Source organism: Georgenia sp. X1117 (assembly GCF_057784635.1).
Genome location: NZ_CM173492.1, coordinates 2,165,287 through 2,276,523 on the forward strand (window position 1 = coordinate 2,165,287; position 111,237 = coordinate 2,276,523).

At 73.3% G+C, this 111,237-nt stretch carries 107 protein-coding genes and 1 riboswitch (1 of these 108 only partly in view); of the genes, 69 read left to right on the plus strand and 38 right to left on the minus strand.

Features of this window, described 5'->3' with window-relative positions:
* A protein-coding gene (locus tag AC3D3D_RS09965; RefSeq protein ID WP_463661917.1) for an MFS transporter crosses the window boundary here: on the minus strand, positions 1-1,412 show its 5' portion. 58 nt of this gene lie to the left of the window's left edge; 1,412 of the gene's 1,470 nt are visible here — the first part of the coding sequence; the start codon lies at positions 1,410-1,412; its stop codon lies off the left edge, out of view.
* Positions 1,409-3,751, minus strand: coding sequence for a (Fe-S)-binding protein (locus AC3D3D_RS09970; protein WP_463661918.1), 2,343 nt, complete (start codon positions 3,749-3,751; stop codon positions 1,409-1,411). The genes AC3D3D_RS09965 and AC3D3D_RS09970 overlap by 4 nt, the downstream gene beginning before the upstream one ends.
* Before the next feature lie 202 nt (positions 3,752-3,953).
* Between AC3D3D_RS09970 and AC3D3D_RS09975 the strand changes: the two genes are divergently transcribed.
* From AC3D3D_RS09975 to AC3D3D_RS10020, 10 genes are all read left to right on the plus strand, one after another.
* Positions 3,954-7,025, plus strand: coding sequence for a Na+/H+ antiporter subunit A (locus AC3D3D_RS09975; protein WP_463661919.1), 3,072 nt, complete (start codon positions 3,954-3,956; stop codon positions 7,023-7,025).
* Positions 7,022-7,732 (plus strand): Na(+)/H(+) antiporter subunit C, encoded by a 711-nt coding sequence (locus tag AC3D3D_RS09980; protein ID WP_463661920.1) that lies wholly within the window; start codon positions 7,022-7,024, stop codon positions 7,730-7,732. Before AC3D3D_RS09975 ends, AC3D3D_RS09980 begins: the two co-directional genes overlap by 4 nt.
* A complete protein-coding gene (locus AC3D3D_RS09985) occupies positions 7,729-9,330 on the plus strand; it encodes a Na+/H+ antiporter subunit D (RefSeq protein ID WP_463661921.1) in 1,602 nt (533 codons plus the stop codon). The genes AC3D3D_RS09980 and AC3D3D_RS09985 overlap by 4 nt, the downstream gene beginning before the upstream one ends.
* Positions 9,327-10,097 carry a Na+/H+ antiporter subunit E gene (locus AC3D3D_RS09990; protein ID WP_463661922.1) on the plus strand — a complete coding sequence of 257 codons (771 nt, stop codon included), beginning with the start codon at positions 9,327-9,329 and terminating at the stop codon, positions 10,095-10,097. Before AC3D3D_RS09985 ends, AC3D3D_RS09990 begins: the two co-directional genes overlap by 4 nt.
* On the plus strand, positions 10,097-10,483 hold the full coding sequence (locus AC3D3D_RS09995) for an MrpF/PhaF family protein (RefSeq protein WP_463661923.1): 387 nt from the start codon (positions 10,097-10,099) through the stop codon (positions 10,481-10,483). Before AC3D3D_RS09990 ends, AC3D3D_RS09995 begins: the two co-directional genes overlap by 1 nt.
* Positions 10,480-10,860, plus strand: coding sequence for a monovalent cation/H(+) antiporter subunit G (mnhG, locus tag AC3D3D_RS10000; protein ID WP_463661924.1), 381 nt, complete (start codon positions 10,480-10,482; stop codon positions 10,858-10,860). The genes AC3D3D_RS09995 and mnhG overlap by 4 nt, the downstream gene beginning before the upstream one ends.
* 82 nt (positions 10,861-10,942) lie before the next feature.
* Positions 10,943-11,218: a DUF4235 domain-containing protein gene (locus AC3D3D_RS10005; protein ID WP_463661925.1), complete on the plus strand. Its 276-nt coding sequence runs from the start codon at positions 10,943-10,945 to the stop codon at positions 11,216-11,218.
* Between the two features lie 28 nt (positions 11,219-11,246).
* Positions 11,247-11,352: riboswitch (TPP riboswitch) on the plus strand.
* Positions 11,353-11,408: 56 nt separating this feature from the next.
* On the plus strand, positions 11,409-12,599 hold the full coding sequence (locus AC3D3D_RS10010; protein ID WP_463661926.1) for a thiamine ABC transporter substrate-binding protein: 1,191 nt from the start codon (positions 11,409-11,411) through the stop codon (positions 12,597-12,599).
* Positions 12,596-14,362 (plus strand): ABC transporter permease, encoded by a 1,767-nt coding sequence (locus AC3D3D_RS10015; RefSeq protein ID WP_463661927.1) that lies wholly within the window; start codon positions 12,596-12,598, stop codon positions 14,360-14,362. Before AC3D3D_RS10010 ends, AC3D3D_RS10015 begins: the two co-directional genes overlap by 4 nt.
* Positions 14,356-15,663, plus strand: a complete 1,308-nt coding sequence (locus tag AC3D3D_RS10020) for an ABC transporter ATP-binding protein (protein ID WP_463661928.1) — start codon at positions 14,356-14,358, stop codon at positions 15,661-15,663. The genes AC3D3D_RS10015 and AC3D3D_RS10020 overlap by 7 nt, the downstream gene beginning before the upstream one ends.
* Before the next feature lie 12 nt (positions 15,664-15,675).
* On the opposite strand, the gene AC3D3D_RS10025 is transcribed toward AC3D3D_RS10020, so the two are convergent.
* The gene (locus tag AC3D3D_RS10025; RefSeq protein WP_463661929.1) at positions 15,676-16,323 is read right to left on the minus strand and encodes a maleylpyruvate isomerase family mycothiol-dependent enzyme; all 648 of its coding nucleotides are present in this window, start codon (positions 16,321-16,323) and stop codon (positions 15,676-15,678) included.
* Between the two features lie 83 nt (positions 16,324-16,406).
* Positions 16,407-17,324 carry a glycerophosphodiester phosphodiesterase family protein gene (locus AC3D3D_RS10030; protein ID WP_463661930.1) on the minus strand — a complete coding sequence of 306 codons (918 nt, stop codon included), beginning with the start codon at positions 17,322-17,324 and terminating at the stop codon, positions 16,407-16,409.
* Between the two features lie 232 nt (positions 17,325-17,556).
* Here AC3D3D_RS10030 and AC3D3D_RS10035 point away from each other — a divergent pair, with 232 nt between their 5' ends.
* Together AC3D3D_RS10035 and AC3D3D_RS10040 are read left to right on the plus strand one after the other, a co-directional pair.
* Complete coding sequence (locus AC3D3D_RS10035; RefSeq protein WP_463661931.1) at positions 17,557-18,870, plus strand: MFS transporter; 1,314 nt, start codon at positions 17,557-17,559, stop codon at positions 18,868-18,870.
* A gap of 123 nt (positions 18,871-18,993) precedes the next feature.
* Positions 18,994-19,653, plus strand: a complete 660-nt coding sequence (locus tag AC3D3D_RS10040) for an alpha/beta hydrolase (protein ID WP_463661932.1) — start codon at positions 18,994-18,996, stop codon at positions 19,651-19,653.
* A gap of 121 nt (positions 19,654-19,774) precedes the next feature.
* On the opposite strand, the gene AC3D3D_RS10045 is transcribed toward AC3D3D_RS10040, so the two are convergent.
* Positions 19,775-20,143 carry a winged helix-turn-helix transcriptional regulator gene (locus AC3D3D_RS10045; RefSeq protein WP_463661933.1) on the minus strand — a complete coding sequence of 123 codons (369 nt, stop codon included), beginning with the start codon at positions 20,141-20,143 and terminating at the stop codon, positions 19,775-19,777.
* 105 nt (positions 20,144-20,248) lie between these two features.
* On the opposite strand from AC3D3D_RS10045, the gene AC3D3D_RS10050 reads away from it, so the two are divergent.
* The 3 genes from AC3D3D_RS10050 (at position 20,249) to AC3D3D_RS10060 (ending at position 23,464) form a co-directional block, all read left to right on the plus strand.
* On the plus strand, positions 20,249-21,100 hold the full coding sequence (locus AC3D3D_RS10050; RefSeq protein WP_463661934.1) for an SDR family oxidoreductase: 852 nt from the start codon (positions 20,249-20,251) through the stop codon (positions 21,098-21,100).
* A gap of 219 nt (positions 21,101-21,319) precedes the next feature.
* On the plus strand, positions 21,320-22,414 hold the full coding sequence (locus AC3D3D_RS10055) for a maleylacetate reductase (protein WP_463661935.1): 1,095 nt from the start codon (positions 21,320-21,322) through the stop codon (positions 22,412-22,414).
* 75 nt (positions 22,415-22,489) lie between these two features.
* The gene (locus AC3D3D_RS10060) at positions 22,490-23,464 is read left to right on the plus strand and encodes a dioxygenase family protein (protein WP_463661936.1); all 975 of its coding nucleotides are present in this window, start codon (positions 22,490-22,492) and stop codon (positions 23,462-23,464) included.
* A 170-nt stretch (positions 23,465-23,634) separates the two neighbouring features.
* On the opposite strand, the gene AC3D3D_RS10065 is transcribed toward AC3D3D_RS10060, so the two are convergent.
* Positions 23,635-25,614 carry an HNH endonuclease signature motif containing protein gene (locus tag AC3D3D_RS10065; RefSeq protein WP_463661937.1) on the minus strand — a complete coding sequence of 660 codons (1,980 nt, stop codon included), beginning with the start codon at positions 25,612-25,614 and terminating at the stop codon, positions 23,635-23,637.
* 217 nt (positions 25,615-25,831) lie between these two features.
* Between AC3D3D_RS10065 and AC3D3D_RS10070 the strand changes: the two genes are divergently transcribed.
* Positions 25,832-27,556 carry a GMC family oxidoreductase gene (locus tag AC3D3D_RS10070; protein WP_463661938.1) on the plus strand — a complete coding sequence of 575 codons (1,725 nt, stop codon included), beginning with the start codon at positions 25,832-25,834 and terminating at the stop codon, positions 27,554-27,556.
* Between the two features lie 134 nt (positions 27,557-27,690).
* Positions 27,691-29,292 carry a glycosyltransferase gene (locus AC3D3D_RS10075; RefSeq protein WP_463661939.1) on the plus strand — a complete coding sequence of 534 codons (1,602 nt, stop codon included), beginning with the start codon at positions 27,691-27,693 and terminating at the stop codon, positions 29,290-29,292.
* Positions 29,293-29,364: 72 nt separating this feature from the next.
* Here the strand turns inward: AC3D3D_RS10075 and mftE are convergent, their stop codons facing one another.
* Together mftE and mftR are read right to left on the minus strand one after the other, a co-directional pair.
* Positions 29,365-30,072 carry a mycofactocin biosynthesis peptidyl-dipeptidase MftE gene (gene mftE, locus AC3D3D_RS10080; RefSeq protein ID WP_463661940.1) on the minus strand — a complete coding sequence of 236 codons (708 nt, stop codon included), beginning with the start codon at positions 30,070-30,072 and terminating at the stop codon, positions 29,365-29,367.
* Complete coding sequence (gene mftR, locus AC3D3D_RS10085; RefSeq protein ID WP_463661941.1) at positions 30,069-30,851, minus strand: mycofactocin system transcriptional regulator MftR; 783 nt, start codon at positions 30,849-30,851, stop codon at positions 30,069-30,071. The genes mftE and mftR overlap by 4 nt, the downstream gene beginning before the upstream one ends.
* A 105-nt stretch (positions 30,852-30,956) precedes the next feature.
* On the opposite strand from mftR, the gene mftA reads away from it, so the two are divergent.
* From mftA to AC3D3D_RS10155, 14 genes are all read left to right on the plus strand, one after another.
* Entirely contained in the window at positions 30,957-31,061 is a 105-nt protein-coding gene (gene mftA / locus AC3D3D_RS10090) for a mycofactocin precursor MftA (protein ID WP_463661942.1), read from the plus strand.
* A gap of 2 nt (positions 31,062-31,063) precedes the next feature.
* Positions 31,064-31,480 carry a mycofactocin biosynthesis chaperone MftB gene (gene mftB / locus AC3D3D_RS10095; RefSeq protein WP_463661943.1) on the plus strand — a complete coding sequence of 139 codons (417 nt, stop codon included), beginning with the start codon at positions 31,064-31,066 and terminating at the stop codon, positions 31,478-31,480.
* On the plus strand, positions 31,477-32,898 hold the full coding sequence (mftC, locus tag AC3D3D_RS10100) for a mycofactocin radical SAM maturase (RefSeq protein WP_463661944.1): 1,422 nt from the start codon (positions 31,477-31,479) through the stop codon (positions 32,896-32,898). Before mftB ends, mftC begins: the two co-directional genes overlap by 4 nt.
* Positions 32,899-33,046: 148 nt before the next feature.
* Positions 33,047-33,880 (plus strand): mycofactocin-coupled SDR family oxidoreductase, encoded by an 834-nt coding sequence (locus AC3D3D_RS10105; protein ID WP_463661945.1) that lies wholly within the window; start codon positions 33,047-33,049, stop codon positions 33,878-33,880.
* A 65-nt stretch (positions 33,881-33,945) separates the two neighbouring features.
* Positions 33,946-34,782: a mycofactocin-coupled SDR family oxidoreductase gene (locus tag AC3D3D_RS10110; protein WP_463661946.1), complete on the plus strand. Its 837-nt coding sequence runs from the start codon at positions 33,946-33,948 to the stop codon at positions 34,780-34,782.
* A gap of 98 nt (positions 34,783-34,880) precedes the next feature.
* Complete coding sequence (locus AC3D3D_RS10115; RefSeq protein WP_463661947.1) at positions 34,881-35,717, plus strand: mycofactocin-coupled SDR family oxidoreductase; 837 nt, start codon at positions 34,881-34,883, stop codon at positions 35,715-35,717.
* A 61-nt stretch (positions 35,718-35,778) separates the two neighbouring features.
* Positions 35,779-36,615 (plus strand): mycofactocin-coupled SDR family oxidoreductase, encoded by an 837-nt coding sequence (locus AC3D3D_RS10120; RefSeq protein ID WP_463661948.1) that lies wholly within the window; start codon positions 35,779-35,781, stop codon positions 36,613-36,615.
* 59 nt (positions 36,616-36,674) lie between these two features.
* Positions 36,675-37,511 carry a mycofactocin-coupled SDR family oxidoreductase gene (locus tag AC3D3D_RS10125; RefSeq protein WP_463661949.1) on the plus strand — a complete coding sequence of 279 codons (837 nt, stop codon included), beginning with the start codon at positions 36,675-36,677 and terminating at the stop codon, positions 37,509-37,511.
* Positions 37,512-37,611: 100 nt separating this feature from the next.
* Positions 37,612-38,442 carry a mycofactocin-coupled SDR family oxidoreductase gene (locus tag AC3D3D_RS10130; protein WP_463661950.1) on the plus strand — a complete coding sequence of 277 codons (831 nt, stop codon included), beginning with the start codon at positions 37,612-37,614 and terminating at the stop codon, positions 38,440-38,442.
* A gap of 179 nt (positions 38,443-38,621) precedes the next feature.
* Positions 38,622-39,443 (plus strand): mycofactocin-coupled SDR family oxidoreductase, encoded by an 822-nt coding sequence (locus AC3D3D_RS10135; RefSeq protein ID WP_463661951.1) that lies wholly within the window; start codon positions 38,622-38,624, stop codon positions 39,441-39,443.
* 175 nt (positions 39,444-39,618) lie between these two features.
* On the plus strand, positions 39,619-40,599 hold the full coding sequence (locus AC3D3D_RS10140; protein WP_463662100.1) for an AAA family ATPase: 981 nt from the start codon (positions 39,619-39,621) through the stop codon (positions 40,597-40,599).
* Between the two features lie 126 nt (positions 40,600-40,725).
* Positions 40,726-41,577, plus strand: a complete 852-nt coding sequence (locus tag AC3D3D_RS10145) for a vWA domain-containing protein (protein ID WP_488511940.1) — start codon at positions 40,726-40,728, stop codon at positions 41,575-41,577.
* A gap of 95 nt (positions 41,578-41,672) precedes the next feature.
* The gene (gene mftD, locus AC3D3D_RS10150) at positions 41,673-42,932 is read left to right on the plus strand and encodes a pre-mycofactocin synthase MftD (RefSeq protein WP_463661953.1); all 1,260 of its coding nucleotides are present in this window, start codon (positions 41,673-41,675) and stop codon (positions 42,930-42,932) included.
* A gap of 209 nt (positions 42,933-43,141) precedes the next feature.
* Complete coding sequence (locus AC3D3D_RS10155; protein WP_463661954.1) at positions 43,142-43,963, plus strand: mycofactocin-coupled SDR family oxidoreductase; 822 nt, start codon at positions 43,142-43,144, stop codon at positions 43,961-43,963.
* 146 nt (positions 43,964-44,109) lie between these two features.
* On the opposite strand, the gene AC3D3D_RS10160 is transcribed toward AC3D3D_RS10155, so the two are convergent.
* Both AC3D3D_RS10160 and AC3D3D_RS10165 read right to left on the minus strand, forming a co-directional pair.
* Positions 44,110-44,445: a hypothetical protein gene (locus AC3D3D_RS10160; RefSeq protein ID WP_463661955.1), complete on the minus strand. Its 336-nt coding sequence runs from the start codon at positions 44,443-44,445 to the stop codon at positions 44,110-44,112.
* Positions 44,446-44,638: 193 nt separating this feature from the next.
* Complete coding sequence (locus AC3D3D_RS10165; protein WP_463661956.1) at positions 44,639-45,616, minus strand: ABC transporter substrate-binding protein; 978 nt, start codon at positions 45,614-45,616, stop codon at positions 44,639-44,641.
* Positions 45,617-45,969: 353 nt separating this feature from the next.
* Here AC3D3D_RS10165 and AC3D3D_RS10170 point away from each other — a divergent pair, with 353 nt between their 5' ends.
* From AC3D3D_RS10170 to AC3D3D_RS10190, 5 genes are all read left to right on the plus strand, one after another.
* The gene (locus tag AC3D3D_RS10170) at positions 45,970-47,214 is read left to right on the plus strand and encodes a flavin-dependent oxidoreductase (RefSeq protein WP_463661957.1); all 1,245 of its coding nucleotides are present in this window, start codon (positions 45,970-45,972) and stop codon (positions 47,212-47,214) included.
* A 114-nt stretch (positions 47,215-47,328) separates the two neighbouring features.
* Positions 47,329-48,120 (plus strand): SDR family NAD(P)-dependent oxidoreductase, encoded by a 792-nt coding sequence (locus AC3D3D_RS10175; protein WP_463661958.1) that lies wholly within the window; start codon positions 47,329-47,331, stop codon positions 48,118-48,120.
* Between the two features lie 23 nt (positions 48,121-48,143).
* On the plus strand, positions 48,144-49,532 hold the full coding sequence (locus tag AC3D3D_RS10180; RefSeq protein ID WP_463661959.1) for an aldehyde dehydrogenase family protein: 1,389 nt from the start codon (positions 48,144-48,146) through the stop codon (positions 49,530-49,532).
* Positions 49,519-50,544, plus strand: coding sequence for an ABC transporter substrate-binding protein (locus AC3D3D_RS10185; protein WP_463661960.1), 1,026 nt, complete (start codon positions 49,519-49,521; stop codon positions 50,542-50,544). Before AC3D3D_RS10180 ends, AC3D3D_RS10185 begins: the two co-directional genes overlap by 14 nt.
* Positions 50,545-50,635: 91 nt before the next feature.
* The gene (locus tag AC3D3D_RS10190) at positions 50,636-51,418 is read left to right on the plus strand and encodes an IclR family transcriptional regulator (protein WP_463661961.1); all 783 of its coding nucleotides are present in this window, start codon (positions 50,636-50,638) and stop codon (positions 51,416-51,418) included.
* A gap of 63 nt (positions 51,419-51,481) precedes the next feature.
* On the opposite strand, the gene AC3D3D_RS10195 is transcribed toward AC3D3D_RS10190, so the two are convergent.
* Positions 51,482-53,188 (minus strand): alpha/beta-hydrolase family protein, encoded by a 1,707-nt coding sequence (locus AC3D3D_RS10195; RefSeq protein ID WP_463661962.1) that lies wholly within the window; start codon positions 53,186-53,188, stop codon positions 51,482-51,484.
* A gap of 279 nt (positions 53,189-53,467) precedes the next feature.
* Between AC3D3D_RS10195 and AC3D3D_RS10200 the strand changes: the two genes are divergently transcribed.
* The 12 genes from AC3D3D_RS10200 (at position 53,468) to AC3D3D_RS10255 (ending at position 66,131) form a co-directional block, all read left to right on the plus strand.
* Positions 53,468-54,937, plus strand: a complete 1,470-nt coding sequence (locus AC3D3D_RS10200) for a sensor histidine kinase (protein WP_463661963.1) — start codon at positions 53,468-53,470, stop codon at positions 54,935-54,937.
* Positions 54,925-55,566, plus strand: coding sequence for a response regulator transcription factor (locus AC3D3D_RS10205; RefSeq protein WP_463661964.1), 642 nt, complete (start codon positions 54,925-54,927; stop codon positions 55,564-55,566). The genes AC3D3D_RS10200 and AC3D3D_RS10205 overlap by 13 nt, the downstream gene beginning before the upstream one ends.
* Positions 55,566-56,420, plus strand: coding sequence for a DUF4097 family beta strand repeat-containing protein (locus tag AC3D3D_RS10210; RefSeq protein ID WP_463661965.1), 855 nt, complete (start codon positions 55,566-55,568; stop codon positions 56,418-56,420). Before AC3D3D_RS10205 ends, AC3D3D_RS10210 begins: the two co-directional genes overlap by 1 nt.
* 50 nt (positions 56,421-56,470) lie before the next feature.
* The gene (locus AC3D3D_RS10215) at positions 56,471-57,307 is read left to right on the plus strand and encodes an IclR family transcriptional regulator (protein WP_463661966.1); all 837 of its coding nucleotides are present in this window, start codon (positions 56,471-56,473) and stop codon (positions 57,305-57,307) included.
* Between the two features lie 430 nt (positions 57,308-57,737).
* Complete coding sequence (locus AC3D3D_RS10220; RefSeq protein WP_488511945.1) at positions 57,738-58,688, plus strand: dihydroorotate dehydrogenase; 951 nt, start codon at positions 57,738-57,740, stop codon at positions 58,686-58,688.
* Positions 58,688-59,983: an MFS transporter gene (locus tag AC3D3D_RS10225; protein WP_463661968.1), complete on the plus strand. Its 1,296-nt coding sequence runs from the start codon at positions 58,688-58,690 to the stop codon at positions 59,981-59,983. Before AC3D3D_RS10220 ends, AC3D3D_RS10225 begins: the two co-directional genes overlap by 1 nt.
* A 3-nt stretch (positions 59,984-59,986) precedes the next feature.
* The gene (locus tag AC3D3D_RS10230; protein WP_463661969.1) at positions 59,987-60,529 is read left to right on the plus strand and encodes a hypothetical protein; all 543 of its coding nucleotides are present in this window, start codon (positions 59,987-59,989) and stop codon (positions 60,527-60,529) included.
* Positions 60,526-61,782 (plus strand): Zn-dependent hydrolase, encoded by a 1,257-nt coding sequence (locus AC3D3D_RS10235; protein ID WP_463661970.1) that lies wholly within the window; start codon positions 60,526-60,528, stop codon positions 61,780-61,782. Before AC3D3D_RS10230 ends, AC3D3D_RS10235 begins: the two co-directional genes overlap by 4 nt.
* Positions 61,779-62,705, plus strand: coding sequence for an iron-sulfur cluster-binding protein (locus AC3D3D_RS10240; protein WP_463661971.1), 927 nt, complete (start codon positions 61,779-61,781; stop codon positions 62,703-62,705). The genes AC3D3D_RS10235 and AC3D3D_RS10240 overlap by 4 nt, the downstream gene beginning before the upstream one ends.
* Positions 62,702-64,021 carry a dihydroorotase gene (locus tag AC3D3D_RS10245; RefSeq protein ID WP_463661972.1) on the plus strand — a complete coding sequence of 440 codons (1,320 nt, stop codon included), beginning with the start codon at positions 62,702-62,704 and terminating at the stop codon, positions 64,019-64,021. Before AC3D3D_RS10240 ends, AC3D3D_RS10245 begins: the two co-directional genes overlap by 4 nt.
* 79 nt (positions 64,022-64,100) lie before the next feature.
* Positions 64,101-64,514, plus strand: coding sequence for a hypothetical protein (locus AC3D3D_RS10250; RefSeq protein ID WP_463661973.1), 414 nt, complete (start codon positions 64,101-64,103; stop codon positions 64,512-64,514).
* A 174-nt stretch (positions 64,515-64,688) separates the two neighbouring features.
* Positions 64,689-66,131, plus strand: a complete 1,443-nt coding sequence (locus tag AC3D3D_RS10255) for an alanine/glycine:cation symporter family protein (RefSeq protein WP_463661974.1) — start codon at positions 64,689-64,691, stop codon at positions 66,129-66,131.
* A gap of 135 nt (positions 66,132-66,266) precedes the next feature.
* Here AC3D3D_RS10255 and AC3D3D_RS10260 read toward each other — a convergent pair whose 3' ends face one another.
* Positions 66,267-66,776, minus strand: a complete 510-nt coding sequence (locus AC3D3D_RS10260; protein ID WP_463661975.1) for a Dps family protein — start codon at positions 66,774-66,776, stop codon at positions 66,267-66,269.
* Between the two features lie 225 nt (positions 66,777-67,001).
* Positions 67,002-67,406, minus strand: coding sequence for a hypothetical protein (locus tag AC3D3D_RS10265; protein ID WP_463661976.1), 405 nt, complete (start codon positions 67,404-67,406; stop codon positions 67,002-67,004).
* A 180-nt stretch (positions 67,407-67,586) separates the two neighbouring features.
* Here AC3D3D_RS10265 and nagB point away from each other — a divergent pair, with 180 nt between their 5' ends.
* Positions 67,587-68,357, plus strand: a complete 771-nt coding sequence (nagB, locus tag AC3D3D_RS10270) for a glucosamine-6-phosphate deaminase (RefSeq protein WP_463661977.1) — start codon at positions 67,587-67,589, stop codon at positions 68,355-68,357.
* 107 nt (positions 68,358-68,464) lie between these two features.
* Here nagB and AC3D3D_RS10275 read toward each other — a convergent pair whose 3' ends face one another.
* The gene (locus tag AC3D3D_RS10275; RefSeq protein ID WP_463661978.1) at positions 68,465-68,725 is read right to left on the minus strand and encodes a CopG family transcriptional regulator; all 261 of its coding nucleotides are present in this window, start codon (positions 68,723-68,725) and stop codon (positions 68,465-68,467) included.
* A gap of 166 nt (positions 68,726-68,891) precedes the next feature.
* Positions 68,892-69,464 carry an NADPH-dependent FMN reductase gene (locus AC3D3D_RS10280; protein ID WP_463661979.1) on the minus strand — a complete coding sequence of 191 codons (573 nt, stop codon included), beginning with the start codon at positions 69,462-69,464 and terminating at the stop codon, positions 68,892-68,894.
* 239 nt (positions 69,465-69,703) lie between these two features.
* Between AC3D3D_RS10280 and AC3D3D_RS10285 the strand changes: the two genes are divergently transcribed.
* Together AC3D3D_RS10285 and AC3D3D_RS10290 are read left to right on the plus strand one after the other, a co-directional pair.
* Entirely contained in the window at positions 69,704-70,711 is a 1,008-nt protein-coding gene (locus AC3D3D_RS10285) for an ion transporter (protein WP_463661980.1), read from the plus strand.
* Between the two features lie 127 nt (positions 70,712-70,838).
* Positions 70,839-71,267 (plus strand): SRPBCC family protein, encoded by a 429-nt coding sequence (locus AC3D3D_RS10290; protein ID WP_463661981.1) that lies wholly within the window; start codon positions 70,839-70,841, stop codon positions 71,265-71,267.
* A 28-nt stretch (positions 71,268-71,295) separates the two neighbouring features.
* On the opposite strand, the gene AC3D3D_RS10295 is transcribed toward AC3D3D_RS10290, so the two are convergent.
* A complete protein-coding gene (locus tag AC3D3D_RS10295) occupies positions 71,296-71,952 on the minus strand; it encodes a hypothetical protein (protein WP_463661982.1) in 657 nt (218 codons plus the stop codon).
* Between the two features lie 204 nt (positions 71,953-72,156).
* Here AC3D3D_RS10295 and AC3D3D_RS10300 point away from each other — a divergent pair, with 204 nt between their 5' ends.
* Positions 72,157-73,356, plus strand: a complete 1,200-nt coding sequence (locus tag AC3D3D_RS10300) for an LCP family protein (RefSeq protein ID WP_463661983.1) — start codon at positions 72,157-72,159, stop codon at positions 73,354-73,356.
* 93 nt (positions 73,357-73,449) lie between these two features.
* On the opposite strand, the gene AC3D3D_RS10305 is transcribed toward AC3D3D_RS10300, so the two are convergent.
* Both AC3D3D_RS10305 and AC3D3D_RS10310 read right to left on the minus strand, forming a co-directional pair.
* Positions 73,450-74,070 carry an arsenate reductase/protein-tyrosine-phosphatase family protein gene (locus AC3D3D_RS10305; protein ID WP_463661984.1) on the minus strand — a complete coding sequence of 207 codons (621 nt, stop codon included), beginning with the start codon at positions 74,068-74,070 and terminating at the stop codon, positions 73,450-73,452.
* A complete protein-coding gene (locus AC3D3D_RS10310; RefSeq protein WP_463661985.1) occupies positions 74,067-75,545 on the minus strand; it encodes a tyrosine-protein kinase domain-containing protein in 1,479 nt (492 codons plus the stop codon). The genes AC3D3D_RS10305 and AC3D3D_RS10310 overlap by 4 nt, the downstream gene beginning before the upstream one ends.
* 240 nt (positions 75,546-75,785) lie before the next feature.
* Here AC3D3D_RS10310 and AC3D3D_RS10315 point away from each other — a divergent pair, with 240 nt between their 5' ends.
* Positions 75,786-76,679 carry a response regulator transcription factor gene (locus tag AC3D3D_RS10315; RefSeq protein WP_463661986.1) on the plus strand — a complete coding sequence of 298 codons (894 nt, stop codon included), beginning with the start codon at positions 75,786-75,788 and terminating at the stop codon, positions 76,677-76,679.
* Positions 76,680-76,722: 43 nt separating this feature from the next.
* Here the strand turns inward: AC3D3D_RS10315 and AC3D3D_RS10320 are convergent, their stop codons facing one another.
* From AC3D3D_RS10320 to aroD, 9 genes are all read right to left on the minus strand, one after another.
* Positions 76,723-77,112: a hypothetical protein gene (locus tag AC3D3D_RS10320; RefSeq protein ID WP_463661987.1), complete on the minus strand. Its 390-nt coding sequence runs from the start codon at positions 77,110-77,112 to the stop codon at positions 76,723-76,725.
* Positions 77,109-77,825, minus strand: coding sequence for a signal peptidase I (locus AC3D3D_RS10325; protein ID WP_463661988.1), 717 nt, complete (start codon positions 77,823-77,825; stop codon positions 77,109-77,111). Before AC3D3D_RS10325 ends, AC3D3D_RS10320 begins: the two co-directional genes overlap by 4 nt.
* A gap of 77 nt (positions 77,826-77,902) precedes the next feature.
* Positions 77,903-78,844 carry a hypothetical protein gene (locus AC3D3D_RS10330; protein ID WP_463661989.1) on the minus strand — a complete coding sequence of 314 codons (942 nt, stop codon included), beginning with the start codon at positions 78,842-78,844 and terminating at the stop codon, positions 77,903-77,905.
* A gap of 53 nt (positions 78,845-78,897) precedes the next feature.
* A complete protein-coding gene (locus AC3D3D_RS10335; protein WP_463661990.1) occupies positions 78,898-79,473 on the minus strand; it encodes an alternate-type signal peptide domain-containing protein in 576 nt (191 codons plus the stop codon).
* Positions 79,474-79,568: 95 nt separating this feature from the next.
* Positions 79,569-80,141, minus strand: coding sequence for an alternate-type signal peptide domain-containing protein (locus AC3D3D_RS10340; RefSeq protein WP_463661991.1), 573 nt, complete (start codon positions 80,139-80,141; stop codon positions 79,569-79,571).
* Positions 80,142-80,327: 186 nt separating this feature from the next.
* Positions 80,328-81,575 (minus strand): GGDEF domain-containing protein, encoded by a 1,248-nt coding sequence (locus tag AC3D3D_RS10345; protein ID WP_463661992.1) that lies wholly within the window; start codon positions 81,573-81,575, stop codon positions 80,328-80,330.
* On the minus strand, positions 81,572-83,380 hold the full coding sequence (locus AC3D3D_RS10350; protein WP_463661993.1) for a sensor histidine kinase: 1,809 nt from the start codon (positions 83,378-83,380) through the stop codon (positions 81,572-81,574). The genes AC3D3D_RS10345 and AC3D3D_RS10350 overlap by 4 nt, the downstream gene beginning before the upstream one ends.
* A gap of 86 nt (positions 83,381-83,466) precedes the next feature.
* Positions 83,467-84,723 (minus strand): mechanosensitive ion channel, encoded by a 1,257-nt coding sequence (locus AC3D3D_RS10355; protein ID WP_463661994.1) that lies wholly within the window; start codon positions 84,721-84,723, stop codon positions 83,467-83,469.
* Between the two features lie 168 nt (positions 84,724-84,891).
* Positions 84,892-85,725, minus strand: coding sequence for a type I 3-dehydroquinate dehydratase (aroD, locus tag AC3D3D_RS10360; protein ID WP_463661995.1), 834 nt, complete (start codon positions 85,723-85,725; stop codon positions 84,892-84,894).
* A 141-nt stretch (positions 85,726-85,866) separates the two neighbouring features.
* On the opposite strand from aroD, the gene AC3D3D_RS10365 reads away from it, so the two are divergent.
* On the plus strand, positions 85,867-86,433 hold the full coding sequence (locus AC3D3D_RS10365) for a type 1 glutamine amidotransferase domain-containing protein (protein WP_463661996.1): 567 nt from the start codon (positions 85,867-85,869) through the stop codon (positions 86,431-86,433).
* A 29-nt stretch (positions 86,434-86,462) separates the two neighbouring features.
* Complete coding sequence (locus tag AC3D3D_RS10370) at positions 86,463-87,095, plus strand: hypothetical protein (RefSeq protein WP_463661997.1); 633 nt, start codon at positions 86,463-86,465, stop codon at positions 87,093-87,095.
* Positions 87,096-87,108: 13 nt separating this feature from the next.
* On the opposite strand, the gene AC3D3D_RS10375 is transcribed toward AC3D3D_RS10370, so the two are convergent.
* On the minus strand, positions 87,109-87,759 hold the full coding sequence (locus tag AC3D3D_RS10375) for a 4a-hydroxytetrahydrobiopterin dehydratase (RefSeq protein WP_463661998.1): 651 nt from the start codon (positions 87,757-87,759) through the stop codon (positions 87,109-87,111).
* A gap of 149 nt (positions 87,760-87,908) precedes the next feature.
* Here AC3D3D_RS10375 and AC3D3D_RS10380 point away from each other — a divergent pair, with 149 nt between their 5' ends.
* Positions 87,909-89,033 carry a trans-sulfuration enzyme family protein gene (locus AC3D3D_RS10380; RefSeq protein ID WP_463661999.1) on the plus strand — a complete coding sequence of 375 codons (1,125 nt, stop codon included), beginning with the start codon at positions 87,909-87,911 and terminating at the stop codon, positions 89,031-89,033.
* 89 nt (positions 89,034-89,122) lie between these two features.
* A complete protein-coding gene (locus tag AC3D3D_RS10385; protein WP_463662000.1) occupies positions 89,123-89,539 on the plus strand; it encodes an MmcQ/YjbR family DNA-binding protein in 417 nt (138 codons plus the stop codon).
* A 151-nt stretch (positions 89,540-89,690) separates the two neighbouring features.
* Here the strand turns inward: AC3D3D_RS10385 and AC3D3D_RS10390 are convergent, their stop codons facing one another.
* Positions 89,691-90,332: an SDR family oxidoreductase gene (locus AC3D3D_RS10390; RefSeq protein WP_463662001.1), complete on the minus strand. Its 642-nt coding sequence runs from the start codon at positions 90,330-90,332 to the stop codon at positions 89,691-89,693.
* A gap of 162 nt (positions 90,333-90,494) precedes the next feature.
* Here AC3D3D_RS10390 and AC3D3D_RS10395 point away from each other — a divergent pair, with 162 nt between their 5' ends.
* A complete protein-coding gene (locus tag AC3D3D_RS10395; protein WP_463662002.1) occupies positions 90,495-91,331 on the plus strand; it encodes an NAD-dependent epimerase/dehydratase family protein in 837 nt (278 codons plus the stop codon).
* On the opposite strand, the gene AC3D3D_RS10400 is transcribed toward AC3D3D_RS10395, so the two are convergent.
* Positions 91,267-92,781: a catalase gene (locus AC3D3D_RS10400; RefSeq protein ID WP_463662003.1), complete on the minus strand. Its 1,515-nt coding sequence runs from the start codon at positions 92,779-92,781 to the stop codon at positions 91,267-91,269. The genes AC3D3D_RS10395 and AC3D3D_RS10400 overlap by 65 nt on opposite strands.
* Before the next feature lie 411 nt (positions 92,782-93,192).
* Between AC3D3D_RS10400 and AC3D3D_RS10405 the strand changes: the two genes are divergently transcribed.
* Positions 93,193-93,546 carry a DUF488 domain-containing protein gene (locus tag AC3D3D_RS10405; protein WP_463662004.1) on the plus strand — a complete coding sequence of 118 codons (354 nt, stop codon included), beginning with the start codon at positions 93,193-93,195 and terminating at the stop codon, positions 93,544-93,546.
* A 7-nt stretch (positions 93,547-93,553) separates the two neighbouring features.
* Here AC3D3D_RS10405 and AC3D3D_RS10410 read toward each other — a convergent pair whose 3' ends face one another.
* A complete protein-coding gene (locus AC3D3D_RS10410; protein WP_463662005.1) occupies positions 93,554-93,970 on the minus strand; it encodes a YqeB family protein in 417 nt (138 codons plus the stop codon).
* Between AC3D3D_RS10410 and AC3D3D_RS10415 the strand changes: the two genes are divergently transcribed.
* Positions 93,935-94,543, plus strand: coding sequence for a hypothetical protein (locus AC3D3D_RS10415; RefSeq protein WP_463662006.1), 609 nt, complete (start codon positions 93,935-93,937; stop codon positions 94,541-94,543). The genes AC3D3D_RS10410 and AC3D3D_RS10415 overlap by 36 nt on opposite strands.
* 63 nt (positions 94,544-94,606) lie before the next feature.
* Here AC3D3D_RS10415 and AC3D3D_RS10420 read toward each other — a convergent pair whose 3' ends face one another.
* From AC3D3D_RS10420 to AC3D3D_RS10435, 4 genes are all read right to left on the minus strand, one after another.
* Positions 94,607-96,286 carry an ABC transporter permease gene (locus AC3D3D_RS10420; RefSeq protein WP_463662007.1) on the minus strand — a complete coding sequence of 560 codons (1,680 nt, stop codon included), beginning with the start codon at positions 96,284-96,286 and terminating at the stop codon, positions 94,607-94,609.
* Positions 96,286-97,194 (minus strand): ABC transporter ATP-binding protein, encoded by a 909-nt coding sequence (locus tag AC3D3D_RS10425; RefSeq protein ID WP_463662008.1) that lies wholly within the window; start codon positions 97,192-97,194, stop codon positions 96,286-96,288. The genes AC3D3D_RS10420 and AC3D3D_RS10425 overlap by 1 nt, the downstream gene beginning before the upstream one ends.
* Entirely contained in the window at positions 97,191-97,913 is a 723-nt protein-coding gene (locus AC3D3D_RS10430; protein WP_463662009.1) for a TetR/AcrR family transcriptional regulator, read from the minus strand. Before AC3D3D_RS10430 ends, AC3D3D_RS10425 begins: the two co-directional genes overlap by 4 nt.
* Before the next feature lie 299 nt (positions 97,914-98,212).
* Positions 98,213-98,461, minus strand: coding sequence for a CopG family ribbon-helix-helix protein (locus tag AC3D3D_RS10435; protein WP_463662010.1), 249 nt, complete (start codon positions 98,459-98,461; stop codon positions 98,213-98,215).
* Between the two features lie 153 nt (positions 98,462-98,614).
* Here AC3D3D_RS10435 and AC3D3D_RS10440 point away from each other — a divergent pair, with 153 nt between their 5' ends.
* Positions 98,615-99,631 (plus strand): ketopantoate reductase family protein, encoded by a 1,017-nt coding sequence (locus AC3D3D_RS10440; RefSeq protein ID WP_463662011.1) that lies wholly within the window; start codon positions 98,615-98,617, stop codon positions 99,629-99,631.
* A 33-nt stretch (positions 99,632-99,664) separates the two neighbouring features.
* On the opposite strand, the gene AC3D3D_RS10445 is transcribed toward AC3D3D_RS10440, so the two are convergent.
* A complete protein-coding gene (locus AC3D3D_RS10445; protein ID WP_463662012.1) occupies positions 99,665-100,618 on the minus strand; it encodes an AEC family transporter in 954 nt (317 codons plus the stop codon).
* A gap of 131 nt (positions 100,619-100,749) precedes the next feature.
* Between AC3D3D_RS10445 and AC3D3D_RS10450 the strand changes: the two genes are divergently transcribed.
* From AC3D3D_RS10450 to AC3D3D_RS10480, 7 genes are all read left to right on the plus strand, one after another.
* Complete coding sequence (locus tag AC3D3D_RS10450) at positions 100,750-101,253, plus strand: VOC family protein (RefSeq protein ID WP_463662013.1); 504 nt, start codon at positions 100,750-100,752, stop codon at positions 101,251-101,253.
* Between the two features lie 183 nt (positions 101,254-101,436).
* Positions 101,437-103,308: a molecular chaperone DnaK gene (gene dnaK / locus AC3D3D_RS10455; protein ID WP_463662014.1), complete on the plus strand. Its 1,872-nt coding sequence runs from the start codon at positions 101,437-101,439 to the stop codon at positions 103,306-103,308.
* The gene (locus AC3D3D_RS10460; protein ID WP_463662015.1) at positions 103,305-104,009 is read left to right on the plus strand and encodes a nucleotide exchange factor GrpE; all 705 of its coding nucleotides are present in this window, start codon (positions 103,305-103,307) and stop codon (positions 104,007-104,009) included. Before dnaK ends, AC3D3D_RS10460 begins: the two co-directional genes overlap by 4 nt.
* Positions 104,010-104,117: 108 nt before the next feature.
* On the plus strand, positions 104,118-105,098 hold the full coding sequence (locus tag AC3D3D_RS10465) for a DnaJ C-terminal domain-containing protein (protein ID WP_463662016.1): 981 nt from the start codon (positions 104,118-104,120) through the stop codon (positions 105,096-105,098).
* Positions 105,099-105,214: 116 nt separating this feature from the next.
* A complete protein-coding gene (locus AC3D3D_RS10470) occupies positions 105,215-105,577 on the plus strand; it encodes a heat shock protein transcriptional repressor HspR (protein WP_488512637.1) in 363 nt (120 codons plus the stop codon).
* A gap of 43 nt (positions 105,578-105,620) precedes the next feature.
* Positions 105,621-106,136: a DinB family protein gene (locus AC3D3D_RS10475; protein WP_463662018.1), complete on the plus strand. Its 516-nt coding sequence runs from the start codon at positions 105,621-105,623 to the stop codon at positions 106,134-106,136.
* 41 nt (positions 106,137-106,177) lie between these two features.
* On the plus strand, positions 106,178-106,924 hold the full coding sequence (locus AC3D3D_RS10480) for a DUF2062 domain-containing protein (RefSeq protein ID WP_463662019.1): 747 nt from the start codon (positions 106,178-106,180) through the stop codon (positions 106,922-106,924).
* A gap of 55 nt (positions 106,925-106,979) precedes the next feature.
* On the opposite strand, the gene AC3D3D_RS10485 is transcribed toward AC3D3D_RS10480, so the two are convergent.
* Both AC3D3D_RS10485 and AC3D3D_RS10490 read right to left on the minus strand, forming a co-directional pair.
* Positions 106,980-109,112 carry a prolyl oligopeptidase family serine peptidase gene (locus tag AC3D3D_RS10485; protein ID WP_463662020.1) on the minus strand — a complete coding sequence of 711 codons (2,133 nt, stop codon included), beginning with the start codon at positions 109,110-109,112 and terminating at the stop codon, positions 106,980-106,982.
* 161 nt (positions 109,113-109,273) lie between these two features.
* The gene (locus AC3D3D_RS10490; protein ID WP_463662021.1) at positions 109,274-109,474 is read right to left on the minus strand and encodes an antitoxin; all 201 of its coding nucleotides are present in this window, start codon (positions 109,472-109,474) and stop codon (positions 109,274-109,276) included.
* Positions 109,475-109,603: 129 nt separating this feature from the next.
* Between AC3D3D_RS10490 and AC3D3D_RS10495 the strand changes: the two genes are divergently transcribed.
* A complete protein-coding gene (locus AC3D3D_RS10495) occupies positions 109,604-111,115 on the plus strand; it encodes an amidase (RefSeq protein ID WP_463662022.1) in 1,512 nt (503 codons plus the stop codon).
* Positions 111,116-111,237: the final 122 nt, after the last annotated feature.

Genomic DNA, 111,237 nt, shown 5'->3' on the forward strand with positions numbered 1-111,237 from the left:
AGCCGCAGCGCGGCCAGGACGGTGAGCACGAGGAACGGGAGCGTGGCCAGGCACAGCACCCAGAACCCGCCGTAGGTGACGACCGGACCCGAGGCGATCGCGCCGACCGCCGCCACCGCGTTCATCGCCATGTCGCCGCTGCCCTGCACGAGGGGCCGCTGGCCGGCGGTGACGGCCGAGGTGAGCATCGAGGCGCACGGCACGGTGACGAACGACCAGCCCAGCCCGACGAGGAACAGCCCCACCCCGACGCCGAGCCGGGACGGGCCCGCGACCGCGCAGGTCACGGCGCCGGCGGCGAGCACCGCCTGGCCGGCGAGGATGACGGGCACCGTGCCGAGGCGGTCCGAGAGCGACCCGACGACCGGGGCGAAGGCGAACATGCCGAGCACGTGGAAGGAGATGACGATCCCCACCACCGCGATGCCCTGACCGTGGTGGTCGAGGTGGACCGGGGTCATCGTCATGATCGAGACCATGACCAGGTGGGCGAGGACCTGGGCGGTCAGCGCGAACCGGGCTGCCGGGATCGTGCCGACGAGGCGCAGGGCCGCCCGCACCGAGGTGCGCCCTCGCCCGGCAGGCGCGTCAGCAGTGGGGGCGGCGGCCGTGCCGGCCGCAGGGCCACTGGCCGCAGGATCACCGGCCGCGACGGCCGGACCACCGGCCGTGTCGCTGACCGGATCGGCGCCAGTACCGGGGTCCTGCACCGCCGAGGTGCGGGCCGCGCGCAGCCGCACCGCCAGCCGGAGCGGGTCGGGCCGCAGGAGCACGAGGACCGCCAGGCCCGCCAGCAGCGTGAGCGCGCCGGCGATGAGGAACGCCCCGGTGTACTCCGGCAGCCCCAGGCGCGCCTCCAGCGCCTCACCGGGCACGCCGAGGTTGGGGCCCATGACGGAGCCGATCGTGCCGACCCCGACGACGAGCGCGATCGAGCGGCCCCGCCGGTCCGGCGCGGCGAGGTCGGCCGCGGCGAAGCGCAGCTGGAAGTTCGCGGCCACGCTGACGCCGACGGCGAGCATCCCCGCGACGAGCAGCAGCACCGAGCCGAGCATCGCGGAGCCGACGAGGATGCCCGCGCCGACGCCGCCGGTGACGTAGGCGGTGGCCAGGGCGCCGCGGCGGCCCCACCGGGCGGCGAGCATCCCGAGCGGGACGGCCGCGAGCGCCGCCCCGATCGTCGTGCCCGAGCGGGCGAGCCCGGCCCAGGTCTCCGACTCGACGACGGCGCTCGCCAGCAGGATCCCCACCGACGGCGCGGCCCCCGCACCGAGCGCGCCGAGCACCTGGGCGACGGACAGCGTGCCCAGCGTGCGGGTCCGGACGCGCTCGAGGGCGGCTCCCTCGGGCAGCGCGTCGCGGCCGACGTCGGTGCGTGGCCCGCGGGCGTTCGGCGCGGGGGAGCGGCTCATGCGCCGTGACCGCGTCGCGCGGCGGCGAGCATGAGCTGGGCGACGTCGGTGACCCGCACCCCGGGCTCGCCCGCCCCCGCCGTCGCGCCGGTCGCCCCGCCGTCGCCCGCAGCGGGGAGCTCCTCGAGCGCCGCCCGAGCGCCCGCAGCGGCCACCGGGCCCGAGGAGCCGAGCATCGTCGTGCAGAACGGGCAGGCGGTGGCGATCGTCGTCGCCCCGGTGTCGAGGGCCTCCTGGGCGCGCACGTCCGAGATCCGCGTGCCCGAGCGCTGCTCCATGAAGGCGCGCGCACCGCCGCCCCCGCAGCACATCGCCGTCTCGCGGTTGTTCGACATCTCGACGAGGTCCAGGCCCGGCACCGCGCCGACGAGCTCGCGCGGTGGGGTGTAGACCCGGTTGTGCCGGCCGAGGAAGCAGGGGTCGTGGTACGTCACCCGCTCGGTCCCCCCGTCCTCGGGCGGGGCCAGGCGCAGGCGTCCCTCGCGCACGAGCCGCCCGAGGAGCTGGGTGTGATGGACCACCTCGTAGCTCCCGCCCAGGGCCGGGTACTCCTTGGCCAGGGTGTTGAAGCAGTGCGCACAGCTGACGACCACGGTGGTCGCGCCGGCCGCGTCGAGGGTCTCGACGTTCTGCGCCGCCAGCATCTGGAAGAGGAGCTCGTTGCCGGCGCGCCGGGCCGGGTCGCCCGTGCAGGTCTCGCCCTCGCCGAGCACCGCGAAGGAGACCCCGGCCAGGTCGAGCAGCTCGACGATCGCGCGCGAGGTCCCGCGGGCCCGCTCGTCGTAGGCGCCGGCGCAGCCCACCCAGAACAGGAGGTCGACCTCGGCCAGCGACTCCACGTCCACCCCGAGCACGGGCACCTCGACGTCGAGGCCCTTGGTCCAGGCGAGCCGCTTGCGCGGGGACTGCCCCCACGGGTTGCCCTTGCCCTCGAGCCGGCGCTGCACGGTGCCGAGCTCCTTGGGGAAGGCCGACGCCATGAGGGCCTCGTGACGGCGCAGGTCGAGGATGGTGTCGACGTGCTCGATGTCCACCGGGCACTGCTGGACGCAGGCGCCGCACATCGTGCACGCCCACAGCACGTCGGGCTCGATCACGCCGCCCACGAGCTCCGTCGGCGTCGCGGGCGCGCCGCCCTCCGGTGCGGCACCGGCGGCCATGAGCGCCCCGAGCACGTCACCGGTATGCACCGGGGTGCTCGGCAGGTCCGGGGACGTGGCGACGACGTCGGTCGCGGTGCCGGAACCGGTCTGGAGACCGGTGTCGGCGCCGGTGAGGCGGGCGGCCGCTCGGGCGAAGGGAGCCAAGGCCAGCGCGTGGTCGCGCAGGGCGACCGTCAGCAGCTTCGGCGACAGCGGCGCCCCCGTGGCCCAGGCCGGGCACTGCTCCTGGCAGCGCCCGCACTCGGTGCAGCTGGCCAGGTCGAGGAACCCCTTCCAGGTGAGGTCCTCGACGCGGCCCAGGCCGAGGCGGGCGTCCTCGTCGGCCTCCTCGAAGCCGTCCAGGTCGAGGGCCACGCCGTCGAGCACGAGGGGCCGCGCCGCTCCGAGGGCGGGGGACCCGTCGGCCTCGCGGGAGGTGAGCACGTTGAGCACGCCGAGGAACCGGTGCCAGGCCACCCCCATGGCCGGTGAGCGGCCCACCACCCACAGCCATGCCGCCGAGACGAGGATCTTCACGAGCGCGACGACGAGGACCGCCGCCTCCAGGCCGGCCACCGGCGCGCCGTCGAGCAGCGGACCCAGCCAGGCGGTGAGCGGGAAGTGCGACGCGGAGGCGAGCTCGGCGCTCGCCGGGTCCGCCGCCAGCAGCGCGCGCTCGAGGACGCGCAGCGCGAGCACGCAGACGAGAACGAGCGCGATCACGGCCTCGACGAACCAGGCCTGCCAGCGGCTCGAGCCGAAGAACCGCGAGGAGCGCCGTTCCTTCGATGTCGTGACCAGGCGCAGCCCCGTGAGGTAGGTGATACCGAGCAGGCCGCCCCAGGCCAGGACCTCGACCAGCCACTCCCAGGGCGGCAGGTGGCCGACGAGCGGCAGCGAGAACCGGGGGTCGACGATCTGGCCCAGCGCCTGGGCGATGGTCAGCGCGAGCACCGGGAAGGAGACCATGACGAACCAGTGCGCCACCCGCACGGCGCGTCGGCCCGCGAAGCGGCGGTGCGTGAGCAGCTCGGCGAGCGTGCGCGCCACCCGTGGCCACAGCGGCGTCCAGCGGTCCGGGGCGGGTCGGGCGGCGGCGAGCGCACGGACGATCTCCCGTGCGCCCGAGACGAAGCCGGCGGTCCCCACCAGCAGGGCCGCCACGGCCACGACGAGGGCGATCACGTTCCACTGCACCGGCTCAACCTAGCCGCCGCGGCGCAGGTGCGTGCAGGACCATCTGGACGAGAGCCGTGCGCGGCGCACGAGACCTTTACACTGTGCCTATCCCCGTCCGCCGGTCGCACCGGCGCGGACCGTCCCGCACGCCCGGTGGTCCGGGACCTGTCCGCCGGTCGGGGGCTGCCGCCGCACCCGCGACCACGATGGGGGACAGCCCATGCTCGAGCTGCTGGTGCTCCATGCTCTCGTGGCACTGGTCGCGCCGGCGCTCGTCGCCCGCCTGGGCCGTTCGGCCTTCCTCCTGCTCGCGCTCGCCCCCGCCTCCGCGGCGGGCTGGGCGCTGTGGCACACCCGCTCCGTGCTCGACGGCGAGGGCCCCACCCAGTTCGTGGCCTGGGTGCCCGGCTTCGACCTGCACCTGGACTTCCGCCTCGACCCGCTGTCGTGGCTGATGACGATCGTGGTCGGCGCCGTCGGTGCGCTCGTGCTCGTCTTCTGCGCGGCCTACTTCTCCCGCACGGCCAGCGGTCTGCCCCGCTTCGCGGGCGTGTTCGTCGCCTTCGCCGGTGCCATGCTCGGCCTGGTCACCACCGACAACACGCTCCTGCTGTACGTGTTCTGGGAGCTGACCACGGTCTTCTCCTTCCTGCTCATCGGGCACTCCTTCGACCGGCAGTCCGCGCGGCGCGCCGCGGTGCAGGCCATTCTCGTCACCACGCTCGGCGGCCTGGCGATGCTCGCCGGCCTCGTCGCGCTCGGCGAGATGGAGGGCGGGTCCTACCGGCTCTCCGGCCTCGTGCAGGCCGGCGCCGAGGGACGCCTCGCCGACGGGCCGCTGCTGGAGACCGCGATCGTGCTCGTGCTCGTCGGCGCGATCAGCAAGTCCGCACTCGTGCCGTTCCACTTCTGGCTGCCGGCCGCCATGGCCGCCCCGACGCCGGTCTCGGCCTACCTGCACGCCGCCGCCATGGTCAAGGCCGGGGTCTACCTCGTCTCCCGGCTCGCCCCCGGCCTGGCCGACAGCACCTCGTGGCAGGTGGTCGTCCTGGGTTTCGGCCTGGCCACGCTGCTCATCGGCGGCTACCGAGCGCTGCGCCAGCACGACCTCAAGCTCGTCCTGGCCTTCGGCACCGTCTCCCAGCTGGGGTTCCTCGTCACGCTCGTGGGCCACGGCGACCGCGGGGTGGCCCTGGCCGGCCTCACCCTGCTGCTCGCCCACGCCCTGTTCAAGTCCTGCCTGTTCCTGTCGGTGGGCATCATCGACTGGGCGGTCGGCACCCGTGACCTGCGTAAGCTTTCCGGGTTGGGCCGACAGACGCCGGTGCTCGCCGTCGTCGCCGGGATCGCCACGGCCTCCATGGCCGGGCTGCCGCCCACCCTGGGCTACGTCGGCAAGGAGGCCGCCCTCGAGGCGCTCCTGCACGGCGGCTCCACCGTGGACACCGTGGTCCTCGTCGGTGTCGTGCTGGGCTCGATCCTCACCCTGGCCTACGGGCTGCGCCTGTGGTGGGGGGCCTTCGGCACGAAGCGGGGCGTCGAGTCCACCGAGGTGCCCCGGCGCTCCCGGCTCATCATGGCGCCCCCGGTGCTCCTGGCCGCGCTCTCGCTGGCGGCGGGCCTCGTGCCCGCTCGGGTCGAGCACTTCCTCGCCCCGCACGCCGACACCCACCCGGGCGAGCCGGGCCACCTCACCCTGTGGGGCGGCGTCGGGCCGGCGTTCTGGCTCACGGTCCTGGTGATCGTGGGCGGCGTCGTGCTGTTCACCTTCCGCAGCCAGGTCGAGCGGGCCCAGGCCGTGCTCCCGGACCACGCCGGCGCGGAGGGCGTCTACCGGCGCTCGCTGGTGGGGCTGGACCACTTCGCGGCCGACGTCACGGCGCTGACGCAGCGCGGTTCCCTGCCCGCCTACGTCTCGACGATCTTCGTCACCCTGGTCGCCGCCGTCCTCTCGGCGCTGGTGCTGTTCCCCGGCGGCGTCCCCGCGAGCCTGCGGGTGGCCGACTCGCCGCTGCAGGTCGCCGTCGCCGCGATGGTGTGCGTGTCCGCCCTGCTGGCGGCCCGCTCGCGCCGCCGGCTCAAGGCCGTCCTGCTGCTCGGGGTCGCCGGGTACGGCGTCGCCCTGCTGTTCATCCTCCACGGTGCCCCGGACCTGGCGCTCACCCAGGCGGTCGTCGAGACCGTGACGGTGGTCGTGCTGGTCCTCGTGCTGCGCCGCCTGCCCGCCTACTTCTCCAACCGGCCGCTGGCGGCCTCCCGGTGGATGCGGGTGATCATCGGCTCCGGGGTGGGCGTGACCGTGACTGTGGTGGCCCTGTTCATGACCGGTGGGCGGATCCACCCGCCGGTCACGGTCGACTTCCCGGGCGAGGTCTACGAGTACGGCTACGGCTCGAACATCGTCAACGTCACCCTCGTCGACACCCGCGCCTGGGACACCCTCGGCGAGATCTCGGTGATCGTCGCCGCCGCCACGGGCATCGCCTCGCTCGTCTTCGTCCGCATGCGCGTGGGCAGGATCGAGCGGCGCGTGGAGCCGAGGCAGGGCACCCCCGGGGTGTGGGCCGAGTACCCCGACCCGGCCGCGGGCGTGCGCGTGCAGCGCTACAAGGCCACGCCCGACCCCGCCCTGCGCGACCCGCAGCGCAACCAGCGGTGGCTCGCGGCGAGCGCCACCCTGGCCCCGGTGCGGCGCTCGGTGATGTTCGAGATCGGCGCGCGGCTGATCTTCCACACGCTGATGATCTTCGCCCTCTACCTCGTCTTCTCCGGCCACAACGCACCCGGCGGCGGGTTCGCCGGCGGCATCGTCGCCGGGATCGCGCTGGTGGTCCGCTACCTCGCCGGCGGACGGTTCGAGCTGGCGGAGGCCCTGCCGCTGCACCCCGGGCACCTGCTCGGCTCCGGCCTGGTGGTCGCCGCCGTCGCCGGCCTGACCCCGCTGGCCTTCGGCGGCACGATCCTGCAGAGCGTCGACGCCTACTTCCACCTGTGGCCCTTCGGCGAGGTGCACGTCGTCAGCTCGCTGGGCTTCGACCTGGGCGTGTTCCTCGTCGTCGTCGGCCTGGTGCTGGACATCCTGCGCTCGTTGGGCGCCGAGGTCGACCGGCACGGCGAGCTCGAGGGCGAGCAGGCCCCCGACCTGTCCCACGACGACCCCGCGCGCGCCGCGGACGACCGGGTCGCCGGCGTCGACCGGCGCGACGAGGTCGACGACGAGCTCCAGGACCAGGCCGCTACCACCGCGCGCGCCGGCGGCGCGACGCCCGACCAGGGGAGGGAGAGGCAGTGATCGACACCAGCCCCTCGGTGGCGCTCCTCGTGGTCGTCGCGGTCCTCATCGGGACCGGCGTGTACCTCGTCCTCGAGCGCTCGCTCTCGCGCATCGTCATCGGCGCGAGCCTCATCACCCACGGCATCAACGTCCTCATCCTCGTGGCCGGCGGTCGCGCCGGGGACCCGCCGCTCATCGGCACCACCGATGCCGAGGACATGTCCGACCCCCTGCCGCAGGCGATGATCCTCACCGCCATCGTCATCAGCCTCGGCATCACCGCCTTCCTCCTGGCGCTGGCCTACCGCTCCTGGCAGCTCAACGGCCACGACGAGGTGCAGGACGACCTCGAGGACCGGCGCATCGCGCGCCGCGCCGCCCGCGACGAGCTCGACGCGCGCTCGACGGACGACTCCGGATCCACCCTCGAGCAGGAGGCCGCCACGACCTTCGACGAGACCGACACCGAGCACGGCTCGGGCCGGGCGAGCCACGCACCGCCGCCGCCGGGGTCGGCCGAGACCCGCGTCGGCGTGCGCGGCGTGCCCCGGGCGGCCGTGGGCGCCGAGCAGGTCGACCGGCCGGCGCGGACGGACGCGCGCGACGGGCGCGCAGGCGGCGATCGCGCGGACGACCGGGGCTCGCGCGACGGGCGCGGCGACGACCGGCGCTCGGGCGGCGACCGGCGCCGCGCCGGTGAGCACGACGGGGAGGCACGCTCATGAGCTGGCTCCTCGCCGTCCCGGTCATGCTGCCCATCCTCGGTGCGGGCGGCTCGCTCGTGCTCGCCCGCTTCCGTCGCGCGCAGGGCATCATCTCGGTGTCCGTGCTCAGCATCGTCCTGGCCGTGGCCATCGTGCTGCTGGTGGCCGTCGACTCCGGCCCGGTCGTGCTCAACATCGGCGGCTGGTCGGCGCCGGTGGGCATCGTCCTGGTTGCCGACCGGCTCTCCGCGCTCATGCTCGTGGTCTCGGTGGCGGTCACCCTGGCCGTCCTCGTGTACGCGTTGGCGCAGAATCTCGCCGACGGCGACGAGGGCGCGCCGGTGACGATCTTCCACCCGACCTTCCTCGTCCTGTCGGCCGGCGTGTCGAACGCCTTCCTCGCCGGGGACCTGTTCAACCTCTACGTCGGCTTCGAGATGCTGCTGGTGGCGAGCTTCGTGCTCATCACCCTGGGCGGCACGCGCGACCGGATCCGTTCGGGCACGGTCTACGTCATCGTCTCCCTGGTCTCCTCGCTGGTGTTCCTCGCCGGCATCGCCTTCGTCTACGCGGCCGCGGGCACGGTCAACATGGCCCAGCTCGCGCAGCGCCTGCCCGAGCTCGACCCCGGGGTGACCATCGTCCTCGAGGCGGTGCTGCTGGTCGCCTTCGGCATCAAGGCCGCCCTGTTCCCTCTGTCCGCCTGGCTGCCCGACTCCTACCCGACGGCGCCGGCGCCGGTGACCGCGGTCTTCGCGGGCCTGCTCACCAAGGTCGGCGTCTACGCGATCATCCGCTCCCAGATCACCCTCTTCGGCGACGACCGGCTCAGCCCCGTCCTCATGTGGGTGGCCCTGGCGGCGATGCTCATCGGCATCTTCGGCGCCGTCGCGCAGGCCGACCTCAAGCGACTGCTGTCCTTCACGCTCATCAGCCACATCGGCTACATGATCTGGGGCGTCGGCACGGCCACGACGGCGGGGCTGTCGGCCGCGATCTTCTACGTCGCCCACCACATCACCGTCCAGACCGGCCTGTTCCTCGTGGCCGGGCTCATCGAGCGGCGCGGCGGGACCACGTCGCTGGTCCGGCTCGGCTCGCTGGCCCGGCTCGCCCCCCTGCTGGCGGTGCTCTACCTCGTCCCGGCGCTCAACCTGGCCGGCATCCCGCCGTTCACCGGCTTCCTGGGGAAGGTCGGCCTCATGCAGGCCGCCGCCGAGGACGGCTCGTGGATGTCCTGGATGCTCGTCGCGGGTGGCCTGGTGACCTCGCTGCTCACCCTCTACGCCGTGGTCAAGGCGTGGAACATGGCCTTCTGGCAGGAGGCGCCCGAGGAGCTCCAGGGCACCCCCTCGCCGCGGACGATGACCGTCTCGGCGGGCGCCGTCGTCGCCCTGTCGCTGGCCATCTCGGTGGCGGCCGGCCCGATCGTGCGCTACGCGGACACCGCCGCACGCGACCTCATGCTGCGCACCCCCTACATCGCGGCCGTCCTGCCGGGCGGCGAGCGGGGCGACGGCATCTCCGACGAGGTCGCCGAGCAGGGCGAGGAGTCCGGCGACCTGCCCGTGGAGACCCCGAGCGAGGAGCCGTCGCTCGGAGAGGAGGGTGTCCCGTGACCGACCGCCACACCCCGGGCCGGGCCGGGGTGGAGACCGCCGCCGACCCGCGCACCAGCTCCGCGCGCCCGTCGGGCAGCCACCGGCCCGGCGCCCGCGCCGCCTGGGGCCGGCGCCGCCGCACGGCCGCCGCCCGACGGCGCCTGGCCCCGACGTCGTGGAAGCTCGTCATCGGGCTCACCGTGGTGTGGGTGCTGCTGTGGGGCGACCTCTCGCTGGGCAACCTCGTGGCCGGCTTCGCGCTGGCGCTGTTCGTCACGATCCTCATGCCGATGCCGCGGGCCACCGGACGCACCACCGTGCGGCCGCTGGCGGTCGTCGTGCTCGCCGCGGTGTTCGTCAAGGAGGTGCTCGTCGCCTCCTGGGACATCGTCACGCTGGTCGTGCGGGGGCGGGCGCCGCGCGGCGCCGTCATCCGCGTCCAGATGCGCTCGCACTCCGACCTCATCCTCACCGCCACCGGCGGCATGTGCTCGCTCGTGCCCGGCTCGCTGGTGGTCGAGGCCATGCGCAACTCCGGGATGCTCTACATGCACATCCTCGACGTCGACGTCGCCGGCGGTCTCGAGCAGGCGCACGCCGACGTGCTCGCCCAGGAGGAGCGCCTGCTGCGTGCCTTCGCCACCGACGACCAGCTGGTCGACGCCGGCTTCCGCCCCGGCTGGTCGCGCCGCGCCGGACGCCTGCCGGCCCCCTCGGTCGAGGGCGCCGCAGCCTCCGCGCCGGCCGAGGACCCGGCCGGGACGAGCACGGGAGGTGAGGCCTGATGGAGATCGTCGTCTACGTGTGCCTGGGCATCGTCGTGCTCGCGATCTTCGTCGCGCTGGCGCGGATGGAGCGCGGTCCCTCGACCCTCGACCGCGCGGTGGCCACCGACGTCGTCACCGCGTCCGTCGTGGCGCTCATCGCGCTGCTCATCGCCTGGACCGGGAGCGCGGCCTACGTGCCGATCCTCGTGGTGCTCACGCTGGTCGGCTTCCTCACCACGGTGACGATCGCGCGGTTCACCTCGGTGGAGCGGTCCGACGAGGCGCGCATCCTCACCAAGGAGGAGCTCGAGCAGGTGCTCGAGCGCGAGCGGGAGATGGACGACGACGACGCGCCGGTGCACGGTCCGGAGTCGCCGCGCGTGACGGGGGAGGAGCAGTCATGAGCTGGACGGCGGTGGCCTCGGTGCTCGGCGGTGTCTTCCTCGTGGCGGGTTCCCTGCTCGTCCTGGTCGCGGCGGTCGCGCTGGTCCGGTTCCCGGACCTGTTCGCGCGCATGCACGCTGCGGCCAAGCCCCAGGTGCTCGGCCTGTCCCTGCTGATGATCGGCGTGGCTCTCGAGGTGCGCGACTCCCGGATCGGGTGGACCCTGGTCCTCGTCGTCGCGTTCCAGTTCCTCACCGCACCGATCAGCGCGCACATGGCCGGGCGCGGCGGCTACCGCACCGGTCGCGTGGACCGGTCGGCGCTCGTGGCCGACGAGCTGGCGGAGGACATCGAGGCCGCCGGAGGGGACCACGCGTACAAGCAGACTGGGGCATGATCGTCCCAGCGGGAGCGCACGGCCGACCGTGCGGGACACCGACAACCCCCGGGACGCCCGTCCCGGACCACGGAGGGCAGAGATGGACATCGGCTGGAAGATCGTCAGCACCGGCGCCGGCGCGGTCGCGGGCATCGCCGCGAACAAGATCCTGCAGAAGGGCTGGGTCGCGGTGACCGGGCACGAGCCGCCGGAGGCCATCGACGGCGACGACTCGGTCTCGCTGGTCGAGATCGTCATCTTCTCCGCCGTCTCGGGCGCCGTCATCGGGCTCATCCGTCAGCTCGCCACGCGCCAGGCCGCGAAGTGGTACAAGCCCGCGGAGCTCGAGCTGGCCAAACTCACCGACGACGACTGAGGCCCCGCCTCGCCGGGGTAGCATGGCCGGCGAACGACAGGGGAGCGCCCACGTGGCGCTGAGAGTGCGGCACGCCGCAGACCCTCGAACCTGATCCGGTTAGCACCGGCGGAGGTAGTCGGGACTTCTCTCCGTCGTCGCGGCACCCGCCGCGACGACGAACCCTGCGCACCCACACGGGAGGCAGGCCATGCACAGCAGCATCACCGGTACGACCAGCAGCACCCGCACGACGACGATCACCGCCCGCGTCCGCCCGGCGCGGCTCCTCGGCGCCACCGCCCTGGCGCTGACCCTCGCCGGCTGCTCCCTCGGCGGCGGGGACAGCTCCGACGACCCGGCACCGGGGAGTGGCAGCGACGAGGCGGGCACGGAGAGCGGCAGCGGCGAGGCCGCGGGCGGCGGCTCCGGCAACGGGGGTTCCGGCAGCGGCGGCGAGGTCGCCCTGGTCACCCACGACTCCTTCAACATCCCCGAGGAGCTCGTCGCGCAGTTCGAGCAGGACACGGGCTACACGCTCGTCGTCACCGCGCCGGGCGACGCCGGCAGCGTCGTCAACGAGCTCCTGCTCTCCGCGGGCAGCCCGAGCGCCGACGTCGTCTACGGCATCGACAACGCCTACGCCACGCGCGCGATCGACGGCGGGGTGCTCGAGCCCTACATCTCGCCCGCGCTGCCGGACTCCGCGCAGGACCTCCTGCTCGAGGGCAGCGACGAGCTGACCCCGATCGACTTCGGCGACGTCTGCCTCAACGTCGACACCGCCTGGTTCGCCGAGGACGGCCGCCCCGCGCCGACGGACCTCGAGGACCTCGCCGACCCCGCCTACGCCGACCTCACCGTCGTCACCGACCCCAACACCTCCTCCCCGGGCATGGCCCTCCTGCTCGCGACCGTGGCCGAGTACGGCGAGGACGGGTTCGCCGGGTACTGGCAGCGCCTGGCGGACAACGGGGTGCGCGTCGTCGACTCCTGGTCGGACGCCTACTACGTGGACTTCACCGTGGTCGGCGGCGACCGACCCGTCGCCCTGTCCTACTCCTCCTCGCCGGCCGCCACCCTCACCGAGGACGGCTCCGCCTCGACCACCGCGGCGGTGATGGACACGTGCGTGCGGCAGGTGGAGTACGCGGGCGTGGTCGCGGGGGCGGCGAACCCCGAGGGGGCGCGCGCCGTCGTCGACTGGCTGCTCTCGGAGGAGGTCCAGGCCGCGCTGCCCGGGTCGATGTACATGTACCCCGTCGACGACGCCGCCGCGCTGCCCGAGGAGTGGGCCGAGTTCGCGCCGCCCGCCGAGGAGCCGCTCGGTGTCCCGGCCGCCGAGATCGAGGCGGGCCGGGAGGAGTGGCTGCGCGCCTGGGACGAGGCCGTCGCCGGGTGAGCCCGGCTCGGCGGGCCGCGCGCGCCCTCGCCGTCGGGGTGCCGGTCCTCTTCCTCGCGGCCTTCTTCCTCGCCCCGGTGGCGGTGCTCGTGGTGCACGGGCTGCTGCCCGGCGAGCGGATCCCCGGCATCCCCGCGGGCGACCCGTTCCTCGAGATCCTCGCGCGACCGTCGACGATCGAGGCGCTGGTGCGCACCGTGGTCCAGGCGCTCGCGGCCACGGCGTGCGCCGTGGTGCTGGGCGTGCCCGGTGCCTACGTGCTCTACCGGCGCACCTTCCCGGGGCGCCGCCTCGTGCGCGCGGTGGTGGCGGTGCCCTTCGTGCTGCCCACGGTGGTGGTGGGGGTGGCCTTCCGGGCGGTCCTCGCGCCCGCGGGGCTGCTCGGGCCGCTGGGCCTGGACCGCACGCCGTGGGCGCTGCTCGCCGCGCTGGTGTTCTTCAACTACTCGGTGGTCGTGCGCGTGGTGGGGCCGGCCTGGGCGGCGCTCGACCCGCGCACCGAGCAGGCCGCGCGCACCCTGGGTGCCTCGCCGTGGCGGACGCTGCGCACCGTCACCCTGCCGGCGCTGGCCCCCGCGATCGCCTCGGCGGCCGCCCTCGTGGCCCTGTTCTGCGCGACCTCCTACGGCATCGTGCGGAGCCTGGCGCCGCTCGGCTGGTCGACGGTGGAGACCGAGATCTGGCGGCAGGCCTCGCGCAACCTCGACCTGCGGGCCGCCGCCGTGCTCTCCCTCGTGCAGATCCTCGTGGTGGTCGCGGCGATGGTGCTGGCCGGGCGGCTGCGCTCGGCGCCGGCGCGGCTGCGGCCCCGCCCGCCCACGCCGCTGAGCCTGCGCGAGACGCGGACCCTGCCCGCGGTGCTCGTCACCGCCGCGGTGGTGCTCGGGCTGCTCGTGACGCCGATGCTCGGGCTGGTCGAACGGTCGCTGCGGGCGGCGGACGGGTCATGGACGCTCGACCACTTCCGGGCCCTGGCCACCGACGTCGGCGGGGCCCTGCCGCGCTCCGTGCTCGAGGCCACCGAGCTCTCGCTGCGGTCGGCGGTCGACGCCACCGTCGTCTCGCTCGTGGTCGGGCTGCTGGCCGCCCTCGTCGTCGCGGGGCGCCCGGGCGCGGAGCCGGTGACGAGTGGTGGTCGGGGAGGCGCCGCACGCCGTGCCCGAGGTGGTGTCGCCCGCCGCCCGTGGGGCGCCGCGACCGGCCGACCGCGGGGAGGCGCCCGCCGCTCGCGGGGCGGTGCCACCGGCTCGGTGCTCGACACCCTGGTCATGCTGCCGATCGGGGTCTCGGCGGTGACGGTCGGCTTCGGCTTCGTGCTGATGTCCGGGTGGCTGCCGTTCGACCTGCGCGGCTCGGCGCTGGCGGTCCCGGTCGTGCAGGCGGTGGTGGCCGTGCCCCTGGTGGTGCGCACGGTGGTGCCGGTGCTGCGGTCCGTCGCCGCCGGTGAGCGGGAGGCGGCCGCCACCCTCGGGGCGACGCCGTGGCGGGTGCTCGTGACGATCGACGGCCCGCACCTGCTGCGGGCCGGCGGCGTCGCCACGGGCTTCGCCTTCGCGGTGTCGATGGGCGAGTTCGGTGCGACGAGCTTCCTCGCGCGGTCGACGGACCCGACCCTGCCGGTCGCCGTCGTGCGGCTGCTCGGGCGACCGGGCGCGGAGACCCACGGGGCGGCGATGGCCGCGGCGGTGCTGCTCGCCGCGACGACGGCGACGATCATGGCGCTCGCGGAGCGGGCCCGGGCGGAAGGAGACGTCGGATGGTGACAGGAGCAGGGCGCGTGCCGGAGCCGGAACCGGCACGGGCGGCGGGCCTCGACGTCGAGCAGGTCTCGGTGGTCTACCCGAGCGGATTGCGGGCCGTGGACCGGGTGAGCCTCGACGTCGCTCCCGGTGAGGTGCTCGCCCTGGTGGGCGCCTCCGGGTCGGGGAAGTCCTCCCTGCTGCGGGCGGTCGCGGGCCTCGAGCCGCTCGACGGTGGGAGCGTGCGGATCGGTGGGGCGGACCTCGCCGGGGTCCCGGTGCACCGCCGGGGGGTCGGCCTGGTCTTCCAGGACGGCCAGCTCTTCGACCACCTCGACGTCGGCGGGAACATCGCCTACGGGCTGCGCTCGATCCCTGCGGCACGTCGTCCGGACCGGGCCGCCCGCGCCGCCCGGGTGGCGGAGCTGCTCGAGCTGGTCGGGCTCGCCGACCTCGCCGACCGTCCGGTGACGACCCTGTCCGGCGGGCAGGCGCAGCGGGTCGCGCTGGCCCGAGCGCTCGCGCCGCGCCCCCGCGTGCTGCTGCTCGACGAGCCGCTCTCGGCCCTCGACCGTGCGCTTCGCGAGCGCCTGGCGGTGGACCTGGCGGCGATCCTGCGGGCGGCCGGGACGACCGCGGTGCACGTCACCCACGACCTCGACGAGGCCTCCACCGTGGCCGACCGGGTCGCGGTGCTCTCCGGCGGTCGGCTCAGGCAGGTCGCGACGCCGGCCGAGCTGTGGCACGCCCCTGCCGACCGCGAGGTGGCCGAGCTCCTCGGGCACGGCCCGGTGCTGGCCGCGGAGCGGCTCGGCCTCGGCGCGGGGGAGGTGGCGCTCGCGCCGGGCGCGCTCGTGCTCCTCGGACGAGGCGAGAGTGGCCCGGGGCGCGACGACGGTGACGCCGGCGATGGTGCTGGCAGGACTGCCGGCGGTGTCGGCGGGAATCCCGGCGACGGCGTCGGGGGCCAGGCCGATCACCAGGCCGGCGCTGGTGCCGGCGGGGGTGTCGACGAGGGCGCCGGTCGTTCCGGCGACTCGACCCGCGGCCCCGACGAGGAGGTCGTGGCCCACCTCCCGGTGCGTGTGCGGGGCGTGCGGCACGTGCGCGGCCGGACCTGGGCCGACGTCGAGCTGACCGACCTCGCACCCACCGACGGTGAGCCGGCCCGGGCCCTGGTGCCGCGGGGCAGCGTGCCGCCGACCTCGATGGAGGACCGTGCGACGTCGGCGGGAGACCCGTCGAGCCCCGTGCCCGAGGTGCGGGGCCGGGTTGCGGTGCTGCGCTCCGGCGTCGTGCGGGTGGGGGAGGCTCCGGCCGGCTGAGGCGCCCCGCCCTCAGGCCGCCTCGGGGAACCGTGCGCGGAGCTCGGCCACGCCGGGCCCCTCGAGCCGTTCGACGTACGTGCGCCGTCCGGCCATCGCCATGACGAGCTCGAGCGTGGTCCCGGTGACCCGCGGGCCCTCACCGGTGCGGAAGATGCCGTCGGTGGCGACGAGCTCGAGTCCCTCGACGGCGGATCGCGAGTTCACCGCCCAGTCCTTGGCGGCGTAGCCGATGGCGACCTGCTCGACCGCCTCGGGGTCGGGCACCGTGGCGATGCCGAGCGGGGTGCGGATGTCCATCCCGTGCACGACGACCTCGCCGAGCCACGCCCAGGTCGTGCGGGAGGGTTCGACCCGGCTCGGGATGGTGGCACGGAAGTGCCGGAGCGTCTCGGCCGGCGTCGACCCGAGGTGCCGCGCCAGCAGCCGCGCGTTGTGCACGTCGGTGCGGAACCGGGAGCCCACCATCGAACGCAGCCAGGTGAAGAATCCCGTGGTGCCCGCCGCGGTCAGGTGGGCGAGGGTCTGCTCGACCGTCCAGTCGCTGCTGAGCGAGCGGACCTGCCACTGCTCGTCGGTGAGCGGCTCGAGATCGCGGGCGAGGCGGGCCCGCTCCTGCGCGATCGCCTGCCACAGCCGGTCCCGGTCCCAGGTCTCCATGGCGCTCCCTCCCGTCGCGGCCGCCGCTCGGACGGTGGCGCCGATAGTGCCAGGGTGCCACGACCGGTGGCGGTCCGTATCGGTCAGCGACCGACGGGCGCGCGGCCCGTCGCGGCGAAGGTCGCGGCGAGCCCGACGGCGTCGTCGGCGATGATCCCGTCGACGCCCTGGTCGAGCAGGCGCCGCACGTCGCCCGGTGCGTCGACCGTCCAGGCGACGACCCGCAGGCCCAGCTCGTGCGACATCTGGACGAGGCGCTCGGCGACGCGCGGGTTGCCCATGAGGACGGCGCGCCGCAGGCGCCAGGCCGCGTGCGCGTAGGACCCGCCCTCGGCGACGCGCCGCGGCGGCCGCACCCCGGCGAGCGCGGCGCCGTAGAGGGTGAACAGGGACTGCCAGCCGATCGCCGAGGCGACGCCCGCCCGGTCGCGCACGGCGGCGAGCCAGCCGTCGAAGGCGCCGGCTACGCAGACCCGGGCCGCCGAGCGCGTGCGCCGCACCGCGGCGACCAGCGGCTCGATGGCGGCCTCCTCCTTGAGGTCGATGATGAACCGGGCGTCCGGGAACCACGCCAGCAGGTCCTCGATGCGGGCGACCGGCTCGGCGCCGAGGACCCGCGTGGTCGACAGCTCGGCCCAGGTGCGTGCCGCCACGGGTCCGCGCAGGTCGGTGACGCGGTCGAGGGTGGCGTCGTGGAAGGCGACGGCGACGCCGTCGGAGGTGACCCGGACGTCCGTCTCGAGGTAGGTGAGCCCGGCGAGCGAGGCCCGGGCGAAGGCGCCCACCGTGTTCTCGGCGGCGTTCGTGAGGCCGCCGCGGTGGGCGATCGCCCACGGACCGGGGTGCGCGCCGTAGGGCGTCTGGATGGCGGGGTGGCGGTCGTGCCCGGCCGGCGACGGCGCCGAGGGGTGCGAGGGTGACAGCTCGACCTCGCCGGGTGCTGCCGGTGCTGCGAGCGGCGAGTGACGGTAGTGCTTCGCGGGTTCCGCCAGGGTGGCCACAGCGCCATCCTCGCCCCGGGCGAGGCCGTCGCCGGCCGATCCGCGCGAGGATCACGAACTGTTCACCGAGTCGCCCACCGGGCGTCTCCGGGGCGTCTCCCGGACGTCGCCGAGGCGCCGCCGGGCTGACGCGGGGCCGCCACCGGGCCCTCGCCGAGGCGCCGCCGACCCGTTCGGCCGTGAGCGGAGGCACCTCGGCGCCCGGGTCAGGGTGGGCGACAATGAGCCGGAGATGACGACGACACCCGGCCCCGATCCCGTCCCCTCCGACGACGCCACGACGGCGGGCGAGCCGGTGGTCGCGGGCGGGCCGCCCGTACCGGCCGAGCAGGAGCCGATGCCGCGGGAGATCTGGTTCCTCGTCGTCGCCTCGTTCATCGTGGCGATGGGCTACGGGCTCGTCGCGCCCGTGCTGCCGACGTACGCGCGCTCGTTCGGCGTCGGGGTCACGGCCGCGACGGTGGTGGTCTCCGCCTTCGCCTTCATGCGGCTCGTGTTCGCCCCCGTCGGCGGCAGCCTCGTGGGGCGCCTCGGGCCGCGGCTCGTCTACGTGGCCGGGCTGGTGATCGTCGCGCTCTCGACCGGCGCGAGCGCCTTCGCCGGCGACTACTGGCAGCTGCTCGTCTTCCGCGGCCTGGGTGGGATCGGCTCGACGATGTTCACCATCTCCGCTGCCTCGCTGGTCATCACGCTCGCCCCGGTGGCCAAGCGGGGGCGGGCGTCGGCGCTGTTCGGCTCGGGGTTCCTCCTGGGCAACGTCTTCGGGCCCGTGCTCGGTGCGGCGCTGTCCGGGCTCGGCCTGCGCGCACCCTTCGTCATCTACGGCGTCGGGCTGCTGGTGGCGGCGGCCGTGGTCGCCGTGTTCGTGCGCCCCTCCCGGGCCGAGCGCGAGGCGGCGAAGGAGCGCGAGAAGGCGGAGCCGGCGCAGCCGCCGATGCGGGTGGCCGAGGCGATGCGCGACCGGGCCTACCGCGCCTCGCTCGTCTCCGGCTTCACGCACGGCTGGGCGAACATGGGCGTGCGGCTCTCGATCATCCCGCTGTTCGTGGTCACGGTGGCCGGGGCGGGCCAATGGTCGGCGGGCGTGGCGCTCGCGACCTACGCCGTCGGCACGCTGGTGACCCTGCGGTGGAGCGGCCGGGCGATCGATCGCATCGGTCGTCGGCCGATGCTCATCGGCGGCCTCCTGGCCTCGGCGGTGACCGCGATCGTGCTGGGCCTGTCCTTCCACGTGGCGATGGTGCTGGTGCTGTGCGCCCTCGGCGGCGTCGCGGCTGCGGCGATCCAGCCCGCGCAGCAGGCGGTGCTCGCCGACGTCGTCGGGCGTGAGCGCTCGGGAGGTCCCGTGGTGGCCCGCAGCCAGATGGCGATGGACACCGGCACCATCCTCGGCCCGATCGTCTCGGGGCTGCTGGTGGACGGGTTCGGGTACGAGTGGGCGTTCGTGCTGGCCGGCGTCGTGCTCCTGGCCGGGACGCTGCCCTGGCGTGGCGCGCCGGAGACACTGGCCCGGGTTCGGCAGGACGACGGGACGCATCGCAAGTGACCCCGTGACCCCGTGACCCCGTGACCCCGTGCGGCGGTGACGGCGGCAGGCGTCGTCGCGCAGGCCGCGGACCTGGCACGATCTCCCCCGGAGTGCCGAGTCGGGACGAGACGGGGGAATGTCGTGAGCGAGATCCAGCTGGGTGACGTCGAGGCACGGTGGTGGGGCAGCGAGCCCGCCGACGCCGAGGTCGGGATCCTTGCCGTCCACGGACGCGGTCAGGGGGCCGGCGACATGGTCCGCCTGCTCGAGCGGCTGCCCGAAGGCCTGCCGTCGGTGGCCGCGCTCGTCCCGCAGGCGGCGGGCGGCACGTGGTACCCGGAGCGGTTCCTCTCGCCGCTCGAGGACAACCGCGAGGCGCTCGGTCGGGCGCTCGACACGGCGGTCCGTGGCCTCGACGCCCTCGCGGAGGCGGGACTGTCGCGGGAGCGCGTCGTCGTGGTCGGGTTCTCCCAGGGGGCGTGCCTGCTCTCGACGCTCCTGCTCCAGGAGCCGGCCGCGGCCGGTCTGGCGGGGGCGGCGCTGCTGGCCGGCGGGTTCGTCGGGCCGCGGCAGATGCCCGCGCCGACGGGCGGGAGTGCGCTCGACGGTCTGCCGGTGCGCTTGTCCATCGCCGCCGAGGACGCCTGGGTGCCGCTGTTCCGCGTGGAGGAGACGGCGGCGGCCCTCACGCAGGTCGGGGCCGACGTCCGGCTCGTCGTGCGGGACGGGGACGAGCACGCCGTCGACGACGCGCAGGTGGAGTCGGTCGCCGAGCTCGTGCGTCGCGTCGTCGCGATCTGAGGCGGGAGAGGGACCGGGCCGGGCGAGCGGCTTGCCCGGGAGGCCGCCGCGGCCTGTCGAGCACCGTGCCCCGGGCGAGCGCCGCGCCCCCGAGCCGGTACCAGCGCCCGGAGCTCCCCGTTCAGTCGGTGCCGTCGACGATCTCGCGCGCGTGGGTCGCCACCCACTCGATGAGCGGGAGCATGCGCTCCATCAGCCCGACACCGAGCGGCGTCAGGCTGTACTCGACGTGCGGGGGCACGGTCGGGAGGGACTCGCGGTGGACGATCCCGTCCGCGGTGAGGCGCCGCAGCGTGGAGGCGAGCATCTTCTCGCTGATCCCGCCGACCTCGCGGCGCAGCTCGCCCCAGCGCAGGGTGCCCTCGGACAGCGCACACAGCACGAGGACGCCCCAGCGGCTCATCACGTGGTCGAGGACGGTGCGGGTCGGGCACTCCGGCGCGAAGCTGCCCGGTGACGAGGCCCGGATCTGCGCAAAACTTACCGGCATGTAGGTACCTTACGCAAAAGTGGGTACCAGCGGAAGGGAATGTGCGAGTCCGCCGATCGTTGATCGTGACGCACGCAGTTCCCGGATCGTCCGCAAGGAGTCTTCATGTCCATCCTCGTCACCGCCGCCTCGGGTCAGCTCGGCCACCTCGTCGTCGACCACCTCCTCGAGCGGGGCGCCGACCCGGCCGACGTCGTCGCCGGAGCCCGCACCGTCGAGAAGGCGGCGGACCTCGCCGAGCGTGGCGTGCGCGTGGTCCACCTCGACTACGAGGACCCGGCCACGGTCGATGCGGCCCTCGAGGGGGTCGAGAAGGTGCTGCTCATCTCCTCCGACGCGGTCGGCAAGCGTGCCGCCCAGCACCAGGTCGTCATCGACGCCGCGGCGCGCGCCGGCGTCTCTCTGCTGGCGTACACGAGCCTCATCAACGCGGACACCACGTCCTCGCCGCTCGCCCCCGAGCACCGGGCGACCGAGCAGGCGATCGCCGACGCGGGGCTGACCTCCGTCCTGCTGCGCAACGGGTGGTACGCCGAGAACTACGCGGCGAACGTGGCTGCCGCGTCGGCGACCGGCGAGCTCGTCTCCAACGTCGGCGCCGGGCGGGTGGCCGCCGCGAGCCGCTCGGACCTCGCCGAGGCCGCTGCCGTCGTGCTGCTCGGGGAGGGGCACGCCGGGCGCACTTACGAGCTGGCGGGTGAGTCGCTGAGCTACGAGCAGGTGGCGGCGGCGATCGGCGAGGTCGCCGGTCGCGAGGTCGCCCACCGTCCCGTGAGCGCCGAGGAGCACGCGGAGATCCTGCGGGCCGCCGGGCTCGACGACGGCACCATCGGGTTCGTCACCGCCGTCGACACCGGGATCGTCGCCGGTGACCTCGATTCGAGCGACACCGCCCTGGCCGAGCTCCTCGGCCGCCCCACGACCCCGCTCGTCGACGCCCTGCGCGCGGTGGTCTGAGGCGAGGCTCGCGGCGCGGGGTTCGCCGAGGCCCCGCGCCACGCGGTCACTTGTCGAAACCGGGCGCTCCCGGATCCCCGGTATAGCCGTCGGATATGGCCGTTCATTGGATTCCCTATTGGACGAGGATCCGCGGGCGGGCGACCCTTTTCGGGTGCCACCCGGGCAGCGAGGTCCGGGCGCGACGGCAGCAGCCCGTGGTCGAGTCGAAGGTGGAGCATGAGCACGACGACGTACGTCGCCCATCCGCAGCGTGTGATCTCCGGTGCGGGCGCATCCAGCTCGTCGATCGTCGCCGAGGTCGAGGCGGTCGGTGGCGGGCCGGTCCTGGTCGTGGCCTCCGATCGCGAGCGCGGTCTCGCGGAGGCCCCGATGGCGGCACTCGTGGAGGCTGGCCTCGACGTCGGGGAGGTCTTCACCGATGTGCGGCCGCATGTGCCGGCCGATGCTGCGGAGGCGGCGCGGGCCGTCGTGCGTGAGCGTGGTGTCCGCACTGTCGTGGCTCTCGGTGGCGGGTCGACGACGGGGCTGGCGAAGGCGGTCGCGCTGACCGAGGACGTGGCGATCGTCGCGATCCCGACGACGTATGCGGGTTCCGAGGCGACCGTCGTCTGGGGCATCACCGAGAACCGGCGGAAGGTCAACGGGTCCGACCCGCGAGTGCTGCCGGCGTCGGTCATCTACGACCCCGCGCTGACGACGACGCTGCCGTCGGCGTTGTCGGTGACCTCGGGGCTCAACGCGATGGCTCATTGCGTGGACTCGTTGTGGGGGCCGTCGGCGTCGGCGGTGTCGACGGCGTGGGCGACCGAGGGTGTCCGGGCGCTCGGCCAGGGGCTGGCCCCGGTCGTCGAGGACGGCGCCGACCTTGCCGCGCGCGCCCGCCTGCAGGACGCGACCTACCTCGCGGCCGCCGCCTTCTCCGCGGCCGGCTCGGGCATGCACCACAAGATCTGCCACGTCCTGGGCGGTCGGTTCGACCTCGAGCACGCGGCGCTGCACACCGTGGTGCTCCCGCACGTGCTGGCCTTCAACGCCCGGGCGGCTCCGGAGGCGGCCGGGCGGGTGGCGACCTCGCTCGCCGCGGCCGGGTACGGGGACGGTTCCGACGCCGTCGGTGCCCTGCTTGCCCTGTACGACGTGCTCGGTGCGCCCCGGTCGCTCGCGGATCTCGGGCTGCGCGTGGAGGACCTGGACGAGGCCGCCGAGCTCGCGTTGGAGAAGATCCCGGGCTCGAACCCGCGGCCGGTGACGGTCGACGAACTGCGCGAGCTACTCGGTCGCGCGCAGGCGGGGCAGCCCCCGGTGGGCTGACATCGCCCGCCAGTCCCCGCACTGCCCCAGCAGAGACGTTGTCCACCAGCACAGACATGACATGGAGGTCATGAGATGGCGAAGGTTGTGCCCGTACCCGAACCGGGCTCGGAGCAGGAGCGCCGCGAGACGCAGGTCCTCGAGCAGGTGATCGCGAGCTTCGCGGACACCCCCGACGCGCGGCTGAAGGAGGTCCTGGTCTCGCTCGTGCGGCACCTGCACGCGTTCATCAGGGACTCGCGGCTCACCCAGGACGAGTGGGACGCGGCGATCGCGTTCCTGCGCGCGGCCGGCGACATCACCACGGACGTGCGTCAGGAGTTCATCCTGCTCTCGGACGTGCTCGGGGCCTCCATGCTCACCGTCGCGGTCAACGAGCCGGCTCGTGGTGACGCGACGGAGGCGACCGTGTTCGGGCCGTTCTTCGTCGAGGACGCACCGCACGTCGAGCTCGGCGGCGACATCGCCCAGGGTGCGGTGGGTACGCCGGCGTGGGTGTCGGGTACCGTCCGCGACGTCGACGGCCGCCCGATCCCGGGTGCCCGCATCGAGGTGTGGGAGGCCGACGACGACGGGTTCTACGACGTCCAGTACGACGACGGCCGCACCGAGGGCCGGGCCCACCTGTTCTCCGACGACGACGGGTCGTTCCGGTTCTGGGGCGTGCAGCCGACGCCGTACCCGATCCCGCACGACGGCCCCGTGGGGCAGCTGCTGGAGGCAACCAACCGTTCCCCGATGCGGGCCTCGCACCTGCACTTCATGGTCACGGCGCGGGGGTACCGACGGCTCGTCACGCACATCTTCGTGCGCGGCGACGAGCTGCTCGACTCCGACGCCGTGTTCGGTGTGAAGGACTCCCTCGTCAAGGACTGGGTCGTGCACGACCCCGGCGAGCCGACCCCCGACGGTCGCGAGGTCGAGGGGGAGTGGACGTCCGCCGAGTTCGACATCGTGCTTGCCCACGCCGAGGAGGGCGACGCGCAGGAGCCCTCCGGAGCGGCGCCGAAGTCGTCTGCGCAGATGACGGGCCGGCCCGAGGTGGGGTGAGCCGCGGGCAGGCGAGGTCGCGCCGACGTCGCCCGGCCAGGCTCCGCCGTCGAGGGACGGTGCCGGACCGGGGCGTGAGAGGGCGCGAGAGCGTCAGGGCGCAGCGAGGTCGGCGCCGTCGCTCGAGGTAACGGCTGGGGCGGCCGTGGAGGCACGCCAACCGGGCCCGACTACTCGAGGAGAGGGAGCGGGTCGTCGACCGGGGGATCCCGAGGTGGTGGTGGAGCGGTGACCTCGGGTGGAGGTGGATCGAGTGCTCGCTCGGTCGTGGGCCGCGGCGGTGCGTCGGGGTCGATCATGTTGCCGCCGGGGCTGTAGAAGGTCCATCGACCCCCGGTGCGCGCGATGGTGATGCCCCGGGCATGCACGAGGTCATGGTGGTGCCAGCACAGGAGGATGCCGTGCTCGACGCTGGTCGGTCCGTGATCCCGGTACCACTGCAGCGAATGGTGGATCTCGCCGAATCCCGGTGGTTCGTCGCACCGGGGGAACTGGCAGTGCCGGTCGCGGGCGACGATCGCCCGCGTCATGTTCGCCGGGAAGATCCGCTTCTCCCGACCGACGTCGAGGACCGTGGACTCAGGGCCGAAGATCACGCGAGAGAGCGAGCTGTCGCAGGCCATCCGGGCGAGCAGCGCGTGAGGGATCGGCGTGCCGTCCTCCAGCGTCGCCGGCTCGACGCCCGCCATGCGGCCGGGGTCGATCGCGGTGGAGATCACGTGGTCGTCGCCGGGGACCCAGCTCTGGATCCACCGACGGGTCTCCTCGGACATCCCGTTGAGGTCCTCGACCACGCGGGGGACGACGCGGGTGTCGAATGTGCTGCCGCCGGGCGAGCCGGTGCCGAGTGTGCTGCCGCCGGGCGAGCCGGTGCCGAGTGTGCTGCCGCCGGGCGCGACCGGTCCGTGGGTGGGTGTGCCGAACGTGTCGCGGGTGGGCACGTCAGGCTGGAGGACGGGCGTGCCGTTGAGGTCGAAGGCGGGCACCTCGGGCGGGACGACGGAACCGGTGGCGGCCGCGAGCGCGGCGAGGGTCTCGAGCGACACCGTCACGGTCACGTGCGGGCGGACGCGCGCGTGGCTGAGCTGCACCCCGGCGTCGAGGGACTGGTGGGCGAGGGAGACCAGCGCGGACGCGCGGCGCTGGTTGGGCGTGCGACGGTCATCGGCGTCCTTGGTGCCCATGTGCGCGCTGAGAGCGGTCGTCACCACCTGGCCGGAGAGCTCGTCGAGCCAACCGTTGACGTGGAAGCCGCCCGTCGTCGGTGCGATCGAGAGCTCCTCGCGGGCGTCGTCCTCCTGCCAGGCCCGGTCGGCGGCGTCGGGGTCGACGGCGATCGCCCACTCCTTGATGAGCCGGGTGAACTCGTCGGCGTTGAGGAGTGCGGCCTTCTCGACGAGGAACTCCTCGCCGAGGTGGGTCTCACGGAGCTGCCTCTGCAGGCGGTGGGTCCTGATCCCCTCGTTCACGAGCGCATCGACGTGGCGCAGGCCGATCCTGCCCTCCTGGAGCGCCGCGTGGCTGAGGGGAAGGTGATCCCGAAGGGCTCGCGAGCGACGTGACTGGATGCCTGCGGCCGCACGCGTCGTGGCCGCGCGGTCCCGCAACCAGGTTGCGAAGGTCCGCTGCCCGTCGAGCGTCCACAGCCCGTCGGCCTCGACCGCCGACAGGATGCTCGCGCGGGTGGCTGCCAGCCGGCGGTCCGCCTGCTCGACCAGGTCCAGCGCGTCGTGGGCACCCTGGCCACGGACCGCGTGCCAGTCGGTGCCGGCGAGGGCCTCGAGGCGGGAGACGAGTGTGCTCAGCTCGTCGAGCGGTGAGGCGGGCCCGTCGGTCGGGGACGAGCGACGGGTAGCTGCGGCGGACGGCCCGGAGGAGCCGCTCTCAGGTCCGATGGACCCGCCACCAGGCGCGTGCTCAGCGGTGGGTGCCTGGTCCGTGGGGAGGTCGACGCTCGGTGCATCCGCCCACGAGGGCTCGTCGAACGGAACGGGGTCGTCGGCGAGAGGCGCGAACTGCTCCTCGGGGAACGGCAAGGAGTCGAGCCAGGCGTCGTACTCCTCGATCGAATCCGACCAGGCAGCGAACTTGGAGGACAGCTGGGCGTCATGGAGCGACTGCGTCTCGCCCGCCCTGGCATCGATCGTCATGACCTCACCCCCTCCGTGATGCACCCAATCTACTCGAACGCATGTTCGAGCACAAGGGAATTGCGCAACTTGTGCACAAGGTTGCAAGAGGCTGTCCTGTGGAAACCTCGTCGGCCGGCGGAGGAGGGTGCGCACGCCCGACCCAGGGCGGGCGCCCGCGCCCGACCCAGGGCGGGCGCTCGCGCGCGCCCGAGCGGATCCGACCTACGGTCGGGACATGTCCCGACGACGCGACCAGCCCCTGACGGCCGACGTCATCGTGGTCGGGGCGGGAGCTGCGGGCTGTGCGCTCGCGGCCCGTCTCGCCGGAGACCGACGCGTGCTGCTCCTCGAGGCCGGCGAGTGGCGGTGCGACCCGATGATCCAGGTACCGATGGCATTCATCCGCACCATGACCCGCGAGAACCTCAGCCATCGGTACACGGCCGAGCCCGACCCGGCGCCACCGGACGGCGCCGCGGTGCCGCCCGCCGAGACCTGGCTGCGTGGCCGCGGCGTCGGCGGGTCGATGCTCGTCAACGGCACGATGTACCTGCGCGGCGAGCCCCACCTCTACGACGGGCTCGCCGCGGAGCTGGGCGCGCACTGGTCGTGGCGCGAGTTCGCTTCGGCGTTCGACCACGTCGAGAGCGCGCTTCCGGTGCATCCGCCGAGACCGTTCGGCTCGGAGCTCGTATCGGCGATGGCGACGGCGCTCGGACCGGCCGGCGTGCCCACCGTCGACGACGTGCGGCTGTCCGCAGGCCCCCGCGTCGGCGCGACTCCGGCCACCGCGGGTCGGTGGGGGCGGCTGACGGCGGCGTCGTTGCTCGCTCCGCCGCGCGGGAGGGGGGCCGGTTCTGCGCGCCTGGCCACTCGCCCTGCCGCGCGCTCGGCCACTCGCCCTGCCGCTAGCCCTGCCGGGCGCCCGTCCACGCACGCCGTTGCCTCCGAGCGGACCAGCGATCGAGTAACGGCACGACCATCCGGCCTCCGCGTGCTGACGGGCCGGACGGCGGTGCGCGTCGTCGTCGAGGATGGCCGCGCGACCGGTGTGGAGGTCGTGGGACCGGGCGGCAGCCGAGTCATCCACCGAGCGCGCGAACAGGTCGTGGTCACCGCCGGGGCGCTCGAGTCGCCGCAGCTGCTCGAGCGGTCGGGGATCGGCGATCCCGAGCGACTCCGCGCGGCCGGGATCGCCTCCCGCGTCGCCTCACCCCGCGTCGGCGAGGGTCTGCGCGAGCAGCGGTCCGTGATCCTCAAGGCGCGACTCCGCCCGGGGCTCGGTCTCAACGACCGCCTCAGGACGAGAAAGGGGCTCGTGACAGCCGCACTCCAGTACTGCCTGACCCGCACCGGACCACTCACCGGGCCGCCCTACGACCTCGCCGCCTCCGTCGACTCCTCCGGCGGACAGGTCCCTGACCTGCAGCTCCTCCTCACGCAGATCTCCACGGACGACTCGGGACTCAGTCCCGCCGACCACGCCGGCCTCATGGTCCAGGCCTTCGCCCTTGCCCCGCGCTCGACCGGTTCGATCCACGTCACGTCGGCCGACCCGGGATCCGCCCCGGAGCTGCGCGCACCCGGCCTGGCCGACCCTCACGACCGGGCGCTCGCGGCGCGCGGCCTCGCCCTCGCGCGCGACGTCGTGTCCGCCCCCGCGCTGGCGGGCATCGTCGTCGGGGAGGAGTTTCCGGGGGATGCGGCGCCGCCGGGCGACGAACGGGCGGCGGCCGAGGTCGTCGCCGCCACCGGTGGCGGGATCTACCACGCCGTCGGGACCTGCGCCGCGGGTGGCGACGGGGCGGTCGTCGATGAGCGGCTGCGGGTGCGCGGCGTCGACGGGCTGCGCGTGGCCGACCTGTCCGTGCTACCCCGCCACACCTCCGGCGGGACGGCGGCCGTGGCGATGGCGCTCGGCCACCTCGCTGCCGGCTGGCTCGCCGAGGACCTCGGGTGAGCGCCGGCTCGCGGGAGCGCAGGCCGGAGCCGCCGTCGAGGGCGCATGTCTGGCCGGAGCCAGCCCCGGTCCCCGGACCTCCGGCCGAGGTCGATGGACCGGTCCTGCGCACCCGAGGTGCGCGCACGCGCGCGTTGGGGAGCTTCGCGTTAGGTGGCTCGCCGTGGGGGCTCGCACGGCTCTCGGAGCCGGCCCGGCCGTTCGCCCGCTGCGTCCTTCGGTCGCACCGTCCCGCCACCCCGCACGACGACGTCGAACGCGCCACCGCCCGCCTGCTCGTCGACCGCGGCCTGGTCCTGCCCGTGCCCGCGCCGCGCGCCCCGGGAGCCGGGGAGGTCGAGGCGATCGTGCCCGTGCACGGCCCGGCTCCCGCGCTCGATCGTTGCCTGGCCGCGCTGACCGTGCCGGTGACCGTCGTCGACGACGCCTCCGCGCCCGCGGACGCCGACCACATCGCGCAGGTGTGCGCCGCCCGCGGTGCCCGGCTCGTGGTGCTGCCGCGCAATCTTGGCCCGGGCGGGGCGCGGGATGCCGGGCTCGCAGCCACGACGGCGCCGTACGTCGCCTTCCTCGACGCCGACACGACCCCGACGCCGGGTTGGATCGAGGCCCTGCTCCCGCATCTCGACGACCCCCGGGTCGCGGTGGTGGCGCCCCGGGTGCGTGCTGCGGCGCGGCCGCGGGCCGGCGTGCTCGAGAGTTTCGAGCGGCACCGCGGATCGGTGGACCTCGGGGCTGTGGCCCGCAGCGTCGCGCCCGGTGGGCAGCTCGGGTACGTCCCGACCGCCGCCGTCCTCGTGCGACGGTCGGCGTTGCCGACGCCCGCCTTCGAGCCGGGACTGCGGGTCGGGGAGGACGTGGACCTCGTGTGGCGTCTCGTCGGCGAGGGGTGGCAGGTGCGCTACCTCCCGCACGTCGAGGTGCACCATGACGTGCGAGCGATGATCAGCGAATGGGCTGGTCGACACGCCGATTACGGCACTTCTGCGGTGGCGCTCGAGGCGAGGCACCCGGGACGGCTGAGCCCGGTCGTGCTGAGTCCGGAGTCGGTGCTCGTGCTCGCGGCGGGAGCCCTCCTGGCGGCAGCAGTGACTGGGTGGCCGGTGGCTGAGGAGTTGGTGCCTGGCTGGCCGGTGGCTGCGGGGTCGGTGGCTGGGGCGTGCTCGGGCCGACGTGCGGGGGCCGGTACCGCGACGGACGTTGTTGCGCCGGGGGGCGGAGCAACGATCGGCGCGGCGATCGGAGCCGCGACGGTCGGGGCGCTGGCAGCGGGCGTCGGTGTGGCGCGCACGGCTCGGGGGCTGCGGCCCGCCGGGGTCCCGCTCGCCGTCGGCGCTGAGCTCGGCGTCCTTGGCCTCCGGTTCGAGCTGTCGACCGTCGCGCAGGCACTGCGTCGGGAGTGGTGGCCGGTGGGTGCTGCGTGTGCGCTCGTAGGGGCCGCGCCGGCCGGCTGGGTGCGACGCCCGGTGCGCGCCGCCGTCGCCCTGGCGCTCCTGCCGACCCTGGGAGACGCGGGGGTGCAGACGCGTCGATGGATGAAATGTCAGGTCAAAAAGGTGACTGGAGGGAAATCGGTCTCCGAACCGAACGAGGATCGACCCGATGCTCCGCTCGATCCGCTGCGCCACCTCGCGCTGCGACTGCTGGCCGACGCCGCCTACGGCACCGGCGTGCTGCGCGCCGCGGTGCGCAGCCGGTGCTGGGCCGTGCTGGCGCCGCGGCTGCGCCTGCGGTAACGGGCCGGATGACCGAGCCCGACGGCCGGCCGTTGTCAGAGCCCTTGAGCCCCAGTCTCTCCGGACCCGCGCTCAGCCCTGCTCGGCGACCAGCTCGTCGAAGGCAGCCAGGGCCCGTGCGACCAGCTCCTCGAACAGCTGCGCCCCCTCCTCGGCGTTGGCCCCGGTCGGGTCGCCGAGGATCCCGTTCGGGCTGAGGGTCCGCACGCCGTCGGTGCGCAGGACGTCGATGATCTCCCGCAGCGGCGTGGTGTTCCCCGGCTCAGCGAGGTCGGCCCGCACCCGCGCGGGGTCGAGGTGCAACAGCAGCGATGTCTCCGACCGTCCCGCGTGCGCGTCCATGCCCGGCATCCCCAGGTGGTGCCTGCGGAGGAGCCGGCACTCGGTCGAGCAGATCTCGGCCGCCTCGCGGAGAGCCGCCGCGTTCCCGCCGTGCCCGTTGACGGCCAGCACGGCGTCGAAGGTCGGCGTCGAGTCGCGGACGACCTCGACGAGGACGTCGCGCAGGGCGGTCGTACCGATCGACAGGGTCCCGGGGAAGTCGGAGTGCTCGCCGCTGGCGCCCAGCGGGATCGCGGGCGCGAGCGCCGCCTGCGGTCGGTCGGCGACGATCCGCTCGGCCACGGCGCGCGCCGTCGTCGTGTCCGTGTCCAGCGGCAGGTGCGGGCCGTGCTGCTCGAGCGAGCCGACCGGCACCACGAGGATCCGGCGCTCACCGCGATCGTGCGCCCGTCCGCCCGCCGACTCGACCTCGGGCCACGTCGCGTCGGCGAGCCTCACGGCCGGTCCTCCGGCCGCGCATCGTGGGCGCTGTGCTCGCTCCCGGCGTCGGGTGCTTCGGCGTCGTGTGCCTCGTCACCGCCGGCCCCCTCACCCGAGCCGACCGCGTCGCGCTTCTCCGTGCGTCCGGCGCCCACCCTCTGCGTGAGGATCGCGGCGTGTTCCGCGTCGAGCAGCTCGAGGTCGATGATCGTCTCGAAGGCGGAGTCGATGAGCGCGGTCAGCTCCACGTTCCGCCGTGGGATCCACTGGCGGTAGGCCGCGATCGCGGCGCTGAGCGCGACCTCGCCGATGAGCTGCGGTCCGAAGGCGCCGGCCGGCTGGCCCAACCGCCGCCCCGTGAACTCGGCGATCGCCAGGCGCCAGCCCTCGAACTTCAGCAGCGAGCGTGCGATGAGGTCCGGCTCGGTGAGGATGAGCCGCAGCCGTGCCCGGTGCTGGGCGATCCCCTCGGGCGGCACGCGGTTGAACTCCACGACGGCGGTGCGGAGCGCGGCCATCATCGGCACGTCGTCGTCGATCTGCCCCAGGGCGGACCGCAGCCGCTCGACCTCGGCCTCGAAGTCCCCCCACACGACGTCGGCCTTGGTTGCGAAGTAGCGGAAGAACGTCCGCCGCGAGACCCCTGCGGCCGAGGCGATCTGCTCGACCGACACCTCGCCGTAGCCGTGGCGCGTGAAGAGCTCGACGCCGATCGTCGCGAGCTCGTCGTGGGTCGTCGAACGGGGCCGGCCGGCAGGCCGTGGCGCCGCGGTCTCGTCGCCGTCGATCGTGCTCATCTCCGTCTCGCCTCCGTTGCACTGGCACCCAGTGTCATATACCGTCTCCATAAGCCGATGTGGGCTGGCCCACACGGGACGAAGGTCCAGGTTCGAGGAGGAACCATGAACAGGTCCACCACGCAGTCCACCGAGTCTGCCGTCAACACGGTCACCGCGGACGACCTCGTCGAGGACGTCTCGATCGACGGCATGTGCGGGGTCTACTGACCGTGACCGCGACAGCCGCCGACCAGGCCGTGCCGGGCTCGGGGACCAGCCTCGATACTGGCACGGCCTGGCGGTTGCACCCCCGGGTGGCCGTCCGGCCCGAGCCGTTCGGCGCCCTCCTGTACCACTTCGGCACCCGCCGCCTCAGCTTCCTCAAGGACGTCGGCCTCGTCGACCTTGTGTCCGTGCTCGGCGACTTCACCAGCATCGCCGCGGCGCTCGACGCCCTCGACGTCGACGGTCCCCGCCGCGACGGGTTCGTCGCCGCGCTGCAGCGGCTGGCCGACACCGACATGCTGCTCCCGGTCGACGACGACCGGGCGCCCACCACCGACCCGACCCCCGCCGGGGCAAGCGACCTGCGCGAGGCCGCCTCGCCGTCGGGCGCGGGGACGGGACCGCAGGAGGACTCCCCGTGACCATCGCCCCCGATAGGCGCCCCAGCCTCGTCGACCACTTCGAGCGTGGGCTCGACTCCCCGATCTGCCTGACCTGGGAGCTGACCTACGCCTGCAACCTCTCGTGCTCGCACTGCCTGTCCGCCTCGGGCCGGCGCGACCCGGACGAGCTGACCACCGAGCAGTGCAAGGCCGTCATCGACGAGCTCCAGCGCATGCAGGTCTTCTACGTCAACATCGGTGGCGGTGAGCCCACGGTCCGCCCCGACTTCTGGGAGATCGTCGAGTACGCGACCAGCCACGACGTCGGCGTGAAGTTCTCCACCAACGGCGTGCGCATCACTCCCGAGGCGGCCCGCCGCATCGCGGACAACGGCTACATCGACGTGCAGATCTCCCTCGACGGTGCCACCGCCGAGGTCAACGACGCGCTGCGCGGCAAGGGCTCCTTCGACCTCGCCGTGCGGGCGATGCAGAACCTGCGCGACGCCGGGGTCGAGGGCTTCAAGATCTCCGCGGTCATGACGCGGCACAACATCCCGCAGCTCGACGCCTTCAAGGACCTCGCCGACGAGTACGGTGCGACGCTGCGCATCACCCGCCTGCGCCCGTCCGGCCGCGCCGTCGACGTGTGGGACGACATCCACCCGCTGCCCGAGCAGCAGCGCGAACTCTACGACTGGCTGGTCGCGCGCGGCGAGGGCGTGCTCACGGGCGACTCGTTCTTCCACCTGTCCGCCTACGGTCAGGCGCTGCCGGGGCTCAACCTGTGCGGCGCCGGCCGCGTGGTCTGCCTCATCGACCCGGTCGGCGACGTCTACGCCTGCCCGTTCGCCATCCACGACGCGTTCAAGGCCGGCAACATCACGGTCGACGGCGGTTTCGCCTCCGTGTGGCGCGAGTCCGAGCTGTTCACCGAGCTGCGCGAGCCGCAGACCGGCGGCGCCTGCGCCGGCTGCGGGTTCCTCGAGACCTGTCGCGGCGGCTGCATGGCCGCGAAGTTCTTCACCGGTCTCCCGCTGGACGGCCCCGACCCCGAGTGCGTGCGTGGGATCGGCGAGGAGATGCTGCAGGCCCGCGAGAAGGACATGGAGATGCCGCGCCCCGCGGTCGACCGCTCGCACCGGACCTCGCCGCCCCGTCCGCGCGCGAAGTCGCGGCCCGTGCCGGTGACCATCGGGATGGGCGTGCCGGACCGCCCGCCCGTCAGCGCCTGCGAGGAGAACCCGCTGGCCGGGTTCGTCCCGCCGGGTGCGGGTGCGGCTCCGGGTGGGGCGTCCGGCCCGACCCGGCCGCCGACGTCGGACTGCGACGAGAACCCGCTCGCCGGGTTCCGGCCGACGACGACCGCGCAGCAGCGCCCCGACGGCGCAGCGATCGCCGACACGACGATGTCCACCGGCGGCGGGTGCTGCGGGGGAGGCAGCTGCGGTTGCTGACCCCCCGCCTCACCCATCGACTGACCCGCCCTACAGCCAGTCACCACATCGACCGGCCCGCGATCTTCCCCGCGCGGACCACCACCCACCCGCGCGTGGGCGCACGGACGCGCCCGCGCGGACGAACGACGACGTCAGGAGCATGACCATGGCAGGACGACTCGAGGGCAAGGTCGCCTTCATCACCGGCGCGGCGAAGGGCCAGGGGCGCAGCCACGCGATCCGCCTGGCACAGGAAGGCGCCGACATCATCGCCGTCGACATCCTGGAGGACGTCGAGAGCGCCCCGTACGCGATGGGCACGCAGGCGGAGCTGGACGAGACGGTCCGCGCGGTCGAGGCGCTCGACCGCCGCATCGTCGCGCGGCAGGCCGACGTCCGCGACGCTGCTCGCCTCACGGAGGTGCTCGACGAGGGCGTGGCCGAGCTCGGCCGGCTCGACATCGTCTCGGCCAGCGCCGGCATCGTCTCGGGGTTCCGCCCGTCGGAGGAGCTCGACGAGAAGACCTGGCAGGACATGATCGACATCAACCTCACGGGCGTGTGGAAGACGTGCAACGCGGCCATCCCGCACCTGCGGGCCAGCGGTGGCGGATCGATCACGATCACCAGTTCGGTCGTCGCGCTCAAGCCGGCGCAGAACGTCGTGCACTACGTCGCCGCGAAGATGGGCGTCATCGGGGTCATGCGCGTCCTCGCGCTCGAGCTGGCCAAGGACAAGATCCGGGTCAACACGATCCACCCGACGACGGTGGCCACCGACATGACGTTCATGCAGCCGATGTACGACCTCTTCCGGCCCGATCTCGAGAACCCCACCAAGGAGGACTTCCTCGAGGTCACGCACGTGCTCAACCCGTACCCGGTGGACCTCATCGAGGCTGTCGACCTGTCGAACGCGCTGCTGTTCCTCGCCTCCGACGAGGCCCGGTACGTCACCGGGATCGAGTTCCCCGTCGACGCCGGCAACCACATCGGATGAGACGGCACGCACGACGCTGACCGACGCGCTCACCATCCACGTACGACCCCAAGGAGCTGCTCGACATGGCAGGACTGCTCGAGGGCAAGGTCGCCTTCATCACCGGCATCGCGCGCGGCCAGGGCCGCAGCCACGCGGTACGCCTTGCGGAGGAGGGGGCCGACATCATCGGCGTCGACCTCCTCGAGGACGTGCCCCTCATCCCGTACGCGGGTGGCACGCAGGAGGACCTGGACGAGACCGTGCGACAGGTCGAGGCTCTCGACCGCAGGATCATCGCCCGCAAGGTCGACATCCGCGACGAGGCCGCGATGCAGGAGTTCGTCGACGGCGCGGTGGCCGAGCTCGGAGGCCGGCTCGACGTCGTCTGCGCCAACGCCGGCATCTCGGGCCCGATGATGCCCACGGTCGAGCTGAGCCACGAGGCGTGGTCGCAGATGATCGACATCAACCTCACGGGCCAGTGGATCACCACCAAGGTGACGGCGCCGCACATGATCGAGGCCGGCAACGGCGGCTCGATCGTGCTGACCAGCTCGGGTGCGTCCCTGCGGGCGAACGCCAACATCGCGCACTACTCGGCGGCCAAGGCGGGTGTCGTCTCCCTCATGCAGACGCTCGCCAAGGAGCTCGGCCCCCACTCGATCCGGGTCAACTCGGTCCACCCCACCCAGGTGAACACCCCGATGATCATGCACGACGACCAGATGCGGATCTTTCGACCCGATCTCGAGAACCCGACGATGGACGACTTCGCAGAGGTGTCGCAGTCGCTGCACGTCCTGCCGATCCCGTGGGTCGAGCCCGTCGACATCTCGAACGCGATCCTCTTCCTCTCCTCCGACGCGGGGCGCTACATCACCGGCGTGCCGCTGCCGATCGACGCGGGCGGCTCACTCTGACCGGTCGGCGCCCCGGCGTGCGCGGCCGTGCCGGGGTGCCGACCCGACGACGACGGCCGCAAGCGTTTCACCACTGATCAGGACGAAGGAGTCACATCATGGCTGGACGAGTAGAAGGCAAGGTCGCGTTCATCTCCGGGGCGGCGCGGGGTCAGGGGCGCAGCCACGCCGTGCGCCTCGCGGAGGAGGGCGCCGACATCATCGCGTTCGACATCTGCAGGGACGTCGAGACCAGCTCGATCCCTGGGGCACGACCGGAGGATCTCGAAGAAACTGTGCGCGCCGTCGAGGCGCTCGACCGGCGCATCATTGCTCGGCAGGTCGATGTTCGAGACTACGACGCCGTGAAGTCGCTGGTCGACGACGGTGTGGCGGAGCTCGGGCGTCTCGACATCGTCGCGGCGAACGCCGGGATGGCGGGGGAGCTCGGGAAGGCCGACACACTGTCCGAAGATGGCTGGCGGACGATGATCGATGTCAATCTCACCGGCGTGTGGCACACCGCCAAGGCAGCCCTGCCGCACCTCAAGGCCACCGGTGACGGAGGGGCGATCGTCATCACGAGCTCGGCCGCCGGTCTGCAGCCCTACGAGAATCAGGCGCACTACGTCTCGGCGAAGCACGGCGTGGTCGGACTGATGAAGGCGATGGCGCTCGAGTTCGGACCCGACAAGATCCGGGTGAACTCGATCCACCCCACGCAGGTGGACACCCCGATGATCATGAACGACACGATCATCAAGCTCTTCGTCCCTGGCAAGGAGTCACCTTCGCCGGACGACTTTGCGGAAGTTTCTCAGGCGATGCAGGCGCTCCCGATCCCTTGGGTCGAGGCCGTCGACATCTCCAACGCGCTGCTGTTCCTCGCATCGGACGAGGGCCGGTACATCACAGGCGTCCCGCTGCCGGTCGATGCGGGCACGCTCATCAAGTAGGCGCACACCGATGCGCAAAGACACATCTCAACGGACCTGATCTCGACGAAGGAGTCACATCATGGCTGGACGAGTAGAAGGAAAGGTCGCATTCATCTCGGGAGGTGCGCGCGGGCAGGGACGATCCCACGCCGTGCGCCTCGCAGAAGAGGGCGCCGACATCATCACCTTCGACATCTGCCGAGACATAGAGACGAACCCCTATCCGGGTCCGACGGCCGAGGACCTGGCGGAGACCGTTCGTCAGGTCGAAGCGCTCGATCGTCGGATCATCGCGCGTGAGGCCGACGTCCGGGACTTCGACGCGGTCAAGGCTGTCGCGGACGAGGGCGTGGCCGAGCTCGGCAGGCTCGACATCGTCTCCGGCAACGCCGGCATCGTGGGCGAGCTCAACCCGACTGAGGTCCAGTCCGAGGCGGGCTGGCAGGAGATGATCGACATCAATCTCACCGGGGTGCGCCACACGGCGAAGGCGGCGATCCCGCACATCAAGGCTGGCGGCAACGGCGGATCGATCATCCTCACGAGCTCGACGGCGGGCATCAAGCCGTACGCGAACCTGTCCCACTACGTTGCTGCCAAGCACGGCGTCGTCGGGCTCATGAAGACGTTGACGCTCGAGCTTGCCGGGGACAACATCCGGGTCAATTCCATCCACCCGACGCAGGTGGACACGGACATGATCCAGAACGAGGCGATGTACAAGCTTTTCCTCCCTGACAACGACAACCCGACTCGGGAAGAGTTCGCGGAGGTTGCAAAGGGGCTGCAAGCCATGCCGCTCCCATGGGTCGAGGCGATCGACATCTCGAACGCTCTGCTCTTCCTGGCCTCGGACGAGGCGCGTTACATCACCGGGCAGCAGCTCAAGGTGGACCTCGGGCAGACGACGCTGTAGAGCCAACGTCGCCATCCCGCGCACGACAAGAGTTCGACTGGACGAAGGAGTCACCCACCATGGCAGGACGTCTTGAAGGCAAGGTTGCGCTCGTCTCCGGAGGTGCGCGCGGGCAGGGTCGCTCCCACGCCCTGCGCCTCGCGGAGGAGGGCGCCGACATCATCACGTTCGACGTCTGCGCGCCGGTCGACGGCGTCGAGTACCCGGCACCGACCGAGGAGGACCTCGCCGAGACGGTCCGCCAGGTCGAGGCGCTCGACCGGCGGATCGTCGCCCGAACCGCCGACGTGCGGGACCCCGCGGCGGTCAAGGCCGTCGTCGACGAAGGCGTCGCCGAGCTCGGCGGCCGGCTCGACGTCGTCTCGGCCAACGCCGGCATCTTCACCTTCGGTACTCCAGCGGTCGAGGAGTCCGAGGAGTCCTGGGACACGATGCTCGACATCAACCTCAAGGGCGTGTGGCGCACGGTCAAGGCAGCCGCCCCGCACATGATCGAGGCCGGCAACGGTGGGTCCGTCGTCCTGACGAGCTCGACCGCCGGGCTCCAGGGGACCGCGAACGTGGGCTCCTACACGGCGGCGAAGCACGGCGTCGTCGGTCTGATGCGCACCTTGGCGCTCGAGCTCGGCACGCACCGCATCCGTGTTAACACGGTGCACCCGACGTCGGTCAACACCCCGATGGTGCTCAACGACGCCCTGTACCGGTTGTTCGCGCCGGACCTGGACAGCCCCGGCGAGGGCGACTTCCGGGAGCGCATCCAGGCGCTGCACGCCCTGCCCGTGTCCGCGGTCGACCCGGTGGACATCTCGAATGCCATCGTCTGGCTCTCCTCGGAGGAGGCGCGGTACGTCACGGGCACCGAGATCAAGGTCGACGCCGGCTTCACGCTCTGACCGATCGGAGCCCCGGCGTAGGCGGCCGCGCCGGGGCTCCGCACCGACCCGCAGGGCCGCGACCCGATCACCACCGATCACGACGAAGGAGTCACGCATCATGGCTGGACGTATGGAAGGCAAGGTCGTCTTCATCACCGGTGCCGCACGCGGGCAGGGACGCAGCCACGCGCTGCGCCTGGCCGAGGAGGGCGCCGACATCATCGCCGTCGACATCTGCGAGCCGATCCCGGGCGTCACGGAGTACGACGGTGCGACGGCCGAGGACCTTGCGGAAACCGTCAAGCAGGTGGAGGCGCTCGATCGCCGGATCATCGCCGAGCAGGGGGACGTCCGGGACCCCGCTCGCCTGAAGGAGGTCGTCGACAAGGGGGTGGCCGAGCTCGGCGGCCGCCTCGACGGCATCGTCGCGAACGCCGGGATCGACATCTTCAACCACTGGAACGCGTTCAGTCAGGACGACTGGCAGACGACGATCGATATCAACCTCACCGGCGTCTGGAACACGGTGCAGGCGGCCGCGCCGACGATGATCGAGGCTGGGAACGGCGGATCCATCGTTCTCATCTCGTCGGCGAACGGCATCAAGCCCGGTCCCTTCAACGCGCCGTACAACGCGGCAAAGTTTGGCGTTACCGCACTCGGCAAGTCCTTCGCCCAGGAGATGAGCAAGGACAAGGTGCGCGTCAACACGATCCACCCGGGGCCGGTCGACACCCATATGGCCCAGGGCGTCGACCGGATCATGCAGCTGGAGAGCGAGAATCCGGGTCTGCTGCCCATGCTCAACGGATTCCCGCGGGGTGGCGAGGGGATCGCTCTCATGTCGCCGCGCGAGATCTCGAACGCGATCCTCTACCTGCTCTCCGACGAGTCGACCTGGACGACCGGACTCTCGATGCACGTCGACGGCGGCATGTCGCAGACCTGACACGCCTGCGCGAGGCCCGCTTGGGCGGGCGCCCACGACGACAGCGGGCGCCCGCCCTCGCGGCCGCAGGTGCTCGGTCGATCAAGACCATCGCACCGAGCAATAAGGAATATCCATGCGTCTGCATGTGCTTACGCATGTAAGAGAAACGACACGTCGTCGATGGAGAGGGACAGGTCATGGCAGGACGCATGGAAGGCAAGGTCGTCTTCATCACCGGTGCTGCTCGCGGTCAGGGGCGTGCGCATGCCGTCAGGCTCGCGGAGGAGGGCGCGGACATCATCGCGGTCGACATCAGCGAGCCGGTGCCCGGCATCGGCTACCTGGCCTCGACCGCGGATGACCTGGCCGAGACCGTGCGACAGGTCGAGGCGCTCGACCGCCGCATCGTGGCGGCGGACGCGGACGTCCGTGACGCGGAGCGGCTCGCGCAGGTCGTGACGGACGGTGTCGCCGAGCTCGGCGGACGTCTTGACGGCATCGTCGCGAACGCCGGCATCGACCTCGCGCGGCGCTGGGACGGCTTCACGGAGGAGGAGTTCCGCACCGTCGTCGACATCAACCTCATCGGCGTCTGGAACACCGCTCGCGCAGCCGTCCCCGCCATGCGGGAGGCTGGCAACGGCGGGTCCGTCGTCCTCGTCTCCTCGGCCAACGGGCTCAAGGGCGGCCCCTTCAACGCCGCGTACGTGTCCGCGAAGTTCGGTGTGACCGGCCTCGGCAAGGTGATGGCGGCGGAGCTGGCCAAGGACAGGATCCGGGTCAACACGCTCCACCCCGGCGGCATCGCGACACCCATGGGGGACGGCATCTTCCCGGAGTTCGAGGAGGCCGCCAAGGGCGGGAACGAGCATCTGCTCGGGACCTACGGCCAGTTCCACCAGGGCGGCTCCGTCGACCCGCGCGAGATGGCGAACGCCGTCCTCTACATGCTGTCCGACGAGTCGAGCTACCTGATCGGCCACTCCATGGCCGTCGACGGTGGCATGACTCAGTGGTAGCGCCTTCCCGGCGCTCGTCAGGTCGTCGACCTCGCCGTGCGCCGGCCCGTCCGTCCGTACCGCCATCCCGATGACCTGACGTCGTCCCGAAGCCCACACCCACCACCTACCCACGCGAGGACCAGGAATGAGCACTCAGTCGACCGGCGTTCGCGACACTGCCTACGTCACCCGCATGCGCGCGAGCGTGGGGGCCCGCGTCGTCGGCCGGGAGCACGAGCTCGACCTGGTCCTCGCCGCGGTCGCGGCCGGGCGGGACATCCTCCTCGAGGGCCCGCCCGGCACGTCGAAGTCCACCCTGCTGCGCGCGATCGCCGAGGAGTGGGCGATCCCGTTCGTCCTCGTCGAGGGCAACGCCGACCTCACCCCCGGCAAGCTCATCGGCGGCCACGACCCCGCGCGCGTCCTGCGCGAGGGGTACAAGGACGACAACTTCGTCGACGGCCCTCTCGTGCGAGCCATGCGCGAGGGCGGCTTCCTCTACATCGAGGAGTTCAACCGCGCGCCCGACGACACCCTCAACACCCTGCTCACCGCCATGGCCGAACGGGAGGTGACCGTCCCGCGCATGGGCACGGTCACCGCCCTGCCGACCTTCCGGGTCATCGCCTCGATGAACCCCTACGACAACGTCGGCACCACCCGCCTGTCCTCCTCGGTGCACGACCGCTTCAACCGCCTCGTCGTCGACTACCAGGACGCCGCCTCCGAGCGTGCCATCGTCGCCCTTCGCACCGGGCTCGCCCCCGCCGGCAGCGACCAGCCCGTCGGCACCTCCGCCGGCCCCGACGACGGCGCCCACCTCCCGGGGGCGCTCGCCGAGGCGGTCCTCGCCGACGCCGTCGCGCTCACGCGCGCCACCCGCGACCACGAGGACACCCGCCAGGGCAGCTCCGTGCGCGGGGCCATCGACCTCGCGCTCGTCGCCGCCCAGCTGCTCGCCATGCGCGGCGTCGAGACCGCCGGCGAAGGGCGCCTGACCTCGGAGGACACGCCCCGACGCCGCTACGCCGAGACGGTGCGCGACGCCGCGATGGTCGCCCTGTCCGGCCGCCTCCACGTCGACGCCGCCGCGGCCACCACGCCCGAGCGCGTCGTCCACCAGATCTGGGAGGACCACTTCATCCTCCACCCCGCGGCGGCCGAGGGTGGTTGAAGAGAGGTCGCGGCCGACTCGCCCGTCCGGCGTCGGACGGAGAGCGGGGGCCGCAGGCGCCGACCCAAGGTCCTCGACGAGGAGCCGCGGGTCTTCGAGCCCGCGCCCGGCGAGGGCGGCGGGCAGGTGCTGGTCGCCACCGGTGACGGCGGCAGGAAGGGCGCAGCGAGCGTGCGTGGTTCCGCCGCGCCCGGCGAGACCGGCGAGGAGGGCGAGGTCGTCGACCTGGCCGACCTCGACGAGGAGGCCGACGCCGAGGCCCTGCGCCGCGCCCGCGAGATCGCCGCTGCCCTGGCCGTCCCGCAGCCGCCACGCCGGGAGTCCGCGCGCCGCGGTCTGGGCGAGGTGCGGTCCCTGCCCTTCATCGGCGGGGCCGACGAGATCGACCTCGAGGCGACCGTCGACAACCTCGTCGCCAACCCGGTGCCCGACGCGCGCGACGTCGTCGTGCGTGAGCGGGTACGGGAGCGCCGCGCGGTGGTCCTCGTCGTCGACGTCTCGGGATCGATGCGCGGTGAGCGCGTCCGCTCGGCGGCTGCCGCCGTCGGGGCGCTCGTGGGCGAGCTGGTCCGCGACGACCTCGCCGTCGTCGCCTTCTGGTCCGACGCCGCGATCCTCGCCCCGATGGGGCGCAGCACCACGCCCGGTGAGATCCTGGAGCTGCTCGTGCGCATCCCCGCGCGCGGGCTCACCAACGTCGAGCTGCCCCTGCGCCTGGCGCGGGAGCAGCTCGGCACCGTGCCGGGGTCCGAGGGCCGCGTCCTGCTGCTCTCGGACTGCGTGCACAACGCCGGACCCGACCCGCGGACCGTGGCGGCGACCCTTCCGCGGCTCGACGTCCTCCTGGACACCTCCGGGGAGAAGGACGTCGACCTCGGCCGGGACCTCGCCCGGCTCGGCCGCGGCCGGCTGGAGACGGTGCGCGGCCACCGCGACCTGCCGTCCGCGCTGTCGAGGATCCTCGCGCACGGCACGTGACCCGACCTGACCAGAGAACGACAGACCCGCCCGACGGCGCCCCGCCGTCGGGCATCCGGCGCCCCGGCGCCCCGACAAGTGAAGGACATCCCCCAATGGCCAACCCGTGGTTCGAAAGCGTCATCGAGGCCCAGCGGCGGGCACAGCGTCGGCTGCCCCGCTCCGTGTACATGGCCCTCGTCGCCGGCTCCGAGCGCGGCTCGACGGTGCGCGGCAACATCGACGCGTTCAGCGAGCTCGGCTTCGCCCCGAAGATCACCAGCAACCCGATGGACCAGGACACCTCGACGACGATCATGGGCGTCCCCGTCGACCTGCCCGTGATGATCTCGCCGACCGGCGTGCAGGCCGTCCACCCCGACGGCGAGCTGGCCGTCGCGCGGGCCGCGAACAACCGCAACGCCGCGATGGGCCTGGGTGCCTACTCGTCGAAGCCGATGGAGGACGTGATGGCCGCGAACGCGGGCCGCACCTTCTTCCAGATGTACTGGTCCGGCGGGCGCGACCAGATGCTCGCCCTGGCCCAGCGGGCCAAGGACGCCGGCGCGGCCGGGCTCATCGTCACCCTCGACTGGACCTCCGGCTACGGGCGCGACTGGGGCAGCCCCGAGATCCCCGAGCAGATGAACATCAAGACGATCCTCGGCTACATCCCCGAGATCGTCATCGGCGGCAAGTTCGACTACGCGCTCGACTGGGCCAAGACCCTGCGGCCGCCGGCGCTGACGGTGCCCAACGCCGTCCTCAAGGGCGAGCGCGAGCCCGGCTTCTTCGAGGCCATGGGCTGGTGGCGCCAGACCGAGATCCCGTCCTGGGACGACATCGCGTGGCTGCGCGAGCAGTGGGACGGCCTGTTCATGGTCAAGGGCATCACCCGCGTCGACGACGCCCGCGCCGCCCGCGACGCCGGTGCCAGCGCCATCTCCGTGTCCAACCACGGCGGCAACAACCTCGACACGACGCCGGCCACGATCCGGCTCCTGCCGGCGATCGCGCAGGCGGTCGGGGACGAGGTCGAGGTCCTCATGGACGGCGGCGTGCGCCGCGGCGGCGACGTCTACAAGGCGCTCGCGCTCGGGGCGAAGGCCGTCCTCATCGGCCGCGCCTACCTGTGGGGCATGAGCGCCAACGGGCAGGGCGGCGTCGAGAACGTCCTCGACATCATGCGCGACGGCCTCAAGGCCGCGATGATGGGCAACGGCCACTCCTCGCTCGACCAGATCTCCGTCGACGACCTCGTGGTGCCGCCGAACTTCGCCATCACCGCGGGCGGCGACGAGGGCAACGTCTGGGGCGTGCCCGAGCTGCGCAGCGACGCCGCGATCGACCAGGAGCGCTCCGCGGCGCACCGGTAGGCCCGGCAGGAGCGGTCCGCGGGCGAGCCATGCCGCCTCGCTCCCGACGAGCGGGTGGCCACCGACATGGATCGAGCCGATCCCCAGTCGGTCGCCGCCCGCTCGTGAGTGGGCCGGGCGCTCCGGCGCGCCACATCCACTGTTCACCGACCAGCCGGACCGACCGGCCGGTCGTCCTCCGTCCCCCCAACTCAAGGAGTGATCGATCAATGTCGAAGGAGCTCGAGGGCAAGGTTGCCTTCATCACCGGAGCGGCGCGGGGCCAGGGCTGCGCGCACGCCGTCAAGCTGGCGTCGATGGGCGCCGACATCGTCGCCTACGACATCGCCGGCTCCGCCGGTGACTTCCTGCCCTACCCCGCAGCCTCGGCCGAGGACCTCGCCGAGACGCAGCGCCTCGTCGAGGAGCTCGACCGGCGCATCATCACCGTCCAGGGCGACGTCCGTGACGCTGCCGCGCTGCGCGCCGCCGCCGACCGCGCGGTCGCGGAGCTGGGCAGCATCGACGTCGTCGTGGCCAACGCCGGCATCTGTGAGCCCGCCAAGTGGCAGGACATCACCGAGGAGTCCTGGCGGGCCACGATCGACATCAACCTCACCGGTGTGTGGAACACGATCACCGCGACGGCGCAGCACATGATCGACGCCGGCAACGGCGGCTCCGTCATCGTCATCTCGAGCTATGCCGGCAAGAAGGTCCAGCCGATGATGATCCACTACACGAGCTCGAAGCACGCTCTCGTGGGCCTGACCCGCGGCTTCGCCGTCGAGCTCGGGCTGCACGGCATCCGCGTGAACTCTGTCCACCCGGGCGGCGTCGCCACCCCGATGGGCGGCGGCGGCATGCTCGACGCCATCGAGGCCTCCACCAAGGAGAACCCGAAGGTCAACCAGATGGGGCAGTCCTTCATCGAGCCGGGCTGGCTCGAGCCGGAGAAGATCTCCGACGTCGTGGCGTTCCTCGCCTCCGACGCCTCGGGCGGGATGACGTCGGAGCACCTGAGCGTCGACCTCGGCACGCAGTACTTCTGACCGGTGCGGGTCCTGGGCGCTGACCGCGCCCGGGACCGGCCGGGACGACGACGCCGGCGGGACCGTCATGGTCCCGCCGGCGTCGTCGTGCTTTCAGCCGTGGGGGGCGGGTGGCCGCCCGCCCCGCCTCAGGACGCTGCTCGATCTCAGGAGTCCGACGGGGCCTGTCCCGGCGGGGTCGGCATCGGGGGCGTCGGACGCATGGTGCCGTCGTCCTCGGCGTCGTCGGAGGACCCGCGACGCTCCTCGACGACCTCCCCGACCTTCTCCGCCGCGCTGCGGACCGCGGAGGCCGCGGCGCCGGGGGCCTGCTTGGCCAGGTCGCCCGCCTTCTCGGTCGCCTGCTCGCGCACCTCGGCGACGCGGGGGTTCTCCCACACGCTGGCCGCCTGCTGCTTGAGCTTCTCGTACTGGCCTCGGCCGGCCCGCGCGCCGAGCACGAAGCCCACGCCGAGGCCCGCCAGGAACGACACCTTGCCCATGTTGTCCTCCTTCGTCGGGTACGGGACCGAGCCTAGAGGTGCGGCGGCGTCCTGGCGCGCGGTGGGCGCGACGTCCGCGGTGCGATCGCCCGCCCGGGGTCCCGGGGTCCGGAGGCCCAGAGGTCTCGAGGCCCCGGCTCTCAGGCACTCAGCGCGACGACGAGGACCGCCGGCGTGGGGCCGAGCCGATCCGTCACTCGAGCACGAGGGCGTCGAGGTCCGTCGGCTCGGCGATGTACCCCTCCGCCACCATGCGCTCGGAGAGGAAGGCGAGGGAGTCGACGTCGATCTCGTGGCCGTAGTGCGGCAGCACGACCTGCTCGGCGACCTCCGGGTCGATGTCCGAGATCTCGCCGAGCGCCTCGCGGAACGCGTCCGGGTCGGTCTCGACGGCGTCCACCGTCGCGGCCAGTCCGGCGCGGAAGGCCTCGATCACGTCGGGGTTCGCCTCGGCGTACTCCCGGGTCGTCTGGAAGATGCCGATCTGCAGGTGGGGGTAGGCCTCGGCGTACGGGTGGGCGACGACGCGGTCGCCGGCCTGGATGCCCATCGTGCGGAAGGGCTCGATCACCCACGCCGCCTCGACGTGACCGGAGTCCAGGGCCGCCAGCATGTCCGGGAACCCCAGCTCCGTGTACTCGATGCCGGCGGGGTCGGCGCCGGCCGCCTCGACGGCGGCGGAGATGGTGATGTCCCCGATGTTCTGCAGGGTGTTGACGGCGACCTGTCGACCGGTCAGATCGGCGGTCGAGGCGATCTCGGAGTCCTCCGGCACCAGCACCGCGGAGAAGTCTTCCTCCGGGTCGTCGGTGGCGAAGGTGCCGGGGGCGAGCAGCACGAGCGGCAGCCCCTGGTCCGCGGCCAGCAGGGCGCTGACCGCGTTGCCGCCGCTGATGTCGAGGTCGCCGCTGAGCGTGCCCGGGATCGCGGCCGCGCCGCCCGCCGAGGTGTCGATCTCGACGGTCAGTCCCTCGGCCTCGAAGTAGCCCTCCTGCACGCCGTACTCGAGGAAGGCCGACGGGATGCCGGCGGTCTCACCGACCCGGACCGTCGTGGTCCCGTCCTCGCTCCCGGACTCGCCGGTGGCCTCGTCGTCGGACCCGCCGCAGGCAGCCAGCGCGAGGGTCGCGGTGACGGCTGCGGTCAGGGTGAACGAACGCGATCGGTACATGGGGCCTCCTCGGGCGAGCGGACGCGTCGGCGCATCCTGGGTGCTTCCGGGCCGCATCCGCGGCGGTACGGGTCGGGTGATGAGCGGACCCGGGTGATCGAGACGCTAGACCGCCACCCGCCGGCGGGAACGGAACAGGGCGTGAGTTCGATCCTGAGGAACTCTCCGGTAGCTCGCGGACCTTCTCGGCACGATTCGCCGTCGGGGTTCTATCCTGCGGAACTCGAACCAGCTTTCCCGCCCGGCGAGGATCGACCTTCCTAGCATCACGGCCAGGGCCGTCCGGTCCGTGCCGGCGGTGGGCAGCACCGCGTCAGTCGCGAGGGAGCGTCGTCCATGAAGGTGGCCAACGCATGAAGGTCGTCGTCGCCGGAGCCGGCATTGCCGGACTCACCCTGGCCCTCGATCTGCACGCAGCCGGGATCGGGTGCGAGATCCACGAGGCCGCGCCCGAGATCAGTCCGATCGGCGCGGGCGTCAACCTGCTGCCCCACGCCACGGGCGTGCTCGACCGGCTCGGCCTGCTCCCCGCGCTCGAGCGGGTGGCGGTCGAGACGCGGGAGGCAGCCTTCTTCACCCGGCACGGCCAGCACGTGCATACCGAGCCCTCCGGCCGGTTCGCCGGCTACGACCGCCCCCAGCTGTCGATCCACCGGGCCGACCTCCACCTCACCCTGCTCGCCGCTGTTCGGGAGCGGCTCGGTGCCGACGCCGTCCACCTCGGTCACCGTGCCACCGGCGCCACCGACGAGGGCACGTCCGCCGTGCTGCACGTCGTCGACGAGGCAGGCCGACAGATCGAGGCGCGCGGCGACGTCGTCGTCGGGGCGGACGGCGTGCACTCCTCGATCCGGGCGCAGCTCTACCCGGACGAGGGGGCGCCGCGGTACTCGGGCGTGACCATGTGGCGCGGGGTCGTCGAGCAGGAGTCCTTCCTCACCGGCGCGTCGATGACGCGGATCGGGTGGCTCGCCAGCGGCAAGATGGTGGTCTACCCCGTCCGTCCGCCCGACGCCGCGGGCCGCCAGCTCGTCAACTGGGTGGCGGAGGTCGAGCGGCCCCGGCCGCAGCGTCGCGAGTGGAACCGGCAGGGCCGGCTCGAGGACTTCCTCGACGTCTTCGAGGACTGGCGTTTCGACTGGCTGGACGTGCCCGCCATGCTCCGCGCGACCGAGACGGTGCTCGAGTACCCGATGGTCGACCAGCAGCCGCTGCCCCGCTGGTCCTTCGGCCGGCTCACCCTCCTCGGCGACGCCGCCCACCCGATGATCCCTCGCGGCTCGAACGGCGCCGGCCAGGCGATCCTCGACTGCCCCGCGCTGGCGCGGCACCTCACGGGCAGCGACGACGTCGTTGCCGCGCTCACCGCCTACGACGACGAACGTCGGCCCGCCACCGCTCAGGTCGTGCTGACCAACCGCACGAACCCGCCCGACACCATCCTCCGCGAGGTCTACGAGCGCACGGGCGACCAGCCCTTCGAGCGCATCGAGGACGTCATCAGCGCCGAGGAGATGACGGCCATCTCCGACCGGTACAAGAAGGTGGCCGCCTACGACCGGGAGCGGCTCTCGTCGTCGGGACGACGCTCGTCCTGACGTGGTGCCACGTCAATGTGGTACCCGAACGGGACTCATGTCTTCACCGCTCGTGCGCCGTCCGGCGCCCGAGCACCGGTCAGCCAGCACGCGCCATCGAGGGACGGAGACGGGATGAATGCGATCGAGGAGAAGGACGCCGCTCCGGGTGGGGGCCCGGGGGTGAGGAGGGCGGTGGTCACCGGCGGCGGACGAGGCATCGGCGCCGCACTCGTGCGTGCGCTGGCCGCGGCCGGGGACCGCGTCGTCATCGCGGACCTCATCGACGACGGCGCTCGGCTGGCCGAGGAGCTGGCAGCCGACGGGGCGGACGTGACGTTCGCGCGGACCGACATCAGCGACGAGCGGTCTGTGGACGCGCTCGCTGCGCACTGCCGTAGCGCCCTCGGCGCCGTCGACGTGCTCGTGAACAACGCCGGCATCTACCAGTCGCTCGGCGCGAAGGTCCCCTTCGAGGAGATTGAGCCCGAGGCGTTCCGGCGCGTGCTCGACGTCAACGTCACCGGCACCTGGCTCGTCACGCGGGCGCTGCTGCCGCTGCTCGAGGGCGGCACGGACGCCCGCGTCATCTGCACCGCCTCGTCGACCGTCCACATGGGCGTGCCGCACTTCGCGCACTATGTCGCGTCCAAGGGTGCGGTGATCGCCCTCGTGCGGGCGCTCGCCCCCGAGCTCGGCACGCGGGGCATCACGATCAACGCCGTCGCGCCGGGCCTCGTCGATACCGAGGCGACACGCGTGCTCAACGGCGAGGAGTACCTCCCCACGGCCGCGCGACGCCGCGCGATCCCGCGAACCATGGTGGCCGAGGACCTCGTCGGCGCCGTCCGGTTCCTCGGCGGACGGGAGTCGGGATTCATCACGGGACAGACCATCGTCGTCGACGGCGGTGTCGTCTTCCTATGAGCACGCAGACCGGAAGGACACCCATGCAGGACACGATTGTCGACAAGGCGACCGGGGCGGTGCTCGGCGACGTCGCCCTCGACGACGCCGGTTCGACCGACCAGGCGATCGGACGGGCGCAGGAGGCGTTCGACCGTGGGCCGTGGCGGCACGACTCCCACCTCCGGCAGGCTGCCCTCGCCGGCTGGGCGGACGAGCTGGACCGGCACGCCGACGAGCTGGCCGGGATCCTCCGCGCCGAGACGGGCAAGGTCCGGCGCGAGTGTGACCGCGAGGTGGCGATGGCCGTCGACGCCCTGCGTCACAACGCCGGCGCAGCACGGTCGGTCGCGGGGACGACCCATGAGCTCCCCGACGGCAGCGTCGGGCACGTGGCGCGGGTGCCGGTCGGCCCCGCGGCCTTCATCACGCCCTGGAACTGGCCGCTGTTCCTCCTCCTGCGCGACATGGCGCCCGCGCTGGCGGCCGGCGTGACGACGGTGATCAAGCCGGCGCCCCTCACGCCGTTGGCCACCGCCCGTGCGGTCGAGCTCGCGGACGGGCACGTCCCGGACGGGGTCCTCAACGTCGTCGTGGGCGGCGCGGAGGTCGGGCAGCAGCTCAGCGCCGACGACCGGCTCAGGGTCGTCGCCTTCACCGGCTCCACCGAGGTCGGACGCACGGTCGCCCGGACGGTGGGCGGACGCCTCGCCCGACCCTTCCTCGAGCTCGGCGGCAAGGGCGTGAGCATCCTCCACGATGACGCCGACCTCGATGCCGCGATCGAGGCGATCATGACCTTCGCGTTCATCACCGCCGGGCAGATGTGCATGGCGAACTCGCGGGTCCTCGCGCACCGGTCGGTCGCCGACGAGGTGCGCGACCGCCTCGTCGACCGCGTGTCCGCGATGGTCGTCGGGCACCCGGACGACCCGTCGGTCGACACGGGCGCGATCATCTCGGCCGCGCAGGCCGAGCGGATCCGTGGCTACCTCGACATCGCCAGGGCGGACGGCACGCTGCTCGTCGGCGGTGACCGACCGGCCGGGCTCGATCTGCCAGGCGAGTTCCTCACCCCGGCGGTCGTGGCCGGCGACGCGATCGACACGCGACTGCTCACCGAGGAGATCTTCGGGCCCGTCGTCACCCTGGAGACGTTCGACTCCGACGACGACGCGGTCCGCAGCGCCAACGCCACGGACTTCGGGCTCGCGGCGGCGGTGTGGACGAACGACCTCCGGCGCGCGTGGCGCTCGGCGCGGGCGCTCGACTTCGGAACCGTCTGGCTCAACCGGTACAACCGGACGTTCGCCGAGGTCCCCTCGGGCGGGATGAAGGCCTCAGGGGTCGGTCGCACCCGGGGCTTCGAGGGGATCCACGAGTTCATGGAGCTCAAGCACATCAACGTCGACCTCGGTCATGACTCCCACTGACATGGCCGCCACCACCTCGATGAAGGACAACAGCATGCGTAAAGGCCTCATGATCGTCGGCGCGGGAGCACTGGTGCTCGCCGGCTGTGGCGGCGGCGAGAGCACCTCGGCCGGGGACGGCGGCGACGGAGCCTCGGGTCTGACCGAGGTGACGATCGGCGTCATCCCGATCCTCGACGTCGCTCCGCTCTACCTGGGGGTCGAGCAGGGCATCTACGAGGAACACGGTATCGACCTCAGCTTCGAGAGCGCGCAGGGCGGTGCGGCGATCGTGCCCGCGGTCGTCTCCGGCGAGTACGACTTCGGCTTCTCGAACACGACCTCGCTCATGCTCGCGCAGACCAACGGCCTCGACCTGGAGGTCGTGAGCCCGGGCGCCTCGTCGACCGGGGACCCGGAGGACGACTTCGGCGCGATCCTCGTGCCCGAGGACAGCGAGCTGGAGTCGGTGGCCGATCTCGAGGGGCACAGCGTCGCGATCAACACGCTGAGCAACATCAACGACACGCTCATCCGTGACGCGGTCGACCGCGCGGGTGGCGACTCGTCCGCCATCGACTTCGTGGAGATCGGCCACGCCGACATGGTCTCCGCACTCGAGAGCGGCCAGGTGGACGCCATCTGGGAGGTCGAGCCCTTCCTCACCATCGGCCGCGACACCGGGTTCCGCGACCTCTACACCCTGTACGCGGAGGCGACGCCGGACCTCACGGTCGCGGTCTACTTCACCACGGCGGTGTTCGCCGAGGAGAACCCGGACGTCGTCGAGGCCTTCGTCGAGGCGACGGCGGAGTCCCTCACGTATGCGACGGAGAACCCGGACGAGGCACGTGACGTGCTCACCGAGTACACGGAGATCGACCCGGAGATCATCCCCGAGCTCACCCTGCCGGCCTTTCCGACCGAGGTGAACATGGAGTCCGTCGAGTACGTCGCCGACGCCGGGGCGCAGTACGGGCTGTTCGCCCGCGAGGACGTCGACCTCGAGGCGCTGTTCCCGCGGTCCGAGTGAGGTCGGTGCCGACCCGGGTCGCCCGCCTGGCGACCCGGGTCGGCACCGGCGCGACACGGTACCGGCGTCGGGCGTGACGGAAGATGGGCGCATGAGCACGGGCGAGGGGTCGCGGCCGACGTCGGTCGACAACGCGCTCGAGCTCCTCGCCGAGGTCGGACGCCGGGGCGAGATCCGGGTCCACGAGGCGGCCGCCCATCTCGGGGTCGCACGGTCGACCGCGCACCGGCTCCTCGGCGCACTCGTGCGTCACGGCCTCGTGCGCCAGCCCGATCCCGGTGGCCCGTACCACCGGGTGACCCTGCCGGAGCAGCCGGCCCTGCCGCGCGTGACCCGGGAGGTCCTGATCGACGTCGGGTCCCCGGTCCTCGAGCGGCTGCGCGACGAGATCGAGGAGACCACCCACCTGACCGTGCTGCAGGGCAACGGCGTGCGGTTCGTCGCCGGCTTCGAGGGCCTGCACGAGCAGCACACGCCCCTGCGGGTGGGGCTGCTCCTGCCGGCCCACGCCACCGCCGCCGGCAAGGCCATCCTCGCGGCGCTGCCCCCGGAGACAGTGCGCAACCTCTACCCGCGCGGCGCCCAGGTGCTGGGCGACACGACGCTGTCCTCGGCGGACGAGGTGCTCGAGCACCTGCGGCTCGTCGCACGCCGCGGGTTCGCCACGAACGTGAGCGAGTCGGGGGCGAACCTCACCGCCGTCGCCGTGGTGGTCCGTGACGGGGCCGCCGCGCCGGTGGCCGCCGTCGCCGTCGCGGGGCCGACGCAGCGGATGCCGGCGGTGCGGATCCCGCACGTCGTCGCGCGGCTCCAGCGCACCGCGGTCGACATCCAGGCCGGGCTGCTCGAGGACTGGGCCGGGCCGGCCGGTTGAGGCGGGCGGCGGGTACGAACCGCAGTCCCGACGGCGACGCACCGCACCCTCGACGGTGACGGGTCAGCGGCCCGGGACGAGGCCCGCCCGGATGACCTGCTGCAGCTCGGTGTGATCCTGGCCGAGGTCGTACCCGAGGACCGCGGCCCAGCTCGGCAGCAGCTCGGAGTGGTAGCTGTGGGCGGTGCCCCCGTGCAGCGTGACCGACCTCGGCATGTCGACGGCGGTCTGCCAGAACGTCACCCACGGGTACCAGTTGACGGCGTCGGAGACCTCGCGGCCCGCCTTCTCGCGGATCCACCGCGGTGCGCGCCACAGCAGCTCGGGCGACCAGAACACCACCGGGTCGTTGGAGTGCTGGTGGAAGACGTGCCGGGGCTCCTCCCACGGCACGTACGGCTCCCCGTACTGCCCGTGGGTGAGCTCGCCGGGGCGCGAGACGAAGCGGACATGGCGGCCGTGGTCGATGATCGGCAGCACCTGCGGCGAGCCGCGCCGGGAGGAGGCCTCGAGCTCGCGCCACATGGGCGTGTAGCTCGGTGTGCCGATCCACACGCCGCCGGCGGTGCGCTCGAGCATGTCCGCCGCCGAGGAGAAGGCGGCCAGACCGCCGTCGGTCCCCAGGGACTCTCCGCCGGCGTACAGCTTGGGCCTGCGCTCGGCGGGCACCGCGAGGACCTCGCGCTCGACGGCCTCGAAAAGCGCCCTTCCGGCCCGGCGCGAGGTCAGCCGGTCGGAGACGTAGGCGAGCCCGCTCGGCAGGTAGGAGTACTGCATGGAGACGATCGCGCAGTCACCGCCGGTGAGGTACTCGATCGAGGAGCCGTTCCACTCCTGCACCCAGCCCGAGCCGGTCCCCGTGAGCACGACGACGACGCTGCGCTCCAGCCCGCCGGCCCGGACCAGCTCGTCGGCGGCGGCCTGGGCGGTCGCCTCGATCTCGCGGTCCTCGAGGAACCCGGCGTAGGCGCGGACGGGCTCCATCGCCGGACGCCCGGTCACGCGTTCGATGTCGGCGCGGCGCGGTCCGTCGCTGACGAAGACCTGGCCGTGGCGGCCCAGCGTCTCGAACGCCTCCACCGACGCCGGTGAGCCCGAGCGCTCCGGCTCGACGGGCTGCTCGCGCCCCGGGGCCCGTCGCGCGTTCTGCTCCTTGGCCTGGACCGCCATCCGGCGCAGCATCCTGCGCACGACGAAGCGGTCCGAGACGTAGAGGACCGCGCCGGCGACCAGGCCGGTCGAGACGAGGGGGACGAGGACCTTCGGCGCGACCCGTCGGACGGCGGGCGAGATCGCGCGGGCGCCGACCGTCGTCGCCCGCGCGGTGAGCAGGAGCGCGCCGAAGCCGGCGGTGCCCGCCGCCATCCCGCCGACGTGCCCGAGGGCCGGCACCGGTGCGGTGTTCGTCAGCGCGGAGATCTCGCGCTGGCGCCGCAGCGAGAGCGACAGCGCGACGGCGGTGCCGACGCCGAGCGCCCCCTGCCAGACCGCCTTCGCGCGGCGCCCGGTGGCGGGGGAGAGGTCCGAGCGGAACTTGGCGGCGCGCCCGACCCCGCGGGCCGCGGCCACGACGCCCTCGCCGACGAGGTAGCCGTAGGCCTGGGAGAGCCCGACGTTGATGGCCGTCATCCACCAGGTGCGGGGCAGCAGCGAGGGGCCCAGCGCGACCCAGGTGGCGATCTGCGCGCCGGAGGTGCCGGCGTTGTCCAGCGCCCGGAGGACGGGCCGGGTCCGTCGCAGGGCACGCCGGGCGAAGGAACGACGTCGCATGGGTGCATCCTCCCAAACGGCGGGGGTGGGCGCGTCCGCCGTCGGGTGGACCTTCGGTTGACTTGCGTGCGCTCCGCCCACCTTTCAACCGGTCATGCCTCCTCTCAACCGGCACTGTCGGTTGAAAGGAGGGCCAGCCCATTGAGAGGTGGAGGGGCGGCCGGTGGAGAGGCGCCGGCGCAAGGGGCGAGGGCGGAGGGCAGGTGGGGGATATCCCCCAGAAGGAGTCGCTGCCAGCACGGTGCCCCGGCGGTGTCCCCCGGCAATAGCGTCTGTGTCATGAACACGCCAGCCTCCGCCTCGGCGCACGACCGCCCCGACCGATCCGGTCGCGCCGGCGACACCGCCGCAGCCCCCACCGGGAGCCCGACCACCCCGCTGCCCGCCGCCGACACCGCCCCGCTGCCCGCCACCGCCGCGGCCCCCACCGCCGCAGCCCCGCGCTCCCCGCTGCCCGCCGACCCCACGACGTCGACCACCCGACGCCGCAGCTCGAACCCGCGCGCCGTCGTCGACCTCGCGGCCTCGGGCCTCGCCGACCTCTTCTTCTCCGCCACGTTCGGCTTCGGCCTGGCCATCGTCGTCGTGTCGGTGCTGGCCACCGGCGTCGGGATGACGCTCATCGGCATCGGCCTGCTGCTCGTCCTCGGCATCCTCTACGTCATGCGCTGGGGCGTGGTGGTGCACCGGTGGAAGGCGCGCGCGCTCTACGGCGTCGAGACCGCGACCGGATGGCGCAGCCCGCCGCCGCACACCCGCCGCCCCGGCCTCGGCGGCTACGCCGGCCGGCAGTGGGACCGGCTCAAGGACCCCGAGCTGTGGCGCGGGTTCGGCCGGATCGCCGCCGGCGGCCTCATCGGCGTCTTCCTGCTCACCTTCGTCGTCTGGTGCATCCAGCGGGTCGGCATCACGGTCGCCGGCCTCGCCCGCGGCTACACCGGGATCGCGTTCGGCCCGTGGGTCGTCGACACCTGGGTGATGGTCCTCATCGCCCTCACGCTCCTCGTCCTCGCCGTCGGCGCCTGCCTGCTGTTCGCCGTCATGTCCCGGGCGATGGACGCCGAGCTCCTCGGGGCGGTCACCCGCGCCGAGTACAACGAGCGCATCACGCACCTCGAGGGCGCCCGCCACGGCGCGGTTTCCGCCGCCGAGGACCAGCGCCAGCGCATCGAGCGCGACCTGCACGACGGCGTCCAGCCCCAGCTCGTCAACGTCGCCATGACCCTCGACCTGGCCCGCCGCGCCATGGCCACCGACCCCGCGCAGGCCTCCGCGCTGCTCGACGAGGCGCACGCCGGCTCGAAGGACGCCATCACCTCCCTGCGGCAGACCGTCCGCGGTATCCACCCGGCCGTCCTCACGGACCGCGGCCTCGACGCCGCCCTGTCCGCCGTTGCCGCCCGCTCCACCGTCCCGGTCGACCTCGCCTTCGAGCTCGACGAGCGGCTGCCGGCCGAGATCGAGGCGACCGTCTACTTCGTGGTCGCCGAGGCGCTGAACAACGTCGCCAAGCACTCCCACGCCTCCTCGGCCCGGGTGACCGTCCGGCCGACCGGCGAGGAGCGCGACCGCATCCTCGTGGTCGTCTCCGACGACGGCGGGGGCGGCGCCACCCTCGAGGCCGGCGTGAGCCACACCGGGCTGCGCGGCATGCGCGACCGGCTGGCCGCCGTCGGGGGCACGCTCACCGTCACCAGCCCCGCCGGGGGCCCGACGACGATCGTGGGTGAGCTGCCGTGCGGATCGTGATCTGCGAGGACTCCGTCCTCCTGCGCGCCGGCCTTGAGCGGCTGCTGCACTCCGCCGGCCACGAGGTCGTCGCCTCCCTGCCCGACCCGACCGGGCTGCTCGACGCCGTCGACGCCGGCACCGACCTGGCCCTGCTCGACGTGCGGATGCCGCCGAGCTTCACCGACGAGGGTGTCCGCGCCGCGCTCGAGCTGCGCCGCCGCCACCCGCACGTGGCGATCCTCCTGCTCTCCCAGTACGTCGAGCACGCCTACGCGGCCGACCTGGTCGCGCAGCACCCCCACGGGCTCGGCTACCTCCTCAAGGACCGGGTGGCCGACGTCGCCGACTTCCTCGAGGACGTCGAACGGGTCGCCGCCGGCGGCACCGTCCTCGACCCCGAGGTCGTCTCGCAGATCCTCGTCCGCACGCGAAGGAGCCAGCCCTTGTCCGACCTCACCCCGCGCGAGAAGCAGGTCCTCTCGCTCATGGCCGAGGGCCGGTCAAACGGCGCGATCGCCGCCGCCCTCAAGGTCTCGCCCGGCTCCGTGGAGAAGCACGTCTCGGCGATCCTCCTCAAGCTCGACATCCCCAACACGCCCGACGAGAACCGCCGCGTCCTGGCGGTCCTGCGCTACCTGGAGTCCTGATGAGTACCCACGACAACCGGCCGTCGGCCACCGACGGCGCCACCCCTGCCATCCGCCCCAACCCCGGCCGCACCGCCCTGGTCAGCATCAGCGGCCTCCTGCTCGCGGCGTCCTTCGCGGCGCCGGCGATCGGCTACGTCCAGGCCAGGCCGGACGGCCAGCCGGTCGACGAGGAGGGCACGTCCGACGCGCGGTCCGTGTCGATCGACGTCGAGCGCGGCAACGTCGAGATCGTCCGCGCCGAGGGCGACGCCGTCGAGTGGAGCGTGAGCGGCGGCAGCCCCACCGCCACGGTCGAGGTCGACGACGGGGAGAACCTGTCGATCGAGGTCTCCGACGCCCGCCGGCTGTGGGGCCACATCGGCCCCAGCATCGACCTCTCCTGGCTGGGCGCGAACAACGCGGGGACGAGCGTCGTCGTCGCGGTCCCTGACGGCACCGACGTCGATGTCGAGTCCTCCTTCGGCCAGGTGCACGCCGAGGAGGTCGCGCTCGGCGACCTCACCGTGGACGCCAGCTTCGGCAGCGTCCGGGCGAGCGGCTCGGCCGAGGACGTCGACCTGTCGCTGTCCAACGGCGACGTCCGCGCGGAGGACCTCGCCGTGACCGGCGCGATCGACATCTCCCTCAGCTTCGGCGACCTCGACCTGCGCTCGCCCGAGGTGCCGACCTCTGTCCACGCCGTCTCCTCCTTCGGTGACGTCATCGTCGCGCTCCCGCCCGGCCCCTACCGCGTCTCGCACGGCGCCGACCTCGGGGACGCCATCGACGACCTCACCGTCACCGGTGACGGCGAGCCCGTCCCCGTCACCCTGGAGACCAGCTTCGGGTCCGTCCGCGCCGAGACGTACTGACCTGCGGCGCGCCGTAGTATGGCGGGCGTCGTCGAGGATGAGGAGAGCCGGTGCAGCCCATCGTCCGCGCACTCGCGATGCTGCGGAGCGTGGCCGCGCAGCCCGGCGGCGTCTCGCTCTCGGACCTGTCCCAGGAGCTCGACATCCCGCTCGCGTCGGTGCACCGCACGATCAACGTCCTCGAGGACGAAGGCTTCGTCACTCGTTCGATCACCAACCGTCGGTACTTCATCGGTCCGAGCGCCCGTGAGCTCGGCTCGCTCGATCATGCCCGGCAGTCCCCGCTGGTCACCACGCACTCCGCCGTCGCCCAGGCGGCGAACGAGACCGGTGAGACGGTGTTCCTCAGCAGCCTGGTGGGGCGCCAGGTGGTGTGCGTCGCCCTCAGCGAGTCCCGGCACCAGCTGAGGCTGTTCGTCCGTGTGGGGCAGGCCATGCCCTTCCACGCGTCCGCGGCCGCACGCGTCGTGCTGGCCTGGCAGGACACACGGACCGTCCAGGACCTGCTCGGCGAGGGCCCGCTCACCGCCTTCACGGCGGACACCCTGACGTCCCCTGAGCAGGTCCTCTCCCATCTGAGGCACGTGCGGCAGCAGGGTTTCGACACCTGCAGCCACGAGCTCGACGACGGGGTGTGGGCGGTGGCCGCCCCCATCCGATCCTCGACGAACGACATCGTCGCGTCCGTCACGCTGGCGGCACCGACCCAGCGGCTGGGAACGGCTCGTCGACGCGATCTCGCGACCCGGACGATCGTCGCGGCGGCACGCCAGATGTCGGCCGACCTGGGATGGGCGGCCGTGCCACAGGTCGCGTCGGACGCGGATGTCGCCGGCGTGCGCGATGCACCACGATCGAGCCCCGGCGACGCGGTCCCGTCGGCGTAGCCGGCGCCACGCGGGACGGGTGGGCCTTCCGGCCCCCGGGCGGCCACTGCGGCCCCGGGCGGGCCGTATCTCCGCGCCGGTCGCGTCCCCGGGCGGGCCGCCGCCCGGTGGTGGAGGCCGTACCTGTGGTGCGCGGGGGTGCGACGTCGTGGTCGTCCGTGGATCGACGGGCGTCCTCCTCGTCGGTGCGGCACGCGAGCAGCGTCAGCGCTGGGACCATGCGCTCCGCTGCCGTGTGACGGAGCAGATCAGCGGATGAGTTCCGCCGCACGGATGACGCGCGAAGTTCCCCCGGATCAAGTACGTGATCCGGGTTGACGCGTGCCAGGCCACGTGACAATCTCCCAGCACTTCCGTGAGACCGAAGGGGGTCTTTTGCATGGCGAGTGAACTGGTCCAGCCTCGCGCGGTCGATGACGTCGAGACAGCTGTGGATCTCTCGACGACTCTTGGTGGAGTCGTCCTCGACAACCCGGTGATGCCCGCATCGGGCTGCTTCGGGCCCGAGATCGGGTCGGTGTTGGACCTGTCGGTCCTCGGGGCGGTGGTGAGCAAGACCGTGTTCGCGGACACGCGGGCCGGCAACCCTGCGCACCGACTGACCGAGACGAGTCACGGGGTGCTCAACAGCGTCGGGATCCCCAGCCCGGGTTCAGAGGCGTTCAGGAGTGGCACGCTGCGGCGCTACCAGGAGTCGGGCACACGGGTCGTCATCTCGATCGGCGGGCTCGTGGCGGACGAGTACTACCGCATCGCGGAGGAGTTGTCCAACGAGGCCATCGACCTCCTCGAGGTCAACGTCTCCTGCCCGAACCTCGAGCACGACGGACTCCCCCTCGGCACCTCGCCTACCCGTACCCGAGACCTGCTCGAGGAGATCGCACGCCGGACGGACATCCCGCTCCTCGTCAAGCTGGTGCCCACCGTGACCGACATCCGTGAGATCGCCCGGGCGTCCGAGGACGCCGGCGCCGCGGGGGTGGTCATCGCCAACAGCTTCCCCGGCCTCGCGGTGGACGTGGCACGACGGGAGTCGGTCCTCGGCGCCGGGGCCGGTGGCTACACGGGACCCGGGGTGAAGCCGATCGCGTTGAAGCTGGTCCGCGACGCGGCGGTCGCAATCGACATCCCCGTCGTCGGTTGCGGCGGCATCTGTACCGCGACGGACGTCGTCGAGTACCTCGTCGCCGGCGCGACCGCCGTCCAGATCGGCAGTGCGACCTTCACCCGCCCGGACACGATGGCACGTGTCGTCGCCGACCTGCCGGCGCTCTGCCGGGACCTCGGGGTTGCCCGCGTCGCTGACCTCATCGGAACCCTTGATCGGCACCACGATCCGCACACAGCCGTGCACACCACGGATCACCAAGGAGAGAAGTGATGAACACCGACGACACCATGCGATCCGGACCGCCCCATCGTCCGGAGCCCCGGCGGGCCTCCACGGTCGACGACGAACAGACACCGGAGGAACGCCGGTACGCGCGCAAGGCCGTCCTCGCCTCGGCGGTCGGTTACGGGCTCGACGGCTTCGACCTCCTCATCCTCAGCTTCGCGCTGAGCGGGATCACCGCGTCGTTCGCACTGACGGACGGGAGGGCCGGATCCCTCGCGACCATCACCCTCTTCGGTGCGATGCTCGGTGGTTTCGTCTTCGGCACCCTTGCCGACCGGTACGGCCGGGTCAGGATGCTCACCTACTCGATCGTGCTCTTCGCGGTGTTCACCGGTCTGACCGCCCTTGCGCAGGGCTACTGGGACCTGGCGATCTACCGGTTCATCGCCGGCGTCGGGATCGGCGGTGAGTTCGGTATCGGCATGACCCTCGCCGCCGAGGCAGTCCGTGCCCGGTACCGCGCCCGCGCCACCTCCTGGGTCGGGATCGGTTTCCAGCTGGGAGTCCTCGCCGCGGCCCTGGTCTCGGCACCGGTCCTCAGCATCTGGGACTGGCGAGCCCTGTTCCTCATCGGGGCCGTCCCCGCGCTCGTCGCGGTCGTGATCCGTCGGCACACCGAGGAGTCGCCGACGTTCGTCGAGCAGCGGAAGACCCAGACCGGCTCGGCCCGCGAGCAGAGCTGGCGCTCGCTCCGCGGACTGGTCGCGGACGGGCGGACGACCTGGATCTCGATCGCCATGATCATCATCACCTCGGTCCAGAACTTCGGCTACTTCGGGATCATGATCTGGCTCCCGAGCTACCTCAACGAAGAGTTCGGCCTCGACCTGGTGGGGTCCTCGCTCTGGACCGCGGTCACCATCGTCGGGATGATGCTCGGGATCATCGTGTTCGGCCAGGTCGCCGACCGTCTCGGCCGACGCCCGGCGTTCTGGATCTTCCAGCTCGGCGCCGCGGTCTCGGTCCTCCTCTACAGCATGATCGACACCCCCGGGCTCTTGCTCCCGGGCGGGTTCGTGCTTGGCATCTTCGTCAACGGGATGATCGGCGGCTACGGCGCCCTGATGGCCGAGCTCTACCCCACGGAGTCCCGGGCGACCGCCCAGAACGTCCTGTTCAACATCGGCAGGGGCATCGGCGGGTTCGGACCGGTCGCGATCCCGGCGATCGCTGCGACGCAGGGATTCCCCTTCGCCATCGGCTCCCTGTCCGTCATCTACGTCATCGCTTTCGTGACGATGGTGTTCGTCCCCGACCGTCGTGGTGCGGAGCTGGAGTAGGTCATGGGTGAGGACGCGATGACGAACGCCTTCGCGCAGGCCCGGGACGAGGCCGAGGCCCGCACGCAGCTGCTCGACGACCTGCGGGCACTGGCGGCAGAGAGGGACGGGCTGCCGGCGCCGTCCGACGCGCTTACGCGACCCTCGGTCCTGCGCCGGCTGGCACGGCGCCTGGCCGAGCACATCCCTCCCGTCACCGATCGACTGCTCGTGCCGGACCTGGACGGGCTGCCGCTTGCGGCGGCCGTCGGACTCGCAGCCGGCCTTCCCTTCGCGGTCGTGCTCCCGGACGGTGACACCTTCGGGGAGGTGCATCCCTCGGAGCGGGTCACGCTCCTCGCGTTCGACGCGGCGGACCTGCCGAGGCTCGTACGGGCCGTGGAGGCGCGTCAGATGCTCGTCGGTGCGCAGCTCGCCGTGCTCACCTCGTCGGACGGTACGGAGGACGTCGGAGGGGACGAGGCAGGTACCGACGACCGACCCCCGTCCGGGACGCCGCCGGTCGTCGTCCTCGCCGACGAGATGGAGAAGGAGGTGCCCGCGTGAGCGTCCGACCTGACGAGGTGGATCGCCTCATCTCCTCGTTCGCCGCTCTCAGCGAGCCGGACTCCGGTCCCGGGGTGACCAGGCTTGCCTACTCCACGCTCGAGCGCACGGCGCACGAGCTGTTCGCCGACCATGTCCGCAACCTCGGTCTGACGGTGCGCACGGACGCCGCAGGAAACACCATCGCCGAGCTCGCCGGTACGGAGCCGGGGCTGGCCGCCCTGGGCACCGGGTCGCACCTCGACTCCGTGCCGAACGCGGGGTCGTTCGACGGGATCGTCGGCGTCGTCGGGGCGATGTTGGCCGCCGAGGAGATCTCCGGTGGCGAACCGCTGCACCATCCGCTGCGCCTGGTGGTCTTCGCCGGGGAGGAGGGGGCCCGGTTCGGACAGGCGTGCTCGGGGAGCCGCATGGCGACCGGCCAGCTTCCCCGTCATCGCCTCGACGAGCTCGTGGACGCGGACGGCACGACCCTGGCCGACGCGATGGCGTTGGTCGGTCTCGACCCGGACGCGGTCGAGAGCGCGTCGTGGCACTCGGACGACTGGGCGGCGTTCGTCGAGCTCCACGTCGAGCAGGGCAGCGTGCTCGACTCCGTCGGCGTCCCGATCGGTCTCGTCGATACGATCTCGGGGAGCACACGACTGACCATGGAGATCGTCGGTCGGGCGGCGCACACGGGCGGTACACCGATGCACCTGCGGGTCGATGCGCTCGCAGCGGCCGCACAGATCGTGCTCGCCGCCGAGTCGATCGCGTCCGACGCGTGGCATCGCGGTACCCGGATGACGGTCGGTCGGCTCGAGGTCGAGCCCGACTCCATCACCACCATCCCCGGTCGCGTGCGGCTGGCGGTCGACGTACGTGACGTCGACGACGAACGGCAGCGGCGCGCGGCCGACGAGCTCGTGGCTGCGGCGCAGGAGATCGCCCGCGAGCGCGGGGCCGATCTGCACGTGGAGCCGGTCGGAGACGTCTCGCCCGCGGTGCTGCCGCTCCGGGTGCGGCAGGTCGCGGCCGCCGCGGCCCGGGAACTCGGCCTGCGTTACCGGGTCATGCCGAGCGGGGCCAGCCATGACGCGCAGGTCGTGAGCTCCGTCTGCCCGACAGGAATGATCTTCGTCCCCAGCCTCAACCACGGGATCAGCCATGCACCCGAGGAGCTGTCAGCGTCCGAGGACATCGCGCGGGGTGTCGATCTCCTCGTCTCGACGTTGAGAGCACTCGACGCGATGAGGGAGGACGACCGATGACGATCGACCAACGAGCCGTTGCCGCGGTGCTGACGCATCCGGCCGAGGACCTGCCGTTGCGGACGCTGCCGCCGCGGACCCGTCCGGTCATCACCGCGAGACCTGTCACGATCCTGCGGCAGCTCAGGCTCTCCGAGCGGTACTACGCCTTGACCCTCGACGCGCCGGAGATCGCAAGAACGGCACTCCCGGGCCAGTTCGTCATGCTGACGGTCGCCCGCGCGGGCGAGTCGGTCCCAGCGCTGCCCCGGCCCATGGCGATCTACGCCGTCGAGCCGGACCGTGGCGAGGTCGAGATCCTGTACTCGATCGTCGGCGACGGCACGAGGCGGCTGACACGGTTCGCCGCCGGCGACGAGATCGTCACGGTCGGACCGCTCGGGCGGGGGTTCGACCTCGACGGCAGTCGGCACGTCCTGCTGCTCGGCCGGGGGATCGGATCGTGCTCGTTGACGACCGTGGCGCAGGCCGCGTACGCCGAGGGCGTCGAGATCTCGGCAGTGAGCTCAGGGCGTGACCGGAGCGGTGTGATCGGGGCCGACCTCTACGCTGCGCACGGTGCGCGCCTGTACGGCGTCACGGACGAGGCGGGGACGTCCGACGTGGCGGTGCTCGAGCGTCGCCTCGTCGACGAGTTGTCCGCCGAGCCCCCCGACGCGATCCTCACGTGCGGCTCGAGACGGCTCGCGCGGATGGCGGTCCAACTCGGTCAGCGGTGGGGGGCGCGGGTCCAGGTGTCGATCGAGGCGCACATGGCCTGCGGCCTGGGCTACTGCCACGGCTGCTCGTCGGGAGCCAGGAGCGAGGGCGCCGAGAGCCCGCTGGTCTGCGTCGACGGACCGGTGTTCGAGGTCGCCGTCGACAGTGTGGACAAGGACCGAGGCGCATCGGACGGTGCGGCCGTGGACGGGGAGGACGCATGAGTCTCGAGGTCCTGCGGGGGGTACGCCCCCTCGACGGGGACGCGGTCGACGTGAGCATCGCGGACGGCGTGGTCGTCGAGGTGCGTCCTGCGGAGCTTGCTCCCCACGACGCGGCGGAGAGCAGCCCCGACCTGCGCGGAGCGATCCTGCTGCCGGCCTTCGTCGATCTGCACACCCACCTGCGGGAGCCCGGCGGGGAGGACGCCGAGACGGTGGCCACCGGGACGCGGGCCGCGGCGGCAGGTGGGTACTCCGACGTGTTCGCGATGGCGAACACCGATCCCGTCATCGATCGACCCGTCAGGCTGGAGCAGGCTCGCCGCGCCAACGACCGCGGCGGTGCGACAGCCGTCCACCAGGTCTGCTCCGTGACGGAGGACCTGGCCGGTAACCGACTCAGCCCGATCGCCGAGCTCGCCGACGCCGGCGTGCGGATCTTCTCCGACGACGGCAGGTGCGTGGACGACGCAGGGCTCATGCGTGAGGCTCTCGAGATCGCGGGTCGGCACGACGTCGTCATCGCTCAGCACGCACAGTGCGGCGAGATCGCCGACGATGGGCAGATCAACGCCGGACGGGCGGCCGAGGCGGTCGGGGCGCCGCCGTGGCCGCCGGTGGCGGAGCAGGTCATCGTCGCCCGCGACGTCCTGCTGGCGCAGGAGGCCGGCGCGCACCTGCACGTCTGTCACGTCTCGGACCCGACCACGCTGGACGTCGTCCGATGGGCCAGGTCGCGTGGGGTCCGTGTGACCGCAGAGGTCACTCCTCACCACCTGCTGCTCGCCGACGAGGTGGCAGCGAGCGGAGACCCACGGTTCAAGGTCAACCCGCCACTACGGAGCGAGTCGGCCGTCATGGCGCTGCGCGAAGGACTCCTGGACGGGACGATCGATGCGGTCGCCACGGACCACGCACCCCATCCCTCGAGCAGGAAGGTGGGGAACTGGTGCGACGCCGCCTTCGGCATGACGGGCCTGGAGACCGCGCTGGCAGTCGTGGTCCACGTGCTGACGGAGATGGGTGCGCTCGACTGGCAGCTCGTCGCCGACCTCATGTCGCGTCGACCGGCCCGCATCGGCGGGCTGGTCCCGGCCCCGTCCGACCCCGTCGAACCGGGGTCTCCCGCCACGTTCGCCCTGGTGGGTGCCGCTCCGTGGACCGTCGACCCTGACCGGCAGCTCTCGCTGTCGACCAACACGCCCTTCGTCGGTCGTCGCTTCGAGCACGGCGTGGTCGCGACGATGATCGACGGTGAGTTCGTCCACGGCCATGACGTCACGCCCGGCGGCGAACGGTCGCCCGGCCTCCGCACGTGACCTATGGAGATCGCGGTTGCTGGCCCTGGGTGGGCGGTGCAGGAGAACATGACGCAGGAGTCGAACGAGGAGGAGCTCGATGAACACGTCCATGCGAGATGACACGCCCGACGCCACGGGCCACGGGCAGGCCGACGGGCACGGTGGAGCTCAGGCCGGCCGGATCGCCCAGGTCGCGGCACTCATGGAGCTCGCCGAGAAGGTGGTCGCGCAGCTTCCCGAGGTCGACGTGGTCGTCACCGGCGACCGCTCGGACGAGATCGTCCTGGGGTTCGAGGTAGCGCGGATCCTCGGGAAGGAGCGCGCGTTCATCCAGGAGGACCTGGGGATCCTCTCGGCCGCGGGTGCGAGTCTCGACGCGGCGCGGGTGGCGATCGTCCTCACGTCCGGGTCGGTGCTCGGACCGGCGCCCATGGCGGGGACCGTGGGTATCGCCGGCGGTACCGTCGTCGCCACCGTCGTCGCGGACAGGGAATCCCCGGGCGAGGTCTGACCAGCGTCCCGACCCCCGACGCCGGAACCAACGGCCCCGGGGCTCCCGCCTCGGACCCACCCCTGACGACGCCACGGTGCGTCCCACGTCACACGAACGACACGTCCGGCATGGCAGTCTGCTCCCCTGCCCGCCGCAGGGCGCGGCTGACGCAGCACGGCAAGGGGGGACGGCATGGACGAGGTCGCGGTGTTTCTCGGCGAGGTCAGCGCGGTGGTGTGGGGGCCGTGGATGCTCATCCCGCTCCTGGGCATCACCGGCGTCATCCTCACGTTCCGGCTGCGCGGCATCCAGTTCCGCAGTCTCGGCCCCGCGCTGCGGCTCGGGCTCAAGGACCGCAGGGACGCGGGCGCCGACGAGGGGGACATCTCGCAGTTTCAGGCGCTGACCACGGCGCTCGCCGCCACGGTCGGCACCGGCAACATCGTCGGCGTCGCGACGGCCATCGCCATCGGCGGGCCCGGCGCGCTGTTCTGGATGTGGGTCACCGGCCTGTTCGGCATGGCCTCGAAGTACACCGAGGCGTTCCTGGGGGTGCGGTTCCGCACCACCGACGCCGCCGGTGAGAAGTCCGGCGGTCCTCAGTACTACCTGCAGCGCGGCATCCGGGGGCCTGCGGGCAAGTTCCTTGCCCTGTTCTTCGCCATCGCCGCCGTCATCGCGTCCTTCGGCATCGGCAACATGACCCAGGGCAACTCGATCGCCGGCAACATCGAGGGCTCCTTCGGCGTCGACACCTGGATCACCGGCGCCGTCCTGACGATCGTCGCCCTGGTCGTCCTCGTCGGCGGGATCCGGTCGATCGGCCGCGTGACCGCGGGCTTCGTGCCGGTGATGATCGTCTTCTACGTCCTCGGGGCCCTGTTCATCCTCGCCGTCAACATCGGCGACCTGCCCGCCGCGCTCGGCCTGGTGTTCACGGACGCCTTCACCGGGACCGCGGCGACCGGCGGGTTCGTCGGCTCGACGATCATGCTCGCCGTCCAGTTCGGCGTGGCCCGCGGCATCTTCTCCAACGAGTCCGGCATGGGCTCGGCGGCCATCGCGGCCGCGGCCGCCAGGACGACCCACCCCGTCCGTCAGGGCCTGGTCTCGATGACCCAGACCTTCATCGACACGATGATCGTCGTCAGCTGCACCGGCCTGGTCATCGTCACCACCGGGGTATGGGAGGCCGGCGAGGGCGCCGCCTCGACGATGACCGGCGCGGCCTTCACCCACGGCCTGCCCGGCGAGTGGGGCCACTACATCGTCACCATCGCGCTCGCGATGTTCGCCTTCTCCACCGTGCTGGGCTGGGCCTACTACGGCGAGCGGTGCATGGAGCGGCTCTTCGGGCGCCGACTGGTCATGCCCTACCGGGTGCTCTTCTCGCTGGTGGTCTACGTCGGGTGCACCGTGTCGATCGAGGCCGTGTGGAACTTCTCCGACGTCGCCGACGGCCTCATGGCCCTGCCCAACCTCATCGGGCTCATCGTCCTGTCCGGCCTGGTGGCCCGCGAGACGCGGCACTACCTGCGCAACGACCCGGGGCTGCGGGCCGACAAGGCGGAGGTCGACGCCTTCATGACCGGGCACGACGGCGGCATCGACACCTACGAGCAGACCGGCAGGTAGGCCTCGGCCCGCGCCGAGACGGCCGACGGCCTGCGCCGGCCCGCATGCAGGGCCGCACCGGCCCGCGCCGAGACGGCCGTCGGCCCGGGCAGCAGCAGCTGCCCGGGCCGTCGGCGTCGTCGTGCGCGAGAGGGATCAGGCCCCGGCGGCGCCGCCCACGTTCTCGAGGTGGGCGCGGATGAACCACTGGAACTTCTCCAGCTCGGCGGTCTGGCCGATGTAGATGTCCTCGGTGACCGGGTCGACCTCGCCGGCGTTGGCTATCGCCTTGCGGTGGTCCTCGATGACGCCGGTGTAGACGACGTCGAGGGCGGCGAGATGCTCCTGGGTGCCCGCCTTGCCGACGGCGTAGTCCTCCCACGTGCGGTCCTTGACCAGCGCGCCGGGCGTGCCGATGGGCTCGGCGCCGAGGGTGGCGATGCGCTCGGCGAGCTCGTCGGCGTAGCCGCGCACGAGCTCGATCTGCGGGTCGAGCATCTCGTGCACCGCGATGAAGTTCGGGCCCGTCACGTTCCAGTGCGCGTGCTTGAGCGTGAGCTGGAGGTCGTTGAGGGCGTGCAGGCGGTGCTGCAGCTCGTCGGCGACGGAACGGCCCTCGGTCAGCGTGAGGCCGGGGACGGTGTATGCGTTGGTGGAGTCAGCCATGATCAACCCTTCCGCGGCCGGCGGGCCGCTCCTCGAACTGGTCCCGCAGGGGGGGCGCGCGGTGCGCCACGCGGTGCGGGTTCGATGGGTCCAACGCTAGTTCGACCCGCGGCCGTCGGCCACCGTCAGGCCCGATTTTCCGCCCCGGGCGAGATGTCGCGTCGGGCACGCAGGACAGGCTGTCCTACCTCGTCAGGGGGCTGCGCAGCGGCCTCGGAGAGCCGCTCAGCGGCCGGCGAGCACCGAGGTGATGTCCGCCAGGCCGGTGTGCGCGGTGAGCAGCAGGTGGACCCCGAGCGCGGCGCCGACCGCACCCACGACGAGGGCCCACAGCGGGGCGCGCCGCTCGGGGTCGGGGCCGCGACGGCGCAGAAGGATCCACGCCAGGGCGAGGAGCAGGCCCGCGCCGGCGACCAGGTGGGCGAGGTCGAGGCGGAAGAACTCCACCACGGCACCGTTGACGACGTTCATCTGCTCGATGCGCAGGTCGAGGGTGTGGCCGAGGACCACGAGGGTCAAGGTCAGCCAGGTCGGTGCGGGGACGTGGCGGTACCAGGGTCGCGCGGTGTCGTCGCTCGCGTGACCGGGGGCCGTGGCGGTGGCGCCTCGGGCGAACGTGGGGGAGGTCATGCCCGGATCATGGCCCGCTGCGGCGTCCCCGTGCGGCGTGGTGTCGGGGCACTCCTGTCCGGTCAGAGGTGCCCGCTCGGGCACACTGGACGGCGGCCGGGTGCCCCCGCGCCACCGACCCGGCGGAGCGCCGGGCTGTCCAGGGAGCGTCCCTGGACCGGCAGAGAAGAGGTCACGGACATGGATGTCGTCATCCTCCCCACCCCCGAGGCGGTCGGTGAGCGCGCCGCCGGGGTCGTCGCGTCGATCCTGGGGGCGGCCGGACCGGAGCCGGTCCTCGGTGTGGCGACCGGGTCGAGCCCGCTCGGCCTCTACGAGGCCCTCGCCGCCCGCGTGCGGGCCGGGGAGCTCGACCTCTCGCGCGCCGTCGCCTTCGCGCTCGACGAGTACGTCGGCATGCCGGCCGACCACCCGGAGTCCTACCGCACCGTCGTGCACCGGACCGTGACCGTGCCGCTGGCGATGGACCCCGAGCGGGTGCACCTCCCCGACGGGTCCGCCGACGACCTCGAGGCCGCTTGCGCCCGCTACGAGCAGGCGATCATCGCGGCCGGCGGCGTGGACGTCCAGATCCTCGGCGTGGGTGCCAACGGGCACATCGGGTTCAACGAGCCGGCGACCTCGCTGACCTCGCGCACGCGGGTGGAGATCCTCGCCGACCGGACCCGCCAGGACAACGCCCGGTTCTTCGAAGCCCCGGAGCAGGTGCCGGTGCACGCCATCACCCAGGGGCTCGGCACGATCCTCGACGCCCGGCACCTCGTGCTGGTGGCCACCGGCGCCCAGAAGGCCGACGCCGTCGCCGCGGTGGTCGAGGGTCCGGTGAGCGCGCGGTGGCCGGGCTCGGTGCTGCAGATGCACGCGGAGGTGACCGTCGTCGTCGACGAGGCCGCTGCTTCGCGTCTGGAGCTGGCCGACTACTACCGGTACATGGACGCCCACCGGCTCTAGCGTTCGGCCGTGCTCGTCGTCCAGGGGGCCAGCCACAAGGGCGCTCGTGGCGGCCGCGATCGCATCGTCGTCGCTGATTCCGTGCTTGCGCGCCGACGGCGCGACGATCATGCCTGCGCCCACTCCCGGACGGCGGCACGGATGGCTGCCGAGCGATCGAGTCCCTCGCGTTCGGCCCTCGCCATCAGCTCGACCAGCTCGGCGTCGGAGAACCGTGTCGGCACGACCTGCGATGCGCGTTCCGCTCGTGGTGGTCGCCCCCATCGCCTCTGGAGCTCGTCCGTGTCGTAGCCGGCCTCGGCCTCGTCGGCCCACGCCTGCACCTGAGCGTCCGAGACCTCGCGACCCTGGATCATCCGCCTACTCATTCATGTATCGTATTACGTAATACGATAGTGGTCGACGACTCTGCGTCCCGATCGGTGCTGTCCCGCTCGCGCCGCCGCACACGCCGCGGCGCCGCCGACCGGGGGATCGACGGCGCCGCGGGCTGCCGGGTCGACCCGGCGTGGTGGTGTGCGGGGGCTCTGTGCGTCAGACGGCGACGGCCGCGCCGCGCAGCGGGGCCAGCGCACCACTCATCTGCTCGACCGACTCCAGCAGCGCGCCCAGCTCACCGGCGCGACGCTCGGCCGGCTGCACGCCGTTCTCGCCGAACTCGGTGAACAGGCTGAGCGAGACCTGGCCGCGCACGGCGACCATCTGGGCGTTGGCCACGATCTGACGCCACTGCTCGACGGCGCGCACGCCGCCGTCGGCGCCGTAGGAGACGATGCCGACAGCCTTGTGGGCCCACTCGGGCGCGATGGTGTCGAAGGCGTTCTTGAAGGCGCCGGGCACGCCGTGGTTGTACTCGGGGGTGATGAAGATGAAGCCGTCGTACCCGTCGATGGCCGCACCCCAGGCGCGTGCCTCGGCGGTGCCGTACTCGCGGTTCGCCGCACCCGGGACGACCGGGTCGGTCAGGAGCGGCAGGTTGAAGTCCTTGAGGTCGACCAGCTCGTAGTCGGCGTCCTCGCGTCGCTGGGCGATGCCGTTCACCCAGTCGGCCACGGTCTGGGCCGAGCGGCCCTCGCGGATGGAACCGATGATGATGCCGATCTTCATGCGTGTCTCTCCTGTCGTGGTGGTTCGCGGGACGACCGGAACCTCGCAGGTCGCGGCGGTGGCCGTCCGACCGTGCAACGGCGTCCCCTCGGGATCCATTCCTTTGCATGACCAGACGTGACGCAGATCCCGTGCACACGGGCTGTGCTCCCCGCCGGAGCCGTGCCGGACGCCGGTCGACCCCTGGCACGATGCGCGTGGCCCTCGGGCCGTCCCGTCCCAGCGCCCGGAGCCCCCTCATGCACCCCAGCCCCCACCAGTCCGGCGACCCGACCGCGCCCGCGACCGGCACGGACCTGCGCGGACCGGAGCCCGGGTGGCGGGAGCGCCTCGGCGCCTGGGTGACGTCGGCGCCGGTGCAGCGCGTGGTCATCGCCCTCATCGTGCTCAACGCCGTCACCCTCGGCATCGAGACCTCCGCGACGATCATGGATCGCGCGGGTGGGATCGTGCGGGCCGTCGACACGGTGTGCCTGACGGTCTTCGTCGTCGAGATCGCGCTCAAGCTTCTCGCCTTCGGCCCCCGCTTCTTCCGCGACGGCTGGAACGTGTTCGACCTGCTCGTGGTGGGCATCGCGCTCGTGCCCGGCTCGGGCCCGCTGTCCGTGCTGCGCTCGCTGCGGGTGCTGCGCGTGCTGCGCCTGGTCTCGGCGCTCCCACGCCTGCGGTTCATCGTCGAGGCGCTCATGCACTCGCTGCCCGGCATCGGTTCGATCGCCATGCTGCTGGCCATCATCTTCTACGTCTCCGCGGTGATGGCGACCTCGCTGTTCGGGCCGGCCTACCCGGAGTACTTCGGCGAGCTCGGCGACTCGCTGCTCACCCTGTTCCAGATCATGACGCTGGACAGCTGGACCGGGGCGGTCGTCCGGCCGATCATGGAGACCCATCCCTGGGCATGGATCTTCTTCGTCGTCTTCATCCTCGTCTCGGCGTTCACCATGCTCAACCTGTTCATCGCCGTCATCGTCGACACCATGCAGTCCCTGGGTGACCGCCCCGCGGAGCACGACGACGCCGCAACGACCGCCCGCGGTACCGGCACCGGCGCGGCGGCGGCGCTGGTGGCCGGCGGGAACGACGCCGGGCAGGGCGCGGCCCCGCACGACGGCCCTGGTCCGACCGCGGCCGATGCCCCGGCGCCCGACGGCACCCTCGAGGAGGTCCTCGTCGAGCTGCGCGCCCTGCGGGCCCAGGTCGACACCCTCACCGCCCGCGACCGCGACGGCGCCCGCGACCGATCCTGACGCCGAGCGGCCGGGAGGCGGCCGGGGCGTCGCGGCGCGGGCGCGGGCATGCTCGGAACCTGGGCAGCGGCGGCGGGGGCCCGCTACGGTGGTGGGTACACGTCCGCGCCTACCGGGTGAGGCTGACATGACCACAGACATCGCCGTCTCCGTAAGCGTCGAGGCCCCGCGCCCCGAGGTCTGGCGAGCGCTGACCGTCGACGTGGGCCTGCGGCCCTGGTGGTGGGCGCACGCCGGCGACACGACCTTCGACCTGCCGCAGGGCGTCAACGGCCGCTACCGCATCGCCTCGCGCAACCTCGATGTCGCCGTCACCGGGTGGCTGCTGGAGAGCGAGCCGCCCGAGCGGCAGGTCGTCACGTGGCTCCGCCAGGGCGACGCGCCGCCGGAGGACGAGCGCGCCTTCGACCAGGTGACGATCACGCTGACGCCGGACGGGTTCGGCACCGTCGTCGACGTCCTGCACGTCACGCACCAGGACGACGCTGCGACCCTCGAGCGGGCCTGGACCGACCTGCTGGCCGCGCTCGTGCGCCTCTACGACACGACCCACTGAGGCCGATCGACGCCTGCGACCGGCGGACCTAGCCGACGACGCCGGACGGGTCCGCCGAACCGTCGGTCCCTCCGCCGCCGGGCAGGCCGGGCAGGCCCAGCGCGGCCGGCCCCTCGTTGATGACGCTGCGCAGCAGCTCCTCGGCCTCGGCGACCGCGGCGTCGGCCTCGTCGGTGGTGAGCGCCCCTTCGGCGACGGCCGTGTCGAGCTGCTGCTCGAGGGGGGCGATCCCGAGCTCGACGAGCTCCTCGGGGTCCACGCCCTGCTCGGTGGCGAGCTCGCCGAGCGTGGCGCCGGAGTGCAGCTCGCCGACGAGTTCCTGCGGGGTGAGGTCGAGCAGCGTGAGCGCCTCGGTGGCGGCGTCGACCAACGGCGCGAGGGCGTCCGCGGCCCCCTGGAGGTCGTCGCTCCCGAGGTCGGTCAGGGCGTCGGGCCAGGCGGGGTGGCCCGGCGTCGAGGGCTGCTCGTCCGTGGCATCGCCGTCGGCGTCGTCCTCGGTGGTGTCGTCGGACGATGAGCCGGGCCCGTCGGTGCCGGCCTCGTCGTCGGCCCCGGACCCGGCCTCGGCGGCCGCGGCGCGGTCGGTGTCTGCCCCCTGACCGAGCGTGGTGGCCACGGCGACGCCCCCGACGCCGAGGATCCCGACTCCCGCGACGGCGGCCGCGGTGATGATCGTGCGTCTCATGTGCTGCTCCCTGCCGGCTGCCGGTGGTGCGCCGCGGGACGGCGCTGCCTCGACGGTACGGCGCCCACGCCGGGGCGGCAACGAGTTCTGCCCGCGGGGCGGCGCGTGCGCGGGCCGGCGCCGAACTACAGTGGCCGCACACGTCCGCGGGGCCCGCGCGGGCAGCAGGCGGGAGAGCGCTCCCCCAGGATCGGTGGAGGCCACGTGACCAGTTCGACGCCCGAGGACGGCCCCGACGCGCCCCGGCCCGAGGACGACCCGCGCGCTGAGGACCTGCCGGAGGAGGACGCCAGCGACGAGGAGTTCATCGGCCTCGACGACGACGACGGTGCCGCCGCGATGGCCACCCGCCGCTCCCGCCGCGGCCGGCGCCGGATGAGCGGCGGCAGGAAGGCGCTCATCGCCTCGCTGAGCATCGTGCTCGTCCTGGTTCTCGTCGTGGCCGGGGCGGTCTGGTACATCCACCACCGCATCGAGTCGCAGATCGAGCGCGTGCCCGACGTCTTCGAGTCGGTCACCGACCGCCCCAGCCACGCACCGGACGAGGACGGCAGCGGCACGCCGGTCAACTTCCTCGTCCTGGGCTCGGACTCCCGCATCTCCGCGGGAGACGCCTCGCAGTGGGAGTACGGCGGTCAGCGCACCGACGCGATCATGATCGTGCACCTGTCCGGGGACCGGCGCAGCGCCGTGGTCATGTCGATCCCGCGCGACTCCTGGGTGCCGATCGCCGGCCACGGGGACAACAAGATCAACGCCGCCTTCTCCTTCGGCGGGCCCTCGCTCATGGTCCAGACCGTCGAGGACATCACGGACATCCCCATCGACCACTTCGCCGTCACCGACTTCGAGTCCTTCGCCACGCTCACCGACGAGCTCGGCGGCGTCGAGATCCACCTGCCCAACGGGATGGAGGGCACCACCCGCGACGGGCGCGCGGTCGAGCTCGGGCCCGGGACCCACCTCCTCGACGGCGAGGAGGCGCTGATGTACGCGCGCAACCGGTCCATCCCGGGCGGCGGCTTCGGGCGCGTGCAGCGCCAGCAGAACTGGATGCGGGCGATGATGTCGGCCGTCTTCCGGGAGGACCTGCTGCGCCGCCCGGCCGCGATGTACGACTTCGCGCAGGTCGTGGCCGGGACCGTGGCCGTCGACGAGCGCCTCTCGGTCAGTCAGATGACCACCCTGGGCCTCTCCATGCGCGACGTGCGGCCCGACGACGTCACGTTCCTCACCGCACCGGTCGAGGGCACGGGCTGGAGCCCCGACGGACGCCAGTCGATCGTCAACCTGCACTGGGAGTCCTTCGAGGAGCTCTCGGCCGCGATCGCGGAGGACCGCGCGCAGGAGTACCTCGACGAGAACCCCGAGGTCGCCGAGCGCCTCGACGAGGAGGTCCTCTGACCGGTGCCGTCCGGCGCGGTGCGGGAACGGCGGTCGGCGGGTCGGCACCGGAATGACGGCAGCCCCGGTGGGGCAGCCGTCCGGCGCGGTGCGTCAGCTGCCCACGACGCGGTCGGCGACGGCGTCGACGGCCTCGGCCACGAGGTCGACGGCGAGGCGGTAGTCCTCCGGCGAGCGTCGGAAGGGGTCGGGCACGTCGTCGAGCCCGGGGTCGACCTGGGTGCGGCGGCGCGAGGCGATCGCGACCAGGGCGCGCAGACGGTCGGCGGGCGTGACCGTCGCGCCCTCGCCCCGGGACCGGGCGGCGTCCTGCGCGGCCCGCTCGGCGAGCTCGGCGAGCTCGGCCTCGGTGACGTCTCCCGCCAGCCGCGCGAGCTCGCGCAGCGTGAAGGTCCGGCGCACCGCGCCGGGCGCGGTCTCGACGATCGCCGCGCGGTGCTCCCGCGACGCCGTGAGCACGAGGTCGGTCTCGGTGGCGATCCGCTCGGTCAGCACGCGAGCCGTGAAGTCGGCCGTGTCGGCGCCCCGGGCCTCGAGCAGCTCGGCGACGGGCGGGTCGATCGCCGATCCCACGAGCGCGCCGGTGCCGGCGCTGGTCACGTCGATCCCGCTGTCCGCGCCGAGCCGCAGGCGCAGCAGCCGCTCGGCCGCGGGGGACCGGCAGACGTTGCCCGTGCAGACCATGAGCACGCGCGCCCCGGCCGGGGTGGTCACGACGCCGCCCGGGCCTTCCGGGCGCGCCCTCGCGCGTGACGGCTCTCGGCGGTGGCGCGGCGCGGACCCTCGGCGCGCGGCGCGGACCGCGGCGTCCCGGAGGACGCCCCGCCCGGAGCGGCCTCGAGGGGCTCGTAGGTCGCGTAGGCGTAGGCGTACCGGCTGCTCGCGCGGTTGATCCGGTTGAGCACGATGCCGAGCACCTGGGTGTCCACCGTGCCGAGCGCCTCGATCGTGTCGGCCAGCTGGCCGCGGTGGGTCTGGCCGGCGCCCGCGACCACGAGCGTGCCGCCGGTGAGGCCGGACAAGACGGTGGCGTCGGTGACCGGCAGGACCGGGGGGCTGTCGAGCAGCACGGCGTCGTAGGAGGCGGTCGCCTCGGCGAGCAGCTCCTGCATGGCGCGCGAGCCGAGCAGCTCGCTGGGGTTGGGCGGGATCTGGCCGGTGGGCAGGATGTCGAGGGACGTCTCCCGCCAGGGCTGGACGACGTCCTCGAGCGAGGTCCGGCCGATGAGCACGGTCGTCAGCCCGACGGCGCCCTCGAGCCCGAGGTAGTCGGCGATCGAGGGGCGTCGCAGGTCGGCGTCGACGAGCAGCACCCGCGCGCCGGTGTCGGCCAGCGCCGCGGCGAGGTTGATCGCCGTCGTCGACTTGCCCTCGCCGGGTAGGGAGGAGGTGATGACCATGGAGGACGGCCCGTCGCCCAGGTCGACGAACTGCAGGTTGGTGCGCAGGCGCCGCATGGCCTCGGCGGGCGCGCCGTGCGGCTCGGCGTGCACGAACACGCGGTCCTTGCTGGCGTTCTCCTTGACCGGGACCGCGCCGATGACCGGGGTGTCGGTGACCTGGTTGACGTCGTCCTCGGAGTGCAGGCGGGTGTCGGACAGGTGGCGCACGAAGGCGGCACCCAGGCCGAGCAGGAGACCGACGACGAGCCCGAGCGCGGCGTTGCGGACGACGTCGGGCGAGGAGGGCGAGCTCGGCACCTGGGCGGGCGTCATCACGGTGGCCTGGACGGGGGCGGTCTCGCCGCCGTCGGGGGAGGAGAGGGTCGCGGCGGTGCTCGCGAGCTGGTCGGCCACGGCGTTGGAGATCCGTGCGGCGTCCTCGGCGCTGGTCGAGTCGGTCGAGACCGAGAGGATGACCGTGTCCTGCGGGACGGTGACCGTGACGATGCCGGCGAGCTGCTGGGCGGTCATGTCCAGACCGAGCTCCTCGACCACGGGCTCGAGCACCAGCGGCGCGGTGGCGACCTCGGCGAAGGAGGTCATCTGCCGCTGTGCGAAGGTCGATCCCTGGGCCAGGTCGGAGACCGAGTCGCCGCCCTGGACCGAGAAGAAGACCTCGGCGCTGGAGGTGTAGCGCGGGGTGGCCAGGAGGCTGGCGGCCAGCGAGGCGGCCAGGCACAGCAGCGTCACGATCGCCACGATGAGCCAGCGTCGGCGCAGAACCGCCACGTAGTCGGTCAGTTCCACGGATCCACCTTCGTGTCGTTACCGGGGTCGTGGTGCGGTCGGAGCGCCCCGTGCGAGCGCAGCCGCGCACCGTCGTGCGTGGGGGGTGAGGGAGTTGTGAGACTACTACGGGGGCCGGCGGGATCCCGCGGTTTGACGGTGCACGTGAGGCACCTGGCACCTCCTGTGACCCGGTCCCATGACCTGGGACGACGCCGACCGTGCGGGCGGTCGCGCTGATAACAGCGTGCCGCGACTGATATGGGGCGGATCGCGGTCGTCGTCGAGGACGACGCGGACATCCGCTTCCTGCTGGAGACCACCCTGCGGCAGGCCGGCTTCGAGGTGCACAGTGCCGCGACGGGGGAGGCCGGCGTCGAGGCCGTGCGCACGCACGACCCGCTGGTGACCACGCTGGACATCTCCCTGCCGGACATCGACGGGTTCGAGGTGGCGCGGCGGATCCGGCAGACCTCCTCGACCTACCTGCTCATGCTCACCGGCCGCTCCGACGAGATCGACACCCTCCTCGGCCTCGAGGCCGGTGCGGACGACTACGTGACCAAGCCCTTCCGGCCGCGGGAGGTGCGCGCCCGGATCGAGGCGATGCTGCGACGGCCGCGTGCCGTCGCGGTTTCGGCGCCCTCGGCGGGCATGCCCGCCGCCGGGTCGCCGTCGGTCGGTCCGCCGTCCGCCGGGGCGCCGTCTGCCGGGGCGCCGTCTGCCGGGTCGCCGTCCGCCGGTTCACCCTCGATGGGCGGGGCGATGGGCGGGACGCCCGAGGTGGGAGCGACCGTCGAGGCGGCCGACGGGCCGGCGGAGATCCTCCGCCACCGGGACCTGCTCGTCGACCTCGACGCACGCGACACCGTCCTCGACGGCGCCCCGGTCAACCTCACCCGCACCGAGTTCGACGTGCTGGCCGCCCTGCTGCGGGCCGGCCGGCGCGTGCTGAGCAAGGACGAGCTCGTGCGGGTCGCCTGGGGCGAGCACGACGACTTCGCCCTGACCCCGACCGAGTCGGACCGCCGGGCGCTGGAGGTCCACGTCGCCAACCTGCGGCGCAAGCTCGGTGACGCGGCCACCGCGCCGCGATTCGTGGAGACGGTGCGCGGGGTGGGCTACCGCCTCGCCCCGGCCCGCCCGGCCGTCTGACGCACCGGGACCGACCGCTCGCTGCCCGGCCCGTCACCGGACGTCACTGCGTGGCGGTGGGATCTGCGCCGGACAGCGCCGCGTGCCGTCGGCAGGTGCGTATCAGCGCCGTCGCGGTCGTGCGGGCGACCTCGTCGACGTCGCTCATGGCGTGGTGCCGGGACGAGCGGTCGGCGGCGGGGACGCGGGCCAGGTGGCGGGTCCGGCAGGCGAGCCGGGCCGCGCCGAGCATCTCCGCCGAGCAGGCGAGGGACAGTGCGGCGACGCGCAGGTGCTCGGGGTCCGTCGCCTCGCGGAGGCGGGCGAGCCGGGTATCGAGCATGTCGACGAACCGGTCGATCATGCCGGTCGCCGCCGGGACACCGACGTCGCCCGCCAGGTCGCACAGCTCGTCGGTGTCGAGGGTGCGGCAGCAGGTGGCGGTCGGCGTCACCGGAGGTCCCGCCGTCGCGCGCCGACGGCGGTCGGGACTGCGGAGGCGGGCTCGCCCGGGGCACCCCCGGCCGGCCGGCCGCCGGAACCGACGGTGCTGAGCTGGGCCGCCTCGACGGCGGTCGACGCGTCGTCGTCGGTCACCGCGTCGTCGGGAGCCGTCGACACGGCACCGGCCTGCTCGGCGTCGCCCTCGTCCGCACGGCGGCCACGCACCGCGCCGACGACCTGGACGCCGGCGTAGACGAGGAGCGCCGCGGCGGCGACGACCGCGCCGGTCGCCTTCTGCCCGCCGTCGAGGAAGGTGGCGACGTACCCGGCCAGCGGCACGTGGTACCTCACCTCGCCCCGGATCTGGGTGGCGGTGACCTCCCAGTCGTCGACCGTGCCGTTGGCGTCGCCCTGGGTGACGAAGCTGACGCCGGAGGCCGAGTCGTGGCGCTCGACGATGCGGTGGGTGACCAGGCGGGGGTCGTCGGGCCAGGGCATGATGGTGATGACGTCGCCGACCTGGAGCTTGGCCGCGTCCTCCTCACCCTCGACGGGGTCGACGACGACCTGGCTGCCCGGCGCGATCGTCGGTTCCATCGAGCCGGTGAGGATCGTCAGCGGCACCCAGCCCATGAGCCGGGGGACCACGACGAGCGCGCCGAGCAGGGCGAGGATCGCGATGAGCAGCAGGCCGGTCAGTGCGCGGCCGATGCGGCGGGACATGGTGGTCTCCTGGGTGGTGTCGGTGCGTGCGTGGGTGGCGTGCCACGGCCGGTGCCCGGCAGCCGGCCGTGCCGGCGTCACGCGCAGGCGATCTGGTCGGCGAAGATGAGGAACTCGAGGGTGGTGATCGCCGCGTGGGCAGTGCTGGTCACGCTCCGGTTGCCCGGGAGCGTCGCGACGACGCGGACGTCGTGGTGCTGGCGGTCCCAGATGTTCGTCGTGATGCTGTCGCTCGTGAGTCGGACGGAACGTGCACCGGCCGACGACACCGTCGTCAGCGGCTGCCACTGGCCACCGTCGTTGCGGCGCTCGAGCCGGAAGGACTGGGGGTTGGCGGGGCTCGGCTGACCCGTGGCGCCGTCGACCCAGTTCCAGCTGATCTCGATCTCTCGGTTCTGCCTGATGTCGCGGCACTGCACCGAGGTGATCGCCGGCAGCGCGGGGAGCTGCTGGGTGGTCGTCCAGGTGCTGCCGGCGGTCCAGGTGCCGGCGCCGGCCTGCGTGGCGGCCAGGGTGGTGGTCACGCTCAGGGCGGCGCCCGGGTGGCTCGCCCGCAGGGCCTCGCTCGGGACGAGGGTGACGCAGAGCGTGCGGGCCCCGCTCAGGGCGGCGCCGCCGGAGACGGCGAAGCTCGTCCCGGCGCCGGAGGGGTTCGCGGTGAAGGTGGCCGTCCCCGCGGCGCAGGAGCCGCCGGTGGAGACGCGGTACTCGAGGCGGGAGCCCGCCAGCTGGGTGCCGGTGAGGGCGACGCCGGCCGCGGTGACGGACACCGTGCTCGGCGCCCAGGTGCCGGTGACCGTGCCGCCGGGGGTGACCGTCGTCGAGCCGGACACGGCGCCGGAGGTGGTGAGGCTGAGTCCGCCGGTGGTGGTGGCGGGGACGTCGACCGCGACGGCGTCGTTCCAGGCGGCCTCGGTGCGGCCGGTGGGCGCGAGCAGGACGACGAGGAGCACCGCGGCGAGCGCGGCGAGAAGGACGCCCAGGGGGCGGTTCGCCCGTCGCGTACGGGTGGTGCTCACGGTGGTCTCCTTCTCGTGCTCGCTGCGGGTGAGGTGGTGCGGGGGTGGGCCGGTCAGGCGTCCTGGACGAGGCGCCAGCTCAGCTCGCCGGGGTCGACGCTCTGGTGCTGGAGGCGCTCGCCCCACCAGTTGGAGCGGTCGGCGGCGCGGGGGCGGCCGTCGGTGGTGGCGGGGATCGTCCAGGTGACGGTGGCCGTGGCGGTGGCCCCGTCGTCGTCGCCGGTCACGGACACGCCGTGGGTGCCGTCGGCGGGCAGCGCGCTGGTCACGGCGACGCGGGAGAAGGCGGTGAGGTCCACCCCGCCGACGACGAACCGCAGCGCCGAGGTGTCCAGGGACAGCGTGGCGGCGAGGGTGTCGCCCTCGGCACGGACAGCGACGGTGGAGGTGAGCACGATCGTGTCCCCCACGGCCAGCGGTGCGGCGCCCAGGGCGATCGAGCTGCCGTCTGCCCGGGTGACGGTGAAGGACTGGGAGACGGCATCGACCTCGAGCCGGCCCGAGCTGATCGGTGCCGCGTCGACGGTGGCGGAGTCGACCCAGGACGCCGCGGTGGTCCCGGGACCGGAGAGGAGGACGACGGCGAGCGCGCCCGCGAGCCCGGCCGCGGCCAGTCGCCTGCTGCTCATCGTCGTCCTCCTCTCGTGGGGGTCGGCCGGGGGTCCGACCTCGGGGATCCGGCCGGGGCCGGTGGCTTGTCGCCGGCGGCAGCCGGCGCGGGGGGTCAGCTGACGGGCTGCTGGGCCAGGACGACCTCGAGGTCGGCCAGCGCGACCGTCTGGCCCTGGGCGACGAGCCCGGTGGTGGCGGCGTCGAAGGGGAGGGTGACGGCCACGTCGAGGGTCTGCGCGGCCGAGCCGGCGGTGACCGGGGTGGACAGGCCGTCCACGGCGTCGCCGTCGAGGGTCAGCGAGGCGGACTCGGCGATGGCGCCGGCCAGCTCGGCGTCGCCGGTGAGGTCGCCGAGGTTGGTGGACAGCGTGGCGGTGAGCTCGTCGCCGGTGGCCTGGATCGTCATCGACTCGGAGTAGGTGAGCACGTCGCCGGGGACGATGCGGTAGGTGCCGCTCTCGACCGAGGCGGTGACGTCCTCGCCGTGGACGTTGGTCCACGCGCCGTCGTCGACGGCGTCGATGGTGAGGACACCGGAGGTGATGGTCGCCGAGCTGGCTGCCGCGGCCGAGTCACGCCACTCGGCGAAGGACGCACCGCCGCCCGCGAGGATGGCGATGGCGGCGGCGCCGGCGGCGACGCCCTTCCAGGTCTTCGAGCGGGGGGAGGAGGTGGAGCGCGACATGTCGTGCCTTTCGGGAGGGGGTGCGCACCCGGCCTTCCCGGGCTGCTGGGAGAGATCGTGCGACAGCCCCCTCAAGGTGTCCTTGCCGTCACCTGTCGTTCCCCTCAGGTTCTGCTCAGGAGATACCGGCGACCCTCAGGACCGGACAACTCCGGCACCCGGGGTGCGTGCCAGGCAGGAAGATGCTCACTCGCGGGGTGGGGCCGGGGCACCGCCCGCTCGTCCGCGCGGGGCGCCGATGCTGCGGCCGACCCGGGCCAGGCTCGCCGAGCCCTCCTCGACCGTCGCGACGTGGACCCGGTTGCCGCCCAGCTCGCGGGCGCGCACGGCGGCGTCGCGGCACACCTGGGCGAGGTCGTCCAGGTCGTACCCGGCGCTCGCGTCACCGGCCACGCCGATGCTCAGCCGCAGGCGCAGGTGGCCGGTCGCGACCTCGAGCGGCACGCGGGCCAGCTCGGCGCGCACGCGGTCGCCCCACTCCTGGGCCTCGACGGTGGATCGGCTGGGCAGCAGCACGTCGAAGCCGGTGCGGTGGTCCTCGCGGCCCATGAGCGCCAGCGGCGGCAGCAGGCGCAGCACCACCTCGCCGAGGACGATCACCGCGCGCCGGGCGACGGACGCGTCGAAGGCCTCGGTCAGGCGCGTGTGGTCGTCGAGGTCGAGGGTGACCATGGCGACCGGGCGGTGGGTGGCGCGGTCGCCGGCGATCGCCGCCTCGGCGAGCGGGCGGAAGCTGCGGATGGTCCGCGCGCCGGTCATCGGGTCGTAGTTGGCGCTGCGCAGGCGCTCGCGCGCGCGGTCGTCGGAGCGCAGCGCGATCATCCCGAAGGCCGCGCAGGTGTAGAGCACGATGATGGCGATCGACGCCGGTGCGGTGCCGGCCCAGCGCTCGAACACCGCGGAGTCGGGCCCCGCCGTGAGGAGCAGCGCGAGGCGCAGGAGGTAGAAGGCGCTGGCGGTGAGCAGGACGGCGGCGAGCAGGACCACGACGGGTGAGCGGCGGCGTCGGGCGCGGAGCAGCTCGGCCCCGGTGCCGAGGGCGCCCAGCGCGGTCGCGGCGAGCATGACGGTCCCCCCGGCCCAGGGGCGCTCGGGCGCGCCCACGGCGAGGGTGGTCCCGGAGGCCGCCAGGGCGAGCAGGACCGGGAGCCACAGCTCGGAGCTCCGCCCGACCCAGCGGCGGGACCCGCTCCACAGCAGGCAGGTGGTGAGCACGGTCGCGGCGTTGCCGATCGCGTTGACCCACCACATGGCGGGGAAGCCGGCGGCGACGACGAAGGTGCCGGCCGCGACGATCCCACAGGCCAGCGCCGCGCCCCACAGCCGGTCGACGGGGTCGTCCCCGCGGTCGCGGGCGTCGACGACGAAGATCGTCGCCACGGTGACGATGGTCAGTCCCGCGGCGACCTGCAGGGTGAGCGCGTCGAGGGTCACCGGGTGCCTGCCGCGGGCAGCGAGACCTCGACGGTGGTGCCCTCGCCGAGCCGGCTCTCGAGGGTGATGGTCCCCCCGAGGGCCTCGACGATCTGCTTGGTGATGTGCAGCCCCAGGCCCGTGCCCTGCACCGCGCCGCCGCGCACGGCCGGCGCCCGGAAGAAGCGGGCGAACAGGCGCATCCGGTCCCCGGCGGAGATCCCGATGCCGGTGTCGGTGACCATCAGGTGCACCCGGTCGTGTGAGCGCCAGGTCTCCACCGTCACCGAGTCGCCGGGGCGGGAGTACTTGATCGCGTTGGAGACGATGTTGTCGGCGATCTGGGCGACCCGCACCGGGTCGGCGTCGACCTCGCAGGGCTCGTCAGCCTCCAGCCGCAGCGTGAGGCCCCCGTCGGTCACCCGCGGACACTGCCCCTCGACGACGTCGCGCACGACGGCGGAGAGGTCGACGCGGCCTACCGGGCCGCTCGAGGCCCCGGCCGCCTCCCGCGCGGCGATGAGCAGGTTGGAGATGAGCAGCTCGAGGCGTTCGGCGTTGCGCGTGGCGATGTCGAGGTGCGCGGCCGACGCCGCGGGCAGGTCGGGCTCCTCGGCGGCCAGGTCGAGGTAGCCCAGGATCGAGGTGAGCGGGGTGCGCAGCTCGTGAGTGACCGAGGAGACGAAGTCGTCGCGCTGGGCGAGCGCCTCGATCTCCTCGGTGAGGTCGTGGGTGATGACGACGGTGCCGGCGGGCCGGCCCTCCTCGTCCGTGAGCGGTGCGGCCGAGATGCGCTGGGCGGAGCGCCGGTCGGTGGCGTCCACCCACCAGACGAGCTCGCGGTCGATGCGCTCTCCGGCGTCGGAGCGCATGAGCGGCCTGGCCTCGGGCTCCAGGGCGGTGCGTCCGTCCTGGCCGAGGACCCGACCGGTGTACCGGCGTCGGACCTCCGGGTCCCGGACGGACTCGCCGACGCCGGGCACGGGTGCACCCTGCTCGGCGAGCGCGCGGTTGACGAGGATGACCCGGCCCTCGGCGTCCAGGGCGACGACCCCGGCGTCGACGGTGTGCAGGACGGCCTCGACGAGGCGGCGCTGCGCGCGGGCGTCGGCGAGTGCCTCCTCGGCGACCTGGCTCTGCGCGGCGACCAGCTCGAGGCGCGCGGTGGCGCGCCGTTCGGAGCGGGCGACCACGAGCGCGACGGCGATCAGCACCGAGGGGACGATGAGCAGCCGCTGCAGGGAGGCCGGGCTGAGGTCGGGCAGCGTGCCGGTCCAGGCCAGCGCGCCCAGCTCGCGCGACCACGCGGCGGCCGTGCCGAGCAGGACACCCGGCGCCACTCCGCCGTGCGGGAACGCGCGAGCGAGCCACAGCACCGGCAGCACGAGCATCGAGGAGACGACCAGGGAGTCGGCGATGAGCAGTCCGACGGCGAGTATGTCGAGGACGGGCACCGCCGCGACGGCGACGCGGGGCAGCCTCGGCCAGGGCACGACGACCGCCCCGGCCGTCGCGACGAGGACGGTGAGCAGGGCGAGGAAGGTGCGGCCCTGGCTGAGGATCTCGGGGGTGGTCCACACGTGCACGAGGGCGACCACGCCGGCCACGGCGACGAAGGGCAGCTGCCGGCCGATGACCGAGGACGGTCGTGTCTCGTGGCCCTGGACCACGAGGTCGGGCGAGCCGGTCGTCGGATCGAGCGGGCGCAGCGGGTCCGCCCCGAGCGTGGCTCGTGCGTCCTCGGCACCGTCCTGCTCGGTCCCGGCAGCCCCGAGCGTTCCGCGTGGGACGCTCTGTGCCCGTGCGGGGGCGGCTCCCGGCTCCATGACGCCGACGATACGAGACGGCGGACGCCCGCGAGCCGGGTGGCTCACGGGCGTCCGCCGATGCTCATGCAGACCTGCGTGCCCGGTCAGGGCTGCGGCTGGTCGTCCAGCTTCTTCTCCGCGCGGTTCAGGGTGCGCGCGGCGGCGTCCCGGCCGCCGAGCCCGAAGGCCAGCGCCGCCGCGAGCGCGCCGCCGACGACGACCGCGCCGAAGGCGAGGTTGACGATCGACTCCGCGATGCCCATGTAGCTCAGGCCCATCGCCGCGAAGAGGGCGATCGTGGCCCAGTAGACGATCTGGCCCGGGGTGGTGCGGCCCAGCGCGTTGCGGAGCACCGTGGCCACGAGCACGCCGACCGCGACGAACGCGGCACCGAACAGGACCCGGCCGCCGACGGCGATGACCTCCTCGAGGAAGGCGGTGATCTCGGGGAAGCCGAGCAGGCGGGTGGCCATGATGGCGAAGAACAGCACGATGGCGATCTTGACCACCGTGGCGATGATCGACGTCGCCCGCTGGTTCGAGGGGACGATGCCCTGCTCCGCGGCGACGCGGTCGAGGCTCGTGGCCGACAGGGTCGACCCGACGAGCTGGCCGACGAAGCGCGCGATGAACCAGCCGACGATGAGCAGCGCGACCGCGGCGAGGATGTTCGGCAGCGCGTCGAGGACGGACTCCAGCATCGACGACGCCGGGTCGGAGATCGCGGAGATGCCCAGGATCTGCAGGGCGGAGATCGAGACGACGACGAGGACGACCGCGAAGACGAGGTTGGCGATGACGTCGGTCAGGCTGGTGCTGCTGCCCGCGGGTGCGCCGGGCGCCTGCCCGGGTGCGGGCTGGTGGGGCGCGGTCCCGTCCGGTCCGGGCTGCGGTGCGCCGGCCGGTGCGGGAGCCGTCTGCCTCCCGCCACGTGCCTGGAGACGGGCGACGCGCTCGTCGAGGCCGGCGGAGTACAGGGCGGTGCCGACGACCTGGCGGGCGATGCGCGCGAGGACGAGGCCGATGAAGAACACCACGCCGGCGCCGATGGCGTTCGGCAGGTAGCCCAGGAAGGTGTCGAGCATCGAGGTGATCGGCGAGAGCACCTGCTCGAGGCGGAACACCTGGAGGATGGCCACGAGGCCGAACATCCACACCAGCAGGGAGGCGATCTGCCCGACCGCGGTCCCCAGGCTCTGGCCGTCCCGGCCGGTGCGCTGCAGCGCCGGGATCCGTGCGACGAGCTTCTCGATGCCCGCCTTGATCGCCTTGGCCAGCAGCCAGGTGACGAGGAGGATGACGAGGGCGACGAGCACCTTCTCGAGCAGCCCCACCCAGTCGTAGTTGCGCAGTTGGTCCATGTCGTTGTGCTCGCTTCCGGATCGATGGCAGTCCTTCTCGGGCGCCAGAAAGATAGCGGTGTTCGTCCCATATGTGAAGGTGGTGAGATCACGCCGAGGTGGTCCGTGCCACGGGACATCGGCCGAGCTGAGGACCGGGTGCGACGACGCGCCGACGGCCCCGTGGACTCAGGGGCGGGCGCTGCCGGCGAGGGCGTCGAGGGTGGCCCGGACCTCGCCGACCGGGAGCTGGCCGGGTGCCGACGTCGCGGACACGGCCGCGAAGGTGGCCGCCGAGCCGAACCGGCCGCCGACGAGCCGCGTGGGAACGCCGAGGTCGCCCATCGCCATCGTGATCAGCGGGATCCGCGCCGTGGCGGCCCGCTCGTCCGTGGCGGCGAGCAGCTCGAGGACGTCGCTCGCGGTCCGCGGGGTGACGGCGATCTTCGCGACGTCGGCGCCGGCGCCCTCCATCGCGGCGAGCCGGGCGACGATCTCCTCGCGCGGCGGCGTGCGGTCGAAGTCGTGGTGGCTGAGGACGAGCGCCGGGCCGGTGAGGCGGCCGGCGTCGGGGCGCCCGGCCCGCAGCGCCGCGAGGATCTCGGCTGCCGCGGGGTGGTCGGCCTCGACGTCGAGGAGGTCCACCCCCGCGGCGCCCGCGAGGGCGGTGACCAGAGCCAGGTACTCCTGCGGCGAGGCGTCCCCCGAGCCACCCTCCGCCGTCGTGCGGTAGGTGAGGAGCAGGGCGGCGCCGCCGCAGGCGGCGACGACCTGCGGCAGTGCGTCGAGGACGGCCGCCGCGAGGTCCGGAGCGGGGTCGGTGCCGCGCGCGGGCGGCAGGGCGAGGTCGAGGCGCCACTCGACGACGTCGGCCCCGGCGGCGACGGCCTCCGCGGCGCGGGCCGGGGCGTCGTCGGCGGTGACGATCGGGACGATGACCGCGGGGCTCGCGGCGCTCAGCGTCGCCCCGCCCACGCGCAGCTCGGCGGGGACGACGACGTGCGGGGCGCGACCGGGGGGCATGGGCACACGGTAGCGACCGTGTTCGCGCGCGGCGGAGCGGGGCCCGCGCTCCGGGCTCCCAGGATGCGCCCGTGGTCGATCGGCGGTTCCATGGAGGGGACCGCGGCCCGCACGGGCCGATCCGAGCCCAGGAGGTACACCATGGCTCCGTCCATCTCCGGTAAGAAGGTCGCCTTCGTCGCCACCACCGGCGTCGAGCAGTCCGAGCTCACCGAGCCCTGGAAGGCCGTCGAGGCCGCCGGTGGCGTCCCCACCCTCATCTCCCTCGAGCCCGGCACGATCACCGCGCTGCGCTCGGACTGGGACCGGGGCGACGACTTCGAGGTCGACCTCGAGGTGCTCGCCGCCAACCCTGACGACTACCAGGCGCTGGTGCTGCCCGGCGGCACGCTCAACGCCGACGCGTTGCGGACGTCGACCGACGTGACGAACTTCGTGCGGGCCTTCTTCGACGCGCACAAGCCCGTCGCCGCCATCTGCCATGCGCCGTGGGTCCTCATCGACGCCGGCGTGGTCGAGGGCCGCACCCTCACCTCCGTGCGGTCGGTGGCCACCGACCTGAAGAACGCCGGGGCGAGCTGGGTCGACAAGGAGGTCGTGGTCGATGCCGGCCTGACCACCTCGCGCACCCCGGCCGACCTGCCGGCGTTCTGCGCGAAGACCGTCGAGGAGATCGCGGAGGGCAAGCACGCCGACCAGACCGCCTGATCCGCCGCGTCACCTGGCACGATGCCGGGGTGACCGGCACGAACGACGACGACCGCCCGCCCGCCGCGCGAGAACGTGGCCGGGCGGGCGGTCGCCTGCTCGTCGTCGTCGGCGTGCTGGCGCTGCTCGCGGGCGCGGTCGCGGCGCTGACCCTCGAGCTGGTCGGTGGGTCCACGGGGGCACCGCCGTCGCTGGTGGGCAGCGAGCCCGTCCCGGCCGACGACGGCGTCGCGGACCTCGACGCCGAGGCCCCCTACGTCGTGGTCGCCGACCTGACCGGCTCGGCGGTGGCCGGCGAGGCGGCGTCCGAGGTGCCTTCGGGCGGCGCCGCTGGTGAGGACGCCACGGGCGCGCTGACGGAGGAGCCACGGTGCGCCGTCGACGGTCCGGGCGGCGGGCTCGAGGTCGAGTCGGCGACGAACTGGGCCCACGGCGACCGGCCGGCGGTCGCCCGGTTCGTCACCGGGGAGGCCGGCCCCCACGAGATCACGTGCACCTCGGACGGCGCCGCGCTGAGCGTCGGCGTCGCGGACGACGGCGCCTACGCCTGGGAGCAGGAGCGGGGGAGCGAGCGCGTGGTCACCCACGCCCTGGCCGCCGCGTGCCTCCTGCCGGGCTTCGCGCTGCTGGCGGTCGGCCTGCGCCGGAAGAACCAGGTCTGACGCGCCCGCCCGGTCAGCGGTCGAGGACGGTGCAGAAGCAGGCGCGGTTGCCCTCGGCATCCTCGACGACGACGAAGGCGCGCGCCCGACCCATGTCCTCCACGACGCGGCCGCCGGCCTCGACGGCGGCGGCGACGCGGGCGTCGAGCTGGTCGGCCGGGACCTGGACGTCGAGGTGGAAGCGCTGACGCGGCCGCTCGTGGGGCTCGGTGAGCTGGAACCAGAGCAGCGGGGTGCGCCCGGCCGGGTCGAGCACCTCGTCGCCGTCGACGTTGTCCGGCGAACCGGTGAGCACGCTCGACCAGAACGGGGCGATGGCGCCCGTGTCGGCCGTGTCGAGCGCGAGGTCGACCCGCATGACGTCCGCGGGGGCGGCCTCGATGCCCAGGTCCGCGGCGATCGCGCTGATCCGGCGGGCGAGGTCGACGTCGCGCTGGGTGAGGCCGCCGGCGTCGTGGCTCGTGAGCGTGACCGCCACGGCGGGGTAGGTGAGCGTGACGTCCGGGTGGTGGTTCGCCTCCTCGGCCGCCGCACCGATCGCCTGGACCAGCTTCAGGCCGCGGTCGAAGCTCCCCGTGGCGAAGCGCGTCTGCAGGGTCACCCAGACGTGGCTCCACCCGGTCAGCCGCGCGTCCTGGATCTGTGCCGTCGTCAGCGTGTCCATCTCGACCAGCGTGGCACCGCCCACCGACATCGGCATCCGGGGTCGGGGTGTCCGGCGGGCCGGTCGGGTGTCCGGCTGCCCCCGACCGCGGTCCGGGACGGGCGCCGACCGGGCGGGGCGACGCCCCGACGGCGACCTATCGTGCGGGCATGACGTCCACCTGGTCCGCACACACCCGCACCGTCGCCCTCGGCCGCCCCACGGGCGAGGGCGCCCCGCTCAACCCCCCGCCGGTCCTGGCCTCGACCTTCCGCTACGGCGGCACCGACTACTCCCGGTTCGGGACCGATTCCCACGCCGCCTTCGAGGAGGTGATGGGCAGCCTCGAGGGCGGCTCCGCGCTGTCGTTCGCCAGCGGCATGGCGGGGGCCGCCGCGATCCTGGAGACTCTGCCGGTCGGCACCCACGTCGTCACCAGCGCGAACATCTACCACGGGGTGCGCAGCCTGCTCGCCGACCTCACCGAGCTCGGCCGGCTGCGCGACGTGCCCGTCGACGCCACGGACCCGGACGCCGTCGCGGCCGCGCTGGACGCCGCGCCGAGCGACCAGGGCGAGGGGCGTCCTGGCGCCGTGCTGTGGCTGGAGACCCCGAGCAACCCGCTCATCCAGGTGCTCGACGTCGAGGCCCTGTGCGCGGCGGCCGCCGAGCGCGGGGCGGACGTCGTCGTCGACTCCACCTTCGCCACTCCGCTGCGGATGAACCCGCTCGCGCTGGGCGCCACCTACGTCCTGCACTCGGCGACGAAGTACATCGGCGGGCACTCGGACCTGCTCATGGGCGTCGTCGGCGGCAAGGACGAGCAGGTGATGGAGCCCGTGGCCCGGCAGCGGTCCCTGCACGGCGGCGTCCCCGGCGCCGTGGAGACCTTCCTCGCGCTGCGCGGGGTGCGCACCCTGGCCGTGCGGCTCGACCGGGCAGAGGCGAGCGCCGGCGTCCTGGCCGAACGGCTCGACGCCCACCCCGCCGTGACGCGCGTGTGCTACCCGGGCCTGCCCGGCGACCCGGGCCACGAGCTGGCCCGCCGCACGATGCGCGGCTTCGGCGCGATGCTCTCCTTCTGCGTCGCCGACGAGGACGCCGCCGACCGGGTGCTCGAGCGCACCGAGCTCGTCGTCGTGGCCACCAGCCTGGGCGGGGTGGAGACCAGCGCGGAGCGGCGCAACCGCTGGAACGAGGGGACCCTGACCGGGCTCATCCGCCTGAGCGTCGGCATCGAGGACGTCGAGGACATCTGGGCCGACCTCGCCGCCGCACTCGACCCGGAGGCCTGATCCGTCCGGGCCCTCCTCGTCTCGCGGTCCGGGTGCCGCGAGGTCCGATTCCTCTGGGGCCGGACCCTCCCTGGGTCTACCGTGCCGGTATGGCGCACCCGCAGATGTTCGACGACGACGACCCGGTGCTCGCCCGCGTGCGCGACCTCGCGCTCGCCCTGCCCGACGTGCAGGAGAAGGTCAGCCACGGCCGCCCGACCTTCTTCACCACCCGCACCTTCGCGACCTACGGCGGCAGCGTGAAGCTCGGCGGCGGCGCCCACGAGCAGCACCCGCACTCCCTCCTGCTGCGGCACACCGACGACGGCGAGGTGCGCGCCCTGCTCGACGACCCGCGCAGCTTCTACCCCGCCTACGTGGGGTCGAGCGGCTGGTACGGGATCGACCTCGACGACGCGACCGACTGGGACGAGGTCGCCGAGCTCCTCGAGGAGTCCTACCGGGCCACCGCGGGTCCGAGGCGCGTTGCGCGCCTCGACCGGCCGGACGGTGCTCCGCCGGACTGAGGCCCCACGCGCGCGGCCCGCACCTCCGCCCGACCTCGCTGAGGACACGAGCTGTTGTCGAGGACACGACTGAGGCGCCGAGCGTACCTACCAGGGAGGTACGCCCGGCGCCTTGCTCGTGTCATCGGCGAATCGGACCGCGCAGAGATCGTCAGGCCAGGGCGTCGGCGATCGGGGTCTCGCCGTCGGCGAAGTTGTACGTGCGGCCGATCGAGGAGCTGGTCCGCAGCGCGCCGGCGATGACGGCGGCGACGTTGGCCCGGGAGGTCTCCCCGGATTCGTCGGTCAGCGTGATCCGACCGGTGGCGGGCGTGAGGGTCAGCCCGCCGGGGCCCAGGATCGTCCAGTCGAGCCCGCTGGCGCGCAGGTGCGCGTCGGCCGCGGACTTCGCCTCGGCGTAGGGAAAGAACGAGCTGTCCTCGGGCACGCCGTGGTCCGGGCTGGAGCCGACGTAGGACACCATGACGTAGCGCTGCACGCCGGCCGCCTTCGCGGCCTCCATCGTGCGGATCGCGGCGTCGCGGTCGACGGCGTAGGTGCGGTCGGGGTTGCTGCCGCCCGCCCCGGCGGACCACACGACGGCGTCGTGCCCCGAGATGAGCTCGGTGAGCTGCTCGGTGCTCATCTGCTCGACGTCGGCGACGACCGGGTTGGCCCCGGCCTGGCTCACCGCGGCGGACTGGTCGGGGTTGCGGATCACCGCGTCGATCGAGTCGCCGTTGCCGACGAGCAGGGGGTGGAGGAGGAGGGCGACCTTGCCGTGGCCACCGAAGACGATCACCTGTGAAGTCATGCCTCGACGCTACGGCCCCTTGCGCCGCGGCGCATCGGCGGGGCGGCCGCTCTCGCTGCGGGCGGAACGGGGAACAGGGCCGTCGCGGAGGTGGGGGTCGGGTGAGGACCTCGTTGAGCGCCTCGGTGGTCGAGAGATGGGTCCAGATGCCTCCGTGCACGGATGACCGCCGATGTCATGGCGGCCCACCGCGCCGGCCGGCTGCGCGCCGTCGAGGTGCGGGCCTCGGACTACCTCGGCGCCGGCGTGGGGCAGAACGGGCACGCCACCCGCAACATCGAGCGGATCCGGGCGGGCAGGAGCATCCAGGTCATCGGCGCGAGCGACCAGCCGCACGCCTGGACCTTCGTCGAGGACGTGGCCCGTGCCGTCGTCGAGGCCGCCGCGCGGCCCGAGCTGCACGGGCGCACGTGGCTGGTGCCGACCAACCCCGCCCGCACGCAGGCCGAGCTGGCGGCCGACCTCGCCGGCGCGCTCGGCCTTCCCGCGCCGAAGGTCTCGGTGGCGCCGCGGTGGCAGCTCGTCCTCATCGGCTGGTTCGTGCCGGCGATGCGGGAGATCCGCCAGCTCGAGCACCAGTTCACCGCGCCCTACCTCATGGACACCAGCGAGGCGGAGGGGGCCTTCGGCCTCGCGCCGACCCCGTGGGCCGAGGCGCTGGTCCGGACGGTCGCGCCCGAGGGAGCCGCCCGCGCCGAGACCGTCCGAGCGGCGGGGGCCGACGGCACGGCGACCCGGACCCGCCGCGCGGCCGACCGTGCGGCGGGTCCGGGCGCAGGGCGGCCTGTCGGCGACGCGGCCCGATCGCGAGTAGGCACGAGAACGCCGCGCGCCCCCGTGAGTCTCCTCCCGGGGGCGCGCGGCGTGCGGCATGGTCGCTGCTGCGACCGGCGGCGCCGTCCCAACCTGCGTGCGCCGGTCGGGCTGTGGTCGGTCAGGCCTTGTTGGCGCGGACCTTGGCCTCGATGGCGTCGCCGGTGGCCTGGTCGACGGCCTTGACGTAGCGGAACGCGCGCTCGAGCACGCCCTCCGAGACGCCGTCGCTCAGCCCGCCCGCGACGGTGTCGACGTAGGCGGCGCGCTGGGCGTCGTCCCAGACGTCGCGCACGAGCGTGCCGGGCTGGCTGAAGTCGTCGTCCTCGGCGCGCAGGGTGTAGGCCTGGCGGACCATCTCGCCGTCAGCCTCCCAGCCGGCGTCGACCGGGCCCTGCTCGTCGGAGTAGTCGCGCCCGTAGGAGTTGGGCACGTAGTTCGGCCGCGCGCCGTTGTGGTCGTACGCCATCGGGCCGTCCTGGCCGTAGTTGTCGACCTCGACGATCGGCTTGTTGACCGGCAGCTGGTTGTAGTTCGGGCCGATCCGGTAGCGCTGCGCGTCGGCGTAGGCGAAGACGCGGCCGAGCAGCATCTTGTCGGGGCTGAAGCCGATGCCCGGGACCGTGTTCGACGGCGAGAAGGCGGCCTGCTCGATCTCGGCGTGGAAGTTGACCGGGTTGCGGTCCAGCGTCATCGTGCCGACCTCGATGAGCGGGTAGTCCGCGTGCGGCCAGGTCTTCGTGAGGTCGAACGGGTTGATGCGGTAGGTCTTGGCGTCCTCGTAGGGCATGACCTGCACCGACAGCGTCCAGCGCGGGTGCTCGCCGCGGTCGATGGCGTCGATGAGGTCGCGGCGGTGGAACTCCGCGTCCTCGCCGGCCAGGCGGGTGGCCTCCTCGTTGGTGAGGAACTCCATGCCCTGCTGGGTGTGGAAGTGGTACTTCACCCAGAAGCGCTCGCCGGCGGCGTTGACCCACTGGTAGGTGTGCGAGCCGTAGCCGTTCATGTGCCGCCAGGTGCGGGGCAGGCCGCGCTCACCCATGAGGTAGGTGACCTGGTGGGCCGACTCGGGGTTGAGCGTCCAGAAGTCCCACTGCATGTCGTTGTCGCGCAGGCCGGTGGCCGGCTGGCGCTTCTGCGAGTGGATGAAGTGGGGGAACTTCATGGGGTCGCGGACGAAGAAGACCGGGGTGTTGTTGCCGACCAGGTCGTAGTTGCCCTCGGAGGTGTAGAACTTCAGCGAGAACCCGCGCACGTCGCGCCACGTGTCGGGCGAGCCGAGCTCACCGGCGACGGTGGAGAAGCGGGCGAGCATCTCGGTGCTGGCGCCCGGCTGGAAGACGGCGGCCTTGGTGTAGGCCGAGACGTCGGCCGTGACCTCGAAGCGGCCGAAGGCGCCCGCGCCCTTGGCGTGCGGGCGGCGCTCCGGGACGGACTCCCGGTTGAAGCGGGCCAGCGACTCCACCAGCTTGACGTCGTGCAGGAGCAGGGGGCCGTCGGTGCTGATGCTCAGCGAGTTGCGGTCGCTGACGGCGGGCGCGCCGGTCTCCGTGGTGCTCGCGCCGGTGGGGCGGGCGCCCTCGGGGAGCGCGCCGAGGCTGTCGGTGCGCGGGTCGTGGGTGGGCTGCGTCGTCATGCATCGTCCCTTTCTTCGGTTCCTCGCCCCGCGTGCGGTCGGGGCCCGACGCCCGGGCCCCCGGCGGGAGCCCGACTGCGTCACGTTCTCTATGGGCGACAACTCCGCAGCCGCCGTCTTCATTCCCGTGTGCATGCATCCGTATCGAGTTCTGGGTCTCGGCGTGCTGCTGCGGCGGGGTCCGGACCTGGGCCGATGCGTGCGATCGCGCGGTCGGCCGCCCCTGCCCCGCACAATATGACGCGGCGCCATCATCGTGTGGTGGCGTCCAGGTGAACGGACGGTGGCGGTCCGGCGGTCGGGTTCGCCGGCCGCAGCGAGCCGGTCGCCGCGCCGCCGACCGGGACGGCCTCGTCCCGAGGGTAGGCCGTCCCCCGCCGAGATCGGCAGGCCCCGTGGCAGGGTGGGGGGATGGGTGTGGAGATACGGCGGGTCTACGACGAGGCCGGGGACGCCGACGGCTACCGGGTCCTGGTGGACCGGCTGTGGCCGCGCGGGGTGAGGAAGGGGGACGCCCAAGTCGACGAGTGGCTCAAGGACGTGGCCCCCTCGCCGGACCTGCGCACCTGGTACGGCCACGACCCGGATCGGTTCGAGGAGTTCGCGACCCGCTACGAGGCCGAGCTCGACGGGTCCGAGGCGCTGGAGCACCTGCGCGGGCTGGCCGACGAGCGCGAGCGCGTCACCCTGGTCTTCGCCGCGAAGGACACCGAGCACAGCCACGCGCGGGTGCTCGCGGACCTGCTCGCCCCCGGCTGCGGCTGACCGGGTCTCACCCTCGCGGGCCCTCCCACGGGTAGCCGACCGCCACGAGCACCGTGCGGTGCCGGTCCTTGTCCCCCTCGAGCTCGTCGTCGAAGAGGGCGCGCCCCTGGTCGGTCTCGATGACGAGGTGTGACCCCCTGCGGTAGACGGCGTCGACGGAGTCGCGACCGATCACCCGGTCGACCTCCCCGCCGCGCACCACCTCGATCGACCCGGGGCCGACCCGCAGGACCGGGGACCGGGACACGGCGATCCCGGCGAACGCCAGCCCGACGACGAGGCCGAGCAGCGGCCGTCCCCAGACGAGCCACGGCTGGTCGAACGAGCCGAGCCGCGCGCGAGCTGGTCGCCACCGCCATGGACGCTGTCCTACCGCAACTCCTGGTCGATGACCTTCCACAGCGACAACAACCTCGTCCTGCACACCGCGCTGCTGGGGGTGGCGCCCTCGGCCGACGCCGTCTCAGTCGACGCCCTGCTCGCGCGCCGCCGCGCGGGTGGTGACGGGCGTGCGGCCCTCGTCGCGGCCGGTGCCGAGACGCTTCCGGGCGGCGCGGTCGCGCCGTCGTGGCGGTACGCCGCCCCGGTGCGCGGGATGCAGGTGGTCACCGCGGTCATCTACTTCCTCGCCGGCTACGCGAAGGTCGCGGGCCCGCTGGGCTGGCGGTGGGCCGACGGGGAGGTGCTGCGCCGCCAGATCGCCGCCGACGGCCTGCGCAAGGAGCTCCTCGGCAGCGAGGTCGCGGGTCTGGGCATCCGCCTCTACCCGTGCACCACCCTGTCCAAGGTCTCCGCCGCCGGGTCGCTGGCGCTCGAGCTGGTGGCCCCGCTGGTGCCGCTCGACCGGCGGCTGGCCCGACTGTGGGCGGTCGGTGCGTCCTCCATGCACTGGGGCATCTACCTCATCGCGGGCATCACCTTCCGGCACAACCTCTCCGGGGTGCTCTACCTGCCGTACTTCCCGCTCGAGCGCCTGCTCCCGGGCCGGATGCGCTGACCGCGGATCGACCGGCCCGACCCGGTGCAGGGCCGGGTTGGGCCGGTGCCGGACGGTGCCGGCTCAGGCCGAGGTGATGTCCCGACGTCGGAACCCCACGAGCCCCGCCCCGACGAGCACGACGGCGATGCCGGCCTGCCCGAGCAGCGGGGTCAGCTCGAGGTCCTCGGCCGGGAGGGCCGGCGTGCTGTCGAACGGGGACAGCGCGAGCGCCCACTCCGGCGGCTGCAGCAGCCCGCCCAGGAAGACCACGACCGCCGTCCACACGACGAGCAGCCACGCGAGCACGGTCAGCCGGGGTGCGAGCCCGTACGTGGCGACCGCGAGGCCCGCGATGACGGCGAGCGCCGGGAGGTAGGCGAGCGCGGCGAGGGTGAGCTCGCCGATGCGGCCCGGCTCGCCGACGCCCGCGGCCACCCCGATGCCCGTGCCCAGCCCCGCGAGGACCGTGAGGATCACGGTGTGCGCGCCGACGGTGGCGATCCACCCCGTGAGGTAGGCGGTCCGGGAGCTGCCGGTGACGATCGTCTGCTCGGTACGGCCGGCCGCCTCCTCGGCCTTGAGTCGGAGCACGCCCGACACGGCGAGGATCATCGGCGCGATCAGCGAGATCGTGAGGATGATGCCCGCGAACTGCGCCGTCATGTCCGTGCCCTCGAGGGCGACCCAGTCCTGCAGCGTGGGGTTGTCGTCGAGCATGCCGTCGATGGATCCGGCGAGCGAGCCCATGGCGACGGCGAAGAGGAACGCGCCGACGCCCCACGCGACGACGGACCCGCGCAGGAGCCGTCCCACCAGGCCGGCCGGGGTCAGCAGCGACCTCGCGGCGGTCGCCGGCCCGGGGCTGGGGCGGCGCAGGCCCGAGCCGAGGTCGCGGTGCCGGGCCAGCGAGACCGCCACGACGTAGAGGACGACCACCGCGGCCGCCGAGACCGCGAGCGGCCACCAGCGCAGGTCCACGAAGAGCATGGTCTGCTGTGCCCACGCGAACGGCGAGAACCACGAGAGCCAGGAGCCGGTGGGCTCGATGACGTCGCCGATGCCGCGGACGAGGAAGGCGATCGCGAGCAGGGCCATCGACGTGCCGCTCGCCGTGCCGGCGTGCTCGGTGGTCTGGGCGACGACGGTCGCGACCGCCGCGAAGACCATGCCGGTGAGCGCGGTCGCCAGGCCGAGGGCGACCGAGTCGGTGACGGCCATCCCGGGGACGAGGAGCCCGACCGTCACGGCCGCGCCGACGAGGACGTTGGCGACGGCGACGGTGACGACGGACGCCGTCGGCGCGGCGAACCGGCCCACCGGGTGGGAGCGGACGAGCTCGAGCCGCCCGGACTCCTCCTCGGCGCGCGTGTGCCGCACGGCGAGGAGGATCGACATCAGCCCCGCGGCGATGAACACGTACAGCGCGAGCTCGTTGGCGACCATCGCGCCGAAGGTGTAGTCGTCGAGCGCGAACGCGGGGCCGCTCATGATGACGGCGGCCGGGCTCGACATGAGCTCGGCGCGCCCCTGGAGGGACTCCGGCGTGGGGAAGGCCTCCTCCAGCGCGTAGATCGAGGCCAGGCTCGTCAGCCCCACGGCGAGGGCCCAGATCACGATGCGCATCCGGTCGAGCCGGAGGTTGAGCCGGACGAGGTGGCCGGTCCCGGTGAGGTGCGAGCCGCCGTCCGGGGGGTGGTCCGCCCCGGGAGCTCGCGTCGCGGCGCTCGCCGTGGTGGAGCCGGCGTCGGTCGTGGCGGTCATCAGGCGGCCTCCTCGCTCACGTCGTCGCCGTAGTGGCGCATGAACAGCTCCTCGAGCGAGGGCGGGGCGATCGTCAGGTTCTCCACGCGTGCCTCGGCCAGGACCCGCAGGACCTCGCCCAGGTGGGCGTTGTCGACGTCGAAGGTGACGGTGCCGTCGTCGGCGGCGAGGTCGTGCACGCCGGGCAGGTCCGCGAAGGTCTGGCCGGGCAGCGCCGTCGTCGCTGTGACCGAGGAGCGCGTGAGGTGGCGCATCTCGGCCAGGGTGCCGGACTCGACCGCGCGGCCGGCGCGGATGATCGTCACGGTGTCGCAGAGCTTCTCGACCTCGCCGAGGATGTGGCTCGAGAGCAGGACCGTGCGGCCCTCGGCGCGGAGCTGGCGGACCTCGTCGGTGAACACGGCCTCCATCAGGGGGTCGAGGCCCGAGGTGGGCTCGTCGAGGAGGAAGAGCTCGGCGTCGGAGGCCAGCGCCGCCACGAGCGCGACCTTCTGCCGGTTGCCCTTGGAGTACGTGCGGGCCTTCTTCGTCGGGTCGAGCTCGAAGCGCTCGATCAGCTCGTCGCGGCGCCTGCGGTCGGCCGTCCCGCCGTGCAGGCGGGTGAAGACGCCGATCGCCTCGCCGCCCGTGAGGTTCGGCCACAGGCTCGTGTCGCCGGGGACGTAGGCGAGGCGGCGGTGCAGGGCGACGGCGTCGGACCAGGGGTCCAGGCCGAGCACCGTGGCGCTGCCGGAGTCGGCCCGCAGCATGCCGAGCAGCACCCGGATGGTGGTGGACTTGCCCGCCCCGTTGGGGCCGAGGAAGCCGGTGACCTTCCCCGCGGGCACGGTGAGGTCGAAGCCGTCGAGGGCGCGGGTGGCGCCGTAGGTCTTGACGAGGTCGGCGACCTCGATCGCGTCGGTGGTCATGCGGTGCTCCTGTCTGGGAGGTCGGAAGCGTCAGGGCCGGGGTCGGCGGTGGGCGTGGCGACGTCGCGCGCGGCGTCGTCGGGGGTGCCGCGCGAGGCGAGGTAGGCGTCGAGCAGCGCCGGGGTGGTGAACACCGGCTCGGTGTAGAGCTCGAGCAGCGGCAGCGTGAGGCGCTCCGCGTAGGCGCGCAGCAGGTCGGGCAGGCGCTCGAGGTCGAGCGGCTCGTCGCCCGCCGGCAGGTCCAGCAGCAGGGCGCCGAGCGACATGACCGTGAGCGCGTGGGCCCGCGCCTGGGGGTCGCGGCTCGGTCGGACGACCCCGTCGCGGACGGCGTCGTCGATGTAGGAGGCGTTGGTGGCGACCAGCGAGTCGATGAACGCGCGGGTCGGTGCGCCGCCGACCTGCAGCACGCGCAGGACGTAGCCGATGAGGTCGGTGAACCCGTCGATCTCGGCGATCTGGGCGAGCATCGACGCCGGTCCGGTGCGCGCGTCGAGCGAGGCCGACTTGAACTCCCGGACCTGGGTGAAGACGTGCTCGTCGCACGCGGCCCGCAGGCCGGCGCGGGAGCCGAAGTGATGGAGGATCAGGCCCGCGCTCACGCCGGCGTCGGCCGCGACGGCGCGGAGCGAGGCGTCCATGCCGTGCGCGGCGAACCGGTGGATCGCCGCGTCCCGGATGCGCGCCCTCGTGGTGAGATCCTCGGTTGTTGAACTCATGTTCAGGACGCTATACGCGTGTTCAGTGGCCGGGCAAGAGGTTTTCTGGACGGGGCTGCGAGCTGCCCGTCAGGGGCTGAGTGCGCCTGCTCGGCCGGAGCGCCCGCGCGGGCCGACGGACGGGGCGTGGGTGCGGAGCGTCAGAGATCCACGACGCGGCGGAGCCCGGCGTCGACCTCCCGCATCAATCCGTCGGGCAGCCGTGATGCGGGGTCGTCGAGGTCGGACCGGTCGTCGCTTCCCGGGTGCGCTGCCTCTCGGTTCGCCGAGGTCGACCCAGCGCACCTCTCCGCGCTCGATCACCAGTCGTTCGACTGCTCGGCGAGCCGGAGGTTCGCGGCGCGGCGAAGTGGGGTGGACTCCTCGCTTGGCTGGCCGACGGCATCGATCGCCTCGTCGATCTGCGCCGTCAGCTCCGCGTCGGCGAGCTCGTCGGCGTACTGCTCGGCTGCGCGTCGGTAGAACTCCGACCTCGTCATGCCGTGCTGCTGTGCCACGCGGTCGAAGCGCTCTGCTGAGTCGTCCGGGAGGCTGATGGCGATCTTCATGGAGCCAGGGTTCAACGTGTCATACGTGCGTGTCGACAGGTGAGTTGAGAGGCGGGGGACCGCGCACCGCCCGGGCGCGTGAGCTCCGCACGGCGGAGTGTGGGTGCGTCCGCGGGGACCGTCGCCCGCGCGGGCCGACCTACGCTCGGCCCCATGACGCGATACGTGATCATCGGGACCGGTGCCGTCGGCGGCACCATCGGCGGGCGCCTCGCCCAGGCGGGGATCGACACCGCGTGGGTCGCCCGCGGCGAGCACGGCCGCGTGCTGCGCGACCGGGGCCTCACGCTCATGGCGCCGGACGGCACCGCGACCCTGCGGGCACCCGTCTGGCTCGACCCCACGGAGGCCGAGCTCACCGAGGACGACGTCCTCGTCGTCTCGGTCAAGACCCAGCACCTCGCCGACGCGCTCGCCACGTGGGCGGACGTCCCGGTCCGTACCTCGGGCGGCCCCACGACGGCGGGGGAGCGCCTGCCGGTCGTGCTCGCCACCAACGGGATCGCCGCCGAGGCGATGGCGCTGCGCTGGTTCGCCCGGGTCTACGGCATGTGCGTCTGGGCCCCGTGCGTCAACCTCGAGCCGGGCGTCGTCGTCGCCCGGTTCGCCCCGTCCTCGGCCGTGCTGCACACCTCCCGGGTGCCGGCCGCCCTCACCGACGACGCCGACCGCGCGCTCCTGACCCGGCTCGCCGAGGACTGGGGGCGCGCCCGGCTCGACGTCCCGCTGCGCGAGGACGTCATGCCGTGGAAGGTTCGCAAGTTGATGAACAACGTCGGCAACGTGGTGCAGGCGCTCGTGGGCGACGGCGGCGACGACGTCGCCCGGGCCGCGCGCGACGAGGCCCGCGCCGTCGTCGCCGCGGCCGGGGTGGCGATGACGGGCGACGACGTCGAGCTCGCCGCCCGCGCGGCCGGCCCCAGCGTGACTCCGGTGCCCGGGGCGCCGGCCGCGATGGGCGGCTCGACCTGGCAGTCGCTCGCCAAGGGACGCCCCGACGTCGAGACGGACTACCTCAACGGCGAGGTCGTCGCGATGGCCCACGCGGCCGGGATCGAGGCGCCGGTCAACGCGACGCTGGCCCGGCTCGGCCGGCAGGCCGCGGCGTCGGGCAGCCGGCCCGGCGACATGACCCCGGCGGACCTGCGGGCCGCACTGGCGAACGCCTGAGCGGCGCGGCCGGGCGCCCGAGGGGAACGGCGGCTACATCCAGCCCATCGCCTCGAGGACCACCATCCAGCCCGACAGGGTGAGGAACGAGCAGGCCGTCGAGAGCATCATCGAGGCGGTGGTGACGTCGGCGTCGCCGTACTGCTCGGCCAGCGAGGGCAGGACCGAGTACGGCGGCAGCGCGCACATGAGCACGGCGGCGGCGCGCAGCTCGGTCGGGAGCTCCGGCAGCCCCGCCGCGGTCAGGGCGAGCACGAGCACCAGCGCCACGGCCGGCATGAGGACGAGCTTGCCGACCACGCTCACCGCGATGTCCGAGGCCGCGCCGCGCACCCGCAGGCCGACGAACATCGCGCCCACGCTGAACAGCGCGACACCGGTCGCTGCCCCGGCGAGCAGGTCGACGCCGCGACCGAGCGCGGTGGGCAGCTCGAGCCCGGCGGCGCTGAGGACGAGCGCCGCCGCGATCGCCACGACCATCGGGTGCAGCACGACGTTGCGCACCGTGGAGAGCAGCCGGTCGCGGACCGTGCCGGTCCCGGTCGCCTGCTCGGCGAGCAGCAGCGTGAGCGGGAGGATGAGGACGTTGTCCACGATCATCCCCATGCCGACGGCGGCCCCCGCCTGCTCGGTGAACAGGATGAGGAAGATGGGGAACCCGATGAACCCGTTGTTCGTGCCTCCCATGGAGGCGCCGAGGAACGCGGCCTGCACCAGCGAGCGCCGTCGGGCGCGGGCGTAGGCCCCCGCGACGGCGAACATCGCCAGCGCCGCCAGGGAGTAGGTCAGCAGGTAGGAGGCGTGGAAGACCTCGCCCGGTGACCGCCCGGCGATGTTGGCGAAGATGAGCAGCGGCAGGGCCACCTTGACCACGAACCGCGACAGCACGGTGGCGTCCCCGCGGTGGAAGATCCCGGCGCGGGTGAGCGCGTAGCCGAGGGCGACGACGAGGAAGATCGGCACGGTCGCCGACAGCACATGCAGCACGGACGCTCCTCCTCGCGTCGGCGACGATCCTCGCAGACCTGTGCCGATGCCCCGGTAGTGTCCGCGCCTCGGCGCCGTCCGGGCCGTGGGACAGCGCCCGGGGAGCCCCGACGTCGTGCTTGCCTGCGGGCATGACCACCCCCGTGAACGGACCCCTGAACGTCACCGCGCACCATGTCGGCATCACCGTGCCCGACCTCGAGGAGGCGACCCGGTTCTACGTCGACCTGCTCGGCGCCGAGGAGCTGCTCGCCATGGGCCCCTTCGACTCCGAGACGATGCCGCGCGGCGCCGACGGGCGCGACTGGACCGAGACGCACATGGACGTTCCCGGTGCCTCCTTCTCCTTCCGCGTGCTGCGCCTGGGCGGGTTCCTCCTCGAGCTCTTCGTCTACGAGCGGCCCACCGACGTGGGTCGGACCCCGCCGCGGAACTGGGACGTGGGTGCCCACCACATCGGTCTGCGGGTCGAGGACATCGCGAGCGCCGTGGCGTACCTGCGGGCGAACGGGGTCCGCGTCCTCGACGGCACGATCGACGTCCCCGAGGACGCCCCCGGCGGTCCGATGCGCGGGCACTACTTCTTCGACCCGGCCGGCAACTACGTCGAGCTCGTCGAGCGCTACTCCGTCTGAGGGGCGACCGGCCGCGGGAATATCTCCACCCACCCCAAGGTTGAGCCAGTCAGACTCAACTTCACACTCGTTCGGCTGGACACGAGCCCCGGGCGGGTGCAAGGTTGAGTGCATACGACTCAACCAGTCGGGGTCGCGGCCTTCCGGGCCGTGCTCCGGCGTGACCCGCAAGGAGCACCGCACATGGCACGAGCAGTCGGGATCGACCTCGGCACCACGAACTCCGTCGTCTCCGTCCTGGAGGGCGGCGAGCCCACCGTCATCGCCAACGCCGAGGGCGCGCGCACCACGCCGTCCGTCGTCGCGTTCAGCAAGTCCGGCGAGGTCCTCGTCGGCGAGATCGCCAAGCGCCAGGCCGTCACCAACGTCGACCGCACCATCGCCTCGGTCAAGCGCCACATGGGCACCGACTGGTCGGTGGACATCGACGACAAGACCTACACCGCACCCGAGATCTCGGCCCGCGTGCTGGGCAAGCTGAAGAAGGACGCCGAGGCCTACCTCGGTGAGCCCGTGACCGACGCCGTCGTCACGGTCCCCGCCTACTTCAACGACGCCGAGCGTCAGGCCACGAAGGACGCCGGGCAGATCGCCGGCCTCAACGTCCTGCGCATCGTCAACGAGCCCACCGCCGCGGCGCTCGCCTACGGCCTGGAGAAGGGCAAGGAGGACGAGCTCATCCTCGTCTTCGACCTCGGTGGCGGCACCTTCGACGTCTCCCTGCTCGAGGTCGGCAAGGACGAGGACGACTTCTCCACGATCCAGGTCCGCGCCACCTCGGGCGACAACCGCCTCGGCGGCGACGACTGGGACCAGCGGATCGTCAGCTGGCTGGTCGACACCGTCAAGGGCCGCGGCGGCCCGGACCTCGGCAAGGACAAGATCGCCCTCCAGCGCCTCAAGGACGCCGCCGAGCAGGCGAAGAAGGAGCTGTCCTCGGCCACCTCGACGAACATCTCCCTGCAGTACCTGTCGATGACGCCCGAGGGCCCCATCCACCTCGACGAGCAGCTCACCCGGGCGAAGTTCGAGGACATGACCAAGGACCTCCTCGACCGCACCAAGGCGCCCTTCGAGAACGTCATCCGCGACGCCGGCATCCAGCTCTCCGAGATCGACCACGTGGTCCTCGTCGGCGGCTCGACCCGCATGCCCGCGGTGACCGAGGTCGTCAAGTCGCTGACCGGCGGGCGCGAGCCCAACAAGGGCGTCAACCCCGACGAGGTCGTCGCCGTCGGCGCGGCCCTGCAGGCCGGCGTCATCAAGGGCGACCGCAAGGACGTCCTGCTCATCGACGTCACCCCGCTCTCGCTCGGCATCGAGACCAAGGGCGGCGTGATGACCAAGCTCATCGAGCGCAACACGGCCATCCCGACCAAGCGGTCCGAGACCTTCTCCACCGCCGAGGACAACCAGCCCTCGGTGCTCATCCAGGTCTTCCAGGGCGAGCGCGAGTTCGCGCGGGACAACAAGCCGCTGGGCACCTTCGAGCTCACCGGGATCGCGCCGGCCCCGCGCGGCATGCCGCAGATCGAGGTCGCCTTCGACATCGACGCCAACGGCATCGTGCACGTCTCCGCCAAGGACAAGGGCACCGGCACCGAGCAGTCGATGACCATCACCGGCGGCTCCGCCCTGCCCAAGGAGGAGATCGACCGCATGGTCAAGGAGGCCGAGGCGCACGCCGCCGAGGACGCCAAGCGGCGCGAGGAGGCCGACGCGCGCAACACCGCCGAGCAGCAGGTGTACTCGGTGGAGAAGCAGCTGACCGACAACGCCGACAAGCTGCCCGAGGACGTCGCCGGCGAGATCCGCGAGTCCGTCGACGCCCTGAAGAAGGCGCTCGAGGGCGAGGACGTCGAGGCGATCAAGACCGCCCAGGACGAGCTCAACACCAAGGCGATGAAGATCGGCGAGGCGCTCTACGCCGCCCAGGGCGGCGAGGACGTCGGCGCCCAGGAGCAGCCGGACTTCGGCGCGAGCGACTCCGGCTCCTCGGACGAGGACGTCGTCGACGCCGAGATCGTCGACGACGAGGAGGAGGAGAAGAAGTGACCGAGCAGCCCGACGGCCCCAGGGAGCAGCCGGTGGTCAACGACCGTCGGCGGATCGACCCCGAGACCGGGCGGGTCCGCGCGGCGGGCGCCCAGGCGCCCGCCGAGGCCACCGACGCCTCCGCGCCGGGCGAGCCGGCCGGGGCGAGCACCGCGCCCGCCGACGGCGCCGCCGCCTCGGGTGCCGCACCGGCCTCGGGAGCGCCGGCCGACGGGGTCCTTGCCGAGGACGCCCCGGCCGGGGACGACCCGCTGGCCGCGGCCCAGGCCGAGGTGCTCGACCTCCAGGACCAGGTCGCCCGCCGCAAGGCGGACCTGTACAACCTCGAGCAGGAGTACGCCGCCTTCGTGCGCCGCTCCCGCACCGAGGCGCAGGGGCACCGCCAGGCGGGCGTCGAGCAGGTCGTCGAGTCCCTGCTGGGGGTGCTGGACGACATCGCCCTGGCCCGCCACCACGACGACCTCACCGGACCGTTCGCGTCGATCGCGGACAAGCTCGAGCAGACCCTCGCGCAGCGGTTCTCCTTCGAGCGCTTCGGCGCCGTGGGGGAGGAGTTCGACCCGAACGTGCACGAGGCGCTCATGAGCACCGACTCCTCCGAGGTCGAGGTCCCCACGATCGAGCAGGTGCTGCAGCCGGGCTACCGGCTCGGCGAGAAGGTCGTGCGCGCCGCGCGCGTCTCGGTGCACTCGCCCGCGTGAGCGGCACCGCCCGTGACGCGGGCACGGCAGGACACGCCCCGTGGGCGCCGGTCACCGGCGCCCACGGGGGCACGGACACTGATGACAGCTAAGGGGAGGTGAGGTGTGATGGCAGGACAGGACTGGCTGGAGAAGGACTTCTACCAGGTGCTCGGCGTGCCCAAGGACGCCGACGAGGACACGATCAAGAAGGCGTACCGCAAGCTCGCGCGCACCCACCACCCCGACCAGAACCCCGGTGACACCAAGGCCGAGGAGACCTTCAAGAAGGTCGGCGAGGCCTACTCGGTGCTCTCCGACCCCCAGCAGCGCAAGGAGTACGACGCCCTGCGCGCCATGGCCGGCGGCAGCCCGAGGTTCGCCGGCGGACCCGGCGGAGGGACCTCCGGCTTCGAGGACGTCTTCTCCTCGGGCTTCGGCGCCGGCGGCCGCGGCGGCTCCTACGCCTCCGCCGAGGACATGCCCGGCTTCGACGACATCCTGTCCTCGATGTTCGGCGCGCAGGCGCCCACGGGGTTCGGCTCGCGGCGCCGTGCCCAGCGCGGCCAGGACGTGCACGCCACGACGACGCTGCCGTTCCGGCAGGCGGTGGACGGCTCGACGGTCGAGCTGACCGTGGACGGGCGCACGGTCACCACCCGCATCCCGCCCGGCGTGCGCGACGGCCAGCGGATCAAGATCGCCGGCAAGGGGCGGCCCGGCTCGGGCGGCGCTCCCGCGGGCGACCTCGTCATCACCGTCGAGGTCACCGCCCACCCGCTGTTCACCCTCGACGGCAAGGACCTGCGGCTCACCGTGCCGGTCACCTTCGACGAGGCGGCGCTGGGGGCCACCGTCGAGGTACCCACCCTCGACGGCGAGACCGTCCGGCTCAAGGTGCCCGCCGGGACCCCGTCGGGCCGGACGCTGCGTGTGCGCAGGCGCGGCGTGCGCCCCGCCAGGGGCACCGCCGGCGACCTGCTGGTCACCGTCAACGTCGTCGTCCCCTCGCGGCTGTCCGCGGCGGCGCGCCAGGCGGTCGAGGACTTTGCCGCAGCCAACGCCGACGCCAGCCCGCGCGACTTCCTCTTCGAGCAGGCGGGACGATGAGCGCCCCCCGGGCGGGCGCCGGCCGAGGCCGCGGCCGGACCCGGGTGCGCGCCGAGGACGAGCTGGGGCCCGACGCCGCCGTCCTCACCATCTCCGTGGCCGCCGAGCTGGCGGCCATGCACCCGCAGACCCTGCGCCAGTACGACCGGATGGGGCTCGTCGAGCCGCGCCGGACGGCCGGCCGGGGCCGGCGCTACTCCCTGCGCGACGTCGCGCGGCTGCGCGAGATCCAGCGCCTCTCCCAGGACGAGGGCGTCAACCTCGCCGGCATCCACCACATCCTGCGGCTGCGCTCCGAGCTCGAGCGGGTGACCGACGAGCTCGAGTCGCTGCGCGCCCGCATCGACCCCGGCAGCCGCGTCTTCACCGCGTCCTCCTCCGGCGTCGTCGTCTCCGGACCCCGGGGCCGGCGCGTGCGCACCGAGCGCCGCGAGACCGGCGCCCTCGTGCTGTGGCAGGGACCCCGCCGCGGCCGGTGATCCGCGCGTACCGTGGGGGGCGTCGACGGGACGGAGGAGAGCCGTGATCGAGCCCGACACGAAGGACTGGACCTGGGTGCTGGAGCGCCGGTGCGAGCAGTGCGGCACCGAGGCCGCCCGGTTCACGCCGGCCGACGTCGCGGCCGAGCTCGCGGAGGCGGCCCGCCGCTGGGCGGCGGTGCTCCGGCGCGACGACGTCGCCACCCGCCCCGACCCCGCCACCTGGTCGCCGCTGGAGTACGCGGCGCACATCGCCGACGTCCTCGACGTCATGGCCGCCCGGCTGGCGCTCATCCGCACCCGCGAGGACCCCACGTTCCCCGACTGGGACCAGGACCAGGCCGCCGTCGACGGTGACTACGGCGCGCACGACCCCGGCGACGTCGCCCATCGGATCGCCACGCGCGCGGAGGAGACCGGCATCGTGTTCGGCGCCGTCCCCGAGGCCGCCTGGGAGCGGACCGGGCGACGCGGCGACGGCGCCGCCTTCACCGTCCGCACGCTGGCCCAGTACCTGCTGCACGACGTGCGCCACCACCTTCACGACGTCGACGGCTGAGCGTCGCTGCGACCCGCGGCAGGGCTTGGCACACTGTGGCTGTGACGAACGAGCCCGGCCAGCGGCCCGCAGGTGACCGGTCGGAGCCGGACGGCCCGCCCGAGGACGTGCCGGCGGACGCGCATGCGGACGGGCCGGTGGACGCGCCCGTGGCCCGCACCCCCGACGCTCCCGACGCGCCCGGCGTGCACGACGCGCCCGACGAGGCACCTGACGACGCCCCCGGCGACGTGCCGGGCGCGCACCGGCGCCGGCGGATCCGCCCGCGTACCACCCGCGCGGCACTGGTGTGGATCGTCGTCGGGCTGCTCGTGGGCACCCTGGTGCCCGCGTTCGCCCTGGCCGCCGGGACGAGCGCGGCCGCGGACATCGTGCGTGACTCCGTCGACTCCGCGGAGCCGATCACGTCCGGGCGGCACGACCTGACGGGGGAGGGCACCTACCTCATCGTCGGCGAGCGCGGGACGACCGGGCAGTGCCTCGTCACCGGCCCGGACGGGTCGAGCCTGGACATCGAGCTCGAGGAGGTCTTCCAGGCCGGCGCCGGGACGTCCGACGTCAGCCTCGGCAGCTTCGCCGCGGGCTCGGACGGCGCCTACCAGGTCGACTGCGACGCCGGCGGGGCGGACCTGGGCCTCACGCGCTCGCCGTCCCTGGGCGGCTGGTCCGTGCTGGGTGGACCGATGCTCGTCGGCGCGATCGGCCTGGTCGCGGGCCTCACCATCGGCGTCGTCGGCCTGTTCGGCTGGGTGGCCGCGCGCCGCCGCCGCTGGAGCTCCGACAGCTGACCCACCCGCCCGCCGGGAGTGCGGCGGGCGCCCAGCGGGAGAGCGGCGGCCGGAGCTAGTCCTTCTCGCCGCCGAGCTGCTGCCAGAGGAACTCGTAGGCGAGGGCCTCCAGGTAGGCGCGCTGGCTGTTCGTCGCCGCCCCGCCGTGCCCGCCCTCGATGTTCTCGTAGTAGCGCACGTCGTGGCCGGCCTCGAGCATCTTCGCCGCCATCTTGCGGGCGTGCCCGGGGTGGACTCGGTCGTCGCGCGTGGAGGTGGTCAGCAGCAGCGGCGGGTACTCCTTGTCCGCCTCGAGCAGGTGGTACGGGGAGAAGGTCTTGATGAACGACCACTGCTTCGGGTCGTCGGGGTCGCCGTACTCGGCCACCCAGGAGGCCCCCGCCAGCAGGTGCGAGAACCGCTTCATGTCCAGCAGCGGGACCTGGGCGACCACCGCACCGAACAGCTCGGGGTAGAGCGTGAGCATGACGCCCATGAGCAGCCCGCCGTTCGAGCCGCCCCGGATGCCCAGGTGCGCGGGGTCGGTGACCTGCCGGGAGATGAGGTCGCGGGCGACCGCCGCGAAGTCCTGGTAGCTGCGGTGGCGCCGGTGACCGATCGCGGTGCGGTGCCAGCGCGGCCCGAACTCCCCGCCGCCGCGGATGTTGGCCACGACGTAGACGCCGCCGCGCTCGAGCCAGGAGCGCCCCACCGCACCGGAGTAGGACGGCAGCAGCGAGATCTCGAACCCGCCGTACCCGTAGAGCAGGGTGGGCAGCGGGGCGGCGCCGTCGCGCCGCGACTCCGCGGTACCGACCCCCGCCGGCCCGATCTGGAAGTACGGGACCTGCGTGCCGTCGTCGGAGGTGGCGAAGAACTGCTCGACGACGAGGCCCTCGTCCTCGAAGAACAGCGGCAGCATCTTCAGCGGCTCGACGCCCTTGGTCTGGCCCGCGCCCGAGAGCCGCACGAGGTTGAGCGAGCTGGGCTGGAGGAAGTCGGTGGTGGTCAGCCAGATGTCGTCCGACTCGCGCGGGTCGACCGCCGCGACCGACATCGAGGACATCCGCGAGACCGCCAGCCGCGGCGAGCCGGCGGCGGCCAGCGCGAGGGGCCGCTCGAGCCACTCGCCGTCGGAGGTCGGCGGCGGCGTGCGCAGCTCGAGCCGGTTGACCACGTCCTCGAGGACGTTGAGCACCAGGTGGTGGCGCGTCCACGTGTAGGAGGACAGCGCGGTGGTCGGCGTCGGGGCGAACAGGGTGGTCAGGGTGCCCTCGCCGGCGAGGAACTCTTCGAGGTCGACGCCCAGCAGGGTGCCCGCGCGGTACATCGTGCCGCGCAGCGTGATGGTCTCGCGCAGCAGGATGGTCAGCCACTCGCGGTGCACGTCGACCGTGGCGGTGGTGGGCGCGTCGATGCGCACGCGCGTGCCGTCCTCGCGCAGGAGGTGGACCTCCTCGTCGAAGAAGCCGACCGCGCGGCTGAGGAAGGTGCGCTCGAAGCCCGGGGTGCTGTCGAAGGAGGCGAACACGCCGACGTCGGCGACCTCGCCGGCGTAGATCTCCTCGGCCTGCGCCAGGTCGGTGCCCCGCGTCCAGCGGCGCACGGTGCGCGGGTAGCCGGACTCGGTCATCGAGCCCTCACCGAGGTCGCGGCCCACCAGCAGCGTGTCCCCGGTGGTGTCCGCCCAGGTCGCGTACCCCTTGGACTCGGGCAGGACGAAGCCGTCGTCGAGCAGCTCGAGGGTGGTCAGGTCCATCTCGCGCACGACGTCGGCGTCGGAGCCACCCCGGGACAGGGAGACGAGGGCGCGGTCCAGTGAGGGGCGCAGGACGGTGGCCCCGTGCCACACCCACGGCTCGCCCTCGGCCTCGGCGAGGGCGTCGACGTCGAGAACGGTCTCCCACTCGGGCTCACGCTCGCGGTAGGAGTCCCAGGTGGTGCGGCGCCACAGGCCGCGCGGGTGCTCGGCGTCGATCCAGAAGTTGTACAGGTGCTCCCCGCGCTGGACGACGTGCGGGATCTTCTCGGTCGAGTCCAGGACCTCGAGGATCTGCCCCTCGAGGTCGGTGAACCGCTCCGTGGCGGCGAGCTCCTCGGCGACCTCGCCGTTGCGTTCGGTGGCCCAGGCGAGCGCCTGCTCGTCCTCCACCTCCTCGAGCCAGCGGTACGGGTCGTCGGACGTCGCTGCGGGCTCGGCTGCGCTCATGTGCCCATCTCACCATGTCATCGCTCTGGTCACACCCCGCCGGGGTGTCGGACCGTCCGGATCCCCCGGTCACGGGGCCAGGCACGACGACGGCCGGCCCCCGGACTGGGGGACCGGCCGTCGGGCGTTCGGGGGCTAGCTCCCCGAGGGTGTCTGGTGCGTCAGGCGTTCGACTTGTCGTCGCCGGCGCCCTCGTTGCCGATGCGGCCGTCGATGTTGTCGCGCACGCCGTCGATCTTGTCGGAGTGCTTCCCACCGGAGATCTTGTCCGCCGCGCCAGCGGCGGCGTCGAGCCCCTTGTCGGAGTACTCCTCACCCTTGTCGCCAGATGCGAAGTCCTTGGCCTTGTCGAGGATTCCCAATGGATTCTCCTTCCGCCGGCTCGACCGTCCGGTTGGTACGGCCGCCACACATCCTTGCGCACCGGGTGGGGGCGCGGTCAAGGGAATGGCCGGGTGTCCCGCGATCCGGGCCCCGCGTAGGGTCGGGACATGACGCAGATCCACGAGCTGTCAGCACTCGAGCTCGCGGCCGCGGTCCGCTCCCGCGAGGTCTCCCCGACCGAGGTGGCCGACCACACGCTGCGCCGCATCGAGGCCCTGGACCAGCACGTCGGGGCCTTCATCCACGTCGCGGCCGAGCGCGCGCTCGACGACGCGCGCGCCGCCGAGGACCGGCTCGCCCGGGCGGGACGCGGGGCGGGGGTTGGGGCGGGCGCCGGTGCGGCCGCCGGGAGCGGCGGCGACGACGACCTCCCCCCGTTCCTCGGCGTCCCGCTGCCGATCAAGGACCTCAACCAGGTCGCCGGGCTGCCCGTGCGGATGGGGTCGGCGGCGTTCGCCGACACCGTCGCCCAGGTCGACGACGGCATCGTCACCCTGCTCGCCGAGGCCGGCACGACGATGGTCGGCAAGACGACCACCCCCGAGTTCGGCATGCCGCCCTACACGGAGCCCGACGTCGGCCCCACCGCCCGCACGCCGTGGGACCTCACGCGCTCCGCCGGCGGTTCGTCGGGCGGGGCGGGCGCCGCCGTCGCGGCCGGGCTCGTCCCGGCGGCCCAGGGCTCCGACGGCGGAGGCTCGATCCGCATCCCGGCCGCCGCGTGCGGGCTGGTCGGGCTGCTGCCCACGCGGGGCCGGATCTCGCCGGGGCCGTACCAGCCCGACGGGACCGGGCTCTCGCGCAGCGGCGTCCTCACGCGCACCGTCCGGGACACCGCGGCGCTGCTCGACGTGCTCGCCGTCCCGCGCCCCGGCGACGTCTACCGGGCGCCGGAGCAGACGGGCACGTTCCTCGCCGCCTGCGACGCCCCGCCGCGACGTCTGCGCGTCGGCGTCCTGCGGGAGCCGATCGCGATCGAGACCGACGTGCACCCCCAGGCGCTGGCCGCCGTCGACCGGGCGGTGGCCCTCCTGCAGGCCCTCGGGCACGAGATCGTCGAGGTCTCGGTCCCGTTCGGGGTCGAGGAGTGGGAGGCGTTCCAGCCGGTCTGGGCGACCGGCGCCGCCGCCGCGCCGCTCGAGCCGGAGCAGGAGGAGCTGCTCGTCCCGCTCACCCGGTTCCTGCGCGAGCGCGGGCAGGGCGTGACCGCCGTCCAGTACGCCGAGGCCATCTCCGCGATGCACATGCTCACCCGGCGCACGGCACAGGTGTGGGCCGACGTCGACGTCGTCCTCAGCCCCACGTTGTCCGGCCCGCCGGCACCGGTCGGGTCGATGCGCGACGACGCCGACCCGGCCCAGGACTTCCTCGACCAGCGCGCCTACACACCATGGACCTCGACGTGGAACATCACCGGGGCGACGGCGATCTCCGTGCCGCTGCACCGGGCCGCGGTCGTCGACGGCGGACCCGAGCTGCCCTTCGGCGTCCAGCTCGGCGGGAAGATCGGTGACGAGGCGATGCTCCTCGGCCTGGCCGCCGCCCTGGAGGAGGCCGACCCGTGGCCGCTCGTCGCGCCCGCGTGGGCGGCCGGCGCCGGGGGTGCGACCACCGCGTAGTCGGGCGCGCCGGACCCCGGGCGGGTGGCGCGCGGGCGAGGTGCGTGGCCCGTCCGGGGAGACGCGCAGCACTCGGGGAGGTGTTCCCTGCCAGGAGGGTGCCGGACCCCGTTAGCATGCCG

What these genes read in the sequence shown, in the direction of transcription:
- AC3D3D_RS10115 (WP_463661947.1), top strand. Translation starts at nt 34,881, where the DNA reads ATGGCTGGACGAGTAGAAGGCAAGGTCGCGTTCATCTCCGGGGCGGCG.
- AC3D3D_RS10170 (WP_463661957.1), top strand. Translation starts at nt 45,970, where the DNA reads ATGAAGGTCGTCGTCGCCGGAGCCGGCATTGCCGGACTCACCCTGGCC.
- AC3D3D_RS10315 (WP_463661986.1), top strand. Translation starts at nt 75,786, where the DNA reads ATGGGGCGGATCGCGGTCGTCGTCGAGGACGACGCGGACATCCGCTTC.
- AC3D3D_RS10395 (WP_463662002.1), top strand. Translation starts at nt 90,495, where the DNA reads ATGACCGCCGATGTCATGGCGGCCCACCGCGCCGGCCGGCTGCGCGCC.
- AC3D3D_RS10385 (WP_463662000.1), top strand. Translation starts at nt 89,123, where the DNA reads ATGGCGCACCCGCAGATGTTCGACGACGACGACCCGGTGCTCGCCCGC.
- AC3D3D_RS10440 (WP_463662011.1), top strand. Translation starts at nt 98,615, where the DNA reads ATGACGCGATACGTGATCATCGGGACCGGTGCCGTCGGCGGCACCATC.
- AC3D3D_RS10045 (WP_463661933.1), bottom strand. Translation starts at nt 20,143, where the DNA reads ATGCCGGTAAGTTTTGCGCAGATCCGGGCCTCGTCACCGGGCAGCTTC.
- AC3D3D_RS10245 (WP_463661972.1), top strand. Translation starts at nt 62,702, where the DNA reads ATGAGTCTCGAGGTCCTGCGGGGGGTACGCCCCCTCGACGGGGACGCG.
- mnhG (WP_463661924.1), top strand. Translation starts at nt 10,480, where the DNA reads ATGAGCTGGACGGCGGTGGCCTCGGTGCTCGGCGGTGTCTTCCTCGTG.
- AC3D3D_RS10020 (WP_463661928.1), top strand. Translation starts at nt 14,356, where the DNA reads ATGGTGACAGGAGCAGGGCGCGTGCCGGAGCCGGAACCGGCACGGGCG.
- AC3D3D_RS10070 (WP_463661938.1), top strand. Translation starts at nt 25,832, where the DNA reads ATGTCCCGACGACGCGACCAGCCCCTGACGGCCGACGTCATCGTGGTC.
- AC3D3D_RS10175 (WP_463661958.1), top strand. Translation starts at nt 47,329, where the DNA reads ATGAATGCGATCGAGGAGAAGGACGCCGCTCCGGGTGGGGGCCCGGGG.
- AC3D3D_RS10065 (WP_463661937.1), bottom strand. Translation starts at nt 25,614, where the DNA reads ATGACGATCGATGCCAGGGCGGGCGAGACGCAGTCGCTCCATGACGCC.
- AC3D3D_RS10055 (WP_463661935.1), top strand. Translation starts at nt 21,320, where the DNA reads ATGAGCACGACGACGTACGTCGCCCATCCGCAGCGTGTGATCTCCGGT.
- AC3D3D_RS10200 (WP_463661963.1), top strand. Translation starts at nt 53,468, where the DNA reads ATGAACACGCCAGCCTCCGCCTCGGCGCACGACCGCCCCGACCGATCC.
- AC3D3D_RS09975 (WP_463661919.1), top strand. Translation starts at nt 3,954, where the DNA reads ATGCTCGAGCTGCTGGTGCTCCATGCTCTCGTGGCACTGGTCGCGCCG.
- AC3D3D_RS10230 (WP_463661969.1), top strand. Translation starts at nt 59,987, where the DNA reads ATGGGTGAGGACGCGATGACGAACGCCTTCGCGCAGGCCCGGGACGAG.
- AC3D3D_RS10050 (WP_463661934.1), top strand. Translation starts at nt 20,249, where the DNA reads ATGTCCATCCTCGTCACCGCCGCCTCGGGTCAGCTCGGCCACCTCGTC.
- AC3D3D_RS10120 (WP_463661948.1), top strand. Translation starts at nt 35,779, where the DNA reads ATGGCTGGACGAGTAGAAGGAAAGGTCGCATTCATCTCGGGAGGTGCG.
- AC3D3D_RS09995 (WP_463661923.1), top strand. Translation starts at nt 10,097, where the DNA reads ATGGAGATCGTCGTCTACGTGTGCCTGGGCATCGTCGTGCTCGCGATC.
- AC3D3D_RS10425 (WP_463662008.1), bottom strand. Translation starts at nt 97,194, where the DNA reads ATGACCACCGACGCGATCGAGGTCGCCGACCTCGTCAAGACCTACGGC.
- AC3D3D_RS10390 (WP_463662001.1), bottom strand. Translation starts at nt 90,332, where the DNA reads ATGACTTCACAGGTGATCGTCTTCGGTGGCCACGGCAAGGTCGCCCTC.
- AC3D3D_RS10190 (WP_463661961.1), top strand. Translation starts at nt 50,636, where the DNA reads ATGAGCACGGGCGAGGGGTCGCGGCCGACGTCGGTCGACAACGCGCTC.
- AC3D3D_RS10025 (WP_463661929.1), bottom strand. Translation starts at nt 16,323, where the DNA reads ATGGAGACCTGGGACCGGGACCGGCTGTGGCAGGCGATCGCGCAGGAG.
- AC3D3D_RS10285 (WP_463661980.1), top strand. Translation starts at nt 69,704, where the DNA reads ATGCACCCCAGCCCCCACCAGTCCGGCGACCCGACCGCGCCCGCGACC.
- mftD (WP_463661953.1), top strand. Translation starts at nt 41,673, where the DNA reads ATGGCCAACCCGTGGTTCGAAAGCGTCATCGAGGCCCAGCGGCGGGCA.
- AC3D3D_RS10105 (WP_463661945.1), top strand. Translation starts at nt 33,047, where the DNA reads ATGGCAGGACGACTCGAGGGCAAGGTCGCCTTCATCACCGGCGCGGCG.
- AC3D3D_RS10255 (WP_463661974.1), top strand. Translation starts at nt 64,689, where the DNA reads ATGGACGAGGTCGCGGTGTTTCTCGGCGAGGTCAGCGCGGTGGTGTGG.
- AC3D3D_RS10365 (WP_463661996.1), top strand. Translation starts at nt 85,867, where the DNA reads ATGGCTCCGTCCATCTCCGGTAAGAAGGTCGCCTTCGTCGCCACCACC.
- AC3D3D_RS10485 (WP_463662020.1), bottom strand. Translation starts at nt 109,112, where the DNA reads ATGAGCGCAGCCGAGCCCGCAGCGACGTCCGACGACCCGTACCGCTGG.
- AC3D3D_RS10495 (WP_463662022.1), top strand. Translation starts at nt 109,604, where the DNA reads ATGACGCAGATCCACGAGCTGTCAGCACTCGAGCTCGCGGCCGCGGTC.
- AC3D3D_RS10420 (WP_463662007.1), bottom strand. Translation starts at nt 96,286, where the DNA reads ATGACCGCCACGACCGACGCCGGCTCCACCACGGCGAGCGCCGCGACG.
- AC3D3D_RS10465 (WP_463662016.1), top strand. Translation starts at nt 104,118, where the DNA reads ATGGCAGGACAGGACTGGCTGGAGAAGGACTTCTACCAGGTGCTCGGC.
- AC3D3D_RS10435 (WP_463662010.1), bottom strand. Translation starts at nt 98,461, where the DNA reads ATGAAGATCGCCATCAGCCTCCCGGACGACTCAGCAGAGCGCTTCGAC.
- AC3D3D_RS10470 (WP_488512637.1), top strand. Translation starts at nt 105,215, where the DNA reads ATGCACCCGCAGACCCTGCGCCAGTACGACCGGATGGGGCTCGTCGAG.
- AC3D3D_RS10005 (WP_463661925.1), top strand. Translation starts at nt 10,943, where the DNA reads ATGGACATCGGCTGGAAGATCGTCAGCACCGGCGCCGGCGCGGTCGCG.
- AC3D3D_RS10180 (WP_463661959.1), top strand. Translation starts at nt 48,144, where the DNA reads ATGCAGGACACGATTGTCGACAAGGCGACCGGGGCGGTGCTCGGCGAC.
- AC3D3D_RS10265 (WP_463661976.1), bottom strand. Translation starts at nt 67,406, where the DNA reads ATGACCTCCCCCACGTTCGCCCGAGGCGCCACCGCCACGGCCCCCGGT.
- AC3D3D_RS10275 (WP_463661978.1), bottom strand. Translation starts at nt 68,725, where the DNA reads ATGAGTAGGCGGATGATCCAGGGTCGCGAGGTCTCGGACGCTCAGGTG.
- AC3D3D_RS10295 (WP_463661982.1), bottom strand. Translation starts at nt 71,952, where the DNA reads ATGAGACGCACGATCATCACCGCGGCCGCCGTCGCGGGAGTCGGGATC.
- AC3D3D_RS10185 (WP_463661960.1), top strand. Translation starts at nt 49,519, where the DNA reads ATGACTCCCACTGACATGGCCGCCACCACCTCGATGAAGGACAACAGC.
- AC3D3D_RS10415 (WP_463662006.1), top strand. Translation starts at nt 93,935, where the DNA reads ATGACCTTCCACAGCGACAACAACCTCGTCCTGCACACCGCGCTGCTG.
- AC3D3D_RS10225 (WP_463661968.1), top strand. Translation starts at nt 58,688, where the DNA reads ATGAACACCGACGACACCATGCGATCCGGACCGCCCCATCGTCCGGAG.
- AC3D3D_RS10405 (WP_463662004.1), top strand. Translation starts at nt 93,193, where the DNA reads ATGGGTGTGGAGATACGGCGGGTCTACGACGAGGCCGGGGACGCCGAC.
- AC3D3D_RS10430 (WP_463662009.1), bottom strand. Translation starts at nt 97,913, where the DNA reads ATGAGTTCAACAACCGAGGATCTCACCACGAGGGCGCGCATCCGGGAC.
- AC3D3D_RS10210 (WP_463661965.1), top strand. Translation starts at nt 55,566, where the DNA reads ATGAGTACCCACGACAACCGGCCGTCGGCCACCGACGGCGCCACCCCT.
- dnaK (WP_463662014.1), top strand. Translation starts at nt 101,437, where the DNA reads ATGGCACGAGCAGTCGGGATCGACCTCGGCACCACGAACTCCGTCGTC.
- aroD (WP_463661995.1), bottom strand. Translation starts at nt 85,725, where the DNA reads ATGCCCCCCGGTCGCGCCCCGCACGTCGTCGTCCCCGCCGAGCTGCGC.
- mftA (WP_463661942.1), top strand. Translation starts at nt 30,957, where the DNA reads ATGAACAGGTCCACCACGCAGTCCACCGAGTCTGCCGTCAACACGGTC.
- AC3D3D_RS10060 (WP_463661936.1), top strand. Translation starts at nt 22,490, where the DNA reads ATGGCGAAGGTTGTGCCCGTACCCGAACCGGGCTCGGAGCAGGAGCGC.
- AC3D3D_RS10380 (WP_463661999.1), top strand. Translation starts at nt 87,909, where the DNA reads ATGACGTCCACCTGGTCCGCACACACCCGCACCGTCGCCCTCGGCCGC.
- AC3D3D_RS10350 (WP_463661993.1), bottom strand. Translation starts at nt 83,380, where the DNA reads ATGGAGCCGGGAGCCGCCCCCGCACGGGCACAGAGCGTCCCACGCGGA.
- AC3D3D_RS10325 (WP_463661988.1), bottom strand. Translation starts at nt 77,825, where the DNA reads ATGTCCCGCCGCATCGGCCGCGCACTGACCGGCCTGCTGCTCATCGCG.
- AC3D3D_RS10110 (WP_463661946.1), top strand. Translation starts at nt 33,946, where the DNA reads ATGGCAGGACTGCTCGAGGGCAAGGTCGCCTTCATCACCGGCATCGCG.
- AC3D3D_RS09985 (WP_463661921.1), top strand. Translation starts at nt 7,729, where the DNA reads ATGAGCTGGCTCCTCGCCGTCCCGGTCATGCTGCCCATCCTCGGTGCG.
- AC3D3D_RS10340 (WP_463661991.1), bottom strand. Translation starts at nt 80,141, where the DNA reads ATGTCGCGCTCCACCTCCTCCCCCCGCTCGAAGACCTGGAAGGGCGTC.
- AC3D3D_RS10125 (WP_463661949.1), top strand. Translation starts at nt 36,675, where the DNA reads ATGGCAGGACGTCTTGAAGGCAAGGTTGCGCTCGTCTCCGGAGGTGCG.
- AC3D3D_RS10375 (WP_463661998.1), bottom strand. Translation starts at nt 87,759, where the DNA reads ATGGACACGCTGACGACGGCACAGATCCAGGACGCGCGGCTGACCGGG.
- AC3D3D_RS10195 (WP_463661962.1), bottom strand. Translation starts at nt 53,188, where the DNA reads ATGCGACGTCGTTCCTTCGCCCGGCGTGCCCTGCGACGGACCCGGCCC.
- AC3D3D_RS10130 (WP_463661950.1), top strand. Translation starts at nt 37,612, where the DNA reads ATGGCTGGACGTATGGAAGGCAAGGTCGTCTTCATCACCGGTGCCGCA.
- AC3D3D_RS10355 (WP_463661994.1), bottom strand. Translation starts at nt 84,723, where the DNA reads ATGGACCAACTGCGCAACTACGACTGGGTGGGGCTGCTCGAGAAGGTG.
- mftR (WP_463661941.1), bottom strand. Translation starts at nt 30,851, where the DNA reads ATGAGCACGATCGACGGCGACGAGACCGCGGCGCCACGGCCTGCCGGC.
- AC3D3D_RS10155 (WP_463661954.1), top strand. Translation starts at nt 43,142, where the DNA reads ATGTCGAAGGAGCTCGAGGGCAAGGTTGCCTTCATCACCGGAGCGGCG.
- nagB (WP_463661977.1), top strand. Translation starts at nt 67,587, where the DNA reads ATGGATGTCGTCATCCTCCCCACCCCCGAGGCGGTCGGTGAGCGCGCC.
- AC3D3D_RS10250 (WP_463661973.1), top strand. Translation starts at nt 64,101, where the DNA reads ATGAACACGTCCATGCGAGATGACACGCCCGACGCCACGGGCCACGGG.
- AC3D3D_RS10290 (WP_463661981.1), top strand. Translation starts at nt 70,839, where the DNA reads ATGACCACAGACATCGCCGTCTCCGTAAGCGTCGAGGCCCCGCGCCCC.
- AC3D3D_RS10160 (WP_463661955.1), bottom strand. Translation starts at nt 44,445, where the DNA reads ATGGGCAAGGTGTCGTTCCTGGCGGGCCTCGGCGTGGGCTTCGTGCTC.
- AC3D3D_RS10140 (WP_463662100.1), top strand. Translation starts at nt 39,619, where the DNA reads ATGCGCGCGAGCGTGGGGGCCCGCGTCGTCGGCCGGGAGCACGAGCTC.
- AC3D3D_RS10035 (WP_463661931.1), top strand. Translation starts at nt 17,557, where the DNA reads ATGACGACGACACCCGGCCCCGATCCCGTCCCCTCCGACGACGCCACG.
- AC3D3D_RS10335 (WP_463661990.1), bottom strand. Translation starts at nt 79,473, where the DNA reads ATGAGCAGCAGGCGACTGGCCGCGGCCGGGCTCGCGGGCGCGCTCGCC.
- AC3D3D_RS10280 (WP_463661979.1), bottom strand. Translation starts at nt 69,464, where the DNA reads ATGAAGATCGGCATCATCATCGGTTCCATCCGCGAGGGCCGCTCGGCC.
- AC3D3D_RS10135 (WP_463661951.1), top strand. Translation starts at nt 38,622, where the DNA reads ATGGCAGGACGCATGGAAGGCAAGGTCGTCTTCATCACCGGTGCTGCT.
- AC3D3D_RS10165 (WP_463661956.1), bottom strand. Translation starts at nt 45,616, where the DNA reads ATGTACCGATCGCGTTCGTTCACCCTGACCGCAGCCGTCACCGCGACC.
- AC3D3D_RS10010 (WP_463661926.1), top strand. Translation starts at nt 11,409, where the DNA reads ATGCACAGCAGCATCACCGGTACGACCAGCAGCACCCGCACGACGACG.
- AC3D3D_RS10240 (WP_463661971.1), top strand. Translation starts at nt 61,779, where the DNA reads ATGACGATCGACCAACGAGCCGTTGCCGCGGTGCTGACGCATCCGGCC.
- AC3D3D_RS10260 (WP_463661975.1), bottom strand. Translation starts at nt 66,776, where the DNA reads ATGGCTGACTCCACCAACGCATACACCGTCCCCGGCCTCACGCTGACC.
- AC3D3D_RS10450 (WP_463662013.1), top strand. Translation starts at nt 100,750, where the DNA reads ATGACCACCCCCGTGAACGGACCCCTGAACGTCACCGCGCACCATGTC.
- AC3D3D_RS10400 (WP_463662003.1), bottom strand. Translation starts at nt 92,781, where the DNA reads ATGACGACGCAGCCCACCCACGACCCGCGCACCGACAGCCTCGGCGCG.